The organism is Neoroseomonas lacus (assembly GCF_014644535.1).
In the GTDB taxonomy this organism is placed as follows: Bacteria; Pseudomonadota; Alphaproteobacteria; order Acetobacterales; family Acetobacteraceae; genus Neoroseomonas; species Neoroseomonas lacus.
This window is the reverse complement of the sequence record NZ_BMKW01000010.1, coordinates 110,290-224,311: the sequence shown is the minus strand read 5'-3', so window position 1 is coordinate 224,311 and position 114,022 is coordinate 110,290. Positions and strand designations below refer to the sequence as shown.

Below are 114,022 nucleotides of genomic sequence, written 5' to 3'. Positions count from 1 at the left end.
CCGGGCCGGCTGCGCGGCACCATCGCGGCGGTGGAGGTCGGCGGTCGCCGCCTGGTGGTGGCCGGGCCGCAGGGCGTGCGACAGCTCGTGACCATCGCCGAGCCGGCGATGATGGCCTTCGTCACGCGCCTGGCACCCGGCGACGAGGTCTCGGTCACCACCGGCGGGCCCTGACCCGCCACCGCCATCCTGCCGGGCCGGCGTACTATCGAGGCCGCCCTGCCGCCGCCGTCAACGCCGCCGCCGCGCCCACGACCATCAGCAACGCCATCGGCCGAGGCGTGCCATCCGCCAGCGCGCCGACCAGCGCGCTGCCCAGCGCCGCGCAGCTGAATTGCAGCGTCCCCAACAGGGCCGAGGCGCTGCCCGCCCGCGCCGGGTGGCGTGACAGCGCGCCCACCGCCGCATTGGGAAACACCAACCCGGTGCAGGCCAGCGTCACCGCGGCCGGGATGAAGATGCCCAGCAGCCCGCCGAAGCCGGTCAGCGCGGTGACCGCGAGCACCGCCACCGCGCTTGCGGAGGTCCGCAGCGTGAAGGACACCACGCGCCGCGCCCCGAAGCGATGCAGCAGCCACGGATTGAACTGCGACGCGCCGATGAACCCCGTCGCGCTGATCGCGAACAACAGCCCGAAATGCCCCGGTGCCACCCCGAAATATTCGATGTACACGGCCGGCGCGCCGGAGATGAAGGCGAACACCGAGAACATCGTCGCCGCGCCCATCAGCGCATGGGTGATGAAGCTGCGCTCGCGCCCGATCTGCACGAAATCGGCCAGCAGCGTCACGAAGGACCGCTTGGCGCGGCGGTCGGGCGGCAGCGTCTCGGGCAGCAGCCGCCAGGCGAGCAGGCAGGATAGCCCGCCATAGACGGCCGAGGCCCAGAAGATCATCCGCCACCCGCCGGCCCCCAGCAGCAGCCCGCCGATGGTCGGCGCGAGGATTGGTGCCGCCCCCATCACCAGCATCAGCTTGGACATCAGCTTCGCGGCGCCGAGCCCATCGGCCAGGTCGCGCACCATGGCGCGCGGAATGACGGCGCTCGCCGCGCCGCCGAAGGCCGCGACGCAGCGCCAGCCCGCCAGCGTGACCATGTCATTCGCCAGGGCGCAGCCGATCGTCGCCACCGTATAGATCGCCGTCCCGACAATGAGCGGCAGCCGCCGCCCGAGCCTGTCTGCCAGCGTCCCCTGCACCAACTGCCCAACGGCGAGGCCGACGAACCAAGTGGCGAGCGTGATCTCCACGCTGCCGCGCGCGGTGCCGAGCTCCGCCTCGATCGCCGGAAAGGCGGGCAGGTACATGTCGGTCGAGATCGGCCCGACCGCGGTCAGGAAGCCGAGCAGCAGCGGTAGCCAAGCCGGCATGGAAACTCCGTTCAAGCGGCGGTGGGTCGGGTACGCCGGGCCGACGCCGCCCAGGGGACGCGAAGGGACAATGTGCGACACCGCGCGCGCGGGCGCGGCGTTGCGACGATGTCGGTCTGTGGATTGTGATGGCGAGGCCGGTGCGTGACCGCGTCAGGCACCGGAGGACGTCCCGGACGTCCATGTTCCCCGAGACGCCCTGGCCTGGCAAGCGCGCCGGGCGCGCGGGTGCTGTGCTCGTGCCGCGAAGCCGACGCCGTGCGGGCGTCGATCCCGGGCCGCCGGCCGCGGCTTCCAGCGCCCTGCTTGCCCGCGACCGCGGCTGGACCCGGCGACGGCCGCGGCCGCGTCACATGTGCGGCATCGCCACCGGCCGCCAGCGCAGCAGGCGCAGCGCATTCAACGTGACCAGCACGGTCGCGCCGGTATCGGCCAGGATCGCCGGCCACAATCCCGTGATGCCAAGCAGCGTCGTGACCAGCAGCACGCCCTTGAGCCCGACCGCGAGCCCGACATTCTGGCGCACATTCGCCATCGTCGACCGCGACAGCGAGACGAGTTCGGCAACACCGCCGACCCGGTCGCGCAACACCGCGGCATCGGCGGTCTCGAGCGCGACCGCGGTGCCGCCGCCCATCGCCACGCCGACCGTCGCGGCGGCCAGCGCCGGCGCGTCATTGATGCCGTCACCCACCATGATGACCGCGCCGGCCTCGCGCAGCGTGGCGATCTCGCGCAGCTTGTCGGCCGGCAGCAGGCCGGCCTTGGCGTCCAACCCCAAGGTCGCGGCGATCGCCGCGCCGGTGCGCTGATTGTCGCCGGTCAGCATCACCGGGCGCAGGCCGAGCGCGACAATGGCGGCGATGCCGGCCGCCGCGTCCGCGCGCGGTTCGTCACGCAGCGCGATCAGCCCGGCCGCCGCGCCATCCACCACCACCACGGCGACGGTGCGCCCCTCGGATTCCAACCGCGCGATCTCGGCGTCAAGCGCGCCCGGATCCGCTCCTTCCTCGCGCGCATGGCGCGGGCTGCCGATGCTGACGCGCTGCCCGCCGACCCGCCCGGCCGCGGCACGACCGGGGATCGCCGTCTGATCCGTGGCGGCGGGGATCGAAACGCCGCGCGCCTCGGCCTCGGCCAGCACGGCGCGGGCGAGGGGGTGCGACGATCCCTGCTCGACCGCGGCGGCGAGGGCGAGCACCGTCATCGCCTCCTGCCCGGCGGCCGGCAGCACGTCGGTCACGCGCGGGCGGCCTTCGGTCAGCGTGCCGGTCTTGTCGAAGGCGACCGATGTCGCGCTGCCGATCGCCTCCAGCGCCGAGCCGCCCTTGATCAGCAGCCCGCGCCTGGCGCCCGCCGACAGCCCCGAGGCCATCGCCGCCGGCACCGAGATGACCAGCGCGCAGGGGCAGGCGATCAGCAGCACCGCGAGGCCGCGATAAAGGCTCGTCCACCAATCCCAGCCGAAGGCGAATGGCGGGACCAGGATGACCAGCAGCGAGACGGCCATCGCGCCGGGCGTCCACCAACTCGCGAAGCGTTCGATGAAGCGCTGCGTCTTCGCGCGCGACGCGGTGGCGTCCTCCACCAGGCGGATGATGCGCGCGATGGTGTTGTCGGCGGCGGCGCGCGTCACGCGCAAGCGGATCGCGCCATCGGCGTTGATGCTGCCGGCGACGACCTCATCGCCGGGGCCGCGGCTGACCGGCACGCTCTCTCCGGTGACCGGGCTTTCGTCGATCGCCGAGCGACCTTCCTCGATGACGCCGTCGCAGGGCAGGCGGTCGCCGGGGCGCACCAGCACCAGGTCGCCGATCGCCAGCGACTCGGGCGCCACCTGCTCAGTGGTGCCATCGGCACGCAGCCGCAGCGCGACCCCGGGCATCAGCGTGGCCAGGGCGCGGATGCCGTCGCGCGCGCGGCCGGCGGCGACGTTCTCCAGCAATTCGCCGAGCGCGAACAGCAGTACGACGACGGCGGCTTCCTCGGCCGCGCCGATGATGGCGGCACCGATGGCGGCGACGCACATCAGCGTCTCGATCGAGAACGGGCTGCCGGCACGGGCCAGCGCGATCGCGCGGCGGCCGAACGGCACGACGGCGACCAGCGTGGCGAGCAGGAAGATCGGGTCGGTCAGGCTGGCCGGCAGCACCATCGACAGCGCCTGGGCGCCGAGCACCAGCAGGGCCAGTACGCCAACCAGCTTGGCCTTGGCCGTGCGCCACCACGGCAGGCCGGCCTCGGCGGCGTCGCTGTGGTCATGGCCATGGGCGGGGCTGGCGTCGTCGACGTCAGCCCCGGCGTGGTCGTGGCCATGCTCGTGATCATGATCGTGGTCGTGGTCGTGATGATGCGCGGCCGCCGCGGCATGCTGCGGCGCGGCGCCTGCCTCGGGCAACGGGCTCACCGTGTAGCCGAGGGCCGTGACCTGCTGGACCACCACCTCGTCCGAGGCGGTCCCCGGCGCCAGCGTGGCGGTCATTCGCTCGGCCATCAGGTTGACCTCGACCTCGGTGACACCGGGCAGCCGGCCGACCGCCCTCGTCACCTTGGCGACGCAGGCGGCGCAATCCATGCCCTCGACCCGCCATTGCCGCTTTTCACCGCCATCCATGCCGATCGCTCCTTCGCGTCGGTCATGGATATCGGCCTTCCAGCGGCTGGAGGTTCAAGCCCTTTTCGGTCGGAGGGTGGTCTCATGATGTCGGCCTCACGCCGACGGCGCCGCATCCTGATCGGTGGAACCGAGTATGGTCTCGCTTGCCTCGGCCCGAGGCCCCCGGAAATCGATCCGGACAAATGCCGAGTCCCACCGCTGCGCACGAAGCGCTCGCCCCGCCCGCAGGATGTGGTCAACGCCCATTGCCAACAGACGGCATTCCAAAGGGCACTGCCCTTTGGCGGGCTGGTTTGGAGGGGCGGCGCCCCTCCAACCTCGCTTAACCACTCAACCTATCAGTGCGTCCCACAACACCTTGACGTTCAGCGCCAGGATGATCGCAGCACTCGTCCAGCCCAGCACCACCTGCCAGCGCGGTGCCGCCAGCGTGCCCAGCCGCTCCTTGTCGGAGGCGAACATCATCAGCGGGATCACCGCGAAGGGAAGCTGCATCGACAGCACCACCTGCGACAGGATCAGCAACTGCGCCGTGCCGGAGGCCCCGTAGTACCAGGTGACGATCACCGCCGGGATGATCGCGATCAGCCGTGTCACCAACCGCCGCAGCACCGGGTGCAAGCGGAAGCGCAGGAAGCCTTCCATCACCACCTGGCCGGCCAGCGTCGCCGTCACCGTCGAATTGATGCCCGACATCAGCAGTGCCACGGCGAACAGCGTCGCCGCCAGCGTGCCGCCGAGCAGCGGCGTCATCAGCTGATAGGCATCCTGAATCTCGGCGACCTCGGTATTGCCAGAGGTGTGGAAGATCGCCGCCGCCGCGATCAGGATCGCGGAATTGATCAGCAGCGCGAAGGCCAGCGCGATGGTGCTGTCGATGGTGGCGAAGCGGATCGCCTCCTTGCGCGCGACCTCGGTATCGTCCCAGGCGCGCGACTGCACCACCGCCGTATGCAGGTACAGATTATGCGGCATCACCGTCGCACCCAGGATGCCCATGGCGATGTACAGCTGCGTCTGGTCGGTGATGATGGTCGCCGCCGGGATGTAGCCGCGCAGCACATCGCCCCACACCGGATTGGCCAGCGCCAGCTGCACCGCGAAGCAGCCGAAGATCAGCACGATCAACCCGAAGATCAGCGCCTCCAGCCAGCGCACGCCCTTGTTCTGCAGCCACAGGATCAGGAAGGCGTCGAGCGCCGTCAGCATCACGCCGAACAGCAGCGGAATGCCGAACAGCAATTCGAGCGCGATGGCGGTGCCGATCAGCTCGGCGAGGTCGGTCGCGCAGATCGCCGCCTCGGCGAACAGCCACAGCGGATAGGCGACCACCTTCGGGAAACGGTCGCGGCAGAGTTGCGCCAGGTCGCGGCCCGAGGCGATGCCGATTCGCGCGCACAGCGCCTGCAACAGGATCGCCATCAGCGACGACATCAGCGCGACCGACAGCAGCGTGTAGCCGAAGGCCGACCCACCGGCGAGCGCCGTCGCCCAATTGCCCGGGTCCATATAGCCGACCGCCACCAGGTAGCCCGGCCCCATGAAGGCGAACAGCTTGCGTAGGAATCCACCCGCATTGGGCACTGCCACCGAGCGATGCACCTCGGGCAGGCTTGGCGGGGGTATGATCGGCGCTACGGCGGCATCGGATGGCGGGGTCATGCGGAGCCTCTGAAAGTTAGCCTAGGCTAAGAAGTGTTTGGTTCGCTATCAAGAGGCTCAATGACGGATTCCCGTGTTTCGATGCCACGACGCTCCCTCCCGGCCGCCGAGGACCATGCCGCCCGCTTCGCCCGCCAGCGCGAGGCCGACCGCACCGCCACGGCGGAAGACTATGTTGAGCTGATCGCCGACCTGCTGCGCGAGGAAGGCGAGGCGCGCGCGGTCGACCTCTCGCGCCGCATGGGCGTCTCGCAGGCGACGGTGACGGCGACGATCGGCCGCCTGCAGCGCGACGGGCTGGTCGAGACCAAGCCCTATCGCGGCCTGTTCCTGACCGAGGCCGGCACTGAGTTGGCCACCGCGGCGAAGTCCCGCCACGACCTCGTGGTGCGCTTCCTGATCGCCGTCGGCCTCGACGCCGAGACCGCCGAACAGGATGCCGAGGGCCTCGAACACCATGCGAGCGACGAGGCGCTGGCCGCCTTCGCCCGCTTCCTGGCCAAGCGGGACGACCCCATATGACCCGCATGATGTCGATCGGCGAGGTCGCCCGAGCCACCGGGGTGAAGCCCACCACCATCCGCTGGTACGAACAGGAAGGCTGGCTGCCGCCCGCCGCCCGCACCGAAGGCGGCCACCGCGCCTATGGCGAGGCGCATCTGCGGCGCCTCGGCTTCATCCGCCACGCCCGCGAGCTGGGCTTCGACAGCGCGGCGATCCGCGCGCTGCTCGACCTCGCCAGCCATCCGGAAGCCGACTGCGGCAAGGCGCACGAACTCGCCACTGCGCAGATCCAGGATATCGACGCGCGGCTGCGGCGGCTGTCGGCGTTGCGCGCGGAACTCGACCGCATGGCGACGGGCTGCGCCGGCGGGGTGGCGGGCGAATGCCGCATCATCGAGACGCTCGCCGATTTCGGGCACGGTCATTGCGACGATCCGGCGCATGGCGCGGGCACATCGTCGCGCGTCACCAGCGTGATGACTGTGGGTGCGAAGGCGCCGAAGGCCTGATGCACGCGGTCATGCTCGGCGGCGCGTCAGGGGCATGATGCCGATGGCACGAGACTTTGACTCGTGCCGAAGCTGCGAATGCGGCCCGCCGGGAGACCGGCGAACGCCAAGCAAATCGGATATTTGCGCCCAGCGTCTGAGGACATGACATGCCATCCCGCGCGCCGCCCGGCGATGATCCTTCCCTTGCTTGACAGCACCGTCCCGCATGGTTGCAGTCCTTGTCGCAACAACGCGAAAAGGCGGCCGGGACCATGATGCAGGCAACACGACGCGCGGTACTGGCCTCTGCCGCGATGGCGGCGACGACGCGCCGGTCGCGCGCGGCGGAACCCGATGCCACACTGGAGATGGCGGTCGGCGCCATCCCCACATCTCTCGACCCGCAATACCACACGCTCACGCCCAACAACGCGCTGGCGCAACACTTCTTCGATCCGCTGGTGGATCGCGATGCGCAGGCGCGGCTGGTGCCCGCGCTCGCGGAATCCTGGCGCCTGGTGCAGGATAACATCTGGGAATTCAAGCTGCGCCACGGCGTCACCTTCCACAACGGCGCGCCCTTCACCGCGCGCGACGTGATCTACACGCTGGAACGCATCCCGAAGGTGGTGAACAGTCCTGGCTCCTTCGGCGTCTTCACCCGCGCCATCAAGGAAGCCGAGGTGGTGGACGACCACACCATCCGCTTCCGCACCGAGGGCGTGTACCCGCTGCTGCCCACGGATCTGTCGCAGATCGTCATCCTGTGGCACGGCATCGGCGAAGAGAGCCAGACGGGCGATTTCAACAGCGGCCGCGCGGTAATCGGCACCGGTCCCTTCCGCCTGCGTGCCTATCGCCATGGCGATCGCGCGGAGATGGAGCGCAATCCTACCTATTGGGGCACGAAGCCTGCCTGGGCGCGGGTGAACTACCGCTTCATCGGCAATGACGGGGCGCGCGTCGCGGCATTGCGCGCGGGCGACGTCGCCTTCATCGATGCAGTGCCAACCAACGATCTCGCCCGGCTGCGGCAGGAGACGCGCTTCCCGCTGTCCGAAACTGTCAGCCTGCGCTCGGTCTATCTGCGCACCGACTTTCGCGAACGCAGCCCCCACATCGCCGGCCCGAACGGGGAGGCGTTGACGACCAACCCGCTGCGCGACCTGCGCGTGCGCCAGGCGCTGAGCATGTCGATCAACCGCGCCGCCATCGCCGAGCGCATCATGTCGGGCGCCGCTTTGCCGACGGGCCAATTCATGCCACCCGGCATCTATGGCTACGCGCCCGACATCGCGCCGCCCACCGTCGACGCCGCCCGCGCCCGTACCCTGCTCGCCGAAGCCGGATACCCGCAGGGCTTCACCGTCGCACTGACCGGGCCGAACGACCGCTACGTCAACGACGCGCAGATATGCCAATCCATCGGGCAGATGTGGGCGCGCATCGGCGTGAAGGTGACTGTGGACACTATGCCCTATGCGGCGTTTTCGCAGCGCAATGCACGCTCCGACACGTCGATCGCCTTCGGCGGCTGGGCGAATTCCTCGGGCGAACCCTCGGCCGGGCTGCGCGGGCTGCTCGGCACGCGTGACGTCGCGCGCGGCTGGGGCACGGTGAACCGCTCCGGATGGTCGAACGCCGCCTACGACCAGACCGTCGCTCGCGCTCTGACCACCGCCGACGACGCGGCGCGCGAGGCCCTGTTCCAGGAAGCGACACGCATCGCCGTGCGCGAGGTGGCGTGGATCCCGCTGCATATCCAGAAGAACATCTGGGCGATGCGACAGGGGCTGGCGCATACGCCCCGGGCGGATGAGATGACGCTGGCACAGGATGTGCGGCCGGCTTGAGGGCATCAAGGCTGGAGTCAGAGGGGGCCTTGCCCCCTTCAGGACCTCCCACCAAGGGCTTGAAGGCCTGCGGCAGCGGCCCCGCCATCACCGCTCGAACGTGGCGCCTGAGCAGATCGTGCCTGACGGGCATCCATCAGGCGCGTGAAGATGCGCGGGCAAGCAGGGCTCGAGAGCGATCCGCGCGAGCCCTGTCGCATGCAATCCACTCGCGTGGTCGAATCCGGCCGGCCGTGACGCCGGATCAATGATCGAGCGGCGCCGTCTGCGGCGACCCTAGCCGCCCACCGACCCGAGTTCCTGCTGCACCAAGCTCAGCCAATACGCCACCCCTAGCGGGATCGCATCGTCATTGAAATCATAGGTCGGCGTGTGCAGCCCTTCCGAGGACGGCCCGCCGGCTCCGATGCCCATGAACATGAAGGCGCCCGGCCGCGCCTTCAGCATCAGCGAGAAATCCTCCCCGCCCGTCACCGGCCCGGCCTGCCCGGTGGTGCGGTCGGCGCCCACCACGGCAGTCGCGGCGCGCAGCGCGATGTCGGACTGCTCGGCATGGTTCACCAGCGCGGTGCCGCGGCGCAGGTATTCGACCTCCGCCGTGCAGCCGAAGGTCGCGGCGAGACCCGCGGCGATCTCGCGCATGCGGTTTTCCATCGTGTCGCGCACCGCCTCGGTGAAGGAGCGCGCGGTGCCGCCGATCACCATCTCGGCCGGCATGACGTTGGTGGAGGCCATCGACCCGCCATGGATCGCGCCAACGCTGATCACCGCCGCATCCGCCGCGGCGATGTTGCGCGCCACGATGGTCTGCACGGCGAGGATGAACTGCGCCGTCAGCACCGTGACGTCGGTCGCCATGTGCGGCGTCGACCCGCCATGCCCGCCGGTGCCGCGGAAGGTCACCGCCCAGCGGTCGCCCGCCGCCATCGCCGGCCCCGGCTGGATCGCGAAGGTGCCGAGCGGCCGGTTCGGCTTGTTGTGCAGGCCATAGACGGCATCGACCGGGAAACGCTCGAACAACCCATCGGCCAGCATCGCCTTGGCACCGCCGCGGCCTTCCTCGGCCGGCTGGAAGATGAAGTGGACGGTGCCGCCGAAATCGGGGGCGTCCTTCAGCATCTTCGCTGCCCCCAGCAGCATCGTCGTATGCCCGTCATGCCCGCAGGCATGCATCACGCCGGCATTCGTCGAGGCATGCGGCAGGCCCGTCGCCTCAGTGATCGACAGCGCGTCCATGTCGGCGCGCAGCCCGATCGCCCGCTGGCCGGGCTGGCGGCCCTTCAGCGTCGCGACGACGCCATATTGGCCGACGCCTTCCGTCACATCGAGCCCCCAGCCGCGGAGCGTCCGCGCCACAAGCGCCGAGGTGCGGACCTCCTCCATGCCCATCTCGGGATGGGCGTGGATATCGCGGCGGATTGCGACGAGTTCGGGCTGGAGCGCATCGAGGCGGGCCTTGGCGGCGTCGTTCATGGCTGGCGGGTTCCCACATGGTCTGTGCGGAAAGCCTGGGCCGTTGCGGCGGGACTGGCAACGGCGGCCGGGACATTCTCGGTTCAGCCGGCGCCGATCCCGCGTGAGCGCGGAATACCGCGCTCTCCTGAATGCTCCGTTCGTCAGACCCCGGCGAACGGAGCGGCGAGGCAGGCCGTTGAAAACAGGGCTTGGCGGCCCGAGAGCGACGTCCGCAGGCCGTCGGAATCAGGACACTAGGTCATCCCCGCCAACCGTAACCCCCGCAGGAAATGGTCCATGTCCCGCCGCCGCACATAGGGTGCCGCCTGGCGAAACCGCGGAATCGTGAAGCCGGGGTCGAGTTCCAGCATCGCATGCACCAGCGGCCGTGCTTCCTCCGCCCGGCCCAGATGCCCCAGCGCCGCGATCTGCGCGCGAAGCGCCGCGGTGAAGCGCGGCTGCAACTGCAGCACCGCGCGCCCGATGGTCAGCGTCGCCTCGAAATTGCCGAGCAGCATCTCGACCGTCGCCAACCCTGCCTCGGTGAAGAAGGCGTGCGGATTGCGCGGCAGCAGCGCCAGCGCGCGCTTCAGATGCCGCCGCCCGGTCTCCAACTCGCCGGCATAGGCATGCGCCATGCCTGAAAAAGTCCAGGCCGCCGGCAGCGCCGGGTTGATCTCCAGCGCCTGGCGGGTCAGCGCCAGCGCTTCTGGGATCTGGTGGTGCAGGAAGCCGCGCACATGCCCGGCAATCGCCAGCCCCCGCGCGTCGCGCGGGTCGAGCAGGATGGCCTGCTCCGCCGCATGTTCCGCCGCCGCCAGCGCCTCGCGCTCCTGTACCGCCCACCCCTGGCCGACCAGCAGCACGTTCCAATAGGCAAGCCAGGCCTGGGCCGAGGCCAGCCGCGGTTCCCGCCGTACCGCCATGGCCAGCACCTTGCCGGCGCGCTCGAAGGCATCGCGCTCCAGCCGGTAGATGTCAGGGACCACGCGCAGCACCATCTCCTGCGCAGAGGCCTCGGCGAGCGGCCGTTGCGCGGCGCGCTCGGCCTCCAGCAGCAGCAATTCATGTTCGAGCCGGGCACAGGCCTGCGCCGCCACCTCCTCGGCGATCGCCGCCGGGCGCGCCTCATCCGGCGCGATCACGGAGGACCACACCACTGCCCCGCCGCCACCGACATCAATCAGCCGCAGCGAGACCTGCGGCCGCTGCCCGGCCAGGGTCACATTGCCGGTCAGCATGTAGTCCGGCACCGGCGCCGGCCGCCCCGGCACATCCACCAACACCGAGACGGACCGCAGCGCCGAGAGGGTGGCGACGATCGCATCCGTCATGGTGATGTCCAGATGCCCCGCCCGCGCTCCGGCAAGATTGATGAGCGGTGCGACCAACACGCTGGTGCGACGGGCCGTCGGCGACGCGACGCGATCGGGCTGCTGGCGCGGCTCGGCCGTCGGCGCGCGCGGCGCCCCGCCCTCGGCGCGCGCCAGCCAGTCGTCGAGCTGCGGGTCGATGCCCTGCAATTCGGCCAGGAAGGGCCAACCGGCGCTGCGTTCGGCGACCGTGACGGCGACGCTGTCGGCCAACAGCCAGATGGTCGAGGCATCGGCGCCGATCAGGTCTACCCCCTCGGCCGCGAGCGCTGCGCGCAAATCATGCAGCACGTCGCGCAGCCGTCGGAGCGCATGGGGCGTCTCCGCCTCCGACCACAACAGCCCGGCCAGCAGCCGGCGCGGCATGCGGTGCCCCGGCGCGAGGGCGAGCAAGGCGATCAGCGCCCGCGGGCGCGGCCCACCCAGCATCACCGACCGCCCATCTGCGGCCAGCATCTGCATCGTATCGGCCAGGCGGATCGATGGCCTGGCTCCGGCGGAACACGCCGTCTGCGGCGCGAAGCCGACGCTGGACACCCGGAATCACCTTACGAGCAATGGTTACGCCGACGAGATTCCGACGCCGGCCGACGCCGTTCCGATGTGCCCGATTGAGCGAAAAAGGACAAATAATTTCGCCACAAGGTAGAATTCGGACGGAGAGCAAAAGCCCATGGACGCCTTCGCCTTTCACCCGGCCGCGGCACCGGCACTGCCTCCGTCGCGCCACCTCCTCGCCCCGCGTCGCACCAGCGTGGCGGCCGCGGAGACGGAGGACCGCGAGATCCTCTACGCGCTACTCGCCCCCTGCCTGGGCTGCATGGAAGCCGCCGAAGCAGTGGAGGCGGTGATCGCGCGCTTCGGCGGCCTCGCCGAAGCCATCGCGGCCGAGCCCCGGGACCTCGCCTCGCTGCCGGAACTGGGGGAGGCGGGCGCGGCGGCGCTGCGGGCCGTCATGGCCGCGGCGCTGCGGCTGGAGCGGATGCGGCGCAGCCGGCGGCCGATGCTGACGCGGACCGCCGCCGTGCTGGCGCATCTGCGTCGCGGCGCCTCGGCCATCACGGCGGGCGAGCTGCGGGCGCTGTTTCTCGACGCGCGCGGCGCGCTGCTGGCGGAGGAGACGGTCGGCCCGGGCGCCGCTTCCGCCGTGCCCGGCCAGGTCATCCGCCGCGCCCTGGCGCTGGAGGCCGATGGCATCGTGCTGGTGCGCGGCTGCGAGGGCGGCGACCCGGTGCCCAGCGACAGCGATGTCGCGATGGCGCGCAGCCTCGACCAGGCGGCGACGGTGATGGGGCTGCGGCTGCGCGAGCACCTGGTGCTGGGCCGCACCGCCCATGCCGCGATGCGCGACGCCGGGCAGGACTGAGGGAAGGCGCGTCAGCCTTCGGCGCGCCGCCGCCGCCGCACCTCGCCGGCATCCTTCCCCATCGGGCAGCCGCCGCCACGCCGCGGTGCGACGATGCTGCGGTCGTAATCCGCCCATTCCGCCGCCCCGAGCGCATCGGCGCCGCTCACCACCGGTGCATCGTTCAGCGCCGCCTCGGCATAGGCCACGCGCGGAATCGGCTGCACCTGCAGGAAGGGCGTGTCGCGGCGGAACTCGACCGGCGCATGAGTGCGGGTGATGCGCAGATTGACGAACAGCGGCCCAAACCACCGATCCGCCTCGACGATGCCTTCGAAGGCCTCATAACCGGCGACGCGCGGCAGGTTGGCCGGCGGGCGGATCAACAGCGACCATCCCGGCCGGCTGCGCGCCATCAGGCCCGACCACAGGTTCAACAACCCCGGTTCCGGCAGCGCGCCGATCAGCGGCGGCGACCAGCCGCGCAGCGCCTCGGGGGCGGCGGCGTCGAAGCGGTCACGCAAGCCGGGAAACTGGGCGACCGAGAGTGGGTACCAGCCATCGGCACCCTCCCAGGTCCAGCGCATCTCGGAGCCGTCCCACACCACGGCCAGGTCCATCGGGGGAAAAATCAGCCAGCCGAAGGCGGCGGCGGTGGTGGCGGATTCACAATAGCGGAAGGCGCGGGTCGGCAGCGTGCCGCCGGCCGAGCGATCGGCCCGCTGCGGCAGGCGGCCGCCCTCGGTGAGCTGCCAGAAGCGAACCAGTGGCGTGGCGTCCTCGGTCATGCCGGGATGTCCTTCTTGCTCGTCATTCCCCAGTAGCCGCACCGCCCGGCGCACGCGGCGCCGGGCGGGCGGGCATTCAGCCGCGGCCGAACAGTGGCGACAGGCCACCGAGGCGCAGCTGCCCCGCATCGGCCACCGCGCGCGGCGGGAACAGCGGGGAGAGCCCGCCGAGGCGCAGCGTGGCGACCTCGGGGCGCGGCTCGGCGGCGGCACCGGACACGGCGAAAGCGGGCAGCGGCGGGAGGGTGTTGGTCATCGGGGGGTCCTTCGTCACGGTGGATGGCCTCGGGTGAGGCCGGGGGGTCGCCGCGGCCATGGCCGGGCGATGCCCACGCCGGGGGGGCAGGGCAGGGGAGACCACCGCCGGATGGCGGCGATCAAGGACAGACTTCCCAACGCCGGATGCGCCGGAAAGGCGCCTCGACGGGGAAGGCATGCAGTGATGTCCAGGAATGCCAAGATTTCATTGGGCTGCGGACGCAGCTCGCCCCTTGGTTCGCCATTGGTATCGCCGAGCGGATCAGGTCGTCAAGGATAAAATCCTAGAAACGATGCGAAATTCAACCGCCAGGGAAATTCATGCCAAGTCCTGGGAATGCCGCCATCGCCGCCCACCCGGCGGATGCGGCGCACGTCACCTCGCTCGCGGCAGGGGCGCCGGGATTGAAGTCCTAGGCCTCGCCCCGCTGACCCGTTACCATCACCTGGCCGGACCGCGCCGCGACGCCAGGGAGGGACACGCTGCATCGCCACCTGATCCGCCGGCTGGCGCTGCCGGCCACCCTCGCCATCGCGGCCCTGCTGCTGCACGCAGCCCTGCCGGAGCGCGGCCTGGCCGGCAATCTGCGCCTCTTCGCCGGCACCGGCTTCTGGCTCGCCGTCGCCTGGACCGCGGCGCGCCTGGCCGCGCTGCTGCTCGCCCGCTACCCCAAGCTGCTGAGCGACCTGATTGGCTCGGCGCTGTTCATCGCCGCCGGCGTGGTCGCCTCGCAACTGGTGTTCGAATTGCCGGCAACCGGGCTGATCGCCACCTCCTCCGTGCTGATCGCCGTGCTCGGTTTCGCCCTGCGCAACACGCTCGGGGACATCTTCTCGGGCATCGCGCTCGGGATGGAATCGCCCTACGGCATCGGCGACTGGATCGAGGCGACGGAGAACTGCGCCGGTCGCGTCACCGGTATCTCCTGGCGATCGACGCGGCTGGTCTCGCGTGACGGCGTCACGCTGGTGGTCCCCAACAGCCTGATCGCCGCGCATCGCATCGCGGTCTATGGCTCGGGTGCGCATGGCCGCTTCCGCGCCGCGGTCATGGTGCCGGTGGATACCGCGGTGCCGGCCGAGCGCGCCCGCCGCCTGCTGCTCGCCGCCGCGATGGAGGCCGGGCGGGACCTGCCGGGTTTCGCGCCCGACGTCATCCTGACCGACCTTGCCCAGGGCAACGCGCTCTATGCCGTGCGCTTCCACGTGCCCGACTATGGCTCGGAACAACGTTGGCGTGACGCCGTGGCCGGCGCCGCCCAACGCGCCCTGCGCCGCGCCGGGCTGGAGACGGCCCGCCCGGTGCGCGACCTCTCGCGCCGCCGCCCGCCCGCCCATGACGAGGCGGCCCGTCGCGCCACGCTGCTCGCCGGGATGGAATTGCTGCGCCCCTTCACCAGGGCCGAACGCGACGCGCTGGCCGCCACCATGGTCGAAACCCTGCTGCCGGCCGGCGCCGCCGTGGTGCGGTACGGCGAGGCCGGTGATTCGCTCTATCTGCTCGCCGAGGGCGTGCTCGAGGTGCGCATCCCCCGCGCCGACGGCACCGAGGCCGCGGTCGACCGGGTGTTCCCCGGCGCCGTGCTGGGGGAGGGCTCGCTGCTGACCGGCCAGCCGCGCAGCGCCACCGTCGTCGCGCTGACCGAGGCGGTGGTGCTGGAACTCCGCAAGGCGGATCTCGACCCGGTACTGCGCGCGCGGCCCGCGCTGCTCGAAGGCCTCACCGCCATTATGGTGGCGCGTCAGTCGCGCAATGCCGCCGCACCTGCCGGGCCGCCGACCGCCACGGCGGCTGCCCCGACGCGCGAGGACATCCTCGCCCGGCTGCGTTCCTTCTTCGGGATCCGGTAGCGGCCGCGCCCGGCGCCCGATGCGGTGGCCGCGGCACCCCGGCCGGGGCCAATGGACGCCGTCACCCGCCCCCGCGCGCCGGCGGCGGTTCCGTCACCAGCCGCGCGATCACCGCTTCCTCGTCACCCCCCTGCAACGCGCCGTCGAGCAGCAGATGCGCTAGGCCATGCACGAAGGCCCAGGCGCGCAGCGCGGCGTCCTCCGACCCCGCCGCGCCGCGCAGCGCCTCGAAGGCGGCGCAGGATGCCTCGCGCAATTCGGGATGCGCCGCGCTGCGCGCGCGCAGGCCGCTGAACATCAGCCGGAAGCGGCCCGGCCGCGCCAGGGCGAAGCGGACATAGGCGCGCCCCCGGCCGGCCATCCCGCCCGCCGTGTCCGCGGCGCCGAGCGCCGCGCCGAAGTCACGGAAATGCCGCGCCGACAGCGCCGCCAGCAGCGCCTCCTTGTCAGTGAAATGGCGATAGGCGGCGGTGGCCGAGACGCCGGCGGCGCGCGCCACCTCGCGCAGGCTGACGGCGCCGTCGCCGCCCTTCTCGACCAGCGCGTCGGCGGCATCGAGCAGGGCGGCGCGCAGGTCGCCATGGTGATAGGGTCGATTCGATGTTGACACTGTTAACTCAATGCTCAATGTTGATGGTGTCAACATGCGGCGCCGCGGGCGCCCTGTCCATGGAGAACCAACATGAAGGCCTTCCTGCGCGCCCACCTGGCCCTGCTGCCGAAGTTCCTGTTCTTCATCGGCCTGGCGCTCGGCTGGGATGCCCCGGCGGCGGCCGTCGCCCTGGCCTACGCGCTCGGCCGTGCCACGATGCTGTGGCGCGCGGGTGCCGCCTGGCGGCCCTTCGAACTTGCCATCATCCCGCCCCTGGCGCTGATCCTGGCGGCCAGCCTGCTGCCGCTGCCGGCCTTGCGGCCGCATGCCCTGGCAATTCTCTTCGCCGCCCTGGCGGCCGGTGCCGCCATCAGCCTGGCGATCGGCCGGCCCTGGACCGCCGACATCGCCGCCGCCGATTTCCCCGGCGCCACGAACAACCCGCTCTTCGCGCGCATCAACCGCCTGCTCTCGGCGTTGTGGGGGGGTGTCTTCGCCTTCCTCGCCATCGCCGACGTGATGGCGGCGCCGGGTTGGCTGCGCTGGGGGCCGTTGCTGCTCGCCACGCTGGCCTCGATCGCCGGGCCGAAGCTGCTGATGCGCCGCGGCCTCATGAAGGTGATCCAGGGCGAGGAAGCGCGCTGGCCGGCCCCCGCGCTCCGCGCCCCGGCGGCGCCCCCGGTGCGCATCGTCGGCGCCGGGCTGGGCGGGCTGACCGCCGCCGCGCTGCTGGCCGATGCCGGCATCCGCGTCAGCGTGCATGAACAGCACGACCTGCCCGGCGGCTTCGCCCACACCTGGCCGCGCCGCGCCCGCGGCACCGACCCGGTGACCGGCGGCCCGCTGCTGTTCCGCTTCGACTCCGGCGTGCACGACATCTCGGGCTGGCAGCCGGGCGGCCCGGTCCGTTCGGTGTTCGAACGCCTCGGCATCGCCGATGGCATCGAGATGCGCCACCTCGACCACCGCTTCTGGAACGAGGGCACGGTGTTCGACGTGCCGCGCGACATCGACGCCCATGTCGCCGCCCTGGCCGCGCGCCACCCCGGGGATGCCGCCGGCCTCGCCGCGCTCTTCGCCGAGATCCGCGCCATCCAATCCGCCATGTACGCGACCGGGCAGGGGCGCGGCGGCATCCCCGGCACGCCGCGGACCCCCGCGGCGATGCTCGCCTTCGCCAAGGCGCATCCGCTCGCCGCCGCCTGGATGAACCGGCCCTGGCGCGACCTGCTCGACCGGCATGGGCTGGGCGAGGCCGCCCGCGCCGACGTCACCGCGCTGTCGGGCTACATCACCGAAGACCCGGCAACCCTGACGGTCCGCCAATTCGTGCCGATCTTCGGCTACGCCATCCATGGCGGCGTCTATCCGGTCGGCGGTTCGGGCCGCCTGGCCGAGGCGCTGGTGCGTGCGATCCGTGCCCGCGGCGGCGAGGTCCACCTGCACCAGCCGGTCGCCCGCATCCTGACCGAAGGCGGCCGCGCCAGCGGGCTGCTGCTGCGCGACCGGTCAGGCGAGGAACGCCACCTGCCGGCCTCGGCCGTGGTGCTGAATGGCGACCCCATCATGGCCGCGCGGCACCTGCTGCCGCCCGAGGCCCTCGCTGCCGGCCTGGCGCAGGCGCGGCCGGCCTGTTCGGCGGTGGCGGTGCATCTCGGCCTCACCGGGCCGCTCGACATGCCGCCCATCGTCCATGCGCGGACCTGCCTCGGCCCGATCGCGCTGGTCGCTCCCTCCCTGGTGGATCCGGGCTGCGCGCCGGCCGGGCATTCGACGCTGGAATTGCTGGCGCTGCTGCCGCAGGCCGAAGCGGCGTCCTGGCTGCCGCCGGGCACCGACGACCCCGCCGCGCTGGACGCCTGGCGCCGTGGCCCGGCCTATCGCGCCCGCAAGGTCGCGATGGCCGACGCGCTGATCGACCGCGCCGCCGAGGTCATCCCTGGCCTGCGGGAGCGCATCGTCTGCCGCGCCGATGCCTCGCCGGTCACCTTCGCGCGCTATGCCTGGACGACCGGGGGCTCGATCTACGGCACCAGCCGCGTGCTGCCGGTCAAGCAGCCGCTGCCGGGGCTGCTGCTCGCCGGCGCGGCGACCCACGGCCCGGGGGTCGAGGCGGTGGTGATCTCAGGCGCGCTGGCGGCCGAGGCGCTGCTGCCGGGGATGCTGGGCGCGGCATCGGTGACGCGGCTGGCGGCGTGAGGCGCGGGTGATCGGAGAGGGACAAAGCCCTTCTCCGCTTCCGTCCGCCGCGAAAGCCCAACCCCAGCCCCTACCGGCACTCCAGCACGCGAATGTCGTAGACCGGATGTTCCAGCATGTGCACGCCCGGCGAATTGGCGAACATCCAGCCGGTGAAGGCCGGCGCGCTGCCGGCCGCGGCGCGGCTGTCGGTGATCTGCATCCAAGCCGCCGCGTCGGGCACTTCCTCCGGCGCGCGGCCCTGGCAGGCGCGCAGGTTGATGGTGAGCGAGCCGAACGCCACCGACCCGCCGACCGGCGCTTCCAGGATGGTGACGCGCGCGGTCACCTTGTCCAGCGCCTGCAGCCTGGCGCTGCGCATCGGCACCCATTCCTGCGCCGAGGCCGGCAGCGCGAGGAACAGCCCGGCGAGCACCGCGAGCCACTTCATGCGCGACGCTTCGGGCTGTCGAGCCCCGCCACCAGCTCGGCCAGGATGCGGCGCATCGCGGCCTCGTCCACGCCCATCAGCACGGCATCCTCGAAGATGTCCTGCAAGGCTTGGCGCGCCTCCTCGTGGTTCTCAGCGAGCACCTTGAGCTTCTCGCGGCAGGAAATCGGCGCGCCGTCCGCACCGGGCCAGGTGCCGGGAGCCGTCGTGGTCATCGCGGGGCGGGCGCCGGCGCGGGGGCCGGCTGGTCGCCGCCGCGCTGCTGGTTCATCTCCGTCACGCTGAAGATGAAGCGGCCGAGCAGGCTTTCCAGGCTGACCGCGCTCTGGGTGATGGTGATCTGGCCGCCATCGCGCAGGAACTGCTCCGCCCCACCGGGCACCAGCGCGATGTACTTGCCGCCGAGCAGGCCCTCGCTCTGGATCTCGGCCGAGGTGTCGGTCGGCAGGCGCAGCGACGAATCGACGTTCAGCGTCAGCACCGCGAGGAAGGTCGCGGGGTCGATGCGCTGCGCCGTCACCTGCCCCACCTTGACCCCGGCGACGCGGATATCCGCCCCGGGGGCGAGGCCATCGATGCGGTCGAACCGCGCTGTCAGGGTCAACCCGCCGGTTGCCAGTGCCCTTCCACTGCCGGTGATGGCATAGGCCAGGAAGGCGATGGCCACGACCAGCACCACGGCACCGGTCAGGATTTCGGCAAGGCTGCGCTTCTGCATGGGAATGGGATGTCGGGGCTCAGCGCCCCGGTGTCCAGGCCTCATAGTCGCCGGCGACCTGCGGGCGGCCGGGCGCGGCCATGCCGGGCGGGTGCCAGGCTTCGGCGCTGCCGGTCAGATTCGGCAGATGCGGCTTCTGCCACGGCTTGCGCGGGGCGTTCATATCCATCGGCGAATCGGTGGTGTGATGCAGCCAGCCCCACCATTCCGGCGGCACGGTGGTCGGGTCCGGCGCGCCGGCATAGGTGATGCGGCGCATCGGGCGGCCATAGGTGTCGCGCCGGCTGCGCGCCATCCAATAGGTGTTGCCGGTACTGTCCTGGCCAATGCGGCGGCTGGTCAGGCGAATGAACAGGCTGTCGAACAGGGCCATGCGGCACGTCCCTCGGGCAGGCGGTAAGCCCCCCTGATGCCACAGCGCGCGGTCGGGCGCAAAGATGGCGCAGAGATCATCCTATCCACAGGATATTGGGGGTCCGAGGCAAAAAGGACACAAGATGCGGCTTCCACCCCGCGCCAACCGCGCATAGCATCAGGCCATGGCAGGCATGATCGGCACTCTGTGGGATGGTGTGGCCCTTCGGCGGGAGCGCTGCGGCGCCGAGCCCGACGCGCCACCGCGCCCCATCGCTCTCCCCGCATCCTGGGATGACGGCGGCGCCGAGGCGCTGGCGGCCCTGGCCCCCGGCTCCGGTCCGGTGGTTTTCCCCACCCTGGCTGAAGGCTGGATCCGCCGCGTCACCATGCGCGGCCGCCGGCTCGGCCTGCTCGACAGCCCGGAGGAGGCCGACGACCTCGCCGCCGCGCTGCGCGCCCTGCTGCTGGCCCGCCGCGGCGCGCCCGGCATCGAGGTATGGCGTGAGCGCAAGGATGAGGCGCGCTTCGTGCTCAACCTGCCGGCCTTCCTCGACGCCGCTGGCGGCTTCGATGCCGATGCCTATGCGGCGGCCGTGGCCCTGGGTGTGCGGGTGCTCGACATTCTCGGCCAGGGCCGGGCGCCGCGGCTGCGGGTGGGCTTCGCCGACCTCGCCGGCCTGCTCGCCGCCTTCCGACTGCCTTACGACAGCGCCGAGGCGCGCGCCGTCGCCGCCGCCATCGCCGCCCTGACCCGTGGTGCCGCCGAGGCGCAATCCGGCCGCCTCGCCGAGCGCCATGGCGCGCTGCACCCGGTCGCGTTGATCTGGCCGGAGCCGCCAGCCGAGACGGCCATCCCCGGCCTTGCCGCCGCCGCCCGCGCCGCGCTCGATGCCGCCGCCGCCTCGCCCGGCCTGCGTCATCATGGCTGCGTGGCGCTCGCCCCGGCCGATGCGGTGGAAGCCCTGCTCGGCGCCGAGACCGCCGGCTTCGCCCCCGCCTATGGGGCGGTGCGCCCGTCGCGCGACGGGGAGGGTCGGATGCTGCTGCTGCCGACCCGCGCGGCGCTGCGGGCCGGCGATGTCGCCGCCGGCCTGCTCGCCCCGCCGACGCCCGAATCGCGCGCGGCGATGGAAGCCGCCGTGCTGCCCTTCCTCGACGCCGCCCCGCCGGCCGCCCCGGCCATGCCGGCCACCCCGCAGGCGCCGCGCCGCAGCGCGCCGCGCCCGGTCTCGGCGCCGGCCGCCCGCACCTGGCGCATCACCATCGAAGGCGCGCGCATCGCCCTGCGCGCCGCCGAGGACGACCAGGGCCGGCTGCGCGAAATCGCCTTCAGCCTGCCGCGCGAGAGCATCGCCAGCCGTGCCCTGCATGAGGCGGTGGCCCAGGCGGTTTCGCTCGGCCTCGGCCACGGCGTGCCGCTCGATGCCTTCGTCGATGCCTACGCCTATGCGCCCGGCACTGGCGGGATGGTGGAAGGCGACCCGGCGATCCGCCGCGCCACCTCGGTGCTCGACTGGGCCTTCCGCCGGCTGGCGCTGGATTACCTCGGCCGCGCCGACCTGCCCGACCCGGCCGCCGAGGAAGTCCCGCCGCCCGCCCAGGCCCAGGCGAGCCAGCCGCCGCTGCTGCCGCTCGACCTGCCGGCGCAGCACGCCCCACGACGTGGCCGGGCCTTGCGCCACGCCGCCTGACCGCGTCATCTCCCGCCTGGTTTTCTGAAGGACAACAGACCCATGGCCGGACGTATCGAACAGCGCCTCGCGGAACTCGGCATCACCCTGCCGACGCCGGCGGCGCCGATCGCTAATTACCTCCCCTTCACCATGGCCGGCTCGCTGCTGGTGGTCTCGGGCCAGATCCCGCTGCGCGACGGCAAGGTGGCCTACACGGGCAAGCTCAGCGAGGAGGTCAGCATCGAGGACGGCGTCGCCGCCGCGCGGCTCTGCTTCATCAACGTGATGGCGCAGGTGAAGGCGGCGACCGGCGATCTCGACCGGGTGAAGCGGATCCTGCGCCTCGGCGGCTTCATCGCCGCGCCGGGCAGCTTCACCCAGCATGCGGCCGTGATGAACGGCGCCTCGGACCTCGCGGTCGAGGTGTTCGGTGATGCCGGCCGGCATGCCCGTTCGACGATCGGCGTGCCCTCCCTGCCGGCGGATGCCGCGGTCGAGGTCGAAGGCATGTTCGACATCGCCTGAACCGCCTGGGGCGGCGGCTCGCCGTTGCCGCCCCGGGACAGGTTGGCCTGGCCCCATCGGCGATGGATGGCAGCGACGGGCTTGCCCATGGGGTCCGGCGGCATCATGCGCCGCCCGGCGCGCCGTCACGCAACAGCGTCTGGATCATTCCGCACGATGCAACCGAAGGCTGTTGCCGGGCTTCGTCCCGTGATGCGCGGTGGCAGTGACCTGTGGTTCGGTTGCAGCGAAGCGCGATCACCTCACTTAAACTGATTGCAAATGAACCTCACATAATGGTGAAATAAACCTAGGATTGTGCAAGGGGCCCGGCACATGTCGGATATTGGTTACTGGAACAATCGGGACCATCGATCGGAGCAGCGGCGTAGCCTGCCGCCAGACGAGCGCTGGGCTATCGCGCTCGGCCTCGTGGCCTTGATGATCGGCTTCGGCGCCATGGCCGGCGGCGCGTATCTCGGCCTGGGCATCTCGACGCGGCTGATCGCCCTGCCGGGTGGCCTGCCGGCGACGCCCTCGGAGACGGTGGCCATCATCGTGGCCAGTTGCGGCGCCATCACCACGCTGCTTGGCATCATCAGCCTCTACAAGGCGCATGATGCCTGATGCGGGCCGTGTCCGGCGCTCGCCGGGCGGCACCTCGGGGCACTAGGCCCGCCGGGCCGAGACGCCGGGTCCTTGCGCCCAGCCGTGGCTGCGCGACATTGGGGGCGATGGCCGACGGACCCGCCCCGCTTTCGCTCTCCCTGCATCGGCGCATCGCCGATATCCCCGCACCCGAGTGGGATGCCTGCGCGGGGGATGACAACCCTTTCGTCAGCCATGCCTTCCTGGCGGCGCTGGAAGATAGCGGCAGCGCTGTACCCGAACGCGGCTGGCTGCCCCAGCATGCGGCCTTGCACGACGAAGCTGGCACCCTGCTCGCCTGCGCGCCCTGCTACGCCAAATCGCACTCCCAGGGTGAATACGTCTTCGACCACAGTTGGGCCGATGCGCTGGAACGCGCTGGCGGGCGTTACTATCCGAAATTGCAGGTCTGCGTACCGTTCTCCCCGGTGCCTGGCCCGCGACTGCTGGTCCGCCCCGGCGCCGAGGTGCCGCCCGGCGCTCTGGCCCAGGCGCTGACCCAGGGCTGCCAGGCGGTCGGCGCCTCCTCCGTCCACGCCACCTTCTGCACCGCCGATGACTGGACCGCCCTCGGCGATGCCGGCTGGCTGCAACGCCTCGGCACCCAGTTCCACTGGACCAATCCGGGCTATGGCTGCTTTGACGACTTCTTGGGCGCGCTGGCCTCGCGCAAGCGCAAGGTGCTCAAGCGCGAACGGCGCGAGGTGCAAGCCAGCGGCCTGACGTTGCTCACCCTGCGCGGCGCCGAGATCACGCAACGCCATTGGGACGCCTTCCACCGCTTCTATCGCAGCACCACCGACAAGAAGTGGGGCCGCAGCGCCTACCTGACCAAACGCTTCTGGCCGATGCTGGGCGACCGGCTCGGCGACGCCGTGGTGCTGATGATGGCCGAGCGCGACGGGGAACTCGTCGCCGGCGCGCTGAACCTGGTCGGCCGCGACGCGCTCTATGGCCGCAACTGGGGCGCGACGGTCGACGTGCCCTTCCTGCATTTCGAGCTGTGCTACTATATGGCCATGGACTTCGCGATCGCGCACCACATCGGCCGCGTCGAGGCCGGTGCGCAGGGCGAGCACAAGATCCAGCGCGGCTACCTGCCGGTGCCGACCTATTCGGCGCATTGGATCGCCCATCCCGGCCTGTCCGGTGCGGTGGCGGAATTCCTCGAACGCGAACGCCCCGCCATGATGCGGGAGATGGAGGCGCTGGCCACCCTCTCGCCATTCAAGAAAGACGGCGAAGCATGAGCCGCCCGGCCGTCGGCGAGCCCGACCTGCCTGGCGCCTGGGGCGATACATGGTGGGGCTGATGGCGGGTGCCGCCGGCCTACGATAGGCTGCCGCCTGTGCGCCTCGCTTACCTGCAACTCGCCCTGTCGATGGCGCTGGTCGGCGCCAATGTCGCGGTGGCGAAGGTGCTCGCCGACGTCTTGCCCATTGCCATGATCGCCTTCCTACGCTGCGTGCTGGCGATGGCCGTGCTGTGGCCGCTGGCGCGCTGGCTGGACGGGCCGGTGCGCGTGCCGTCGGCGGTGCTGCGCAACCTTGCTCTTCAGGCGGTATTCGGCACCGCGATCTACAATGCCGGGCTGCTCGCCGGACTGCGCCTGACCACGGCGCTCGAAGGTGGGCTGGTGCTGGCGAGCTTGCCGGCGGCGGTCGCCATCGGTGGCGCGGTCTTCCTGCGCGAGCGTCTGCCGCCGCGCCAATGGGCGGCCGTCGCCCTGGCCGCCTTCGGCATGGCCGCGATCACCCTGGCGCGCACGGCCGGTGGTGCGGGCGGCTCGCCGCTCGGCAACCTGCTAGTCTTCGGCGGCGTGCTGGGCGAGGCCTCCTACGTGCTGCTGGCGCGCCGCATCGCCGGCCGCGTGCCGGTGATCACCGCGAGCCTCTGGATGCAAGCCTTCTCGGCCTTGGTGCTCGCCCCCTTCGCCCTGCCCGACATCGGTGCGGTGACGGTGCTGGCCGCCCCCTCCATCGCGGCGCTGCTGGTGTTCCATTCCCTGACGGCGAGCGTGCTGTGCCTGCTGCTCTGGTATGCCGGGCTGAAGCGCGTGCCGGCCGGGATGGCGGGCATCTTCACCGCCTTCCTGCCCGGCACCGCGGCGCTGGTGGCGGTGACGGGGCTGGGCGAGGCCTTCACCATCACCCATGCCGCCGGCTTTCTGCTGATGATGGGCAGCGTGGCGGTGGCGACCTGGCCGCGACGGACAGGCGCGCCATGAAGGCATGGCTGTCGCTCTCGGTCGCGGCATTCGCAGCGCTGTCGGCGCGCGACGTGGCGGCGCGGCTCGCCTATGCCCAGGCGTCGCGCCACGCCACGCTCGAACTGGCGCAGCGCCACGCCTGGGAAGCCGAGGCCGCGCTGCTCCATGTCGCCCTGCGCGAGGCCGACCCTTCCTGGCGCGTGCTGTTCGAATGCGACCTGCTGCGGCTGGAGAAGCGCGCGGATGTGGTGGTCGTGACCGATCGCGCCATCCTGGTGCTCGAATTCAAGCACGGCGCCCGCGCCTTCGAAGCGCAGGACCTTCGCCAGGCGGAGGATTACGCGCTCGACCTGCACGACTTCCACGCCGGCAGCCGCGCCCATCCCGTGGTGCCGATCCTCGTCGCAACCGAAGCACCACCGGCGCGCTTTGATCCGCCGCTGATCTGGCATGGCGTGACCCCCGTGCTACGTGGCAATGGCGCGCAGCTCGGAACGCTGATCGCGGCCGTGCAGGCCGGCATCGGTGTGCCCGCCAAACCGCTCGACCCGACCGCCTGGGAGAGCGGGCCCTATCGCCCGGTGCCGACGGTGCTGGAAGCCGCGACCTTGCTCTACCGCCGCAACTCGGTCGCCGAGATCGCCGCCGCGCGTGCCGATGCGCCGAACCTGACGCGCACCGCCGCTGCCATCGAACGCGCGATCGCCCGTGCCCAGGCCGAAGGCGTGCATCTGGTCGTCTTCGTCACCGGTATTCCCGGCGCGGGCAAGACGCTGTGCGGGCTGAACGTGGTGTTCGGGGCGCTGCGCTCGCACGGCGCGGCCTTCCTGTCGGGCAATGTCCCGCTGGTCACCGTGCTGCGCGAAGCGCTGGCGCGCGATGCCGCGCCATCCGGCGGCCGTACCCTGCAGGCCGCGCGACGCCAGGCGCAGACCGCCTTGCAGAACGTGCATCGCTTCCTCGAACAATACGTCATCCACGCCGAGCACATCCCCGAAGCCCGTGTCATCGTCTTCGATGAAGCGCAACGCGCTTGGGACGAAGCGCAGGCGACGCGCGACACGCAACGTCGCGTCAGCCACCTGACGATGAGCGAGCCGGCGCATGCCTTGCAGATCATGGGCCGGCACGCAGGCTGGTCGGTCATCATCGCCCTGATCGGCGGCGGGCAGGAGATCAACACAGGCGAGGCGGGCCTCGCCGAATGGGGGCGCGTCATCGCCGCCGACCCGCGCTGGCGCGCCATCGCCGCGCCGCGCACCATTACAGGCGCCGACCCGGCGCAGCGCCTCGCCGACGGCGCGCGCGATTGGATCGCCCTCGATCCTGACCTCGACTTGACGCTGCCGATGCGCAGCGTCCGCGAGGCCGCCGGCAGCCCCTGGGTGGATGCCGTGCTGCGCGGCGCGGCAACCGAAGCCGCCGCCATCGCCACCGAGGCCGGCGGCGTGCCCTTTCTGCTCACGCGCGACCTCGACGCGATGCGTCACGGCTTGCGCCGCTTCGGCCGAGGCCTGCGCCGCGCCGGCTTGGTCGCTTCCGCCGGGGCGCGCCGGCTGCGCGCCGATGGCCTCGGCGTCCAGGTCCCCGAGGTCGCCGATTGGTTCCTCAACCGCTGGCCCGACATCCGGTCGTCGGAGGCGCTCGAGACCTTCGCGACGGAATATGATTGCCAGGGGCTGGAACTGGATGTCGTCGGCCTCGCCTGGGGCGGCGACCTGGTGCGCGCCACTGAGGGCTGGCGCCCGCGCCGCTTCGCCGGTCACCGCTGGTTCCAGGTGCGCGGTGCGGAGGAACGCCGCTTCATCCTCAACACCTACCGCGTGCTGCTCACCCGGGCGCGCTACGAAACGGTGCTCTGGGTGCCGCGCGGCAGTCTTGCCGGGGAGGCCTTCCACGACGCCACCCGCGACGCCGCCGAACTGGACGCCATCGCGGATTTCCTCCTCGCCTGCGGTACCCAGCCGCTTGAGGCCTTGCCACCCGTCCCCGCGCACGTCGAAATCGCGCGGCTCCTGTGAAGGCCACCATGCGCCCCCTGCTGATCGCCCTGCTGACTCTCCTCGCCATTCCCGCGATGGCGAATGAGCTCAAGCTCGCCACCTGGAACATCGCCTGGCTGACCACCAAGCCGGCCGGCCATCCCGACTTGCCGCGCAACCTGCGGCCGCGCTCGAACGACGATTTTACTCGCCTGCGCGCCTATGCCGACCGCCTCGCCGCTGATGTCGTCGCCGTGCAGGAAGTCGATGGCCCGTTGGCTGCCGCCCGTGTCTTCGATGCGACGCGCTACGACTTCCACTTCCCCGCCGAGTCCGACACGCAACGCGCGGGCTTCGCCTGGCGGCGCGGCCTCACCGTCACGCGCAACCTGGACCTGATGGCGCTTGACCTCGCGCCGACCGCGCGCTTCTCGCTGCGCCGCGGTGCCGATATCACCGTGCGCGACGGCGACATGCCGCCGATCCGCCTGCTCTCCGTCCATCTCGATGGCGGCTGCGCCTGGGACCCGATCCGCCAGCCGAATTCGCGCGACTGTCAGAACATCGGCCGCCAGGCGGCGATCCTGCAGGACTGGATCGCGGCACGCCGGGCCGAGGGCATCGCCTTCGCCATCCTCGGCGACTTCAACCGGCGTATGGAACGCAATGACGAGTTCATCGCGCTGCTGGGCGAAGCTGCGCCGCTGACCCGCGTGACGCAGGGCTTCGCCAATCCCTGCCAGGCGCGCGAGGGCGGCGCGCGGCCCTTCATCGACCACATTCTGCTCGGCGGCCCGGCGCGCGACTGGGTGGTGCGCGACAGCTTCCGCGTCCTCGTCTACAACGAACGCGACGCGGCAGTCCGCGAACGCCTCTCCGACCATTGCCCGGTCAGCATCCGGATCGACCCGCGCTGATGTCCGGCACGCCAGGTTTCGCGCGCATCACCCTGCCGCTCGCCGCGATCAATTTCCTCAACCAGGGTAACCGCGCGCTGGTGGCGACGATCGGCCCGCTGCTCGCCATCGAATTCGGCCTCTCGGCCTCCGAACTCGGCTTGCTCGCCGCCTGCTTCTTCGCCGCCTACGCCGTGGCGCAATTGCCGATCGGCGTCGCGCTCGACCTGCATGGCCCGCGCAAGGTGCAATCCACGCTCGCCCTCGTCGCCGCCATAGGCTTCGCGGTCAGCGCGGCCGCACCCGGCGTCTGGGCGCTCGCGGTCGGACGCATCATCTGCGGCTTCGGCCTCGGCGCCGGGCTGATGGCGATGCTCAAGGCCAATACCCAATGGTACCCGAAGCACCGCGTCGCGGCGGTGACCGGGGCGGGGCTGTTCCTCGCCGGCATGGGCGGCATGTCGGCGACGGTGCCGGTGCAATGGGCGCTGCCGCTGCTCGGCTGGCGCGGCATCTTCACGCTGCTGGCCGTGCTGTCCGTCGCGGTCTCGCTGTGGATCCGCTTCGTGGTGCCGGACCGCCCGCCGGGCGCGGTGGTGCCGCAGCGCCGTTCTCTGCTGCGCGAGATCGGTGAATTCGGCCGCATCTTCAGCGACCGCGGCTTCCTGCGCTTCCTGCCGGCGGTGATGGTGCTCTCGGCGCTGAACTTCACCTTCCAGGGCCTCTGGGCCGGGCCGTGGCTGCGCGATGTCGGCGGGCTCGATGCCGGGCCGCGCTCGGTCGCCCTGCTGATCTACGCAACCGGCCTGGTGACCGGCAGCCTGGCGACCGGCCACGCCGCCTCCTTCGCGCAGTCGCGCGGCTTCTCGCCGATGTTCGTCCCCTATCTCGGCATCGCCGGCGTGCTGGTGGCGCAACTCGCGCTGATCCTTGCACCACCGGGCTTCTGGCCGGTGGCGGGGGTGTGGTTCCTGTTCTCCTTCTGCGGGTCGGTGGGCGTGGCGGGCTATGCCGCGATGGGGCAGGGTTTCCCGCCGGAACTGCAGGGCCGCGTCGCCACCGCCATCAACTTCGCGATGCTGGTGCTGGTCTTCATCCTGCAGACCGGCATCGGCGCGATCCTCGACCTCTGGCCGGGCCTGCCGGGCGGCGGATGGAACCCGGCCGGCTACGCGGCGGCGCTCTCGGTGACATTCCTGTTGCAGGCAGGCACCGCGCTGTGGATCGTGCTGGCACCGAGGGGGAAGACCGCATGATGGACAAAAGCGTCGCGAAGATCCTGGACTGCTTCTGCGTCACCTCGGGCAAGAATTTCCGCCTGAAGAAACTCGACCCCGCCGACACGGCGGGCCTGGACGTCGAAAAGGACCATGCGGCGGACCTGCTGCAACAGGGCGTCGAGCGCCTGTCGGAGTTGCAAGACATGCTTTACGCGCAGGACCGCTGGTCGGTGCTGTGCATCTTCCAGGCGATGGATGCGGCGGGCAAGGACGGCGCCATCAAGCACGTCTTCTCCGGCGTCAATCCGCAGGGCTGCCAGGTGCATTCCTACAAGGCACCGAACGCGATGGAACTTGACCACGACTTCCTGTGGCGCCATTCCACGGCGCTGCCCGAACGCGGCCGCATCGGCATCCACAACCGCTCCTGGTACGAGGAAGTGCTCGTGGTGCGCGTGCACCCCGACTATCTCGGCGGCGGCAAGCTGCCGCAGCGCCTCGTCGGCAAGCGAATCTGGGATGAGCGGCTCGAGGATATCGCTGCCTATGAACGCTACCTCGCGCGCCAGGGCACGGTGGTGCTGAAGTTCTTCCTCAACGTCAGCAAGAGCGAGCAGAAGCGCCGCTTCCTCTCGCGCATCGAGGAGCCTGAGAAGAACTGGAAATTCTCCGCCGCCGACGTCGCCGAGCGCGCCCATTGGGACGACTACATGGATGCCTATGAGGAGGCGATCCGCGGCACCGCCGCCAGGCATGCGCCATGGTACGTGGTGCCGGCGGACAACAAGTGGTTCACCCGCCTCGCAGTGGTGGCGGCGATCGTGCGGGCGCTGGAAGGGCTCGACCTGCACTATCCGAAAGTGACGAAGGAACAGAAGGCGACGCTGGAGGTGGCGCGCAAAGCGCTGGTCTGACGGCGCCACTCGCGGCAAGCGCCTCGGCGATCGTCGCGCGCGCCTGCACCAATGCGTCCCGCGGCGGCGGAGAGCAGAACGCGCCAGTGCATCGCAGCCTCCCGTCAATGATGACGGGCCATGGCTGCGACGCATCAGCCCGGCTGCCCCCCCACAAGCTTTCACACCGGGCCGATGTCGCGCCTCAAGCCTCGTTCGCCCGATCCAGCGCATGCAGCGCATAAGTAAATGCTGCCCCGGCATTCAGTGCGATCGCCACGCCCAGCGCCTCGGCGATTTCCTCCTTCGTCGCGCCGAGGGCCATCGCCTTGCGCACATGCGCGTCCATGCAGCCTTCGCATTTCGTCGTGATGGCAACCCCGAGCGCGATGAATTCCCGCGTCTTCGCATCAAGGTGTTTGGTCTGCGCCGCGCCGTTGTTCAGGGCCACGAACCCCTTCACGATGTCCGGGTGCAGCTGACCCAGTTCCTTGCCGCGTTCCCGCAATGCCGCGGAATATCCCTTCCAGTCCTTGATCGCGCTCATGCCGGCGTCCCCTTTGCCCGCGGCGCCGGATCGCGCCGTCAGGTGGGCAGGATATCCGCCAGACGCGCACGCCGCACCCCCGCGGCCGCCATCTCATCCCAGGCCCGCGCCAGGCTGCCGTCGAGGTCGATGGCGCGGCAGGCATCCTCGATGACAGTCACGTCGAAGCCGAAACGCCGCGCATCCAGCGCCGTCCAGGCCACGCAGAAATCCGTCGCCAGGCCGCAGACATGCACCTCGGTGATGCCGCGCGAGGTCAGCCAGCCATCCAGTCCCGTGCGCGTCACGCGATCGGCCTCCAGAAAGGCGGAATAGGAATCGACCGCCCGATGCACGCCCTTGCGCAGGATGAGCTGCGCATGCGGTACGTCGAGCGCGGGATGCAATGCCGCGCCGTCGCCACCCGCGACGCAATGGTCGGGCCACAGCACCTGCGGGCCGTAATGCATCTGCTTCGTCGCGAACACCGCGTGGCCATCATGCTGCGACGCGAAGGAGCTGTGGTCGGCCGGATGCCAATCCTGCGTCAGCACGACCTGGCGGTATTGCGGGGCGAGGGCATTGATCAGCGGGACGACCTCGTCGCCGCCGGGGACGGCGAGCGCACCGCCGGGGCAGAAGTCGCGCTGGACATCAACGATGAGCAGGGCCGGGTCAGGCATGGTGTGCTGTCCGCTTGGGTGAAGAAGGCCGGAGGGGCGCCGCCCCTCCGAACCACCCCGCAAAAGGGCAGGGCCCTTTTGAATGCCATCTTTTGGCATCGTGCGCAGTTGTCGCAATGGCCGCCGTGGCGCACCACCAGACGCACTGCGTCGGCGCCAATTCTAAGGTGCCGAGAGGCCTTTAGGTTGATGGGCTCCCATTGGCGTTGCTTCGCAACGCCAATGGGTACCTGTCGCGGGGTAAGGTTTGGGGGGGCAGAGACCCTCTCCAACGTCCCCTACCCGACCTGCTCCGGCTCCCGCTCCGCGTCGCCTTCGCCTTCCTCCGGCTTCGGCAGGGCAGGCGGCGCGGCCTCGACGATGTCGAACACCAGCGCCCCGTCCTTCAGCCCCACCTTCACCGCGCCGCCCTTGGCGAGCTTGCCGAACAGCAGCTCCTCCGCCAGCGGCTTCTTGACGAATTCCTGGATGACGCGGGCCAGCGGCCGCGCGCCATACAGGGGTTCGTAGCCCCGTTCCGCCAACCATTCCTTGGCGGCCGAGGAGAGTTCGATCGTCACGTTGCGGTCGGCAAGCTGTGCCTCGAGCTGCATGACGAACTTCTCGACGACGCGACCGACGATCTCGGCCGTGAGGCCCGAGAAACTGACAATGGCATCGAGCCGGTTGCGGAATTCCGGCGTGAACAGGCGCTTGATCGCCTCCTCATCCTCGCCGATGCGCGTCTCCCGCTCGAAGCCGATGGTCGGCTTCGCCATGTCCGACGCACCCGCATTCGTCGTCATGATCAGGATGACGTTGCGGAAATCCACGATCTTGCCGTTGTGGTCGGTCAGCTTCCCGTGGTCCATCACCTGCAGCAGGATGTTGTAGAGATCCTGATGCGCCTTCTCGATCTCATCGAGCAGCAGCACCGCATGCGGATGCTGGTCGACGGCATCGGTCAGCAACCCGCCCTGGTCGAAGCCGACATAACCCGGCGGCGCGCCGATCAGGCGCGAGACGGAATGCCGCTCCATGTATTCCGACATGTCGAAGCGGATCAGCTCGATGCCGAGGGTCTTGGCGAGTTGCTTCGCCACCTCGGTCTTGCCGACGCCGGTCGGGCCACTGAACAGGTAGTTGCCGATCGGCTTCTCCGCATCGCGCAGCCCGGCGCGTGACAGCTTGATCGCAGCGGACAGCGCCTCGATCGCCTTGTCCTGGCCGAACACCATCGACTTCAGGTCGCGGTCGAGGTTGCGCAGCGTCTCGCGGTCATCGGTCGAAACCGACTTCGGCGGAATGCGCGCGATCTTCGCCACGATGTCCTCGACATCCTTCAGCGTGACCGTCTTCCGCCGCTTGCCTTCCGGCAGCAGCATCCGCGACGCGCCGACCTCGTCGATCACGTCGATCGCCTTGTCCGGCAACTTGCGGTCGTGGATGTACTTCGCACTCAACTCGACCGCGGCGCGAATCGCCTCCGGCGTGTAGCGCACCTTGTGATGCTTCTCGTAGTTGGTCTTGAGCCCCTGCAGGATCTTCACCGCATCCTCGAGCGTCGGCTCATTGACGTCGATCTTCTGGAAGCGCCGGACCAGCGCCCGGTCCTTCTCGAAGTAGTTGCGGTATTCCTTGTAGGTGGTCGACCCGATGCAGCGTAGCGTGCCCTGCGCCAGCGCCGGCTTCAGCAGGTTCGACGCATCCATCGCGCCGCCGGAGGTCGCCCCCGCGCCGATCACGGTATGGATCTCGTCGATGAACAGGATGGATCCGGGCTGGTTCTCCAGCTCGTTGACCACCGCCTTCAGCCGTTCCTCGAAATCGCCGCGATACCGCGTGCCGGCCAGCAGCGAGCCCATGTCGAGCGCGAAGATGGTCGACTTCAGCAGCACCTCGGGCACGTCGCCCTCGACGATGCGCTTGGCCAGCCCCTCGGCTATCGCCGTCTTGCCGACCCCCGGGTCACCCACATAGAGCGGGTTGTTCTTGGTGCGCCGGCACAGGATCTGGATGGTGCGCTCGATCTCCGAGTCGCGCCCGATCAGCGGGTCGATCTTGCCCGCCTGCGCCTTCTTGTTGAGGTTGACGCAGTAGTTGGACAGCGCGTCCTGGCCACGGCCGCCGCGCGGCTTCTCCTCCTTCTCCTGGTTCTCCTCGGAGGAGGGGCCGGAGGACGTGGTCGGCTGCCCCTGCACCGGGCGCGGCTGCGACCGGCCAGGCGCCTTGGCGATGCCGTGGCTGATGAAGTTCACCGCGTCGAGCCGCGTCATGTCCTGCAACTGCAGGAAGTACACGGCATGCGATTCGCGTTCGCTGAACAGCGCGACCAGCACATTGGCGCCGCTCACCTCGTCCCGTCCGCTGGACTGGACATGGATCGCGGCGCGCTGGACCACGCGCTGGAAGCCGGCGGTCGGCTTCGGGTCGCCGCCGCGCTCGGTCACCAGCCCGGCGAGATCCTTGTCGAGGAACTCGGTCAGGTCGCGCTTCAGGCGGTCGAGGTCGACGCCGCAGGCGCGCAGCACGGTGGCCGCGTCCTGGTCGTCGCCCAACGCCAACAGCAGGTGTTCAAGCGTTGCGTATTCGTGTCGCCGTTCACTGGCCAGCGCCAGTGCCCGGTGGAGCGTCTGCTCGAGGTTGCGGGACAGCATATCGGTGACGCTCCCCTGTCGATGGTGCCTCGCCCTCCTTGGGAACGAACGGCACCTGGCATCAAGTCGTTAAATGGGATTCCCCTCGGGGTTCTGCGACCCCTTCCCCTATTCCTTCTCGATCGTGCACTGCAGAGGGTGCTGGTTCTGCCGCGCCAGGTCCATCACCTGTGTCACCTTGGTCTCGGCAACCTCATAGGTGAAGACCCCGCAGACCCCGACTCCACGGCGGTGCACATGCAGCATGATGCGCGTCGCCTCCTCGCGGTTCTTCTGAAAAAAGCGCTCGAGCACATGAACGACGAATTCCATCGGCGTGTAGTCGTCGTTCAGCATCAGCACCTTGTACATCGCGGGCTTTTTGGTGCGCGGACGCGCCTTGACGACGACGCCGGTCTGCGACCCGTCATTGCCCTGTCCGTTACCCGTGCGCTTGTCCGGATCGCTCATGGCTGCAGAAGTGGTTTCCCTAGGCGGTTTCGGCAACGGCCCCCCGCCGCCGCATGGCGGCAACGGGCCTCACCGCATCGCGGCACTGGTCCGAGCCGCTCGGCGGCAACAGTCCCGCCCCAGGCAGGATATCGGAGCGCGTGCCGTGAGGTGAAGGGGCGTCCGCATCCGTGATGCAGATTGTCCACCGTCATCTCATGACGTCCCCCTAAAATGACGCCCCGGGAGGCGGTCATCCGGCCGAATGAACGGCGAAAGGCCCGGCCCGGTGCCCACTCCGCCTGAGCGGAATGGGTCCGGATGCCGGGCCCTTCATGTGGCCGCCCCGCCCTGGGAGGGGAGGGGGTAGTGCAGGCGGGGGCGGCCGTAGTCCCGTCGGTTCAGGCCGCGAGCGGCTTGGACATCTTCTCCATGGCGACCGTCATGCGGGCGCTGAGCGGCGCCACGGCCTGCTCGGCCAGCTTGAAGACGGCTTCCTGCATCTTGGCGGATTCGGCGACGGCCTTCTCGAGCGCGGCCTTCGCGTACTTCGCCTGGATCTCGGCGGCCTCGTTCAGGCTCTTCACGGCGGACAGCGCCTTCGCACCTTCCAGCGTGTGGTCCGTCATGCCCTGGGCCAGCGCCATCGCCTGGCGGGCCAGCTCCTGCGAGCCGGTCGCCCAGGTCTGCGCGAACTTGGTGAAGGCCTCGACATTGCCGCGGCTGAACTCGCCAGCTTCCTCGGCGGCCTTCATGAAGCCTTCGGCACCCTTGGTCATCTGTTCCATGCCCTTCTCCATCGCCACGCGGGCCTTCGCCGCGCCATCGGTCACGATCTTCTGCGCCTGGGCAGCGCCCTCGGCGGCAATCTTCTTCACGTCGGTCTTGATTTCAGCAGTCTTCGTGTCAGCCATGTTCTCATCCCTTTCTAGGTCGGTAGCCGGTTCTTGCTCGGTTACCGGAGCCGCCAAGGCCCCGGGCCGCTTACCTGACCCGGCTGCCCGGGTCGTTTTGCTGCGCTGCAACATGGCTGTCGTTTAGGCGGTCTGCCGCTCGATACGCAAGCAGTTTTTTGCAGTGCACCATGGCCTATTTTTTGGGCATCGGGCCGCAGCGGTAACGAAATACCGTAAGAAGATATTGTAAACCCTTGCGAGCAAACGAACTCCTCGCGATTTCAGGTGGACGCTGGCAGATGCGCTGGTTATCTTCCCTGACATCAGCCCACCGCGTCCCGCACGCGGCGGACCCAGGGGGATCCCGTATGACGTCATCGAGCGCTCTGTCGCGCCCGACCAACGCCCTGTGGCGGGGCCTGCTGGCCCTGTCCGCGGGCCTCGCCCTGTGGCTGACCGCCGGCCCCGCCGCGGCACAGATCGGCAGTGACCGCTACTCGGCCATGGTCGTCGACGCGCGCAACGGCACCGTCCTCATCGCCGCCAGCCCGGATGAGCCGCGCTACCCCGCCTCGCTCACCAAGATGATGACGCTCTACATGCTGTTCGAGGCCTTGCGCGAAGGCCGCGTCCAGCTCACCACGCCGATCCGCATGAGCGAGGAAGCTGCCTCCCGCCCGCCCTCGAAGCTCGGCCTGCGCCCCGGCATGACGCTGACGGCCGAACAGGCGATCTATGCCCTGGTTACCAAGAGCGCCAACGACGTCGCCTCCGCCGTCGGCGAACATCTCGGCGGCAGCGAGGACCGCTTCGCCCAGATGATGACGCTCCGCGCCCGCGCGATCGGCATGACGCGCACCACCTTCCGCAACGCCTCCGGCCTGCCCGACCCCGAGAACGTCACCACCGCGCGCGACATGGCTACCCTCGGCCTGCGCCTGATCCGCGACTTCCCCGACCGCTACCACTATTTCGGCACCGTGCAGTTCGCCTGGGGCCGGCAGATGATCCGCAACCACAACCGCATGGTCGGCAACTACGACGGCGCCGACGGCCTGAAGACCGGCTACATCCGCGACTCCGGCTTCAACATCGTCACCTCCGCCCAGCGCGACGGCGTCCGCCTGGTGGGCGTGACCATGGGCGGCAGTTCCTGGGTCGAACGCGACCGCCACATGGGCGCGCTGCTCGACCAAGGCTTCGCCCAAGTCGGCGTCGCGCCGCGCGCGCCATCCGCCCTGATGGCCGGCGGCGTCGTCGGCGCCGCACACGCCGCCAGCCGCGTGCCGGACCGCCGCGCCGCCGCCGCCCGCCACGCCACCACCGCGCGCGTCGGCCCCGGGCGCGGCACGACCGCCGCCGCGGCGGCGACGCGGGCCGTCACCCCACGCCGCACCGTCGCGGCACCCAGGCGCAGCCCGGCGTCAACGACGGTCCAGCGCAGCTCGGCGCGCGGCGCCGCACCGGTCGAACAGGGCAGTCGCTCGACCTCCTCGCTCGGCACCAGGAGCAGCAGCCTGCCAGCACCCGTGCGCCGCGGGGGCGTCGTCCAGGCGCAACGCTGAGAAGTCGAGGGGCGCCGCCCCTCGAGCACCTCGCCAGGAAGCGAAGGTTACTGGACCTTCGCCCGATTTCTGCGAAATCGACGACCCGCGCCGCGTGGTGCCAAGGCGGCGACTGCGGACCGCCTGAAACCCGGCGTCCGAGGAGCGGGAACGCCGATACCAGCGGTCGCCCGTGACGAGCGCCGGCTTCAGCCGAAGCGCGTCAGCCAATGGCGCGCGATGTCCGCCCGCGTCGCCACCCAGGCCGCATCCCCGGCACCCGCGATGTGCGCCAGGATCTGCTCCAGCCCCGCGATGCGCGCCGGCCGGCCGATCGTGCGCAGATGCAGCCCGATCGATATCATCCGCCCACCCTCCCGCACCAGCCGGTCGAAAGCGGCGATGCAGTAGCGCGAGAAATCCTCGGCAAACACGAAGCCCTGGCCGGGGCGGAAGCGCATGTCGTTGGTGTCGAACGCATAAGGCAGGATGACATGTGGCCGCCCGCCCGCCCCCGGCACCAGGCGCGGGATGTCGTCGTCATAGGCGTCGCTGTCATACAGGAAGCCGCCTTCCTCGATCAGCAGCCGCCGCGTGTTCACCGAAGGCGCCGATTTGGTGTGCCAGCCGACCGGCCGCGTGCCGGCGGCATCGGCCAACGCCGCGACGGTCCGCGCAATCACCGCGCGTTCCTGCGCCTCATCCATGCCGGCATGGGCTTCCCACCGCCAGCCATGGGCGCTCACCTCATGGCCGCGCGCGGCGGGCTCGGCGGCCAGCACCGGCGTCGCCGCCACCGCCCGCCCGCAGGAATTGAACGTCGCCTTCATGCCATGCGTGTCGAGGGCATCGAGCACCCGCCACAGTCCGACGCGCGAGCCATAGGCGAAATGCGTCTCCATGCAGCTGTCCGGCAGGCCGGGCACGAGCACGGCATTCTCGGGGTTGGCCTCGTTGCGCTCATCGCCGCTGGTGACGGAAAACTCTGCCCCCTCCTCGACATTGACAACGAAGGAGACCGCCACCCGCGCCCCACCCGGCCAAGCGGCCGCTGGCGGGTTGCGCCCGTAGCCGGCGAGGTCGCGCCCCGCCGGCGGCATGCCGCCTTCAGCCATAGGTCTTGAGGATCGTCCGCATGGCCGGTGCGAGGTCCGGCCGCTTCAGCGCGAAGGCGACCTGCGCTTCCAGATACCCCGCCTTGTCGCCGCAATCGAACCGCTTGCCCTCATACCGCAACCCATGGAAGGGCTGGGTGCCGATCAGCTTGGCCATCGCGTCGGTCAACTGCACCTCGCCGCCCGCGCCCTTCTCCAGCCGGGCGAGGAAGGCCATCACCTCGGGCATCAGCACGTAGCGGCCGATCACGGTCAGGTTGGACGGCGCCTCCTCGACCGGCGGCTTCTCCACCAGCCCCTTCACCGAGACCAGCCGCCCCTTGTCCTCGGCGATATCCAGCACGCCATAGCGGTTGACCCGCTCCATCGGCACTTCCTCGATGGCGACGACGTTGCCTTGGGTCTCCTTGTAGGCGGCGGCGAGCTGCGCCGTGCAGGAGACGTCGCACATCATCAGGTCGTCGGGCAGCAGGATGGCGAAGGGGTCGTCGCCCACAAAGGCGCGCGCGCACCAGATGGCGTGGCCAAGGCCCATCGGCACCTGCTGGCGCACCGTCACGATCGAGCCCGGCGTCATCGCCTGGGCGCGCAGCGCGTCCAGCTCGGCGGTCTTGTTTCGGTCGGCGAGGGTGCGTTCGAGTTCGTAGGCCACGTCGAAATGCTCGACGATCGCGGTCTTGCCGCGGCCTGTGATGAAGCAGAACTGCTCGATCCCCGCCGCGCGGGCTTCCTCGACCGCGTACTGGATCAGCGGCTTGTCAACGACCGGCAGCATTTCCTTCGCCATCGCCTTGGTGGCGGGCAGGAAGCGGGTGCCGAGACCGGCGACGGGCAGGACGGCTTTCTTGAGCGGCTTCAGGGGCACGGTGGTGGAATCCTCGATCCAGTCAGCGATTATTGTAGCAAACCATGTCACCGGAAGGCGAATGTGGCGGTGCGATGCCAACGCAACGGGCGGAAGGCGCGCCGGTTGCGTGGCGTGGCAAAGGAGCCGGACCCAACCGGAGCCACCGCCATGACCCTGCCCAACCCCCTGAACCGCCTGACCGCGGCCGCCCTCGGCCTGCATGGGGCGGACCAGCTGGCCATGGCCGCCCTGCCGTTGACCGCGGTGCTCGCCCTCGGCGCCGGGCCAGGGCTGGTCGGCGCCCTGCTGGCGGCGCAGGCGGCGGCCTGGCTCGCCTTCTCCCTCCCGGCGGGGTTGCTGGTGGACCGCCTGGCGCGCACCGGGCTGCTGCGCGCGGCGACCCTCATCGCGGCGGCGGGCATCGCCGGCGCGGTGCCGGCGGCGCTGGCCGGCTGGACCGTCCCTCTGGGGGTTGCGACCTTCATCGCCGCCTGCGGCACCGTGCTCTTCGTGCTGACGGCTGGCAGCCTGGTGCCCGAACTCGCCCCGCGCGACAGGTTGGCCGCCGCGAACGGACGGCTCGAACTGGCACGCGCGACGGCAAGCCTCGCCGCGCCACCGTTGGCCGGCCTGCTCGCGGCCTGGGGTGCGCCGGTTGCCGCCTACGGCTTGGCGGGGCCGGCGGCACTACTCGCCTTCATCGCCGCGCGCTGCCTGCCGCGCCGCCCCGCGCCGGTCGTCACCGCCCGCCCCGCCATCCGCGCGCAACTTGCCGAAGGCGCCCGCTTCGTCCTGCACCAGCCGCTGCTGCGCGGCATCTTCGGCTGCGCCCTGGCCTGGAATTTCGCCTTCTTCGCTCTGCTGGCGGCGGTGGTGCCCTTCGCGCTCGGGCCGCTCGGGCTGGACCCGGCGCGGCTTGGCCTCGCGCAGGCGGGCTATGGCGCGGGGATGATCCTGGGCGCTGCGCTCGCGGCGCGGATCCAGGCGCGGTTCGGGCCGAATGCCGTGCTGCTGGCCGGGCCGGGACTGTCTCTCGCGACGCCGGCGCTGCTGCTGGCGGCGCCGTCCGGCAGCGTGGTACTGCCGTTCCTCGCCCTATTCCTGGTCGGCTTCGGCCCGATGATGTGGCTGATCTGCCAGACCGGCATCCGCCAGATCGTGACGCCGCCGGCGATGCTCGGCCGCGTCGGCGCGGTGCTGCAGGTGGCGATCTATGGGGTGCGGCCGATCGGCGCGCTGGCCGGCGGTGCCCTGGCGGCGGCGCAGGGACCGGCCGCCGGCATCTGGCTGGCGGCGGCCGGTTTCGCCGCCTCCGCCCTGGTCGTGCTGGTATCCGACCTGGCGCGGCTGCGGCGCCTGCCCGCCGCCGCGCCGGCCTGAGCGCGGCTACTTCCCGCCGCGCGTTCCGCGCCCGCGGCCCGGCCCGTCACTGGGGTCGGAATCGGTCAGGCCGGAAGGCGGCCGCCCGCGCCCGCGGCCCGGCCCGTCATTTGGGTCCGAATCGGTCACGCCCGATGGCGGCCGCCCGCGCCCACGCCCGGGCCCGTCATTCGGGTCGGAATCGGTGACGCCCGACGACGGCCGCCCACGCCCACGCCCGGGCCCGTCATTGGGGTCGGAATCGGTGACGCCTGAAGGCGGCCGCCCGCGCCCGCGCCCCGGCCCGTCATTGGGGTCGGAATCCGTGACGCCGGAGGATTGCCGCCCGCGCCCACGCCCGGGCCCATCATTCGGGTCGTTGTCGGTCACGCCGCTGCGCCCTCGGCCCGGCTGATCGTTCGGGTCGTTGTCGCTGCGGCCGGACTGCGCCGCGGCCGGGGTGGCGATCGCCGCCGCGCCGGCAACTGGCGCATTCAGCATCAGCAGGCGGCGGCTGAGCCCCTTCATGGGCTTCTTGTTCATGGGACGGGTCTCTCCTGGCTGGCTATGTGGCTGGCTGGGCGATTGTCGTGTCAGTTCAGGGCTCGCCCATGCAACGACGGCGAGAATGCCCTTATGATGTCGCTACATGGGTGTGGACAAGACGCCGCCTGATTGCATTCCCGTCATGAGTCTTGCGGGCTGGCGGATGCCGCGCCGCAGCACTAGGTTCCGCCTCACCATGGACATGCCCCTTTCCGCGGATGGCCGCGTGGCCGCCGAAGCCGCGCGGCGCCGCTCCTTCGCCATCATCGCCCACCCCGACGCCGGCAAGACGACGCTGACGGAGAAGCTGCTGCTCAAGGGCGGCGCCATCCAGCTCGCCGGCCAGGTGCGCGCCAAGGGCAATGCCCGGCGCACCCGCTCCGACTGGATGAAGATTGAACAGGAACGCGGCATCTCGGTCGCCACCTCGGTGATGACCTTCGAGAAGGACGGCACCGTCTTCAACCTGCTCGACACGCCGGGCCACGAGGATTTCTCCGAGGATACCTACCGCACGCTGACCGCCGTCGACGCCGCGGTGATGGTGCTCGACGCCGCCAAGGGCATCGAGAGCCAGACCCGCAAGCTGTTCGAGGTCTGCCGCCTGCGCGACATCCCGATCATCACCTTCGTCAACAAGATGGATCGCGAGGGCCGCGACCCCTTCGACCTGCTGGACGAGATCGAGAAGACGCTGGCGCTGGAAGCCGCCCCCGTCGCGTGGCCGGTGGGGCAGGGGGCCGACCTCCGCGGGGTCTACGACATCCTCCATCCCTCCCTGCGCATGGTGGATTCCGACGAGGTCATCCCGCTGACTGGCCTCGATGACCCGGTGATCGATGCGCGCGTGCCCGGCGACCGCGTGGCGACGCTGCGCGAACAGGCGGCCCTCGCCGCCGGCGCCTGCGCCGAGTTCAACATCGACAAGTTCCTCGAAGGCTCGCTGACGCCGGTGTTCTTCGGGTCCGCGCTGCGCGACTTCGGCGTCGCTCACCTGCTCGAAGGGCTCGCCCGCTTCGCCCCGCCGCCGCGCCCACGCCCCGCCGATGGCCGCTTGGTCCGGCCGGAAGAACCCAAGCTGTCCGGCTTCGTCTTCAAGATCCAGGCGAACATGGACCCGCAGCATCGCGACCGCGTCGCCTTTCTGCGCATCTGTTCGGGCCGGCTGGAGAAGGGCATGCGCCTGCGTCAGGTCCGCACCGGCAAGCTGGTGCCGGTCAACGCGCCCTTGTTCTTCTTCGCCAAGGACCGCCAGGTGGCGGAAGAAGCCTGGCCGGGCGACGTGGTCGGCATCGCGACCCATGGCGGCATCCGCATCGGCGACACGCTGACGGAAAACGAGGCCATCAACTTCCAGGGCGTCCCCTCCTTCGCCCCCGAGCACATCCGCCGCGTCCGCCTCGACGACCCGATGCTGGCGAAAAAGTTGCGCAAGGCGCTCGACGAACTCGCCGATGAAGGCGTGGTGCAGCTGTTCCGCCCGCTCGACGGCTCGCAGCCGATCGTCGGCGTGGTCGGGCTGTTGCAGCTCGATGTGCTGCAATCCCGCCTGCGCGCCGAATATGGCGTTCCGGCGTCGTTCGAGGCCGCGCCCTGGAACCAGATGCGCTGGATGGCGAGCGAGGACCGCGACGCCATCGCCCGCTTCGCCGCCGCCAACCGCATGGACATGGCCGAGGACCACGACGACGAACAGGTCGCCTTCTTCACCTCCGACTGGCGCCGCAAGCGGGCGGAGGAGGAATTCCCGCTGATCCGCTTCCTGCCGGTGCGCGAACAGCACGGGTTGGCGCCGGCCTGATACAGGCCGCCCTGTCTAATGGCCGTTGGGTGGCAAGAATGGAGGGGCTCTGCCCCTCCAAACCACCCCGCCAAATGATAGTATCATTTGGAAAGCCAACTTTTGGTGCTGGGCATGGAAGGCATTCTGCGCCGGCGGCACGCGCTCCGTGCGCGGAGGCGGGTTTCGGCGTCTTCCCTGACACTGGTGCCCGGCTCCAAGTCGAGGTGTCCAGAGGCCCTTCAGCCTTTGGTGGGGAGAGTCCGAGAGGGGCAAAGCCCCTCTCGTTCCGGCCGGTACCGGACTGTCAAGGCAGACTCCCAGCCGCCCCTTGACCGGAGCGGTGCAGCCTGCCGTCCGCTTGGGCAAAGCCTGTCCCGGCGGGCGAAATATCCGCGGAATGTGAGGGGCTGGCGTCTTCGCGGCCTGGCAAAGACGGGCCTAGCATCGCCTTGCCGCAACGCGAGGAGGGCGACGATGAGCACGACCGTAGCAACCAACCTGCCGGTCCTGGACATCGCCCCCTACATGGCCGGCGAAGCGGGCGCCGCCGAGAGGCTCGCCGCCGAGCTGCGCGAGATCAACGAGACGATCGGCTTCATGACCATCATCGGCCATGGCGTGCCGGCCGAACTCACCGCCGCCACCTTCGAGCAGGCCGCGCGCTTCCATGCCCTGCCGACCGACGACAAGCTCGCCGTCAAGGTGAACCTGCAGATGCAGGGCTACCTGCCGATGCGCGGCAGCACCACCCGCACCTCGACGCTGTCCACCAACAACAAGCCGAACGAGAACGAGGCCTTCTTCATCAAGCGCGTCGTCGGCGAGCCCGGCGACAATGACGGCCGCTGGCCCGCCGACCTGCCGGGCTTCCGCGAGGTGGCGCTGCAATACTACGACGCGATGGACGACCTCGCGCAGAAGCTGATGCCGCTCTACGCGCTCGCCCTCGGCCTGCCGGCCGACTACTTCGCCGACAAATGCGACAAGCCGCTCACCGGCCTGCGGCTGACGCACTACCCGCCTGTCGCCTATGGCTCCGATCAGTACGGCATCGCGCCGCATTCGGATTCGAGCTTCATCACGCTGCTCGCGCAGAACAAGGTGCCGGGCCTTCAAGTCAAGACGCGCGACGGCAGCTGGATCGACGCCGAGGTGATCGAGAACAGCTTCGTGGTGAATACCGGCGACGTGCTGCATCGCTGGACCAATGGCCGCTTCCTCTCGACCCCGCACCGCGCCTTCAACACCGCGCCGACCGCGCGCTACGCCATCCCGTTCTTCTTCCACCCCAATCCCGACACGCTGATCGACTGCCTGCCCGGCTGCGAAGTGGCGGGCGAGGCGCCGCGCTACCCGGCCATGACGACCGAGGAATACATGGCCTGGTTCCGCGGCCGGAACTACGACCACGTCCGCAAGGAGAAGGGCGAGGCACCGGAGCAGCCCGCCGCCGCGGCGGAATAAGCGGGAGCAGACCGCGCCCGGCCGGACTCAGTCAGGCGCGTGAAGATCCCCGATCAAGCAACGACCTGGAGCGGGCCGCGTGAGCGCGACCGAACGGAAACCGCTCCAGCGCGCCGCGATACCTGACCGCCGGCGGAGCAACAGCCCCGCCCAACAACGACAAGCGCACCACATGGCTTCATTCGCGTCCGTCATGGAGCTCGCCTGATGAGTTTGCGCCGCCTTGCCCGCATGCTGGCCCTCGCCCCGATGCTTCTCGCCACCGCGCCCGGGGACGGGGCGCATGCCCAGGGCCGCGTGCTGCGGGTCTCGCTGAACACCGAGCTGCAGGTGCTCGACCCGATCATCACCACCATCAACGCGACGCGCGTATTCGCCTACATGGTGTACGACACGCTGGTGGCCATCGATGCCGATGGCAACTACCACCCGCAGATGCTGGAAGGCTGGCAGGTCAGTGACGACCGCCTGACCTGGACCTTCACCCTGCGCGAGGGCCTTGAGTTCAGCGACGGCAATCCGGTCACCTCGGACGACGCCGTCGCCTCCATCCGCCGCTGGTCGCAGCGCGAGGCGCTCGGGCGGCTGATGATGCAGGCCGCGGAAGGCTTCCGCATCATCGACGCCAGGCGCTTCGAGCTGAAGCTCAACCGCCCCTTCGGCTTCGTCATCGAGGCGCTGGGCAAGCCCGGCCACCAGATCCCCGTCATCATGCCGGCGCGCCTCGCCGCGCTGCCGGCCAGCACGGCGGTGCCGGAGGTGATCGGCTCCGGCCCCTTCCTGTTCCGCCGCAACGAATGGCGCCCCGGCGACCTCGCCGTCTTCGACCGCAACCCGCGCTACCGCCCGCGCGGCGAACCGGCGAGCGGCCTGGCCGGCGGCAAGGTGGTGCGCATGGACCGGGTGGAGCTGCGCTCCGTCAGCGACCAGTCGACCCGCGCCGCTGCCCTGCGCACCGGTGAACTCGACTATCTCGAGATCGTTCCCGGCGACTACGTCGAGCCACTCCGCCGCGACCGCAACATCACCGTTCCGCAGATGAGCGGCCTCGGCCAGATCATGTCGATCATCAACATCAACCACGCGCAGCCGCCCTTCAACGACGTGCGCATCCGGCGCGCGCTGCAGGCGGCTATCGTGCAGGAGGATGTGATGGCCTCGCTCGGCCTGCCGCGCGACATGTACATGACGGAGTGCCGTTCGATGTACATGTGCGACGCGCCGGGCACGACGCAGGCAGGCACGGAGATGTTCCGCCAGACCGGGCCGGAGGCCGCGCGCCGAATGCTGCGAGAGGCCGGTTACAACAATGAGCCGGTGGTGTTCCTGCATGCCGAGAGCTCGGCCATCCTGAACCCGACCGGCCTCGTCATCGCCGACCAGATGCGCCGGGCCGGCTTCAACGTGGATCTGCGCACCTCGGACTACGCGACGGTCGCGCAGCGCCGCTTCAACCGCGGACCGGTGGACCAGGGCGGCTGGTCGGTGGTGCCGCTCATCTGGAACGGCATCGACCTGGTCAACCCGCTGTCCAACCCGGGCACCTCCTACAATTGCACCGACTATTTCGGCTGGTCCTGCGACGAGGAGACGACCGCGCTGCTCACCCAAATGTCGGCAGCCGCGACGCCGGAGGCGCAGCGCGCGATCGCCGACCAGCTCCAAACCCGCTTCCATGTCAATGTGAACTGGGTGTTGGGCGGCCAGTTCCAGGGCCCGCCGGCCTACCGTTCCGACCTGAAGGGCTGGGTGCCATTCGCCTTCCCGGTCTTCTGGAACATCGAACGGCGCTGAGGGACCGTCGGGAAAGCCGGCACCGGATGTGGAGAGGCGCCATCGGACGCCTCTCCGGCCCCGCTACTTCGGCGAGGTCGCCTGCGCCAAAAGCCCGTCCTCGATCGCCGCGCCCTGCATTTCGCGGAACACCAGGGCGCGCAGCCAGGCATGCCCGGCATCGCGCCGCCGCCCCTCATGCCAGACCGACCAGATCGGCACGCGGATGGCGGGGCCGGGGATGTCGATGATGACCATGCCGAATTCCATCCTGGCAATGGCCGCCATGCTCTTGGGCAGCACCCCGAGATAATCGGTGCGCGACACCACGAAGGGCACTTCGAGGTACTCGCTGACGATCAGGCTGCTGTCGATCACCAGGTCCCACAGATGCTGGGACAGTACCTTCAGCCGCCGATGCGCCGCGCGGCGCTGGCAGCGGACGAATTCCTCCTTCTGCAACTCCGCCCAACTCATGTTCGGATGCGCGCGCGGGTGGCCGGCGCGGGCGGCGATCACCAGCCCATCTTCGAAGATCCGCCGATTGACGAAGCGGTCCTCCTCGGCCGGCACCCAGTCGACCGCCATGTCGAGCGAGCCCTCGCGCATCAACGCCGGCGCGTCGTCGGCCAGGGTGCGCGTGTCGAAGCGCAGCCGCACCTGCGGCGCCTCCGCCAGCCCGGCATCGCGGATGCGCTGGGCATGGACCGGGCCCATCGGGTGCGGAATGGCGATGCGGAAGCGCCGCGTGCTGGTCGCCGGATCGAATCCGCGCGCCTCATCCACCGACCGCCGCAGCGATTCGAGCGCCTGGTGGACCTCCGGATGGATGCGGTTGGCCAGCGGCGTCGGCACCATGCCGGTCGGCGCGCGCAGGAACAGATCGTCCCGGCAGGCGTCGCGCAGCCGCGCCAGGGCATGGCTCGTGGCCGACTGACTCAGCCCGAGCCGCTGCCCTGCTCGCGAGACCGAGCGGGTTTCGTAGAGAGACTCAAAGACCAGCAATAGGTTGAGGTCCATGCCGCGCAACGACGTCATCTACTTCCCCCTTCGCGCGGCCTTCACGGCAGCATGCATGAAACCAAGGACAGCAATGCACGCCTTTCGCTCGGGATTGGCGCGCGCGGCCGCTATGGGTCCGGATCCCTTCAGAAACGATCTGGACCCTAACGACTGTGTTCTTCAAGACCAGGATGCGCCGCCTGCTGCGCGGCATGATCGAGGCCGCAGCACCGCCCGGCCTGCGCCCCGACCACGGCGCGACCGTCGCACGGGCGCTGGTGCTCGAACGCGCCGCCATCGCCTTCGGCCTGATCTGGCAGGGACTGTCCCCGGCCCAGGCCGCGCTGGTCGTCATCCATGGGGCGCGCGCCCTTGCCGGCCTCGGCTCGGCCGAGGCCGACCGGCTCGCCGGGGCGGCGGCGCGGTTTGCCGCGCAACACGGCCTGGAGGCCTTCTCGGTTGCCATCGCGCAGGATGTCCTGCACATCGAGCGTCTGCGGGCATTGCGGCGCCAGGGCCATGCGGCCCGCGCGCCGTCCGGCGATGGACGCCTGCCAATGCTGGCCTGATGGACGGATGAGCGGCGAGTCGAGTGGCGCATTGCCCCCCGGCTTCCGTCCGTGCCGCTCACCCGCCCCGGCTGACCCGCACCACGGTCACGTTACACGGCGCCTCGGCGGCCACCTTGCCGGAGACGCTGCCGAGCAGTCGGCGCGACAGCGACCCCGCCCGCGCGCCGAGCACCAGGTGGTCCACACGGTTTGCCCGGGCGTAGTCGAGGATCGCATCGCCGACATCGGCCGCTTCAAGCACATGGAAGGTCACCCGTCCTACCTCAAGCCCGATTGGCCGTGCCCAATGCTGCAACTCGACCAGCCGCTGCACATGCCGGTTGCGCCCCTGATCGTCGATCGTCGTGTCCAACGTCAGCAGGGCCGATTTCAGCACGTTCAGGCAGGCAACCCGCGCGCCGGGCCGGTTGCCCAGCAGCCGCACCACCTGCTCCCGCAACGCGCCTTCCAGCGCCGCATCCATCAGGCCGAAATCCACCGCGACGGCAATGATCGGCGCCGAGCGCACCTGCCGCGCGGTGGCGAAGGCGCGCGGTTCCGCCGTCCCGGGCCGCAGCCGCCGGCGCAACACGGCGAAGAAGCTGTCGCGCCGCATCTTCGCCGCGCGCTCGGTCAGCACTACCTGTTCGGGGTGGCGCAGGTCGAAGGCGAGCTGCGCCGCGGTCGGATACCGCCGGTCGGGCTTCACCTCCAGGCAGCGCAGGATCACCTCCTGCAACCACGGCGGGAAGGATGAACGGCGCCGGCGCGGCGGCACCGGGTCGCGCCACAGCCGGCGCTTCACCCCGCGCAGATGCTGCGGCTCGCCGAAGGGCAGGTCGGCGGTGGCGTATTGGTACAACACCGCACCGAGGGAGAAGATGTCGCTGCGCGGGTCGTTGCGGATGCCCAGCGCCTGCTCCGGCGCCATGTACGGCACGGTCCCGTAGGGCAGGCGGAACTCCTCCGCCATCAGGTCGGGTAGCTGTTCATGGTGGGCGAGGCCGTAATCGACCATCACCGCCTCGCCGCCCTCACGGAACAGGATGTTCGCCGGCTTTACATCCAGATGCACCACATGCTGGTGATGCAGGTCATCCAACGCATCGGCGATCGCCGCGCCGACCCGCGCGACCTCCTCGGCCGGCAGCGGCATCTCGCGCATCCGGCTACTGAGCGGGCTGCCCTGGATGCGCTCCATGACGATGTAAGGATGCGCCTCGAAGCCGCCCATGGCGATGAAGCGCGGCACATGCGGTCCGGTCAGCCGCGGCATGATCATCTGCTCCATCTCGAAGGAGACGATCGCCGCCGGGTCCTCGCCCTCACGCAGCCGCGGCACCTTCATCAGCATGGGCGGGTCATCCGCATGCCGCGTGACGCGGTAGAGCATCGCCATGCCGCCTTCGTGCAGCGTCTCCGCCACCGTGAAGCCGTCGATCCCACGCGCCGGCATGGCGGCGGCTAGCGCGGGTCGCCTTCGGATGGCGCCATCCGAAGGCCTGACGATGCCCGCCCGGGAATGCCCAGGGCAGTCGGTGCGCGCGCCCGTGAATCCATCATGTCCTAGCGCCCGACGAACAGGCGTTCGGCGAGCCCGATGGGCAGGCCGGCGGCGCGGATCTTCTCCGCTGCGCTGGCGACATCGTAGGGCACGCGCAGCCAGGTCGCCTGCAACGGTGCTGTATCGACCATGATGTAGCAGGCCGAGGGGTCGCCATCGCGCGGTTGGCCCACCGCGCCCGCCACGGCAAGCCACGCCCGGCCGCGCCCCAGCGGCACCGGTGCCCCGGCGATCGGCCCGAAGCCGACGAGCTTACCGGTGTCGCCCAGGCTGTAGAGCGCCGGCTTGTGGACATGGCCGCAGAAGGTGGTGTGCGCCTGGGTGGCTTCCATGCTGCGCCGCGCCGCCTCGGCGTCGGTCACATAGCGCCACCGGTCGGGGGCGGAGGCCTCGGCATGGACGTAGAGCCGCCCCTCCTCCTCGATTATCAGCGGCAGGGCAGCGATGAAGTTGCGATGCTCCGGGGTGAGCCGGTCGCGCGTCCAGGCGATGGCGGTCGCGGCCATGGCGTTCATGCCGCCGGGGCTGTCGGCCACCGCCGCCTCGTCATGATTGCCGAGCAGCGCGACAGCACCCCGGGCGACTTCCTTCATGGCGAGGTCGAGCACGGCTGCAGGGTCGGCGCCGTAGCCGACGAGATCGCCGAGCAGCACGATCCGTTCGGCCCCGCGCAGCCGCGCATTGTCCAGGCAGGCGCGGAACGCTTCGAGATTGCCGTGGATGTCGGAGAGGAGGGCGATCCGCATCCTGGCCTCGCTGCCGCTGTCTGGAGCAGGTCCCGGTCAGGCGGAATTACCTGACCGGGCCGAGATGCTCTCTAAAACAATAGACTAGAGGGGATTTCGTGAACCGGAGCGAACGGAATCATGTCTAGTTGTTGATGAAGACACGCGCGGCCAGCGCCACCTGGAACAGCGCCGTCACCAGGTCCCGCCCATACAGCCAGACCTTCGGGTCGAGATACGGCAGCGCCACCAGCTCATCGCCCGGCTGCGGGCTCTGCTGCGGGCTCAGCGTCGCCGCCCCCGAGGGGCGGCGGATCATCAGCGTGGACATCGACCCGCGCGGCGTCAGCCCGCCGGCGGCTTCGAGGAACTGGTCCGTGGTCATGCCCGGCCGCCAGACCACCGCCTGCGGAAAGACCACCTCGCCCTGCACCAGCACGGTGCTGGAGAGCTCCGGCACCACGATGATGTCGCCATTCTCCAGCCGCAACGGCATGCACTGCCCATTGGCGCCCACCGCCACGATGCGTCCTTCCGGCTGCACCCGGCGGGCACGCGAGATGTATTGCGTGACCAGCGCGGCCTCCTGGGAGCGCGCCTCCGAGATGCTGGTGGTCGCCGAGGGGGCGAGGAACAGCTGGCGTTCCAGCCGGTCGAGCGCCTCGTCGATGGTGCGCTTCTGCTGCAGCGCGAGGGAGGGCCGCAGCAGGAACACACCCTCGGTGTTGGCGAGGCCGGGCTCGACGGCGATGTGGTCGAGGATCTGGCAGAAGGTGATGTCACGATCCGCCACCAGCACCGACGGGTACAACCGGCTGCCCTCGACCGAAACGCGGATGGTGCGTGCCGCGACGTCGGCGACGAAGGTCACCGTGTCCTGGTCCTGCAGCGTCTGGCGCGACAATTCGGCGATCGGCATGTAGCGCGAGAAGGGCTGCGCATTGCGCACCCCGCGCAGCACGGCATTGGTCGCCGCCGGCAGCGGCCGCGCCAGCTCGATCAGGTCGCGCCCGGTCAGCGAGGCGCGGCTGGTGCTTTCGAACAGGTAGTTGTTCCGCACCGCGCCATCGGCGCCGATCATCGCGCGCTGGCGGCCGACCACGACGGTGTCGCCTTCCTGCAGGCGCAGGTTCGGCAGCGTCCCCTGCAACAGGAAGCGATAGAGGTCGATGGTGACGACCGTTCGGCCGCCGCGGTTGACGGCGATCTCGCGGAACGAGCCGCGGCCGGGGTCGATGCCACCGGCGCGGCCGAGGAAGTCGAGCACGCTGTCCGAGGCGGTGCCGGCATAGCGGCCGGGCGCGCGCACGAAGCCGGTGACGAACACGCCGATGCGCTGGGTCGACAGCACGGTGGCATAGACCTGCACCTGGGAGGTGTAGACCTTGCGGATCTCGCCCTCGACCACCTGCTGGAGGTCGCCCACGCGCACGCCGGCGACCATCACCGGGCCGATATTGGGCAGGAACAGGTTGCCGGCGGGGTCGATCTGGCCGACCAGTTCGGAATCGACCGCACCCCAGGCGCGGACCGAGACGCGGTCACCCGGCGCCAGGATGTAGTTCGGGTTCGGCGCATCCGAGGATGTCTGCCCCTGGCCGGTGAACAGCGAGGCGCCGAACACCGCGGTGGCCGGCCCGGTGACGCGGGCCTGGTCGCCGAGCGGCGCCACCAGCGACGGCCCGCCCTCGGCCTGGGTCGGGCTGCCGACGCGCTCGGTGCCGCGCGACTGGCCGGGGATATCGGCGAGGGAGCGCCGGTCGAACACGGTCGGCCCCTGCGAGGCCGGCGCGCCCGCGGGCGCCATGACCGGATTGGACGGCAGGCCGGACTGCGACTGGACGAGGGTGGGGAAGCCGGGCAACTGGCCCGGCACGCCGGGGATGATGCCCTGGGCCGGGATGCCGCGCGAGCCGAGGCTCTGCGCCGCCGCCGCGCCATCGGGCACGCCCGCGACGGCGAACACCGCGACCAGCAGCGCGAGGCCGCGCCTGATGTCAAACCGCATGTTCACGCATGCCCGCGACAAGAAGCCCACCGATGCCGAAGGCCACCGAGAGGCCGAGGAAGATGCTGCCCACACTGATCAGTTTCCGCGGATAGAGGGGATAGACGGCTAGGTTCGGTTCAACGACCCGCGAGAGGTACATCTGCTGGCGCTGCGCCTCCATCCGGGCCACTTCGAGGCTGGCGGTGGCGGAAGCGAGCTGGCGGTCGGCGAACTCGCGCTCCAGCATCAGCCGTTCGAAGCCCGCGAGCTGCTGGGAGAGCGCGCCGCCGCCCTGGGTGCGCCGCGACCGTTCGGCGGCGATCTGGCGTTGCAGCGCCTCGATGCGGTTGCGCGTGGTCTGCAGCGCGACGTTGTCGGGTCGCATGAAGGCTTGCCGCTCGCGCAGCTCGGCCTGGGAGGTGACAAGCTGGCCTTCCAGCGCGGCCATGGTCTGCACCGCCGCCTGGACCGCGCCGGAGCTGTCGAGTTCGTGCTCCCGCTCGCGGAAGCGGGTCAGCGCCTCGCGGCTTTCGAGGACGCGGCGCTCGGCGACCTCCACCTCGTGGCGGGCAATGCGCAGCGCATCCTCGCGGGCGCGTTCGGACAGGCTGTTGATCAGGTCTTCGGACAGGGTCAGCAGGGTGGTGGCGATCGCCTTGGAATCCTCGGGCGTGAAGCTGCGCACCCGCAGCGTCATCACGGCGGTCGAGCTGTCGAAGGACACGCTGACCATGCTGTTGAAGTATTTGGTCAGCCGTTCGGGGTCGGTGTTGTGCAGCCGTGCCAGGAAGTCTGCGTCCTCGCGCCCCCAGATATGCTCCAGGTTGAGCTTTTCATTGGTGCGCATCGCCGCGTCGTGGGAGGTGAGGAAGTCGCGCACGCTGTACGCTTCGGTGCTGGAGCTGCCGCCGCCCACCGCGGCGGAGAGCACGGTCCCGAGGGAAAGCTGCGGCGCATCGGCACGGGAGCGGACGACGAAGCGCGCCTCGCTGACGAACTGGTCGCTGGCGAAGGCATAGAAGTAGATCGTCGCCAGCAATGTCGGTGCCAGCACCCACCAGGTGAAGGGGTGGCGCAGGAAGCGCTTCAGCCGCGACTTGGGCTTGGGCGGCGCAACCTGCGTCGCTTCGCTCCATGTCGGCTCGACCTCCGGGGCGGGCGCCTCAAAGGCTATTGTAGGTGGCGAGAGCTTCATCGATGTCTTCGTAGAAGGTAAGGGTGCCTTGATCCAGCACGGCGGCGCGGTTGCACAGCTGGCGGACCAGGGATGGCTGGTGGGTCACGATGATCAGGCCTGCGCGCTGAAGCCGGGCGCCGAAGGCGCGGCCGAACTTCGTGTCGCCGACGGCCAGCGCCTCGTCCACCAGGAAGCAGTCGAAGTCGATCGCCAGCGAGATGGCGAGGCCCAGGCGTGAACGCATGCCGCTCGAATAGGTATGCACCGGCATGTTGAGATATTCGCCGAGTTCAGCGAAATGCTCGACGAAATCAACGGTCTCCTGTACCGGCCGGTCATAGATGCGGGCGATGAAGCGCGAATTGTCTGCCCCCGACAGCGCCTGCTGGAACCCCGCCGCGAAGCCGATCGGCCAGGACACCGACATGCTGGAACGCACGATGCCCTGCGTCGGCGCCTCGACCCGGCCCAGGATGCGCACCAGCGTCGACTTGCCGGTGCCGTTGCGCCCCAGCACGCCGACCCGCTCGCCTTTGCGGAACACCGCGTTGATGCCGCGCAGCACATGCTTGCGCCCGACATTCATCGGATAGGATTTGTGGACGTCGATGAGTTCCAGCGCCATCGGCCTATTCCAGCCCGATGCGCGGGCGCGCCAGCCGCAGCCCGGCCAGACCGAACAGATGCGGGATCAGGATCCACCCCGCCACATAGGTCAGGTCGTAATTGGCGCTGAAGCGGTCGCCGAACTGGCCGTCGCGCAGCAATTCGAAGATGTGGACGGTCGGCACCCACACCACGATCTCCTGCATCCAGTCCGGCAGCCATTCCACCATGAAGAACAGCCCGCTGAAGGGCAGCATCAGGTAGGACATGGCATGGACCAGGCGGTCGATCCCTTCCCATTCGCTGGTCGCAGCACCGATCACAAGCGCCACCCCCTGGCCGAGGAGCAGCATCAGCCCCAGCGCGCACATCATCTTCACCGGTGAATCGGGCGCCTCGCCACCCAGGGCGATGCCGACGATGGTGAAGACGAACATCACCCCCGAGCAGGCGACGCCTTCAATGATGTGACGGGCGAAGAACATGTCCGGCAGCGTGACCTGGCGGTGAAAGAGCAGGCTGCGGTTCGACGCGATGGTGTTCCCGGCACGGTTCATCAATCCGCGGAACAGGAAGAACATGACATAGCCGATCGAGAAGAACTCGAAGCTGTTGCGCGCGCTGCTTCCATTGCCGCGGATGCCATGGATCAGCGAGATCATCGCGCCAAGCAGCAGCGGCTCGAAGAACACCCACAGGTAACCCAGGCGGTGGCGTCCGAACCGCGTGTGCATCTCGCGAATGATCAGCGCCCCGATGACGCGGACCTGCTGCCGGGCGCAGTCGATCAACAACGGTCCGGGCGCGGACCCACTCACGGCCGCCCCGAGGTTCCGCGGATCAGTGGCCGCGCCTCGCGCCAGCCGGTTCCCGCGCCGCACAGCAGCCGGCTGTCGGCGCCGGTCCCGCTGCCCATCTGCACCTCGCGGCACTCGCTGCCGCTGGCCGCGGCATAGGACCGCACCAGACGCAGCTGCACCGTCTGTCCGGTCGAGGGCAGGGTTACCGTCTCCTGGGCGCCCGGGCCGGCGCTGGCGGCGAAGGCGACCACGGGGTCGGTGATCGGCGCCAGGGGACCCTGCGCCCCCTGCACCGGCGCGTTGCCCGTCTCCGCGCAGCCGGCGAGCAGCAGCGCAAGGCCAGCTAGGCCCATCATCGATCCGCGCATGCCACCATTCTCGCCAAGGCTCATCCGACAGACACCTCAAGGTTCGCCGATGCAGCAAACTAGCCTTTCGAGCCGAACTACGCAAAAACAAGGCGCTCGCGACCAGCTTACAGATTCGAATTGTGAATCGCGCAGGCGTGACCTAGCCGCTGGTACGCAGCCTAAAACGAAATTACAACCAGGACGTGTGTAATCTGGCGCGACGCGATGGACGCTGATCGACGGTTGCTGGTGCCTTTCGGCCTGTTTCGCCGCTGGCCGCACCTGCCGGCCTTCTGGCCCTGTGAGCCGCAGCGTGGCGCCGCCATCGCGATGGACCATGATTGCCTGTTGCTGCCGGGCAACAGGCCAACGCCAATGGCCTGGGGCGGTGATGTGTTCCGTGTCACCTCCGGCCCCTTCGCGGCGCCCGCCTTCGCCGGGCGCCGCGTGCCGGCCATCCTGTTCGGCGCGCTGGCGGCCGACCCGCTTGCCGCCGCTCTCGCCACCGCCGCGCCCGATACTGCCCGCGCCGCCGGGCTCCGGCCCCTGCTGCGCGCGGCGCGGCTCGGCGGCCCGCCTGGCCTGCCCGACCCCGGGGCGGCCGCCCTCGGCACCGGGTCGGGCGAGGCCGTGCTGGTCCTCGACCCCTGCGACCCCGCCGCGTCCGAGGCGACCTGGGCGATGTGGGCCACGGCCCGCGCCGAGGCCGCCGGCCGCCCCGTCATCGCCTGCCGCGCCCCCGAAGCCCCGGCTGCCGCCCGCCCGCTGCTGCCCGCCACGCGCCCCGAGCGCCTCGACCCCTGGAGCCTGATCGACGCCGCCGCGCGGCTTCACGCCATGCCCGGCCCGACCGCGCTGCTCGCCACCCTGGCCGGGGTCGCGGTGTCCACGCCCGCCGGCACCGCCCCCGACGGTCTCGCCGCCCTGGCCGCGCTGGCGGCGGCCGCGCGCTGCGCCGACCCGGTCCGCGCTCGGCCCATCCCGATCGAGGAGGCCATCGCGTTGCTCGGCGCCTGGCGCGCGCAGGAATCCGCCAACCGGCGCATCGCCGTCTGCGTCGGCATGTCGTTCTGGAAGCGTCGGCGCATGGCCTCCGCCCTGGCCTCCGCCGCCGGCCCGCCCGCCTTCGCCCGCACCACCCGCGCCGCCATCGCCGAAGCCGCCCGCCGTGACGGCGCCATCGCCGTGTGGTCGAGCCGCGCGCCCCCCGGCCTCGAACCCGCTGCCCGCGCCGCCGGCATCCCCCTGCTGTGGGTCGAGGACGGCTTCATCCGCTCGGCGGGCCTCGGGGCGGGCTTCCTGCCGGCCGCGTCCCTCTCGCTCGACAGTCGCCGGCCCTATTACGACCCGGCCGGGCCGAGCGACCTCGAAATCCTGCTCGCCACAGCCGACTTCCCGCCGGCGCTGCTCGCCCGCGCGGCGGCCCTGCGCGCGGCGCTGATCGCCCGCGGCGTCACCAAGTACAACCTCGGCGGCGAGGCGCCGGTCCTGCCCGCCACCCCCGGCCGCCGTCGCATCCTGGTGCCCGGCCAGGTCGAGGACGACCTCTCGGTGCTGCGCGGCGGCGCCGGGGCGGTGCGTGGCAATCTCGCCCTGTTGCAGGCGGTTCGTGCCGAGGATGTGAACGCTTTCATAGCCTTCAAGCCACACCCTGACGTAGAGGCGGGGTATCGTCGTGGTGCAGTGCAGCGCGACCAGGCCGCAGCACTGGCCGACCTGATCCTGGATCACACCCCGATGGCACCGCTGCTGACCCAGGTCGATGAAGTCCACACGCTCACCTCGCTCACCGGCTTCGAGGCCTTGCTGCGGGGGCTGCGCGTGACCTGCTGGGGCCAGCCCTTTTATGCCGGCTGGGGCCTGACCGAGGACCGTGCCCCGATCCCGCGGCGGAAGCGGCGCCTCACTCTCGACCAATTACTGGCTGGTGCACTGATCCTCTATCCCCGCTATCACGACCCGGTGACCGAACTGCCGACAACACCGGAGGCCCTGCTCGACCGTCTCGCGGACCCTGCCCCGTGGCGCGGGGGCGTCATCGCCCAACTGCGCCGCTGGCAAGGTGCGGCGATGGCCCGCCTGACGAAGGGCCGGGGATGAGCGCGAGGCGCGGCGCATGACCGACCGGCGCTCCTTCCTCTTCCTGCAGGGGTTGGCGACGCATTTCTTCGTGCGGCTGGGCGACGCGCTGGCGGGCCGCGGCCACGCCGTCCATCGCGTCAATTTCAACCCGGGCGACCGGCTGTTCTGGAAGCGCCCCAACAGCACCGACTTCACCGGCACGGACGACCAGTGGCCCGCCGCCCTCGAAGCCATCATCGCCGCCCATGGCGTCACCGACATCGCCATGTTCAGCGACTGCCGCCCGCGCCATGCGGACGCCGTCGCCCTCGCCAGGCGGCTCGGCCTGCGGCCCTGGATCTTCGAGGAAGCCTATCTGCGGCCAGGCTACATCACGCTCGAACGAAACGGTGTGAACGCGCATTCGCCCCTGCCGCGCGACCCGCGCCGCATCCTCGCCATGGCGCAGGGCCTGCCGCCGGCCGCCCCAGAAACGCTGTCGGGCGGCTCCTTCCTCCGCCGCGCCACCGACGATGTCCGCTACAACATCCACAATGCTCTGCGCCGGCACCGCTTCCCGCACTACCGCACGCACCGCGCCTGGAACCCGTTCCACGAATATGCCGGCTGGCTGCTGCGCGGGGCGGTCCGCCCGGCCCGCCGCCGCGCCGCGCAGCGCCGCCTGGCGCGGCTGCAGGCCTGGCAGGGGCCGGTCTTCGTGCTGCCGCTGCAGCTTGAAGGCGACTATCAGCTGCGCCTGCATTCGCCCTTCGGCAGCCTGGGCGCGGCGATCGAGACCATCGTCGCCTCCTTCGCTACCCATGCGCCGCCTGACGCGCTGCTGGCGGTGAAGGGTCATCCGCTCGACAACGGCCTGATCGACTGGGGTCGGCTGACGATGCGCCACGCCACCGCCCACGGCGTCGCCGACCGGCTGCTGTGGCTGCCGGAACTGCCCTTCGGCCCGGTGCTGGCGCCGGCTTCCGGCGTCGTCACCGTCAACAGCACCGCCGGGCTGCAATCCCTGCGCGAAGGCAAGCCGCTCATCGCTCTCGGCACCGCGCTGTACGACATGCCGGGCCTGACCTTCCAGTACGGCCTCGACCGCTTCTGGACCGAAGCGACCCCGCCCGACCCGCGGCTGGTCGAGGCCTTGCGCCGGGTGCTCGCCGCCCATGCGCTGATCCGCGGCGGCTTCTTCAGCGAGGAGGGCATCTCCGAAGCGGTCGGCCACGCGGTCGCCCGTTTCGAGGCGGTCACCGCCACCAGCCGCATCGCGGCGGAATAGGCCGTGCAGGCCCCCGGCTGCGTGGTGATCTCGGGCGCTTCGCGCGGCTTGGGCGCGGCGCTGGCCGAACGCTTCGCCGCGTCGGGCATCGCCCTGCGCCTGATCGCCCGCGGCGCCAGCGGCCTCGCCGAAACCGCCGCCCGCTGCACCGCCCGCGGTGCCACGGTCGAGACGGCGGCGATCGACATCCGCGACGCCGCCGCCATCGCCGCCCAGCTGCACGCCTGGGAGGCGGCCCGCCCCGTCGACACCGTCATCGCCAATGCCGGCATCGCCCGCGGCACCCGCCCCGATGGCGCTTGGGAAGGCCTCGACGGCGCGACCGAGCAGGTGGCCGTCAACCTGCTCGGCGCCATGCATCTGGTCGAACCCCTGCTGCCGGCGATGCGCGCCCGCCGCGCCGGGCGGATCGCCCTGGTCGCCTCGGTCGCCGCCTATCGCGGCCTGCCGGATGCGCCGGGCTACGCCGCCTCCAAGGCCGGTCTGCGCGCCTATGGCGAGGGGTTGCGCGCCGCGCTCGGCCCCGGCGGCGTGGCAGTCACGGTCGTGCTGCCCGGCTTCTTCGAGAGTGACATGGGCTCGCGCTGGAAAGGCCCCCGGCCGCTGCTCATCAGCCTCGATGCGGCGGCCGGGCGGACCCATCGCGCCATCCTGCGCGGCGCGCGGCGCGCGGCGTTTCCGCTGCCGCTGGCCGCCGTGCTGCGCCTGGTCGACGCGATGCCGGCCGGGTTGTCGGATTGGGCGGTGCGGCGCATGCGCTTTCGCGTGGCCGCCGAGGATGCCCCCCGCGCGTGACGGGCGCCCTGCACCTTCTCGCCGGCGCTGCACTGCCGCTGCCCTTCTGGTGGTGGTTGCGGCGCGGCGCGGCGGCGCAAGCCTCGGCCTGGGCACTGCTCGACGCCGCACCGCCGGCCGCGCTGTTCCTGCTGCTGCTGGCGACGACCGGCCGCCCGATCATGGCGGGTGGCTTCGCCGCCGGGCTGTGCCTGTTCCTCGGCGTCGCCGACCGCGCCAAACGCGCCACCCTTGGCGAACCGCTCACCTTCACCGATGGCGGGCTGTTGTGGCAGGTCGCGGCCTTCCCACGCTTTTACCTGCCCTTCGTGCCCAAGGCCGTGATCGTCGGCGGTCTCGGAGCCGGCGCGCTTGCCTTCCTGCTGGTGCTGGCGCTGGAACCATCGATCGGTCTCGGCTTCACGGGCCGCGTGGCGCTGCTCGTCGCGGCCGCGGCGATCGTCGCGCTGCTGCTGCGCCCAATGCTGCTGCCGGGCAGCGCGACGCCGGCGCGCATCCCGGTGCAGGACGCCGCCCGCTTCGGCCCGATGGCGACCTTCGCGCTGCATGCCCGCCTGGCCGCGACCGAACGCCCCGCCCGCCGCGCCGCGCACCCGCCCAGGCCAGCCATCCTGCCGCCAGCAGTCGAGCCCCCGCATCTGCTGTTGCTGCAACTCGAATCCTTCTGCGACCCGCGCCGCCTCGGCATCCCGGCCGCCCTGCCGCACTGGGATGCGCTGGGCAGGGCGGCGTTGGCGCGCGGCCCGCTCGACGTCCCGGGCTTCGGCGCCAACACCATGCGCACCGAATTCGCGGTGCTGACGGGCCTCGGTGATGAGGTACTCGGCCTCGACCGCCTCAACCCGTACTTCCGCTTCGCGCGTTCGCCGGTCGCTTCACTCGCGTGGGCGCTGCGCGGGACGGGCTACGCCACCACCTGCCTGCACCCCTTCGATGCCCGCTTCTTTGGCCGCGACCGCGTGTTGCCCGCCCTCGGCTTCCACCGCTTCGACGCCACGCCGGCCTTCGCCGATGCACCGCGCGAGGCCGGGCTGGTCACCGATGCGGCGGTCGGCGCGCATCTCGCCACCTGCCTCGCGGCGGCGGAAGGCCCGGCGTTCCTCTACGCCATCACCGTCGCCGGCCATGGTCCCTGGCCCGGCCTGGACCCGGCGGCCACCTGGGCCGCCCGCATGGCGGCGACGGACGCCATGCTCGGCACGCTGGCCGATGTCGCACGGCGGAGCGCAAGGCCCGTCGTGCTGGTGGCCTTCGGCGACCACCGGCCCGCATTGCCCGCCGCGCGCAGCGGAACGGATACTGACTACCTGGTCTGGCGTAGCGACCGCGGCGGGGATGGCCGGGTAGAACCGATCGACGCGGTGGCGCTGCATCGGCTGGCGACCGCGGCGGTGCTGGGGGAGGGGTGACGGGCAGGGGGCGCGCTCGAAGGTTGGAGGGGCGCCGCCCCTCCAAACTTGACCTCCGCCCTCACAGCACCGCCCCGCCCAACCGCCGCGCCGCCCGGAAATCCCGCCACCCAGCCAGCCTCACCCCGCGTTTCGCGGCCAAGGCGAGGTCGCCCCGCGTCGGAAACCCCCGATACGCCATCACCGCCGCTTCCACGCCGCGCTCGCGCCCTTCGGCGATCTCATCCATCACCTGCAGCAACAGCTCCGCGCCCGCCAGGTGCAGTGCCCGCGCCGTGCCGGCCACGCTCGCACCCGCCGGGGGTGCCACCGCCCGCTGCGCCAGGATCGCGCCGGCATCGATGCGCGGCACCAGCCTGTGCACCGTCGCGCCGAACTCGTTGTTGCCGTCCGACGCCGCCCAGAAACACGGCATCGGCCCGCGATGCAGCGGCAGCAGGGAGGGATGCAGGTTGATCCCGCCCAACCGCGCGGTGGCGATGGTCTCGGCGGCGAGGATCTGGTCGAAATGGCAGGTCACGATCAGGTCCGGCCGCAGCGCGTCCAGCATCCCCTGCGTCACCGCGCCGTTGACCGAGGCGACCGTCGTCGCCGGCACGCCGCGGGCGAAGGCGGCCGCCCCCACCGGCCCGACGCCGTCGCCCCGCCACAACCGCGGCGCGGCGAATTCGACGAACATCCACGGAAGGATGCGTGGCCCGGACCGCGCCAAGTGCCGCCGCGTATTCGCCGCCCGGTCGCGCCAGGCATCCGATAGGCCGAGGAACACCACGTCGTGCCGGGTCTCGCGCAGCACGCGGGCGGCGGCTTCGGCGCTGGCGGTGCTCTCCAGCGTCAGCAGGGCGATGCGCAGGACCGGACGATCGGTCAGCCTGCGATCTCCGCCGGCCGCGCGCCCGCCATTGCCGCGACCACCGCCTCGATGGTGGCGCGGATCTGCGCCTCGGTATGCTCGGAGGAGAGGAAGAAGCGCAGCCGTGCCGAACTGTCCGGCACCGCCGGATAGAGGATCGGCTGCACGTTGATCCCCTGGTCGAACAGCGCCTGCGACAGTCGCGCCGCACCGACCGAGGAGCCCACGATCACCGGCACGATCGCATGCCCGGCCGAGGTCCCGGTATCGAGCCCAGCCTGTCTGGCCAGCCGCAGGAACAGCGCAGTATTGACCTGCAGCCGCGCGACGCGCTCGGGTTCGGCGGCGAGGATGCGCAGCGATTCCAGCGCCGCGGCGGCCAGCGCTGGCGCCAGACCGACCGAATAGACGAAGCCCGGTGCCGAGTGCTTCAGCCAGGCCACCAGGTCGGCATTGCCGGCGATGTACCCGCCGCAGGCCGACAGCGTCTTGGACAGGGTGCCCATCCAGATATCAACCTCGCGCGCATCGACGCCCCAATGCTCGTGGATGCCATGCCCCGTGGCGCCGACGACGCCCATGCCATGCGCTTCGTCCACCATGAGCCAGGCATCGTGCCGCCGCGCCATCTCGATGAAACGGGGCAGTTCGGGGATGTCGCCATCCATCGAGTAATGTCCCTCGATGACGATCAGCGCGCGCCGCGCCCCACGCCGGTTGGCGGCCAGTTCCTTCTCCGCCGCGCGCCAGTCGTTATGCGCGAAGGCGATGCGCTTCGCCCCCGATAGCCTTGCGCCCTCGGCGCAGGAATTATGGATCGCGGCATCATGCAGGATGAGGTCGCGCGACCCCATCAGATGGCCGAGCACGGTAACGTTGGTGGCGTGGCCTGACACGAAGGCGAGCGCAGCTTCGACCCCGTAATGCGCCGCGATCGCCTCCTCCAGCGCTGCATGCACCGGCCGTTCGCCCGAGACCATGCGCGACGCCGAGGCCGAGACGCCATGCCTGTCGATCGCCGCCTGCGCCGCCCGCATCACCCGCGCATCGCCGTTCAGGCCGAGATAGTTGTATGACCCATAATTGATCACCTCGCGATTGCCGATCATCGAGGTCGCGCCGGCAATCCCCTCATGTGGCCGGAAGAACGGGTTCTCCAGGCCGAGCGCCCCGGCCGCCTCGCGGATCAGCTCCATGTCGCGCTGGCCGGGCAATTCGCGGAAGGCGCGCGCCGCGCCGGGGGCAGGGCCTTTCTCTTCCTTGCGCTTCGACAGGCGTTGCAGCAGCGCGAGCCGCGCGGTGGCGGAAAGGCCGAAGCCCTGGCTCACTTCACGCTCTCCGTCGTGGCAGCCTGTGCCGGCTCATACGCATCCATCAGCGACTGCACCGTCTGCTCGTTCCTGTCTTCCAGCACCACGCCCGCCATGCGGCCGGCGAGGATGGCGATGGTGAGGTCCTCCGTCACCGCCGCCAGCGGCACCTGTACGCCGAGCCGCCGTTCCAGCGCCATGCGCAATTCCAACCCGCCCAGGCTGTCGAGCCCGAGGCCGGCGACCGGCGCATCCGCCCCCACCGCCTCGATGGGTAGGCGCAGGATGCGGGCGATCTCCTCCTGCGCCAGGCCGACAAGGCGCCCGCGCGCTTCCTCGGTCGGCATCGCGCGCAACTCGGCGCGCAGATCGGCGCCCTCGGCACCCCCCTCGCGCGCCGCGCGCACCGCGGCATAGGCCGGCTCGGCGAGGATCGGCAGCCCCGCCGACAGCGTCGCCCAGGTCACCCGCGCCAGATGCGCGACCGGCACCTCGGCGGCGAGCAGCGCCGGCAGCGCCGCCAGCGCCTCCTGCGCCGGCATGGGTGCCACGCCGGTCCGCCGTTCCAGCGTCTCGGCGGTGGCGGCATCGCGCGCCAGCACCCCGGCATCGGCGATCGGCCCCCAGCCGACGGCCAGCGCCGGCCGCCCGGCTGCGACGCGCCGCCGCGCAATCGCCTCCAGCGCCACATTGGCCGCGACGTAATTGGCCTGCCCCGGATTGCCGAAGGCCGTGGTCGCCGAGGAGAACATCAGGAACAGATGCAGCGGATCATCCGCCGTCAGCCGGTCGAGCGCCTCGGCAGCGACCAGCTTTGGCGCCAGCACGGTGGCGAAGCGCTCGGCATCCATGCTGGCCGCCGCGCCATCGGCGAAGGCCGCCGCCGCCAGCACCACGCCGCGCATGGGTGGCCCCTCGCGCCGCAGCCGCACAAGCAACGCGGCCAGTGCTGCCGGATCGGCGACATCGCAGGCCTCGATCCGCGCCTGGGCGCCGAGCGCCGCGAGCGTCCGCAACGCGGCCTCGGACCCCGGCGTGGCGCCGCCGCGCCGCGACACCAGCACCAGATGCGCCGCCCCGCCGGCGGCCAGCCATTTCGCGCATTCCAGCCCGAAACCCTGCACCCCGCCGACCACCAGATAGGTGCCGTCGGCATCCGGCTTCCATGCCTCGACAGGGTCACCGCCGTCATCGTCCGGCGGGCGGATCACCAGCTTGCCGATATGGGTCGAGGCCTGCAGCGTACGGAACGCGGTCTCGGTCTCCTCCGCCGCGAAGACCGCATGCGGCAGGGCGAGCAACGCGCCATCGGCCAGCCGCGCCGCGATGTCGGCGAGCAGCGCGGCGGCGAGGTCCGGCCTGGCGCGCGGCAGCGCATCGGCATCCACCGCGAAATACGACACGTTGCGCCGAAACGGCCGCAGCGGCGTGCGGCGGTTCTCGACGAAATCCCGCTTGCCCAGCTCGATGAACCGCCCGAAGGGCGCGACCAGCCCGAGGCTGCGTTCCATCGCCTCGCCCGCCAGCGAGTTCAGCACTACATCCACCCCGCCCGGCCAAGCCGCGCGCAGCAGATCGGCAAATCCGGCATCGCGGCTGTCGAGCACCAGGTCCGCCCCCGCCATGCGCAGGAAGGCGCGCTTCTCCTCCGACCCGGCGGTGGCCGCGACCAACGCCCCGGCCGCCCGCGCGATCTGGATGGCGGCGAGCCCCACGCCGCCCGCGCCGCCATGGATCAGCACCCGCTCACCGGGGCGGATGCGCGCCAGCGTCTCCAGCGCATAAGCCGCGGTGATGAAGGCGACCGGCAGGGTCGCCGCGGCCTCGGGCGACAAGCCGGCCGGCAGCGGCGCCAGCGCCTCGGCCCGCGTCAGCGCCCGCGTCGAGAAGGCGGCCGGCGCAAACCCGAACACCGCCTGTCCCGGTAGCAGCGCTACGCCCGGCCCGACCGCCTCGACCACCCCGGCGCATTCCATGCCCAGAGTCGGCCCGGCGAAGCCGTCCATCAGCGCATCCTCGGGCAGCAGACCCTGCGCCCACATGAGGTCGCGGAAATTCAGCCCCGCCGCCTGTACCGCCAGCCGCACCTCGCCCGGCCCCGGTGCCGGCAATTCAGGCAGCGCCGCCCAGGCCAGCGAGCCGATCTGCCCCGGCTGGCCGACCACCAGCCGCCTGGCCCCGCCACGGGGCGCCGCCGGCAGGCCCGGCGAGAGCACCGGCGCGAGCCGCCCGTGCACCGTCAGCGTCACTTCCGGTGCCTCACCGGCCAGTTCGGCGGCAAGCCGCCGCGCCGCCACATCCACCGGCAGCCCGGCGTCGAGGCTGATCCGCCGCGGCTTCAACTCCGGCATCTCATTGGCCAGCACGCGGCCGAGCCCGGCCAGCGCCGCCGCCCGCACCGCATCCCCCACGCCGACCAGCGCGAACCCCGCCGCACTGCCCTGCGCCGCTTCGGCCAGTCGGGTCGCGGCGGCCAGTGCGACGGCCGCATCGGCCTCCGCCTTGACCAGCGCGACGACCAGCGCGCCGCGCATCTCGTGCGGGGAGGGTGGCACGGCCAGCCCATGCTGGAATACCTGATGCCCTTCGGTGCGCAGCGCCGCTTCCAGCGCACCGGCCAAGCCGGTGCAGCCTGTCTCGGCACAGACGAGCACGCGGCGCGAGGCCACCGGCGCGGTGACGATAACCGAGGGCGCCCGCGCCGCGATCAGCAATGCCGGCCATGGCGCGGCCGACAGCCGCAGCGTATCGGGCGCCTCGAAGCCGGCCTGGGAGAGCGCGGCATGCCACGCTTCGTCATCGGGCAGGGCGCTGTCGCCGCCATCCCACCAGGCGGGGTCCTGGCCGCAGGCGAAATCCCACAACCGGCCTGGCGCCGGTTCTGCGAGCAACAGCAAGGCACCCGGCGCGCAGGCGGCGCGCAACGCAGCGGCGAGCCTGGTCCCGGAGCGTCCCCGCGCGGCGGTGGCCAGCCCGATCACCAGATCCGCCGGTTCCGCCACGCCATTCCCACCCAGCGGGTCCCAGCCGGACCAGGAAAAGTCGATCCCCTCGGCGACCGGCGGCGCGGCGCCGGCACGCGCTTCGCCCGCAGCGCGGTATTGCACGCGCCGTCCCGAGGCCGCGAGTGCGGCGACAGCCCGCCGCGTCAGCGGCCCGCCACCGCCCAAATCGAGCACCCGCAGCGCCCGTTCCGCCGGCCAGGCGGCGGCGAGGCTGGCAATCGCCGCTTCCATCACCGTCGCGATCTGCGCGAAGGCGCCCGCCTCGGCCGGGGGCGGCGTGGCCGCGCGGGCCTGTCCGGACAACGCGGCCGGCAGCGCCTCCGCCGCCCGCGCCAACCAGGCCATGTCGAGGGCGAGGCGCGGCTGTTCGGCCAGCACCGCGCGCCAGATCTCCTGCGCGGGGGGCAATGACTGGTCCTCGGCAAGGCGCCAGCCGCCGCTGGCCTCCTCCGCCATGCCAGCCTCCGCCAGCGCCTGCCACAGCGCGCGCCGATAGGGCGTGGCGAGCGACGGCGCGGCCGGCAGCGCGGCGATGGTTGCCGCCGCCGCGAAGCCTTCCAGCAGCAGCGCGGCTTCGGTCATGTCGGCGCCCGCATCGGCGGCGCGGCCGGCTTCCAGCGCCGCCTCGGCATCGAGCGGCGCGGGGGCCGGCGGAAACGGCGCGGCCGGCAGCGGGTCGAGCCGGAAGGCGTGTTCGGCCGGCGCGCTGCGGCCAGGCAGGCGGATGCGTTGCAGCCACACGTCATGGCCGGTCGCGACCACCGCCCCATCGGCATCGCGCAGCACGAGGTCGGCGGCGATGAAGCGCTCGCCCCGCCGCGTCAGCGCTACCTCGGCGACCACCGGCAGGCCGGCGCCACGCCGGGCGGCGAGCCGGCCGATGCGCACCGGTACCAGCGACTGCCCGGCCGGCCGCACCAGCGCCGCGAGCAGCGCGATCAGCCCCTGCAACGCGCCATCGAGCAGCACCGGATGCAGGATGAAGCCTTCGGCCGGCGGGGCGGTCTCGGGCAGGCGCAGCGTGACGCGCGCACGCGCTTCCACATCATCGGCCAGCACCTCGACCACCGGCCGGAAGGCCGGGCCGTAGTCGAGCCCGCAACGTGCCGCCAGGGTGACAACGCGGTCCCCCGCGACGCGGCGCTGTCCCGCCGGCGGCGAGGGATCGCTGGCCGGCAGGCGAGGCAGTGCCGCGATGCGGGCGCGGGCCGACAGGCTCCAGGGCTCCTCGGCGAGGCGGCGCCGGCTTTCCAGCGCGAAGCCACCTTCCTCATCGACTAGAACGCGCACTTCCCGCGTGCGGTCTGGCTCCAGCGAGAGCGGGCGCAGGATCGCGAGCTCGGCGACTTCCAGCACCTCCGCCTCGGGGAAGCGGAGCGCGGCGGCGGCGAGCGCCATCTCGGCCATGGCCGCGGCCGGCAGCACCGCCTCGCCCAACAGCCGGTGGTCAGCCAGCCAGGGCTGCAGCTCGGTATCGAGCCAGGCGGTCCAGCCGCGCGCCTCCTCGCCTTGGCGGATCCCGAGCAGCGGGTGGTCGCGCCGCGGCAGCACCAGCGCGGCGGTCTCAGTGGTGGCCGGGAACCAGGTGTGGCGGCGCGCGAAGGGGGTGCGCGGCAGGCCGGCGCGTTCGGCTGGGCCGACGAAGGCGGGGCCGGAACGCGGGTCGGCACCGCGCGCGATGGCGCGGTCGGCGATGGCGGGGAAGGGGTCGCCCGGCGGGTCGCGCCGCGTCAGGCTGGCGAGCACCGCGGCGCCGTCGGTGTCCTCGCGCAGGCTTTCGCGCAGGTAGGATTGCAGCACGGCGGCCGGGCCGACCTCGACGAACAGACGCGCCCCCAGCCCGGCGGCGGCGCGCACTGCGTCGCGGAAGCGCACCGGTTCGCGCAGGTTGCGCCACCAGTAGCCGGCGCCGGCCTCACCGCCCGGCAGCACCGCGCCGGTCACCGAGGAGACCATTGGGATGGCCCCCGCCTGTGGGGCCAGCGTGGCGAGGTCGGCCAGCAGCCCGTCGCGCACCGGGTCCATCGCCGCGGCGTGGAAGGCGTAGTCGAGGTCGAGCGGGATGGCCGAGATGCGCGCCGGCTCGGCCGCCGCGCAGAGCCGCGCGATGGCGTCGGCCGGCCCGGCCACGGTGATCGCCGCCGGCCCATTGATGGCGGCGACTTCCAACCCCGGCCCACAGGCGTCGAGCAAGGGCGCGGCGGCCTCGGCCGAGGCACCGATCGCCGCCATCCGCCCGGTCCCGCGCGTGGTATGCTGCTGGCGCGAGCGCGCGACGATGAGGCGCGCCGCTTGGTCGAGCGCGAGGATGCCCGCACACCAAGCCGCCGCGACCTCGCCGACGGAATGGCCGAGCGCCATCGCCGGGCGGATGCCCTGCGCCGCCAGCGCGCCGACCACGGCCACCTGTACCGCGAAGAGCAAGGGCTGCGCGACATCGGTACCGGCGAGCATCGCGCCGGGCACGCCGCGTTTCAGCAGGGTGACCGGCGACCAGCCGAGCAATGGTGCGAGCGAGGCATCGGCCTGCTTCATCGCCGTGCGGAAGGCGGCGTTGGTGCGCAGCGCCTCGCGCGCCATCGCCTCATGCTGCGCGCCATTGCCGGAGAAGACGAAGGCGAGGCTGCCGCGCACCGCCTCGCCCTGCTGGGCTGCGCTGTCTTCGCCGTCGGACCACGCGGTGATGGCCGCATCGCGCACCACCAGCCGATGCGGGGCGAGGTCGCGATGCCGCGCCACGCCGCGCGCGAAGGCGGCGGTCGTCTCAGCGTCGGCGCCGGCCAGCGTCTCGCGCCAACGCGTTGCCAGCAGGCCGAGCGCGGCGTCCGAGCGCGCCGAGATCACCAGCGGCGGCACTCCATGCGCCCGCGCCGCCGCGGCGCGCCTGGCCAACGGCGCGCGGCCGAGCAGCACCGTCGCATTGGTGCCGCCGAAGCCGAAGGAATTGACGCCGACCACCGCATCCTCACGCGCCGGCGGGGCCGCGAGAGCGGTGGGGACGGCGAGGTTGAGGCCGTCGAAATCGATGTCTGGATTCGGCTCGGCGAAATGCAGCGAGGGCGGCACCGCGCCCTTCTCCAGCATCAGCATCGCCTTGAGCAGCCCGGCCATGCCGGAGCCCGCTTCCAGGTGTCCGATATTCGTCTTCACCGAACCGATCGGCAGCGGCGTCGCACGATGCCGCGCGATGGTGGTGCCGATCGCCCAGCTCTCGGCCGGGTCGCCGACGCGGGTGCCGGTGCCATGCGCCTCGAAGGCGAGGAAGCGGTCGGGGGTGATGCCGGCGCGCGCGACGACGCGTGCCATCAGCGTGGCCTGTGCGGCGCGGTTGGGCAGCGACAGCCCGATGGTGCGCCCTGCGGCATTCGCCCCGCTGCCGAGCAACACGGCGCGGATCGGGTCGCCGGCGGCGATCGCGTCCTCGACGCGCTTGAGCACCACGACGCCGGCACCCTCGCCGCGCACATAGCCATCGGCCGAGGCGTCGAAGGCGCGGCAACGGCCAGTCGGCGAGAGCATGCCCGCGCGCGAGAAGCCGATGAAGGAATAGGGCGAGAGCAGCATGTTCACGCCGCCCACCACCGCTGCTTCCAGCCCCGGATCGTCGGCCAGCGCCTGCGCCGCGATATGCAGCGCGACGAGGGAGGAGGAACAGGCGGTATCGACCGTCTGCGCCGCGCCGCGCAGGTCGAAGACATTGCCGATCCGGTTGGCGAGGATCGACAGCGCATTGCCGGTCATGAAGAAGCGGTCGCCGGCCGAGGGGTCCTCCAGCCGCAGTTCCGCATAGTCGGTCGAGGAGCCGCCGGCGAAGACGGCGATGTTGCGCCCGGCCAGCCTCTCGGCCGGCCAGCCGGCATCCTCGAAGGCCTCGGCGGCGACTTCCAGCAGCAGGCGCTGCTGCGGGTCCATCTCGGCCGCCTCGCGCGGGGAAAGGCCGAACGCGGGCGCGTCGAACCCCGCCGCATCGCCAATGGTGCCGGCGGCGAAGGTATAGGCACGCCCCGGTTCTGATTTGCGCGGATGGCCCCAGCGCGCCTGGTCGAAGCGTTCGGCCGGCACGGTGGTGACGGCGTCGCGCCCTTCGGCGAGCAGCGTCCAGAACGCCTCGAGGTCCGCCGCGCCGGGCAGGCGGCAAGCGGCGCCGATAATCGCGATGCCGCCGGAGGGGGGGGCGGCGCGGCTGGTTTTCGCTCGGTTGCGGGCGGTCATCCGCACGACCGGCCCGACGCCTTGCGCCATGCCAGGGTGGTCACCGCAGCGCCGCCGGATGGGCGGAAAGCGGTTCGGCCGAGGGCGCGGACGCGCCGGCCCGCCGGGACGCACCGGCACCGAGCGCGGCATGGCGCGCGGCGACGCGCGCGAGCATCCCGTCCACCGCATCGAAATGCTCGTCCCAGCCAGGCGCCACCCAGCCGCGCAGCCGGGTGAGCTGCGCCGCGCGCGAGCGGCTGTCCGGCCCGGCATAGTCGAGCACCATACGCCGCCATCCCGCGCCATCCAGCGGGTCGAGATATTCCGGCACGTCGCCGCCCACTTCGCGCAGCGCCGGCAGGTCCGAACAGATCGCCGGTGCGCCGGCGGCGAGCGCCTCGGCGAGCGGCAGGCCGTAGCCCTCGGCGAAGGAAGGGAACAGCAGAGCGCGGCTGCCGGCGAGCAGCGCCGCGACAGCGGGGTCAGGCAGCGAGCCGGCCTCGGTCACCAAGCCTTTGAGCAAGGTGCAGCGTTCCAGCAGGTCGAGGACATTCTCATTCTCCCACCCCCGCCTGCCGACCAGCACGAGGCGTGGTGCGGCCGGGCCCCATTTGGCGGCGAAGTCGCGCCACAGATGCAGCAGCAGCAGGTGGTTCTTGCGCGGTTCGATGGTGCCGATCGAGACGAAATAAGGCTCGTCCGGCATCGCCGGCACATCGGTGGCGGGTGCCGACATCTCGATGCCGAGCGGGGCGACGACGACATCCGGCGGGTCGGCTTGGCGCACCAGATGCGGCTGCAGCACCGCGGCGGTCGCCGCCGAATTGGCGATGATGCCAGCGGCCAGGGAGGCGACCGTCTCCAGCCGCCGCAGATGCTGCATGGCGACGCCGGGACGGGCATATTCCGGATGCGTTGCTGGAATGAGGTCGTGCACCAGCGGAATGAAGGCCGCGCCGGCCGCGCGCAGTTCCGCGATCGGCTCAGGCTTTTCCATCAGGCGGTGGGAGACCAACAGGAACAGGCAGCGTCGCTCGCGGGCCATGACGCCGTTCAGCCGGGCTCGCCCGCGCGAGACGGCCAGCCGCAACAGCGCGATGCGCCCAAGCCGCAGGGCGGATTGGCGCGCCACCTCGGCGCCGGGGCCACCGGCCCAGCCCGTGGTCAGCGCGGCGGCGAAGTCGGCGACCAGCGAATGCGGCACCGCGGCATAGCCGCCCCAGGGTCCGCGCGCGCAGAAGGTGACGTCGGCCGGCGTCGCTGCCAGCCACTTGGCCGCGTAAGCGGCCTCGACTCGGTCAATCCCCGATGGCGCCCGGCGGCGGCCACAGGCGAGAAACCGGGACACGTCCAGAATTACGTGCACGGCACCACCATTCCCTGCCGGCCAAGCATGCCGGCTCCCGATCTGACCCACCATGGATGGGCGTTGTGCCCAAAAGTTCCACGGCACCCTTCTCGAGCGGGATGCGCGCGGCGATACGACGTTTCGCCCGCAATCTTCGTTACCACAACCTTAGTCCTTTCGCAGGGCGCGAAGTCAACACGGAAGGTTCAGCCCTGGCGGGAGTTGCCATTCCAAGCCAGACTCTGTCGTCGTAGCTGACGAAAGTGTGTGATTCGATGAACATATGGCGTCGCAATGCCGACCCGGCCGAGATGGAAGCGCGCTTCCAGGGCAGCCTGCCCGGCTTGTTCGGCATCCGTATCCTTGAGGTCGGTCCTGACTTCATCCGCGCCGAAATGCCAGTCGATGAGCGTCATGCCCAGCCCTTTGGTATTTTGCACGGTGGCGCGTCCGTCGTGCTGGCCGAGACGATCGGCAGCATCGCCAGCACGCTCACCCTCCCCGAGGACCGCCGCGCCGTCGGGCTTGAGGTCAATGCCAATCATATCGCCGGCGTCCCCGTGGGCCAGGTGGTCACCGCGATTTGCCGGCCGTTGCATCTGGGGCGCACCACCCAGGTCTGGCAGACCGAGATCCACCGTGCCGATGGCCGGCTCGCCTGCGTCTCCCGCCTGACGACCGCGGTGATCGAGCGGCGCGACTGAACGCGTGGCTTGCGTGGCTTGTGGCCGCGCAAGCCACGCTGCTTCTATCGTCCCTCAACCGGCGGGCGGCCGGCATCCGCCGGCCTTGCCTTCGCGCCGTGCGCTCGCGGATCGCTGCGGGGCCGCGATCCGGTTTTGTGGTGTCGCTCAGATGACGGGCGGCCGGCACCTGCCGGGCTCGCCTTCGTGCTGTTCGCCTGCGGGCCTTCCGCGCGCCCGGTTGCCGCGCCACGGCGGCGCCGATAGCCTGCGGCCCGGAAACCCCAATCGTCGCCGGCCCTCTGTCTGCCCCGAGGAGACCGCCCGCATGCATCCGCTTGCCATCCCGCCCGAGATCGTCGCGCGGGTCGAGGCCCGTTGCGGCCGCGCCCACCCCTTCGAGGAGCTGGACCCGCGCCGCACCGCCTTCGTCGTGATCGACATGCAGATCGGCTTCATGGACCCCGCTATCAGCCATGCCTGCTGCCCGATGGCCGAACGCATCGTCCCCGCCGTCAATCGCCTGGCCGCTGCGGTGCGCGAAACCGGCGGCGGCGTGTTCTGGATCCAGAACACCCACGACGAGGCCTGCGAGACGGAATGGACGGTGATGCAGCGCATGGTCACGCCAGCCGCCCGCGCGCGGCGCAACGCCGCCATGATGGAAGGCACGCCGGGTCACGCCCTGTGGCCGGCGCTGGACGTTCGGGCGGAGGATGAAAAGGTGCTCAAGCGTCGCTTCAGCGCCTTCATCCAGGGTTCCTCGGACCTGCCGCAACGCCTGCGCGCGCGCGGCTTCGACACGGTGCTGATCGGCGGCACCGTGACCAATGTGTGCTGCGAAAGCAGCGCGCGCGACGCCATGATGCTCGACTTCCGCACCGTCATGGTGGCCGATTGCAACGCGGCGAACAGCGATGCGGAGCACAATGCGTCGCTCGCCTCCTTCTGGAACATCTTCGGGGATGTCATGACCACGGACCATGTGATCGACCGGCTGCGCGCCGGCGCGGCGGGGAAGCAGGCAGCATGAGCACGAAACCGAAAGTCGCGATCATCGGCACCGGGGGCACCATCTCCTCGGTCGGCCGCGGGCCGCTCGACCTGATCGACTATTCCGCCGCGGGCAAGGTCCTCGACGTCAACGACGTCATCGCGCGCGTGCCCGAACTCGCACTGGTCGCCGAGATCATCCCGGTGCCGTTCAAGGCGATCGCCTCCACCGCCATCGCTTGGGCGGAATGGAAGGAATTGCTGCTGATCTGCGACCGCCTGGTCGCCGAACACCCTGACCTCGCCGGCATCGCCATCACCCATGGCACGGCCTCGCTGGAGGAGACCGCCTATTTCCTCTCGCTGACGCTGAAGATCCCGGTGCCGGTGGTGCTCGTCGGCGCGCAGCGGCCGGCGTCCGCGCTGGCCGGCGATGGGCCGATGAACCTGGTCAATGCGGTGCGCGTCGCCGCCGACCCGCGCGCGCGCGGCCTCGGCGCCCTGGTGCTGCTGAACGACGAGATCCAGGCGGCGCGCGAGGTGACCAAGACCTCCACCCTGCGCCTGCAGACCTTCCGTACACCCGATTTCGGCGTGCTCGGCCAGGCCGATGCCGATGAGGTCGTCTGGTACCGCAAGCCGCTGCGCCGTATGGCGCCGGACACTGAATTCGACGTGCGCGGGCTCGATGCGCTGCCGCGCGTCGACGTCGCCTATACCTACGCCGGCGCTGATGGCACGGCGATCGAGGCCTTCGTCGCCGCCGGTGCCAAGGGCATCGTCACCGCCGGCTTCGCGCCCGGCTTCGTGACGCCCGCCATGGCCACGGCGCTGGAGGAGGCGGTCGCCAAGGGTGTCGTCGTTGTGCTGTCGTCGCGCGCCGGCTCGGGCCGCGCGGGCAAGACCACGCGCGGGCGCAATGCCGGCTTCGTCACCGCCGACAACCTGACACCGCAGAAGGCGCGCATCCTGCTGTCGCTGGCGCTCGCCGCCGGCGTCACGGACCTCGAGCGCATCTTCGCGGCGTATTGACCTGGTCCGTCGCGGCGGGCGAGGGGTCGTCCATCGTCGTTGCGCGTGCCAGGATGCCCGGTGTGATCACCGTGGATCGAGTGCTGCAGTGGAACCGGAGAGGGCTTTGCCCCCTCCGGACCTCCCCCACAAAAGGCCTAAGGGCCTCTGGACACCAATATTGGGTGGTGGGCGGGAGGGGCGTTCCCACGACCGACAATCGTGTCGGGCAAAAAGCGCACACAGTCATCCCCCGAAGCCCGGTACCAGGTAATGGTGTCCAGAGGCCCTCAGGCCTCTGGTGGGGTGGCTTGGAGGGGCAAAGCCCCTCCAATCGTCGCGCCGCGCCTCACCGCCGCCGGACACCCCGCTAATGCCCGACCGTGCGTGGGTCCGACTGCCTTCCGGCCGGCGCCTCGACCTGCTCTCGCCGACGCCCTTCGACTGGACGGATGCGGACCTCGCCACGGGCCTCGCCCGCACCTTCCGCTGGGGCGGCCATTCCGCCTGGCCGGAGCCGCTCTCGGTCGCGCAGCATTCGCTGACCGTGCTTGCCCTGCGCCGCGCCCGCACGCGCCATCGGCTGACGCCAGTGCAGGAATTGCGCGAGCTGCTGCATGACGCGGATGAGGGGCTGATCAACTTCGACTGCATCTCCCCGCTCAAGCCCTTCCTTGGGCCGGGCTTCGCCGAATTGCAGGCGCGGCTGCTGGCGGTGATTGCGCAGCGCTACCGCCTGCCGGCCTGGACGGCGGAGGAGAAGCGCGCCCACAAGGCGGTCGATGTCGCGGTCGCCGCGGCTGAGGCGGTGCATGTCGTCGGCTGGACCGCGACGGAGGTGCGCGAGACGCTCGGCATCCGCGCCGCGGTGATGGCGGCGGACCCGCTCGCGGTGCGCTATGGCGACCCGCCCTGGCGGCCCTGGACGCCGGATGTGGCGGCGGCGCGCTTCATCGAGGAACTGACGGCCTTGCAGGCGCGGGCCGGATACTAGGTCGGCTTGCGTTCGGCGGCGCGCAGGCAGCGCGCTTCAGGCCGTTGTTTAATCGAGCATCGTCACGCGCCTGACCGATTCACCGCAGGTGTGGTGTGCCCTCAGATGCGCTTCGTCCGCCTTGGCTCGTGGCAGCCGCTGCCGGGTGCCTGTCCTGGCGCACATCGTCACCCGATCGGGATAGGCTCTAGCCGCGCCACCCATCCCGCGCGATCATCCCGCCCGGGAAATCGTTCAAGAGGGATTGGAACGCGCATGACTGCCGCCGTGCCGGTTGCTGGCCACAAATTCATCATCGTCGGCGGGGCAAGCCTCGTAGGCTCCGCCACCGCCGCCGAACTGCTCGACGCCGGCGCGTCGGAAGTGGTGCTGTTCGACAATTTCTCGATGGGCTCCGAACAGGCCATCGCGCATATCCGCGACAATCCGCGCCTGAAGCTGGTGCGTGGCGACGTGATGCGCCTGCCCGACCTGCTGCGCGCCATGGAAGGCTGCGACGGCGCGCTGCTGCTCGCCGCCTACATGACGCTCAACATGAACAACGACCCGTGGGGCGGGCTCGACGTCAACATCCGCGGTGTGCAGAACGCGCTGGAAGCCGCCCGCGTCAACAAGGTAAAGAAGGTCGTCTTCGCCTCCTCCAACGCCGTCTATGGATATGGTCCGGGCGTGAAGGGCGACCTCGTCGAGGACACGCCCTTCCATTCCGTCGGTGCGCCGCCGGCCGCGATTCTCTATGGCGCGACGAAGATCATCGGCGAGCAGCTCTGCCGCGACGCCAAGCGCCGTTTCGGCCAGGACTACGTTGTGCTGCGATATTCCACCGTCTATGGCGAGCGCCAGCACTATCGCGCGGCCAATGCGCTCTACATCATCGAAACCTGGGACAAGGTGAAGAAGGGCGAACGCCCGCAGGTCTTCGGCGATGGGTCGGAGACCAAGCACTTCGTCTATGTCGGCGACCTGGCGCGCGCCAACCGCATGGCCTTCGAGGCCGACGCGACCGATGTCGCGGTGAACACCTCCGGCCCCAAGCCGGTCACCACGCTCGAACTGGTGCGCATGGTCACGGCGCTCGCCGGCAGCAGCATCGAGCCGGAATTCGTCGGCGACACGCCGGGCAAAGTGCGCCTGACCTCCGGCGGCGCCTTCCGCATCGCCCATGAAGAAGCCTTCAAGGCCATCGGGTGGAAGCCGCAGGTGGAGATGGAGGAAGGCCTCCGCCGCCTGATGGCCTGGATCGACAGAAACGAAGGGAGGACATCGTGACAACGACAAGAAGAACACTGCTGGCCGCGGGGGCGGGGCTCGCCGCGCCGGGCATTGCCCCGGCACTCGCCCAGACGAATCGCTGGCCCGAGAAGCCGGTCGAGATCGTCGTCGGCTTCGTCCCCGGCGGTGCGACCGACCTCGATGCGCGCGCCGTCGCACCCATGCTCGAAAGGCGCATCGGCGGGTCGGTAGTGGTGGTGAACCGGCCCGGTGCGGGCGGGGAGGTGGCACTCGCCTCCGTCGCCCGCGCGCGGCCGGATGGGCATACGCTCGGCACCACCAACATGCCGGGGCTGCTGACCATCCCGATCGAGCGCCAGGCGCAGTTCAAGCTCGACGACTTCGCCGGCATCGCCAACATGGTCACCGACCCGACCGCGATCACCGTGCATGAGGAGAGCCCCTACCGCACGCTGGCCGACCTGCTAGCGGCGGCGCGCGCGCGGCCGGATGCGATCACCTATGCCTCGCCGGGCGTCGGCACCGACGACCATCTGCAACTGGTGCTGCTGCAGGCCGCGACGGGCACCAGCTTCACCCATGTCGTATTCCAGGGCGACCCGCAGCTGATGACGGCGGTGCTGGGCCGGCAGGTCGATTCGATGGGGCTGAATCTCGGCCCGGTTTCCGCGAATCGCGACAAGCTGCGGACGCTGGCGATGGCCGGGGCGGCGCGCAGCTCCTTCCGCCCCGAGGTACCGACGCTCAAGGAACTCGGCTTCGATGTCGAGATGGCGTCCGAACGCGGCTTGGTCGCCCCGGCCGGCACGCCGCCTGCGGTGCTCGCCAAGCTGCGCGAGGCGATGGGCGACGTGGTGCAGGACCCGGCCTTCGTGGCCGCCTTCCGCGCCCGCTTCACCGAGCCGCGCTACGAGGAAGGGACGGCCTGGTTCACCCGGCTGCGCGGGTTGCAGGAGGGCTACCGTACCCTGTGGCAGCGCACGCCCTGGTCGCAACGCTGAGGGTCCGTTTGGAAACGCGCGAGCTGGCGCGTTTCCACGTCCCGTACCGGCCCACCCCCACCCGGAAACCCATTCCAGGATTCTGACGTGGGTGGCCGGGTGGGGGTGTGGGCATGTACCGGACTTTCCAAACAACTTCTGAGGACAGGCGCATCGGCCGGGCGACCCCGGTCGATCGCCCCCATCGCGCGATTCCTTACCGGTGCCTTGCCGATTGATGCGGTCTCGTTAGTGCCGCATTAATGGAATCGAGCACGGGCACAGGACGCATGGCCGCTTAAACGCACACTCCGCACGCGCGCCGGTCATCACGGCAGCGATCGAGGCGGCTGCGCGACGTGCGCCGGACCTGCCCGCCTGCATTCTTGACGGCGCACCGCTGAGCTATGCCGCGCTGGTGCGGCAGGTGCGGACCGTGGCCGCGCAATTCACCCGCGCCGGGCTCGCTCCGGGCGATGCGGTCGGTATCGCCCTCGCCGATGACCGGGCCAATATCCGGACGACACTGGCACGCATCCGCCTCGGCTGCCGGCCAGTGGCGTTGCTGCCGCGCGACCCGGCGCCACTGCGCGAGGATCTCGCCCGACGCCTCGGCCTGGTCGCCGTGGTCGGCATGGCGGCGCCCGACGCGCTGGGCGGTGCGGCGCTGATCCGGCCGGATATCGAAGCGGCCGTCGCTGCACCAGATGTTCCGCCGCCTGCCGGCGGGGCGGAGCTGGTGGTCGGCATCTCGGATACCACCGGCCGCCCCAAGCTGGTGGTCGCGACCGAGCCGATGATGGTCGACAAGGCCGAGATCCTGGCGGGCTAAGGGCGCATCTTTCTCCATCGCCTCGGCTTTGACGGCAATCACGGCAGGCGACTGACGCTGCGCAGCCTGGTCACCGGGGGCACCGAAATCGTCGGCGGCGGCGCGACGCCCGAGCAGATCGCGCAGCTCGTCGCGCGCTTCGGCGTTGGCCGCCTGCAACTCCAGGCAGCGTTCGGCTGCGACCTGCATGTCCAGTTCGGCACGACCGAGGTCGGCATGGTCAGTATCGCCGGCCCCGCGGACCATGACGCGCATCCGGACGCGGTCGGACGCCTGCTGCCCGGCGTCGCGGTGGAGGCGGTGGACGATGACGGCCGCCCCCTGCCGGCCGGTGAGGAAGGGCCGCTGCGGTTCCGCTCCGCCGGCACGGTGCTAGGCTATCTCGACGATGATAGCGGCGAACGCCTGCCATTTCGGCGATGGCTGGTTCCACCGCGGCGATGTCGAGTGCGTCATCACGGCGGGCGACCTGCTGGTGGCCGGACGGCGCGACGACACGATGACGCTCGGCATCATCAAGATCTTCCCCGCCGAGATCGAGGCGGTGGCGGAAGGCTTCCCGGGCCTCGCGGACTGCGCCACCTTCGCGATGCACTCGGAACGCTTCGGCGACATCCCGCTGCTGGCGGTGGTGGGTGCGCCGGGCTTCGACGCGGCGGCGCTGCTCGCGCATTGCCGGGCGCGGCTCGGCGTCCGTGCGCCGCGCCGCGGGCTGGAACTGCCGGCGCTGCCGCGCAACGCGCAGGGCAAGGTGCTGCGCCGCGACCTCGCCGCCCTGGCCGGTGCCATGCCATGAGCCGCGACGGCACCACCCTGCGCGCGCTGTTGGCCGAAGCCTTGCGCAACAACCCCGTCATCGATCTCTCCGCGCCGGATGTCCTCGCACGGCTCGACAATCCGGACGCTGATTGCGCCTTCGACGAGGTCGCGATGGATTCGCTCGGCCGGCTCGAGACCTGCATCTGGATGGAGGTGAATGCCGCCATCCCGCTGCGCGAGGCGGAGATGCTCGATCATCCGGGGCTGATGGCGCTCGCCACGCATCTCGCCGCGCGCGGCTGATGGATATCCCGGCAGCCCTCGCGGCCTGCACCACGCAGGCCGACCATTACCGCGTGCAGATGCTCGCCGAGAACACGCTGGACCCCGCCGCCGCCCTGGCGTTGCACGCGCGCATCGATGCCCTGCCGGCGGAATCGCATGAATGGGTCCGCCGGCTCGCCGATATGGTGCTGCGAACCAGCCGGTGGCCGAACCCTACCGGCGCCACGACTTCGCCGAGAATGTCTGCTTCTACGAAGGCCAGCGGCCGGCCGGCACCCCGTGCAGCCTGGTGGTCGCCTTCACCGGCGCTGGCCTTCGGGCCGATCATCGGGGCGGCAATGTCGCTTGGCCTTGGTGGCATGTCGCCGGCGGCGATGCAGCTGGCCCAGGCGCCAGGCGGGCTCGATCGAGGCCTGTTCCGGCGCATGCTGGCGGGCGCCTCGCCGGGCCGGACACGGCTGGTCTGCGCCCATGGCGAAGGCTGCCAGCGCTACGCGGTGCGCGGGTCGCTGCTCGCCATGAGCATCACCGCCTGCCGCGTGCTCGTCGTGGCCGGGGTGACGCATCACGGTGTGGTGGCCGACCTGTTCCTCGCCAATGTCTGGCGGCGTTTCGTCGATGAGGTGCTGCTCGGCGACACACTGCCGCCGGACGGCGTCTGGCGGCCCGGCCCGGTACCGCTCAGCCAGCCGGCGCCAGACTCTCCCGGATGAAGCCGATCAGCGGCTCGACCAGCGCCGAGCGGCCTTCGGCATCGCCGAACAGGCACATCTCCGCCGTGCCGCAGCCGGGCAGGCCGGGCAGTTCCACCAACCCTGGCGGCAGCCCGGCGCGACCCAGCACCGTCGTCGCGAAGCCCGCCTGGGCAGCCGCCGCGACGCCGGGCAGGGAGGCCGAGGTGAACACCACCTCGAAGGCGATGCCGGCGCGGGCGAGCGCGGCCAGCGCGCGGTCGCGGAACATGCAGCCCTGCGGCAGCATGGCGATCGGCAGTGGGCGTTCGGCCGGCGCCTGCCAATCCGGCGCGGCGACCCACACGATGGTCTCGGTGAAGATCGGCCGGCCCTCGGTCTCCCCGTCGCGCCGCTTGCCGAGCACGAGGTCGAGCACGCCATCGGCCATCGCCGCCCGCAGGTCGTGGCTGCGGCCGACTTCGACCTCAAGGCGCACCTGCGGATAGATCTGCGCGAAGCGTGCGAGCACCGGCGCCAGGTTGCGCGGGATGAAATGGTCGGCGACACCCAGGCGCAGCCGCCCTTCGACCGGCGGGGCGATCATCCGCCGCACCGCCTCGTCATTCAGCGCCAGCATGCGCCGCGCATAGGCGAGCAGCGTCTCGCCCTCGCGCGTCAGCGCCACGCCGCGGCCGCCGCGGTCGAGCACCCGCTTGCCGAGGATGTCCTCGAGCCGCTTCACCTTGAGGCTGATGGCCGATTGAGTCAGGCCGAGCGCGGTGCCGGCGGCGGTGAAGCCGCCACGTTCGGCCACGGTGACGAAGCCGCGCAGCAGGTCGAGATCAAGGTCGGGGACACGCATGGCATGAGGAACCATCATGCGCCACGCGCCGTCAATGACATTTGCCAATGAAAAAGGCCGGCCCCCTGGGGGTCCGGCCTCGATCCATGGTGCAAGGGATCATACCGCCGAGCCTGCCCGATGACGGCGTCATCGGGCAGGGAACGGCATGGCGCGCAGGGCTCGCGTCGTGGCTGAGGGCGAAACCAGGATCCTGATACAGGTCGGCCGGAAGGCTGGCCGGTATCAGATCTCCTCGTCGCCGCCCCAGTCGCCGCCGCCATCATCGGCGCCGGCATCCTGCTGCGACCAGCCATCATCGACCGGCGCGGCATCCTGCTGGCCCCAGGCGTCATCGACCGGCGCCTTGGCGCCGCCATCGGCCACCGCCGAAGCCGGGTCGGTCCAGGGCGAGGAGGTCGGCGTGGCATCCGCCCCGCCGGTGGCGAAGGGGCTGGTGGCCGCCTGGGCCGCCCCGCCATGTCCACCAAAGGCGTTCATCAGCATGTTGCCGAGCAGCATGCCGCCCGCCACGCCGGCCGCCGCTGAGGCCGCGGTTCCGAGGAAGCCCATCCCGCCGCGGCCCTGCTGCGGGGCCAGCGCCTGCGGGTCGTAGCCGGCCGGGTATTGCGGCTGCGGCCGGGGCGGCATGGGCGGGGGCATCGGCGCGTTGGAGCGCCCGCCGAACAGCCCGCCGAGCAGCCCGCCGCCACCGGCCTGCGCCGCCTGGGCCTGGCCCTGGCGACGGGCGTTCTCGACTTCCCATTCCAGCTGCTGGATGCGGTTGTTCGCTTCATGCAGCGCCGCCTCCTGCACGAAGGCGGTCTGGGTGAGGCGGTAGCGCGCCTCGGGGTAGCGGGTGAACAGCTCGCCGATCAGCCGATCCGCCTCCGGGTCCACCGGAGGCAGCGTTGGCACCTGCGGCGCGGAGGCGGCGCCCCAAGGGCCGCTCGGCGCCTGCGGCACCGGCGCCGCGCCGCTGATCCGTTCCACGAAGGCGGAAATGATCCGCCGCTCTTCTTCCGTCATCAGACTCCATCCTCTCCCGACTGTCCGGTGGCGCGCCTGGCTGTGGCGCGCTCTATCCGTCGCGCAGCGAAGTGGCCCGAAGCCGGGGGCGATTCAAGGCATCGACATGTTACGGATGGTAGCGGGGGCGTGTCATATCCGCGCAGGCAGCCCCAACCGCCGCCATTCGATCGCCGGGCAGCGGTCCATCACCACGACAAGCCCGGCCGAGCGGGCCCGCGCCGCCGCAGCCTCGTCGATGACGCCGAGCTGCATCCAGACCGATGTTGCCCCCAGCGCGATCGCCTCATCCACCACCGCGCCCGCCTCGGACGAGCGGCGGAAGATGTCCACCATGTCGAGCGGCGCCGCCTCGGCCAGACTGGCGAGCGCGGCGATGCCGTGCACGGCGCGCCCGCGCAGCGCCGGGTTCACCGGCACGGCGTCGTAGCCGTGCGCAAGCAGGAAGCCGAAGACGCCATGGCTCGGCCGGTCGGCGCGGTCCGAGGCGCCGACCACGGCGATGCGCCGCGTGCGCATAAGTAGGTCGCGGATTTGTTCGTCGGTCATCGTCCCGCGCCCGGCGCATCGAGGAATTTCTGCATGAATTCCAGGTCGAGCCAGCGGTCGAACTTCCGCCCCACTTCCCGCAGCACTGCGCCACGTAGGAAGCCGAGCCGTTCATGCATCCGGATCGACCCCTCATTCGCCACATCCACCCCGGCGATCATCACATGCTTGCCGAGGGCGCGGGCCGGTTCGAACAGCGCGGCGACCAAGGCGCTGCCGAGCCCCTTGCCGCGTGCATCGGCGCGGATATGGACGGAATGCTCGACTGTGTGACGAAAGCCCGGCCAGGGCCGGAAATCGCCGAAGGAGGCGAGGCCGAGCACGCCATCCCCCTCATCGGCGACCAGCACCGGGTAGCGCAGCGCCTGGCGCGTCGCGAACCAGGCGGCGCGGTCCTCCAGCGTGAAGGGGTCATCGGCATAGATCGCCGCCGAGGTCGCAATCACGTCGTTGAAGATGGCGGTGATCGCCGGCAGGTCGGCCTCCGTGGCCGGGCGGATCGGCATTCAGAATTCCTCTAGCAGCCGGCCGCAGCCTTCGACGCGGTCCATGATCCCGTTGGCGCGCAGCGCATGCCAGTAGGTCGCGGTATTGATGGCGATGACCGGCTTGCCGAGCCACAGCTCCGCCATCGCTGCCAGCCGCACCATGGAAAGATTGGTGCCGACCTGGATGATGGCGTCGACATCGTCGCCGTCGATCTTCTTGATCGCCTCGACGCATTGCTGCGGCGTGACCTGCGCGATGCCCGTCCAGGACCGGCATTGCAGGGCGATGTCGCGCACAACCGAGAAACCCATATCGCCGAAATACCGCGCCACCTCGATGTTCATCGATGGCCAGTATGGCGAGAGCACCGCCAGCCGCTTCACCCCGCCATGGGCGTTCAGCGCCGCCGTGCAGGCGTGGCTGCCGACCGAGATACCCACGCCCGAGACCTCCTTCACCTGCGCGATGAAGCGGTCCGCCCCCTTCGCGCCGTCGAAGAAGGTCACCGCCGACATGCCCATCACCAGATAGTCGGGCGAGCAGGTCATCACAGAGCGCACCGCGTCGAGCGTATTGGCGCCGATCAGCTCCGCCCCGGCGCGGAAGGTCTCGTTCGAGACGGCGTCGGCATTCGGCGTGTAGATGCGCGAATAATGGTTGGTTACGCCGGCCGGGCGCATCATGTCGAAATCCGGCTGCACGACTGTGTTGGTCGATGGACCCATCACCCCGAACATCTTCCGCCAGCCCAGCACATCCTTGCCCATATCCGACATCCTTCGCGATCCGACGCGGCGCGCAGCCTGCCACAGCCATAGCGGCCTGCCAGCCCTTGCCTTGCCCCGGAGGGCGCGGGAGATTTCCACGGCTTCACGATGGAGAACGAAAATCATGACCGGGTTGCGCCGCCGCGCGCTTCTGCTCGCGCCGCCATTGCTCGCTCTTCCCGTCATCGCCCGCGCGCAGGCCGCCTGGCCCGACCGTCCGGTGCGTTGGATCAATCCCGGCCCGGCCGGCGGCGCGGGGGATGTGCTGTCGCGCCTGGTCGGCGACCGCCTTTCCGCCCGTCTCGGCCAGCCCGTGGTGATCGACAACCGACCGGGCGCCGGCACCAATATCGGCATGACCGCGGTCGCGCACAGCGCGCCGGACGGCTACACGGTCGGGCTTGCCTCGATCGCGTCGAACGCGGCCAACAAGTGGCTCTATGCCAACATGCCCTTCGATGCGGAGAAGGACTTCGCCGCCATCGGCATGATCGCGCTGGTGCCGAACATCGTCGTCATCCCACCCTCGATCCCGCCACGGAGCCTCACCGAGTTCATCGCCTGGGCGAAGGGGCTCGGCCGGCCGCTGAATTTCGGCTCGGTCGGCATCGGGTCGTCGCAGCACCTCGCCGCCGCGCAGTTCGGCCTGATCACCGGCATCGAGATCATCCACGCGCCCTACAACCAGGCCGGCCAGATGAACACAGATCTGATCGAGGCGCGGCTGGATGTGCTGTTCCAGTCAATCTCGGCGGTTGCCTCGATGGCGCAGGCGGGGCGGATGCGGCCCATCGCCGTCTCCGGGCCCGATCGCGTGCCGGCCTTCCCCGACCTGCCCACCATGCGCGAGCAGGGAGTGGACGTGACCACCACTGGCTGGTTCGGGCTCGCGACACCGGCCGGCGTGCCGGAGCCGATTCTGGCGAAACTCGACGAGACGTTGACGGCGTCGCTCGAGGAACCGGCGCTGCGGCAGCGTATCATCACCGGCGGGTCCATCCCGACCATCATGCGGCGAGCGGCATTCGCCCGGTTCATGGCCGAGCAGACCGAGACGATGGGCGCAATCATCCGCGCGACGGGGGCGCGAACAAACTGAAGGGCCGGGCGTCTGGCCGCAGGCCCCATGACGACGCGCGGCGGCGCCATGGGGTGCGGGCCGGCCGTCAGCCCGCGCCGCGCAAGGCGCCCGTCAGCGCCAGGCCGATTGGCACCATCCCCGGGATCACCTCCCGCGTGAACAGCGCGAGGGTCGGCGCGAAGCCGGCCAGCGCCTCCGGCGCGGCGGGGGCAGGGCCGAGGGCGGCGATCAGTCCCGGCGCCTCCGCCTCGGCCGCCGCGACGGCGGCATCGCGCCCGGCGGCGACGCCCTCTGGCGAGAGCACAGGCGCGAGCAGGCCCGGCAGCAGCGCGACGACCTCGGGCCAATGCGTCAGGTGCAGATACAGGCTCGGCACCACCGAGGCATCGGACAGGCCATGCCGGTCGGCCAGCGCCTGCACGACGGTCGCGACATCGGGTGGCAGATCGGCGAGCTTCGGCAGGGCAGGGGGCTTGGGCAGCATGGCACCGGTCGCGGCCGTGGCGCCCGGCGAGCCACCCGCCAAGCCGGCCGCGCGCAGCCGGATCGCCGTCAGCACGCCGAGATTGGTGACGTTGCCGCGGTTGTAGGTCTCGATCAGCTCGGCGACGCCCGGCGGTGCCGCCACGGGTGCCAGCGCCGGCACCGCGACGCGCGCCGCGATGCGGTCCCGCGCCCCCGCCGCCGCGCCGGAAGCCAGCGCCGGCGCCGCCTGTGCCCACAGCCAGTCGAGCACGCCCGGCAGCGCCGCCGCATGCCGCCAGATCAGGTTCACCTGCGCGACGCCCACGCCCTGCCGCAGCCCGGCATAGATGGTGGCGACCTCGGGCGCAGCGTCTGCCTCGCGGATTTCGACGAGGCTCATCGCGGCGCGCACCACGCGGTTTCGAGTTCCACGCGCGTCATCAGGTCCGCGTATTTCTGGCCCATGTCGAAGAGGTTCGCCTCATGCGGGCCGATCGCCCGGTCGCCGACGCAATCCATCACGCAGACGGTGCGGAAATTGTGCTGCATGGAATCCACCACCGTCGCGCGCACGCAGCCCGAGGTGGTGCAGCCCGCCACCGCCACCGTGTCCACCCGTCGAAACGCCAGCCAACTGGCGAGGTTGGTGTCGAAAAAGCCGGACGCCCCCTGCTTGCGGATCACCAATTCGCCCGGCAGCGGCGTCAGTTCTGGCACGATCTGCGACAGCGGCGATGTCTCGGTGAGCTTGCGCAACGACGGCGCCTTCAACGTGAAGACGCCGGCATCTGCGCCGTCATCCGCATAGACCACGCGCGTATGCGCCACCGGCCAACCTTGCTTGCGCGCAAAGGCAAGAAGCTCAACCGTCTGTTCGATGGCCGGGCCGATATTGCCGCCGCCGAAATGCGCGGGATCGGAGAAGCCGACGACGAAATCGATGATGACCAGCGCCGGCGCCTGCCCGAGCCCGGCACGATTGCCCATGCCCTGGCGGTGATAGATGTCGGCCTCGGGGTGTCCGCTCATATTTCATGTCCCTCAAACGGCGGGCGGCCGGCATGCGCCGGCCTGGCCTTTGCGCCCCACACTGTTGCGCCGGCGGCCGCGGGCCGGTTGGGCGCGGTCGCGCCGTGCGCTCCTGGGCCTTGGTCGGGTCGGCTCACGCCACCTGCTCCGCATCGCGCAGCAGCCGGACCATCGCGCCGTGCAGTGGGACGGCGCTGTGCTTCGGCTCGCCTCGGCCTGACCTTCGCGCCACGCACTGTTGCGTTGGCGGCGACGGGCGGGTTCGGCGCGGTCGAGCCGTGCGCTCCTGGGCTTTGGTCGCGTCGGTTCAAGCCACTTGCTCCAGATCGCGCAGCGACTGGATCATCGAGCTGCGCAGCAGGAAGGCGCGGTGCTTCGCCGGGTCGGCCGCCGTCGCGCGTAGCTCGTCATGATAGGCCTGGCGCACCGCCGGGTCGCGCTGGTTGAGGATCTGCCGGTTGCGCATCGTCGTCGCCTGCACCGTCTCCAGCGCCACGCGGCGACGCTGGCGCGTGTAGCGGTCGAGCAACGAAGGCTCGGCGCCGCGCCACACCTCGGCGAGCTTGCCAGCCAGGTTGAAGGCGTCATGCACGCCACCATTCATCCCCATCCCGCCCAGCGGATTGTTGATATGCGCCGCATCGCCGGCAATGAAGCAGCGCCCCTTCGCATAGGTATCGGCGACGCGTTCATGCACCCGATACGCGGTGCGATGGCGCAACTCATACCCCGCCGGGTTCGGTACCACCGCCTGCAGCCGTTCCTCGATGCGCGCGGGGTCCATCATCCGCGCCTCGGGCTCCGCCGCATCGGTGGGGAACAGCACGCGCCACAGCGAGGCGGTGCGCAACAGCACGAACCATTCCTCGGGATCGGAGATGTAGGCGATGTTGGTCAGGTCATCGATGTGCTCGTGAAACGCGAAGGTTGTTGACAGCGTCAGGAAGATCTCGGGGATGGTCTCGCCCTCGAAGCCGATGCCGAGCGCCTTGCGCACCGCCGATGACGCACCATCCGCGCCGATCAGGTAGCGCCCACGCAACGGCTCGCGCGACCCATCCGGGCGTTCGACGGTCAGCGTCACGCCATCGGCATCCTGCGCGACATCCACCGCCTTCGCGTCATACAGGAAGGCTTCCGCCGGCAGCCGGTCGCGCAGCATGCGCGTCAGTCGCCACTGCTCGCATTGCAGCCGGTAGGGATGCGCCGTGTCGTCGCGCAGCACGCCGAGGTCGAAGGTCGCGATCACGCCCTTGTGCCGGTCGCGGAACTGCCAGGTCGGGCAGACCAGCCCCTGTTCGATCATCGCCGCGGTCACGCCGAAACGGTCGAGCATGTCGAGCGTCGGCGGATGGAAGGTCGAGGCGCGGAGGTCGTCGGGCAGGTCGCGCGCCTGTTCGACGATCAGGATGGGGATGCCGGCATCGGCGAGCACGGCGGCGGCGACGAGCCCGGCAGGCCCGGCGCCGGCAATCAGGACGCGGTCATCTGTCATGCCCCCATAGCAGCGCGCCAAGCATCGCCCGGCAAGGCGCCTTGATGCGGGCGCCCGCGTCGGCATCTATGCGTCATGGCATTTTCCTTCTTCGACCGCGCCCCGCGCGTGGCGCTGGTCCGTCTCGCCGGCCTCATCGCCGCCCCCACCGGCCCCTTCTCCACCGGGTTGAACGATGCCGGCATCGGGCCTGTGCTCGACCGCGCCTTCGCGATCAAGCGCCTGTCGGCGGTCATGCTGGTGGTGAATTCGCCCGGCGGCTCGCCGGTGCAATCCGCCCTGATCGCCAACCGGATCCGCCGCCTGGCCGAGGCAAAGAAGGTGCCCGCCATCGCCGTGGTCGAGGATGCCGCGGCCTCGGGCGGCTACTGGATCGCCTGCGCGGCGGATGAGATCATCGTCAATCCGGCCTCGATCCTCGGCTCGATCGGGGTGATCAGCGCCGGCTTCGGCTTCGAGCAGGCGATCGCGCGGCTCGGCGTGGAACGCCGCCTGCGCACCGCGGGGTCGGAAAAATCCTTCCTCGATCCGTTCGTGCCGCCACGCGACCAGGATGTCGCACGGCTCGAGGATCTGCTCGGCAAGTTGCATGACGAATTCAAATCCTGGGTCCGCGCCCGCCGCGGAGCCAGGCTGAAGGCGCCCGAGGACCAGCTCTTCACCGGCCGATTCTGGACCGGCCGCGACGCGGTCGGCCTCGGCCTCGGCGATGGCTTCGGCGACGCGGAAGGCGAGGCGAAGCGCCGGTTCGGGGAGAAGGTGAAGATCATCCGCCTCGGCGCGCGCAAGCGCGGTTTCCCCTGGCGGTTGCTGCCCGGCGCGCGGGAAGGGGTCGAGGCGATCGCATCCGTCGCCGAGGAACGCGCCGCCTGGATGCGGCTCGGGCTGTAGCCCCCCGCGCCTCAGTCCGTCAGCCGGCCCTGCAGCAGGTGCAGGAAGGCCTCGGTACGGTTGGTGTGCGGGAAGGGGACGTTGGGCGCCGCAACGCCGAGGAAGCGGCACAGCGGCTCCCACCCCTGGGCGACGTCATAGACCAGCAGCCGGTCCGCCGCGATGGCGGCCCGCACGTCCGCGGTGTGGCGGCGATAGGCGGCGAGCACGCCATCCGCGTCGGTCGGCGCGCAGCCGAAGGTCTGGCGCGTCACCATTTCCCCCATCGCGGCCAGCATGTCGCCGACATGGGAGGGCAGGGCGGGCAGCGCCGCGCTGCTCGCCAGCACCGCGCCGATGGTGTTGGAAAAGCTGCGCCACCACGCCTGCTCCGGCCGCACCGTGAGGATGACCTTTGCCGCCGGGTATCGCACCGCGAGTTCGCGCCAGACATGTGCCCCGGGCCAGTCCACCTGGGCGCGATAGCCGTCGAAGACCACATCCCAATCGACCGTCCGCCCGGCCGCCACCGCCTGCCAAAAGGGGACCTGGGCGGGGTTGGCGAAGCAGTCCTCCATATGGTGGCAGGGGCCGAGGCCAAGGATTTCAAGCGCGCGCTTGAGGGATGCAGTGCCCGTGCGCCCGAAGCCCGGGCCGATGATGTCTAATGCCATTGATATGTCGCGTCCGCATGGATTGGCGTGAGGTAGGTGAATTCTCGCATGGTTTACACTAATTCAGGTTAATTCAGTGCGAACCGATCATAGCCCGGCAACTCCCGGCCCCAGCGTCTCGAACAGCCGCGCCAGCATGCGCGTGCGCGGCACCAGGCAGCGCAGTTCGATGAATTCCTCCAGCGTATGCGGCCCGCCGCCGATCACGCCGAGGCCATCGAGCGTCGGCACCCCCAGCGCGCCGGTGAAATTGCCGTCGCTGCCGCCGCCGGCGATGCGCTCGCCGGCCGACGGCAAGCCGGTCTCGGCCGCCAGCATCACCGCGTGGTCGTACAGCGCCTGGATCGCCGGCGTCTTGGCGAAGGGTGGCCGGCCGAGGCCCTCGCTCACCTCGGTCCGCACATCCGGGTCGTGCTGCGGCAGGACATGGACGGCCTCGCGCAGGATCGTCGCCTCGGCCTCCGTCGGCACCAGCGCGTAGCAGATGGCGCGGCATTCGGCCGGCACCATGTTCTCATGCGTGCCGCCCTGCACGATGCCGATATTGACGAAGAAGTTGCGCGGATGGTCGGTCAGTGACTCCAGCGCCAGGATGTGGTGCGCCATCTCGCGCACCGCCGAACGCCCCTCCGCATGATAGGCCCCGGCATGCGCCGGCCGGCCGATGGTGCGCAGATGCCACCGCGCGATGCCGTAGCGCCCGACGGTGAACTGCCCACCGAAGCCGGAGGGCTCCGCCACCAGCGCGGCGCGGTGCCGCAGCGCCTCCGCCTCGATGGCGGCGCGCGAGGTTGGGCTGCCAATTTCCTCATCCGGGATCATCATCACGCTGACCGGCAGGCGCGGCCGGCGGCCCTGCGCATGCAGGTGCTGCAACGCGGCGACCGCCATCGCATTGCCGCCCTTCATGTCATAGATGCCCGGCCCATAGGCGCGCTCGCCCTCGACGCGATAATCGAACGTCCCGCGCTGATGCACCGTGTCCATATGGCCGAGCAGCAGCAGCCCCGGCCCATTCACCTCGCCCGGCACGCGGCCGATCAGGATGTCGCCATAGCCGTCGCGGCCCGGTGTCCGCTCGATGGTCGCGCCGATGCCGCGCAGCAGCGCCTCGACATGGTCGGCGACGCGGTTGACGCCCTCGGCGTCATTGGTGGGGCTCTCGATCTCGACCCAGGCGCGGACGGCGTCCAGCAATCCGTCCGTTGTCAAATCCCGCATCTCAGATGTTTCCGTCCGCTGACTTGGCGGGCATGCGACTGAAGAACCAGGCGCGCGCCGCGATCGGCATCATGCCCAGCACCCGCGCGCCGAGATAGGTCGGCAGCGGATACGCCACCCGCACCCGCCCACGCGCGATGCCCGCCAGCGTCCGCCGCGCCGCCTCCTCCGCATCCATCAGGAAGGGCATCGAGAAGGCATTGCGCGCCGTCATCGGCGTGCGGACATAGCCGGGGCAGACCGCATGCAGGCGGATGCCGCGCTGGCGCTCGCTGGCGTCCAGCGCCTCCGCCCAGCGCTGCACCGCCGCCTTGGCGGCGCAATAGGCCGGCGCCCCCGGCGCGGCGACGAAAGCTGCGATCGAGGCCACCACCGCCACCCGCCCACGCAGCCCATCCGGCCCCGGCGCCTGGCCGGTCATCACCGCGATGGCGGGCAGGGCGGTGTTCAGCACCCCCGTCACATTGATGTCGAAGATCCGCCGAGTCTGCTCCGCCGGTTCCGTCGTGCCGCCCGTCCCCGCCGAGACGCCGGCATTGGCGATCACCAGATCGAGCCGCCCGGCCCCGGCGATCCACCCCGCCATCGCCGCCGCGTCGCGCACATCGAGCACCACCGGCCGCACCTCGGCCCCGCGGGCGCGGCAGGCGGCGGCGGCTTCCTCCAGCCTCGCGGCGTCGCGGCCGGAGATATGCAGCACCGCACCCGGCCTGGCACAGCCCTCCGCCAGCGCGCTGCCCAGCCCCGAGGAAGCCCCGGTGATCAGCACATGGTCCCAGCCCGCTTGCATCGCGCCCCTCCACGGGGGAGAAGCGGCGCCATGGCCGCACATCCCCTCTCCTCCATGACCGGCTTCGCCCGCGAGGGCGGCACGCTGGCCGACGGTTCCTCCTTCCTGTGGGAACTGCGCTCCGTCAACGGGCGGGGGCTCGATGTTCGCCTGCGCCTGCCCAATGGCTTCGAGGCGATCGAGACCGCGCTGAAGGAAGCCACGGCGAAGCGCCTCAAGCGCGGCAACGTCTCCGCCACGCTGACCATCAAGCGCGAGGAACGCACCGGCGCGCGCCTGACGCCGGACCCTGCGGCGCTCGACCAGGCGCTGAAGATCGCGCTGGAACTGGTGCTGCGCATCCCCGGCTGCCCACCGCCGCGCGCCGAATCGCTGCTGACCCTGCCCGGCGTGCTGCGCGCCGAAACCACCGAACCCGATGAGGCTGAGGAAGAAGCCAAGCGCGCCGCCATCGCCGCCGCCTACGCCACGGCGCTCGATGGCCTGATCGCCTCGCGCCAGAGCGAAGGCGAGAAGCTCACCGCCATCCTCGGCCTGCTGCTCGACGAGGTGGCGGCGCTGCACGCCCTTGCCACCACGCAGGCCGCCGACCAGCCGGCGCTGCATCTCGCCCGTCTGCGCGAGGCCCTCGCCGCGCTGCTGGAGGGCGAACGCCGTGTGCCCGAGGACCGCCTCGCCCAGGAAGTCGCGCTGCTGGCGACCAAATCCGATGTGCGCGAGGAACTCGACCGCCTCTCCGCCCATATCGCCGAGGCACGCCGGCTGCTCGCCTCCGGCGACGCGATCGGCCGCAAGCTCGACTTCCTGACTCAGGAATTCGTGCGCGAGGCCAATACGCTGTGCAGCAAATCAGCCTCGATACCGCTGACGCGTATCGGCCTCGACCTCAAGGCCGCGATCGAGCGGCTCAAGGAACAGTCGGCGAATGTCGAATGACGTCCTGCCGCCGGTCCCCGCGCCGCGGAACCGGCGGCGCCCGCCGGCTCAGGCTTCCGGCAGGCGCTGCGGCAGGGTTCCGTCAGCATCCACGAGGATGCCGGCAGCCAGTTGCGCCGCGACAAGGGTGGCGAGAACGATGATGAAAATCGTAAACGGCATTGGGAACGCTCCTATGTGGCATTCCTCCCTAACCTGTTCATCGACATGGGTTGTTGCATTGCACAATGCAAGGCTGACGGCGTACCGGGCCACCGGCGGCGGCTGGTGATGGCGCTGGAGCCGATCGCCCGTCGCGGACTGTGCCTGGTGCTTGCCGCCGCGCCCGGGGCGGGCAAAACCTCCGTCTCCCGCGCGTTGCTGGCAACCGAACCGGCGCTGTCGCTTTCGATCAGCGCTACCACCCGCGCGCCGCGCCCAGCCGAGCAGGAAGGCGTCCACTACTTCTTCAAGACGCCCGAGCAGTTCGACGCCATGGTCACGCAGGGCGAATTCCTCGAACACGCCCACTTCCTCGGCCGCGCCTACGGCACCCCGCGCGCCGCGGTCGAAGCCGCGCTCGCCGCCGGCCATGACGTGCTGTTCGACATCGAATGGCAGGGCCATCGCCAGATGAAGGCGAACCTGCCCGAGGATGTTGTCGGCATCTTCCTCCTGCCGCCCTCCTTGCCCGACCTCGAAGCCCGCCTGCGCGGCCGCGGCCAGGACAGCGATGTCGAGATCGCCCGCCGCATGGCCGCCGCGCGCGAGGAGATCACCCACTGGGACGAGTTCGACCACATCGTGGTCAATCGCGACTTCGAGACGACCGTCGCCGCGGTCCGCTCGATCCTGCACGCCGCGCGCAGCGAACGCCGCCGCCAGCCCGGCATGGCCGGCTTCATCGCCCGGCTGCTGGCGGGCTGACGCTTGGGCGTCATCCTCGACATCGTCGCACCCGTCTTCATCATCGTCGGCCTCGGCTACCTGGCGGCGGTGCGGGGGCTGGTGGACCAGGCGGGATTTCGCGGCCTCAACGACTTCACCTTCTCGCTCGCCGCGCCGGCGCTGCTGTTCGTCGGCGGCACCTCGGGGCATCACGGCGGTGGGCCGGCGGCGGTCGCCTTCTTCGGCGCGGCGCTGCTCATCTATGGCGCGGCCTTGTGGCTCGGCACGGCGCGCATGCGCATGCCGCTGGGGGAGGCCGGGCTGTTCGCCCTGAACTGCACCTTCGGCAATACGGTGATGATGGGCATTCCGCTGATCGCCGCGGCCTTCGGCCAGGCCGGGCTGCCCATCCTGATCACCATCATCGCGCTGCATTCGATGGTGCTGCTGACGCTGGCGACGGTGGTCGCCGAGGTCGGCCTGCATCGCCACGCTTCCTGGCGGCGCATCGTGGTCGCGACACTCACCGGGGTGGTGCGCAACCCGGTGGTGGCGACGGTCTTCGTGGCCCTGGCCTGGAGCACGATCGGCCTGCCGGTGCCCGGCGTGATGCGCCGCACGCTGGAGATGCTGGGTGCCGCAACGCCGCCGGTAGCGCTGTTCTGCCTCGGCGGGTCGCTCGCCGCCTTCAGCACCAGCCAGGCCTGGGGCGAGGTCGCCTGGGCGACGGTGTTGAAGCTCGCCGCCCTGCCGCTGCTGGTCTGGGGCGCCTGCGCGCTGATGGGGCTCGGTCCGCTCGAGACGGGCGTGGCGGTGATGACCGCAGCCCTGCCGACCGGCGCCAACGCCTTCCTGCTGGCGCGGCGTTACGCGATCGGCGCGGACCGCTCGGGTGCGACGGTGCTGGTCTCGACGGTGATCTCGGTGTTCACTCTGGCGGCGGTGCTGGGCTGGCTGCGGGCGGGCTGACGGGGCGGTCCCACGGCGGCGGATCGCCGAAGGCGCTGCGCAGATGGCTCATCAGCGCGCGGAGCTTCGCCGAACTGCGGCGCCCCTCGGCATGGGCGAGAAAGATGAATTCCGGCTCCGCCTCGGCACCGACATCGATCGGTTGCAGCGCCCCGGCGCGCAAGGCCTCACCCGCGATGAAGGAGGGCAGCAGCGCGATGCCAAGCCCCGCGACGGCGGCATCGCGCATCACATCGCCATTGTTGACGCGCAACGCCGCGCGGGCCCGCACCAGTACGGCCCCGCCCGGGCCGACCAGCCGCCAATCCGCCACGCCGCGGTTCGAATAATAGATGCCGTCATGCGCTTCGAGTTCGGCCAACGAGCCCGGCCTGCCACGGCGCGCGAGATAGTCGGGTGAGGCCACCAGGCATCGGCGGCTAGAGGCCAGGCGCAGGGCGACCAGCCGGCTGTCCTCGACCGGCCCGTGGCGGATGACGGCGTCATAGCCCTCCGCCGCCACATCGACGCGGCGGTCATCGAGGTCGAGCGCCAGGGTGATGCCGGGATGCGCCGCCAGGAAGGGGTAGATCGCCGGGCCGAGATGCATCCGCCCGAAGGTGACCGGCGCCGACAGGCGCAGCGGCCCGGCCAGGCTGCCGCGGCGTTCGGCGATTTCGGCGGCGGCATCCTCGACCTCACGCGAGATGCGCGCGGCGCGTTCGAGGAAGGCGATGCCGTCCTCGGTCAGTGACAGCCGGCGGGTGGTCCGATGCAGCAGCACCGTGCCGAGGCTGCGCTCCAACTCGCCCAACCGCTCGCTGACGACGGATTTGGCCAGGCGCAGGCGGCGGGCGGCCTCGCTGATGGAACCGGCCTCGACGACCTGGACGAAGGTGGCGATGCCGTCGAGCCTGATCATTGTTCGGGAAAGCCGAATTCGAGTTTCGATATTCAAAGTCTGCTCCGAACGATCGGAAAGCGCCATTGTCGCACCATCGGAGGCGGCCGGGGTGATACGACCCAGGCCCGCTCCCACAGGAGACGACACGATGCTTCGGTCCTTGATCGGCGCGGCTGCCGCGCTGGCTTTCGCCCTACCCGCCATGGCGGAGGTGCCACCCTATCCCGCCGGCTTCCGCACGCAGGCAGTCGAGGTGGACGGGGCCACCATCCATGTCCGCATCGGCGGGCAGGGACCGGCGGTGCTGATGATCCACGGCTATGGCGAGACCGGCGACATGTGGGCGCCGCTCGCCGCCGCCCTGGCCAGCGACCATACGGTCATCGCACCCGACCTGCGCGGCATGGGCCTCTCCTCGAAGCCCGAGGGTGGCTACGACAAGCGCACTCAGGCCGGCGACATGGCCCGGGTGCTCGATGCGCTCGGCGTCCAGCGCGCCGACCTCGTGACGCACGACATCGGCAACATGGTCGGCTACGCCTTTGCCGCGCAGTACCCGGCGCGGGTGACGCGCTTCGTGCTGATGGATGCGCCGGTCCCCGGCATCGGCCCGTGGGAGGAGATCCTCAAGAACCCGCTGCTCTGGCATTTCCGTTTCGGCGGACCTGATATGGAGCGGTTGGTCGCCGGCCGCGAGCGCATCTACCTCGACCGCTTCTGGAACGAGTTCTCCGCCGATCCGCGGCGTTTCGATGAGGCATCGCGCGAGCATTACGCCAGGCTCTATGCCCAGCCCGGGGCAATGCGCGCGGGCTTCGCGCAATTCGCCGCCTTTGATCAGGACGCGATCGACAACCGCGCCTTCCTCGCTCGCGGCGAGCTCACCATGCCGGTGCTGGCGATCGGTGGCGGCGCTTCCTTCGGCACGACCATGGCCGACGTGATGCGGTTTGCCGCGACGAACGTGGACGGCGCCGTGATCGCGAATTCCGGCCACTGGCTGATGGAGGAACAGCCCGAGGCGACGGTTGCCGCCATCGTCGCCTTCCTTGGGCGCCACTGACGCGCCGTGCTCGCGGGGCGGTGCCCGCCGGGCCGATCGCGACGGGGCCGGCGGCCTCGTCGCGCCAGTCAGGCCAGCGTTACGGCCAGACCTTCGACCGCCCGCCTTCCTGGTCCTTGTCGGCTTCCAGCGGCGTGGCGCCGAGGTTCACCACGCGCTGGATGACGCCTTCCTCCTCGCGCCGCACCGGCTCGCCGGCGACGACATCCTCGGGCGCCTGCGCTTCCCAGACGCCATCCTTCATCAGGTAGCGCTGGATTCGGCCCGACTGCTTGTAGGTCACGCTGAACGGGCCGGGATGGAACACGGCGCGCGTCACGGAGCCGGGCGGCCACAGGATTTCATAGCTCGCCACATCCGCATCGGCGTCGAAGGCGGCCTCGCGCGCTTTTGCGAGGGGCATCTTCTCAAAGGGATCGTCGGACATAGGATTATCGGTCCTTGATTTCGTTCGTGTATGGTATCGCATCCTCATGCCGCTGCCGGAAGATGCTTCTCGGTGTCCACGATGCGCGACGCTTGCGCTCGCGAATGCGCGCTTCTGTCACAATTGCGGACAGGTCCTGACCGCGCCATCGGCGCCGCGCGGCGAGGAACGCAAGGCGCTCTCGGTGCTCTTCGCCGACATCCGCGGCTCGACCCGCCTGATCTACAATGAGGACCCGGAACGCGCCCGGGAACTCTTCAAGCCAGCCATGGACGCGATGATCGACGGCGTCCGCCGCTTCGGCGGTACCGTCAACCGCGTGGTCGGCGACGGCATCATGGCGATGTTCGGTGCGCCGGCGGCGATGGAACAGCACGCCCTCGGCGCCTGCTGCGCGGCGCTCGACATGCGCGACGCGCTGCGCCGGATCGGCGCCGACCAGCGCGCCCGTCACGGCATCGACTTCGCCGTGCGCATCGGCGTCCATTCGGGCGAAGTCGTGGTGCACGATGTCGTGAACGACCTCTCTGCCGGCCTCGATGCCGCTGGTGCGGTGGTGCACATCGCCGCGCGCATCGAACAGGCGACCGAGCCGGGCGAGGTCTGGATCTCGCTCGCCACGCGCCGGCTGGTGGAAGGCTACGTCACGGTCGATACGCCGCGCATGGTCGACCTGCGCGGCGCCACCGAGCCGGTCGAGGTCTATCGTCTCGTCGCCGCCGATCCGCGGCGGACCCGCCAGCAGGTCGCCGCCCGTCGCGGCCAAGCCCCCTTCGTCAGCCGCACCGGCGAGATGGCGGTGCTCGATGAGGCGCTCAATCGCAGCAGTGCCGGCACCGGCACGGGTGTGGTGCTGGTGGGCGATGCCGGCTGCGGCAAGTCGCGTCTGGTGCAGGAATTCCTCGCCCGCCAGCCGCTCGACAACCCGCGCGTGATGCACGCCTTCTGCCAGCGCTACGATGCCGCGACGCCGCTCGCCCCGCTGGCGAGCCTCGCGCGCACCCATTTCGGCGTGACGCCGGAAGACGACACCGAACGCGTCCATGAACGCGTCGAGGCCGGGCTGCGCCATGCCGGCCCCGGCATGGCCGACGCCATCCCGGCCCTGGTCGCGACCATTAGCCGCGGCGCCGAGGAAGCCGCCTGGCGCGCCCTCGCACCCGACCAGCGGCAGCGCCGCCTGCACAGCGCCTTCACCGGCTTCTTCCACCACCTCGCGGAGGAACGCGCCCTCATTCTCACCGTCGAGGACGTGCATTGGGCCGATGGCGAGACGCTCGCCGTGCTCGACCGCGTCGCCGAGAACCTGTCCGGGGAGCGGCAGATGCTGCTGCTCGACCACCGGCCCGACTTCACCCATGACTGGCCGTCGACGATCACCCCGGTGCGCGTCGGCCCGCTCTCGCGCGACCACACGCTCGACCTGATCCGCCGGCTGCTCGGCGACGATATCGGCAATCACCGTCTCGCCCGGATGCTGGCCGACCGCACCGGTGGCAACCCGTTCTTCCTCGAGGAATGCGTCGCCTCCCTGCTCGAGCAGGGGGCGCTGGTGGGCGCGCGCGGCGCCTATCGCCTGGTCGCCGAACTCGACACGCTCGACCTGCCCGACACGGTACGCAGCCTGATCGCCTCGCGCCTCGATCGCCTGCTGCCGGCCGACAAGCAGGTGCTGCAGGCTGCCGCCATCATGGCGCGCGACATCGAACCGGGCATCCTCGCCGCCATGCTCGAACGCAGCGAGGACGACGTGCTCCCCGCCCTGCTGCGCTTCGAGGCCGCCAACCTGATGGTCGGCGCAGCGCAGGGGGAGACGATGAACTTCGGCTTCTTCCACGCGCTGATCCAGGAGACCGCCTATGCCGGCCTGCTGAAGTCGCATCGCCGGGCCTGGCATGCGCGGCTGATGGAAGTGCTCGAAGGTCCGCATGGCGACCGCCTGACCGACCGGGTCGAGGCGCTGGCGTTGCACGCCGCGCGCGGCCAGTCCTGGGCCAAGGCGGCGCGCTACGGCCGGCAGGCCGGCGCCAAGGCCGCGGCGCGCTCGGCGAACCGGGAAGCCGCCCAGTTCATCGAGCAGGCGATGGACGCCCTGACGCATCTGCCCCAGAACGAGGAGGTGCTGCGCGAGTCCGTCGATCTGCGGTTCGACCTGCGCACGCCATTGTTCCGCCTCGGCCAGGTCGGCGCGCTGTTCGACCGCCTGCGGGAGGCCGAGGCGCTCGCCCAGCGGCTCGGCGACTACGACCGGCTCGGCCAACTCGCTATTTTCATGAGCCACCAATGCTGGCTGGCCGGCGACAATGCCGGGGCGATCGGCGCCGCCGAACGCGCCGCCGCGATCGGGCGCAGCGCCGGGGATCCCGCTTTGGTGGTGCGCGCCGGCTTTCAGGCCGGGCTTGGCCAAGTCGGGCTGTGCCTGTTCGAGGACGCCGCCGCCTCCATGTCGACGGTCGCCGAACTCGCCGAACAGCCGGGCTATCTCAACCGCTTCGGGCTTGATCGACCGCTCGCCGTGGTCGCCCTCGGCTACCGGTCGCGCGCGCTGGCCGAACTCGGCGAATTCCAGCGCGCCGCCGAGGCGACGGAAGCATGCCTCGCCCTCGCTGCCCTGGTGCAGAAGCCCTTCACCTCGATTTTCGCGTCCATCGCCGAAGGCCATCTGCGGCTGATGACCGGCGAGCCGACCACCGCCATGGCGTCCCTCGAGGCGGCGCTCGACTACGCCCGCAAGGCCGAGACGCAGCTCATGATCCCGGTCGCCGAGGGCCTGTTCGGCGCCGCCTGCACCGCGGCCGGGCGCTGGTCCGACGGCGTGACGCATCTCTCGGCTGCGGTGCGGGAGGCCGATGCGATGGGCTTCCTGTTTCAACAGCCGCTGCGCCTCGCGCTGCTCGCCGAGGCGCATCTGGCCACTGGCGAGATCACGGCCGCCGCCACCCAAGCGCAAGCCGCCCGCGGCTTGGCCGAACGCCAGGGCGCCCGCGGCGCGCTCGCGCATGCCCTGATGATCGAGGCGCGCCTCGCGCGTCATGATGGCGATGACGCGGCCGCTATGAAACAGTTCAGCGCCGCGCTGGCCATCGCCGAGGAATTATCGATGCGTCCCCTGGCGACGCGCATTCGCGCCATGATGCAGGCTCTCCCCGGTTGAACAGGCCGAGGCTGGGGCTATGGCCGGCTGCGCGCTGTGACCTTCGTCACAGCACCGCGTCGAAACGCTGGGGTCGCGTGAGGTTGCCGACCGAGGACAGCACCACCAGCCGCGTACCCGACGCGCTATCCGTCACCGTGGCGCGCAATCCCCAGCCCTTGGCCCCGGCCGGGGTGCGCGGCGCCTGCCAGGGCAGGCGGATCTGCGCACTCGCGCCGGGCGCGATCGGCGGCAGCGAAGCCTCGCCGACCGAATGCCAGGCGCCGGCGCGCAAGGGCAGGTCGGGCGTCGTCCCTTGCGCGTCGACCGCGATCCGCAGCGTGCCGCTCGCCGCATCGCCGCGATTGGTGACGCGCAGGCGCAGATGGTCGCCATCCAGCATCAGGTCGGGCGAGGTCCAGGGCCAGACGCCGGCCCGCGGATCGGTCTCGAAGCTGGTGCCCGGCGCCGCATTCCATGGCGTCATGTGCAGCACCGCCCGCCCCGCCGCCGCGCTGACGCCAAGCCGATAGCGGCCGGCCCGTTCCCGCGCGGCGACGATGATGACGACCTGCGCAAGGTCGGCGGTCGGCACGAAACGCGTCCAGCGGGCGGCGTCGCTGCGGATCAGGTCCTGCAGATGCTCCTGCCCGGCGGCGTCGCGGCGGACCAGCAGCAGCTGGACCAGCGGGTCCACCATGCCGTCCTCGGCGGCGAAATCCACCTGCAGCAGCGGCGGTGGCGCGCCCGCGAGGTCGACCACCGTGTAGCGGGCGGCAAAGCCGGCGCGCACCGCGCCGGGCGGGATGGTGAACAGGTACGGCTTGGCCGCGAGGGTTTCGGCGCGCAGCGTCTCGCCGGGCCAGACGAAGGGGCGCTTGCGGCTGAACCGCCCACCGCCCTCGTCATCCTCCACATAGTCGAAGCGCAGGTCGGGCGTGGGAGTGGCGGTGCCATGCATCCAGTTGGCGACGAGGAAATTGCCCCAATCCGTTTCGGTCGACAGGACCTCCCCATCGGCCAGGCTGAGATGTTCGAAGCGGTCGAGATGCCCCGCCCCCGCCACCAGCCCGCGCGCCTCCCGCAGGTCCTGAAGGATGTAGCCGGACGTATCGGACATGCGTTCGAGGATGGTGCGCATCACGTCATGCCCGAAATCCGAGCCGCGCGGGATCTCGCCATGTTGTTCGCACAGCCAGCGCCAGAACAGCGCGGCGGCATAGCTGTGCGGCGCGATCTCGCCGCCTGGGGCCGCATGGTGCATCAGCGGCCGACCCGGGTCGCCGAGGAACTCGATGCCGTCCTTGAGGTAGCGGTCGCCCGAATCGAGCACCCAATCCTCGGCCAGCCGCGCGCCGCCCTCGCGCAGCGCGGCATAGAGCGGCGAGGTCTTCGCGGTGGTCGGGTTGTAGAGGTACTGCACCCGATGAAACAGCTCATGCGCCACTGTCAGCAGCGCATCCGCCCCGTCGAGCCGGGTCGAGACCCACACATGGTCGAGCCACACCTCGGTACCCCCGCGATACGTCGCCCCCGTCTCGGCGCCGAAGGTGCACAGATGGATGGTCAGGCTGCCCGGTACCCGGAAGCCCAGCCCGCGGAACACCTCGATCGAATGCGCCGCCATCAGCGCGACGGACTGGACATGGGCCGGATGTGCGAGGTCGGCGATGCGCCCCAACTCGAGGCCGGCGACCGTGCAGGCGGTCGCGCCGGCGGGCGGGGCGGCCAGCGCCGTCGGCAGCGCATGCAGCGGATGCGCGGCGGCGTCGAGCGTATAGACGATGGTGACCGGCCCGGCGGTGTAGCGCGCCCAGGCCGTTTGCGGGTCCGGCAGGGGGCCGAAGGCGGGGCCGAGCGCCGGGTCCCCACCGTGGCGGGGCGGCACCGGCTCCGCCCGCAATGGCACGGCGTCCGACGCCGACCCACAGCGGCAAATGCCGCGACCGAACAGTGCGCCGAACAACATTGCGATGATCCCACCACGAAACGGCCGGCAGCCTCATGGCTGCCGATGGGTGGCGTCAAGCGCCGCTGGCGGCCGGTTCCGTGCGCTGGAGCACGGCCCGCGCCAACCGGTCGAACTCCGCGACAGTCAGCGTCTCGGCCCGCCGCGTCCCCTCGATGCCGGCGGTCGCCAGCAGCCCTTCCGCGTCGCCGAGCGACTTCAGCGACCCGCGCAGCATCTTGCGCCGCTGGCCAAAGGCGGCCGCGGTGGTGCGCTCCATCGCCTTGAACAGCGCTGGGCCAGGCTCCTCCGCATGCGGGGTGAAGCCGACCACGGCCGACCACACCTTGGGCGGTGGCGTGAAGGCGCCCGGCGGCAGGCGCAGCAGCAGATCGCAGCGGCAGCGCCACTGCGCCAGCACGGCGAGCCGGCCATAGGGGCCGGTATCGGGCGCGGCGCAGATGCGTTCCGCCACTTCCTGCTGGAACATCAGGGTCATGCCCTCGATGCTCGCCGCTTGGCGCAGCCAGCCGATCAGCAAGGGAGAGGCGATGTTGTAGGGCAGGTTGGCGATGATCCGCCGCGGTGCCGGCACCAGCGTCAGCGCGTCGGCGGCGAGCGCATCGCCCTCGATCACACTCAGCCGGCCGGGATGCGCCGCCGCGAGTTCGGCCAGCAACGCCACGGCGCGGCGGTCGAGTTCCAGCGCCACCACCTGCGCGGCCGGCGTCGCCAGTAGTGCGCGCGTCAGCCCGCCGGGGCCGGGGCCGACCTCCAGCACATGCCGGCCCGTGAGGTCACCGGCCAGGCCGGCGATGTGGGCGCAGACGCCAGGGTCGAGCAGAAAATGCTGGCCTAGCGATTTGCGCGCATCGAGGCCATGGCGGGCGATGGCGTCGCGCAGGCTGGGCAAGTCGGAGGGGGTCATTGGTGCGCCAGATTGGAGGGGCTTTGCCCCTCCAAACCTCCCCACCAAAGGCCCGAGGCCTCTGGACACCGATACTTGGCGCTTGGCGGCGTCGGTGAGTCGAAACATCCACGTGCGGTTATCAGGGCCCGGTACCCCTTGACGGCATTCCAAAGGCCTCTGGCCTTTGATGGGGTGGTTTGGAGGGGCGACGTCCCTCCAGCCGTCACGGCCTTACCCCCGCCGCCCGGGCTGCCGGGTCGCGGCCGGCGCCGGGGCCGCCGGCGCGACGGAGCGGATGTCGATCTGCGCGCGCCGCTGCAGGTCGCGCAGCACTTGGCGGGAGACCAGCTCAACCCGTTCGCGCAGGATCTGGTCGCGCGCCTGTTCCGGCGTGACCTCGGCGAGGTTGCGCGTCTCCCGCGTGCAGACCACCAGGATCATGGCGCCGTCCGGGGCGATGATCGGCTGGGTCGGCCGGCCGATCGGTAGGCTGCCGAGCAGGTCGCGCAGTTCCGGCGGCGTGACCGCGTCAAGGCGCACCTGGCCCGGCTCGTTGAGTCGTGCCCCGGCGGCACCGGCTGCGTCCAGCCCTTCGCAACTGCGCGCCGTCTCCGAAAGGCGCTGGGCGTTCTCCACCTGGCGCATCTGCTGCGCGGTGGGCGCCACCGGATTGACCTGTCCCTCGAACGGGAAGACCGCCTGGCGGACCGTCAGCATGGTCGCGATGTCGCGCCCGGCGGTCCGCTTCTGCCGCAACGTCGCGATGACGAAGCCGCCAGGGACGCGGATCGGGTTGGAGATAGCGCCCTCGGGCATCTGGCGCACGATCGCGGCCACTTCGGGGTCGAGCCGTTCGGCCGTGGTCCAGCCGCGATCGCCGCCGAGCAGCGCCGACTGCGCCTGGCTGAACTGGGTCGCCACCATGGTGAAGGGCGCGCCGGCGCGCAGCCGGTCGATGATGTCGGCGGTGAAGCGTTGCACCTCGGCTTCCTGGCCGGGGCTCGAGATCGGGATGAAAATCTCGGAGACCATGTACTCCGGCTGGCCGGCGCGGGCCTGGGCGGCGGCGAGGTATTCCGCCACCTCGGCGTCGCCGATTTGCGCCTGGCTGCCGAGCAGGGCGCGCAGCAGGCGGTTCCAGCCGATCTGGGCGCGGATCTGGTCATACAGCACGCGCGGGTCGATGTTGGCGCGGCGCAGATTCTCCCGCAGCCCGCCAGGCGGCACGTTGTTGCGGCTCTCGATCTCGCCCACCGCGGTGGCGATGTCCTGATCGGTCACCGGGATGCGGCGGCGGGCGACTTCCTGGGTGCGCAGGCGTTCATTGATCAGCAGCCGCAGGATTTGGTCATTGGCGCGGCCCGCCGTGTCACCGGTGATGCCGGCCGACAGCGCCAGCAGGCGGCGCCGGCTCTCGACCTCGTTCAGCGTGATGACGTCGCCATTCACCACCGCGGCGACGCGGTTGACCTGCGCCCGTGCGGGACCGGTCAGCGCCAGCAATGCGGCCATCGCGGTGACGGCGATCGTGGGCAGGCGCCCGAGAAGGGTATGCGTTGCAATGGTCATGGCAGCGCCTTCATAGGGGCTCGAATGGTCAGGGGCGAGTCCGAGCGAGGCAGGAGGTGACGGCGGACCCCATCATGTACACCAATCGGATCGCGGCCCCGCCGCGATCCGGGAGCGCACGGTGCGACCGTGCCCAGGCCGCCCGACGCGCCAGTGCCCGGCGCGAAGCCAAGCGGTCCGTATGGGCCGCGCCCGGTGTCCGAGGGCATCAAATCGCCCTGAACCCGACATCGCCCACCGTCTTCAGCCCGATACGGAACAACAGGACGGTACTGGCCGGATACAGGCTGTTGGTCGAAGGATCCTCGGCGAAGCGCTTGAGGAAGCGGGCCTCGAACAGGAAGCACTCATCCTCGTAGGCGGCCGAGGCGGTCACCACCACGGGGCGGTTCAGCTCGACGTCGTAGCGCGCGAAGGCGCCGAAACGCCAATTGCCAATACGCTGGTTGATGCCGAAGGCGACCTCGTTGCGTTCCTGGTAGGGCGTCAGATAAGGCATCGCCGGAGTGAACAGGTAGCCGCCGGTCAGCGCAGTGCCCGACCCCAGACTGACCGTGCTCGACAGGTCGAGGAACTGCATCGCGCCGTCATCCTGCGCGAAGCGCCCGCGTCCGAGGAATTCCAGCCAGGTCACCGGCATCAGACGGGCGCGGGCGACGTAGTCCGAGGCGCGGTTTTCGAGCCCGCTATTGGTGTAGAACGGCCCGCCATCGTTCTGGATGCGGTAGGACGCGCCGGCGAGCCCTTCGAGCAGCCCGCCATTGGGGAAGTACCAGGCGCTGCGTAGCGCGTAGTCGACGCGGGTGCCGCCTTCCTGCCGGTCGCGCCCGGCGAAGCGGTTCAGGTTGAACAGGTTCGCATCGGTGAATTCGAGGTCAATGCTGTCCTCGTTCGGCACCGAGGACTGGTTTCCGGTCAGCGGCCCGCCCACGAACTGCACGCGCGGTTCGATCACCTGGTGGCCGTATTCGCCCGCCGATCGGACGAAAGGCATGCGCCAATCGAGTGCGGCGCGGATATTCGCCGCGCCGATCGAGCCATTGTCGGCGCTGGTCGAATAATTCGGCGCGCCGGCGAGGTCGGTATAGGCATAGGCGGAGAGATCGGACTGGGCGCGCACGGTCCAAAGCCCGCCCGCCCGGTCATACATGGGCAGGTTGTAGCCGATGCGCGTCGAACCGCGCTGGGTACTGGTGCCCTGGTCGCGGAACACCGCGAAGTTCCAGGTATCGACGGTGAAGGTACCGCCCAGCGAATCACGCGGCGCCTGCCAGTCCGCATAGATGTTGGGCAGGACATACGGGATCTGGCTGTTGTTGTCGGTCGAGCGCAGGCCCTGATAGGCGCGCCCGTCGATGCGCGCATAGGCATCGGTGCCCCAGAAGCCCTCGGCATAGGCGTTCTGGTCGAGCAGGCGCCGCGCACCGTAGCGATAGATGCGCAGGTAATCCTCACTGGTCGCGTAGTTGTAGTTGAAGCCGGTGCGCCAATTCTCGTCGATGGCGAAGCGACCGCGCGAGAAGATGTGCCCGGCCGCGCCCACGGGCGTGTTCTGGCTGCCGTCGAGGTAGCCGAGCGAGCCTTCCGCGGCGATCTCGCCGAAATTGAAGCGGCGGCGATACTCCAGTCCGAGATTGGGAACGTTGTTGGTCGCGATCTGCGGCCGCAGCAACAGGTCCTGGCTTTCGTCGATCGCCCAGTAATACGGCGTCTCGACGAAGCCGCCGAGGTAGTCGGTGATGCCGAAGGTCGGGCTCAGGAAGCCCGATTGCCGCGGCGCCGAGCCGGTTGGGTGCTGCAGATACGGTGTCCAGAACAGCGGAACGCCGCCGAATTCGACGGTCGCGTCGCGGTAACGCGCCTGCCGCGCATTCTGGTCGAGTGTCGCGGTGCGCGCGCGCAGCTGCCAGATGGGCGGCGCCAGCGGGTCGGTCTGGCAGGGTTCGCAGGCCGAATAGACGACGCGCGAGAGGTCGAAGAAATTGCCCCCCGTTCGTCGCGCGCCGGCGGCGGCTACGCGCCCGTTCTGCGCCAGCAGTCCGCGCAGGCCCTCCAGCACGCCGTCCTTGAACTCGTTCCGCAACTCGACGCTCTCGGCGAATATCACCTGGCCGTCGGCTTCGATCAGCTGGACATTGCCGCGCGCGGTAGCGACGCCGGTGTTGCGGTCATAGGTGAATTCATCGGCGCGCAGCACGCGGTTGCCCTGCCACGCCTCGACATGGCCGCGCGCGGTGACGATGGCGCGGTTCTGGTCGTACTCCACCTCCTCGGCGGTGAAGGTCACGGGCTGGTCCTGCGCCGGTGGCGCGCCGGGCGTGGCGGCGGCAGCAGTGGGGGCCGGGGCGGCGGCGCGCCCCGCCTCTTGGCCCGGCAGCACCGCAGCGGCGCCCTGCGGCGTTTCGATCGTCGGCAGCGCACTGACCTGCGCGAAGGCCGGCGCGGCCGACAGTGTGAGCAGCGCCCCGAAACCGAGGCATTTCGCCAAGACGGCCATGGGCCTCATCCGTCCTCGAGGTGCAGCAGCAAGGCGCTGGCGAGCAGGAAGCCCGCCCCGGCCGGCGCCCAGGCGGCGAATATCAACGGCAATGTCCCGGCCTCGCCGAATTCGCCGGTCACCTTGTCGATCACGAACAAGGCGAAGCCGGCCGCAACGCCGCCACCGATCATCTGCCCGACTCCGCCGCGACGGGAGGATCGCATGGAAAACCCCGCGGAGAGCAACGCCATCGCCGCGGCAAGCAGCGGCAGGGCGAGCAGGGACTGGTACTGAAGCTGATGGCGCACCGCCGAAAATCCCGCCTTTTCAAGAACGTCGATGAAATCCGGCAAGGCCCAGAAGGACAGCGTATCGGGGCTGGCGAAGGAATCCTGGATGCGCGCGGGTGTCAGCTCCGTCGGCATGACGAGCCGCTGCGGCGGGGAAGGCATGCGGTCCGCGCCGAAGATCACGGCGTCTTCCATCAGCCAATGCCCGGGCTGCAGCACGGCCGAGCCAGCCTCCACCCGCGCCAGCGGCCGGTCATCGGCCGACAGGCGCCACAGCGACACCTCATCGAGGCGGAAAGCCTCCCCCGGCCGCAGATTGGCGAAGGGTACCGGGCGTCCCGACAGGATGGCGACACCCTGCGGCTCAAGCCCCGGATCGGCTTGGCGCAGCCACAATCGCCCGCCAGCCAGCGCGGTGATGCCCGAGGTGTTGCGCAAATACTGCGCGTCGAGCCGTTCCGCCCGCGCCAGCATCGCCGAGGAGATCGGCGAGACCATGGTGGTGGCGACCACGCCGAGCATTACCGCGACGACGACCGGCCCGGTCAGGAAGCCCCAAGCGGAAATGCCTGCCGCCCGCGCCACGATCAGTTCAGAGGAGCGGGTCAGCCGCCAGAACGCGGTGATGCCGCCCAGCAGGATGGCGAAGGGCAGGATCTGCATGGCGACGAAGGGCAGCCGCAGCGCGGCGATCTGCGTTACCAGGCCGAAGGTCACGTCCTGGCGGGTCGCGGCGCGGCGCAACAGCTCGATCAGGTCGAACAGCGCGACCAGGCAGGCCAGCGCCGCCAGCATGGCCACCGTCATGGCCGCGAAGCGTCGCGACACATACAGCGTGAGGGTGCGGGTGAAGGTCATGCGCCGGCGGGTATGGGCGGTGGCGCGGGTTTCGGCCAGCCCGGCGCGCCGACCACCCACCACAGGGCGATGAAGCCCGGCAGCACCGCCTGCACCCAGATCAGCGGCACCCAGGCATTGTCGCGCGCGGCGAGGTTGCCCCCGGTCAACCCGAACGCGAGTAGCGCCACCACCAGCCCGATGCCCACGGCGATGCGCGCGCCGCCGCCGTGGCGGCGGAATTCCCCGGTCAGCGCCACCGCCAGACCAACCAGCGCGAAGCTCAGCGCCGTCAGCGGGCCGGACAGGCGCTGATGCGCCTCGGCGTAGTAGCGGCGCAATTCGCGCTCACGCAGGCCCTCGGCCGGGTCAGGGTGCAACAATTCCTCCACCGATCGTTCGCGCGAATCGCGGGAGCGCACTTCCTCCCCCCGCGTCGCGCGGGCGAGATCGACGCTGTTCTCGGAAAACGACAGCAGGTTCAGCCGCATCAGCGGCGTGCCCGGCGCCGCATTGGGCGCCGCGCGCTCGACCTGCTGGCGCACGCCGTTCAGCAGCGTCACCCGCGGACCAGTCGGCGAATTGGTAATGCGGCCCTGTTCGGCGAGGATCGTCACCGGCGCGCCTGTCTCGCGCTGATCATGCACCATGATGCCGCGCAGCGTGCCGTCGGGGTCTCGATAACGCGCATACACCGTCAGGTCGTTGCCCACCTGGGAGAACACGCCTTCCTGCAACAGCACGCCGACCAGCTGGTTGCGGATCTCGAACTGCCATTGTCGGAAGGCCGTATGCGACAGTGGCACGAGCCACAGGTTCAGCATGACGCACACGCCGGTCGCCACCATGGCGAGCATCACCGCCGGGCGCGCGAGCCTCCATTGCGACAGGCCGGCCGCGCGCAACACCACCAATTCGCGGTCCGACGCGAGGCGCACATAGACGAACAGCACCACGATGAAGGTGGTGATCGGCAGGATGACCGCGAAGAAGGAGGGCAGCATCAGGCTGGTGAGTTCGACGAACACCACCATCGACAGGCCGCGGTCGAGCACGAGTTCGATGAAGCGCAACGATTGCGTCAGCCAGACAAGCGCCGCCAGCCCCACTGTGACGGCAATGAGGGCGATCGAGAGCTGGCGGAAGAGATAGCGATCGATGCGGGTCATGAGGCGGCGCGAACCTAGAGGTTTGTCCCCCGCGCCGAAAGTCTTGCGACCTCGCCCGGGTTACACTGTAACGCTTCGGTGAACATGGCGGCTCCTTGCCCCTGCGAACCAACACATGCTGCCGGACAGGGCCCATCGGCCGCGCCGTGCCCGATGACCTCGGGCCGGCTCATGTGGTGCCGGGTCGCCCGGACGGTAGCCCACCGCTGGCACACGGCTTCGTGCGTTCAGGGAAGGACCTTGCCCGGATTCATCAGCCCGGCCGGGTCGAGCGCCGACTTGATACGCTGCATGGTCGAAAGCTCCGCCCCGCCGCGCCAGGACTCCATCATGTCGGTCTTAAGCCGGCCAATGCCGTGCTCGGCGCTGAACGATCCGTCCAACTCGCGCACCACCTCGTTCACCGTATCCATGATGTCGTGGCTGCGGGCGAGGAAGGCTGCCGGGTCCATATCCACCGGCTGCTCGAGATTCATGTGGATATTGCCGTCGCCCATATGCCCGAAGGGCACCGGCCGCGTGCCGGGGATCAGCGCGACGCAGGCGGCGGACGCCCGGCGAATCAACTCCGGTACCTTCGAGACAGGCACCGAGACGTCGTTCTTCACCGAGGCGCCTTCCTTGCGCTGCGCCTCGGGGTGTTCCTCGCGAATGCGCCAGATGGCGGTGCGCTTCGCCTCGCTGCCGCCGACCACGGCGTCGATCACCTCGCCTTCCTCCATCGCCGCGCCGAGCACCTGTTCGGCGAGGCCCTGCAAATCGGCATCGGCGCGGGTCGAGGCGAGATCCACCAGGATGTAGTGGTCGGCGCGTTCCGCCACCGGCAGGGTGACGCCGGGGATGTGCTTGACCGCGAAATCGACACCGACGCCAGACATGTATTCGAAGGCGCGAATCGCCGTCTCATCGGTCTCGCGGAAGCGACGGAACACCGACAGCGCGGCATCCTCGTCGCGCACCGAGCAGAACAGCACCTCATTCGCGCGCGGTCGCGCGAACATCCGCAAGGTCGCCGCGGTGACGATGCCGAGCGTGCCCTCCGCGCCCACGAACAAATGGCGCAGCGCATAGCCGGTATTGTCCTTGCGCAGCCGGCGCAGCCCGTTCCAGACCTGTCCATCCGGCAACACGACCTCCAGGCCGAGCATCAGGTCGCGCGCATTGCCGTAGCGCACGGTGGTGTTGCCGCCGGCATTGGTCGACAGCACGCCGCCGATCGTCGCGGTGCCCTCGGCGCCGAGGCTGAGCGGGAACAGGCAGCCGCAATCCGCCGCGGCATCCTGCGCGATCTTCAGCACCACCCCGGCCTCGGCCGTCATCGTCATGTCGACCGGGTCGAGCGCGCGGATGCGGTTCATCCGGGCGAGGGAGAGGATGACGGCGCGGCCATCCTCGCTTGGCGTCGCGCCGCCGACCATCGAGGTATTGCCGCCCTGCGGCACGATCGGCACGCCGGCGGCGACGCACAGCTTCACGCATGCGGCGACCTGGTCGGTGCTGGCCGGACGCAGCACGGCCATGGCGCGGCCTTGGTACAGGCCACGCCAATCCGACAGCGCCGGCGCGATGTCGGCGGCGTCGGTGAGCAGGCCCGCGGGGCCGAGCAGGGCGGAGAGGTCGGCCAGCAGGCCGTCGGGCGGAAGGGCGTCAGGCATGGGCGGAGAAAACCCCCCGCAACGAGCCGGGTCAATCGCCATGCCCCGCTCCCCGGCACGGCAGGCGCTCGGCGGGCGGAGCCGGCCCGTCCTGCCTGGCGCCAGAAGGCGGCTTTCCACGTGACACCGTCATTTGGCCGGGTAGTTTGGCGGGGCGGCGCCCCTCCAACGCCGCCGCTCACTGCTTGCCGGTCATCCGCGCGAACACCTGCCGGTCGCGGTTTTCCTGCATCAGCATGGTCAGGCTCGGGATGTTCCCCAGCCCAAGCCCCTGCGGCAGTCCGCCCTCGGGGTCGGCCTCGACCTTGCCATAGGCTTCCGAGGCGACCTTCTCCCATTTCCCGGCCGGCTTCTTGGCCTCGATGGTCACGACCGTCGCCTTCAGCAGCATGCGCACGATCGCCTCCTTGGGGGAGGACGGCTTGGTGAGGCTTGGGTTGCCGGCGATCATCGTCCAGCCATTGGCCAGCGCCCAGGCGGTCAGCGCTTCCTTGTCCATCATCGGGGGCATCCTTCGCGTTGCGCGGACCCTATGGGCCGCGGGCGCGGCGGCGTCGACTGTTCCGGCACATCGACGGTGACGCCGCCCCGGCCGGCGCGCGCCGCGAGCAGTACCGACCGGCCGTGCCGCGCCGACGGGCAGCACCGGGACAGGATCGCCGAACGGGCCGTCAGCCTGATCGCGCCGGGCCCGGTCGCAGCCGTGCTTCGGCGTCATCCGCGGCGCGCAGCCGGGTCCAGCCGGGCACCCTGGCGGCGAGGTTCACCTCGCGCCATTTCGGATGGCGCGGCGGGCGCAGGAACGCCTCGAAATTCTCGAAGAACGCGTTGACGAAGGTGGTCACCTTGCGGTGGCGATCGGTGCCGGGTTGCCAGGCATAGGCGGCCATCACGGCGCCGACCGCGATGGTTTCGACCGGCGCACCGTCTGGGACCAGCGTGGGATACTGCGCGGCGGCCAGTTCCCCCGGCAGGTAGGTGCCGAGCAGCGCCGGAGACATCGGCAGGGTCACGAAATGCAGGTTCGATTCGGGCGGGATGGCCGTGAAAAGGCGTGCCGGCTTGCCCGCGACATAGACCATGGCGGCGATTTCCCCGCGGCGGAGCTTCTCAAGGGCGGTGTCCTGCACGTCATTGACCATCTGGACCGGGATGCCGAGGCTTTCGAACAGCACCGCCGAGGTCATCGCCGTTCCGCTGCCGCGCACGTCCACATTGACCGGCCGGTTGGCCAGGTCCTCGACGCGGCGAACGTCGCGACCGGCCAGCAGATGGACCTCCTCGTCGTACAGTTTCGCGATGTAGTGCACCTGCTGTTCGAGGCCCGGGAACAGCCGTTGGCGTTGTGCGAAGGCCAGCACGTCGGACTGGACGATGCCGATGTCGATGCCGCGCAGGAACATGATGTCGGACAGGTTCTGCAGCGACCCCTTGCCGATGATGGGGATCACGCGCAGCCGGACGCCGTCGTCGAGCACGGCGGCGAGGTCGGTGGCGATGCGGATATAGGTGCCGTCCACCCCCCCGGCGATCACGCCCACCGTCCCGCCATTGGCCCGCGCTGTCATGGCGTTGGTGCGGGCGACTAGGTCCTGCGCGCGGGCGAGGCGCGGGATGGGCAGCGCGAGCGCCCCCGACAGCAGCAGCAGGCGGCGGCGCGGTGCGATGCGATGCATTGTCGTATCCCTCGTCATGGTGCCCGCGGCGCGGGCAGGCCCTGCAACAGGCTTGCGGCCTCGGCGTCACCGGAGGCGGCGCCGCGCCGGTACCACTCGGCTGCGGCCGCCGCGTCGGGCCGGATCCCATGCACGCCGAGGGCGGCAAGGACGCGGGGGTCATAGGTTCGCCCGAGTGCCGTCGCCGCCACCCCGCTGCCGGCATGGGCCGCCCGTTCGAACAGCCGCCGCGCGGCGGAGATGTCGCCGACCGACAGCATCTCGTGGCCGCGCTGGATCAGCGCCGCGGTCATGGCGGGCGACAGCGACGGCGGGCGCGGCAGGGCCGCTGGCGGGACGACCGGCGGCGTCGCTGGTTGCGGCAGCACGACAGCGTTGGCGGGCGGCTCGGTCGATGGCGGCGGGTGTGGGGCGACGATACTCGGCATCAGGGCTGCCTTGGGGGGCGGCGCCGGCGGTTGCGCGGCGTCGGGTGGCGAGGCGACGGCGATGTCAGGCGCGAGCGCGACGTGTCCCGGCGCGGCCGGCGTGGTGCCGGCGGCATGCTCTGCCGCGTCGGGTATTGCAGCGGGGAGCGCGGCCACTTCGGGCGTCACGGCGGCTTCGGCTCCCGGATCCGGCGCTACGGCGGCGACAGCGGCCGGCCCTGGCGCTACGGCGGCTTCGGCCGCCGTCTCGGGCGCCAGGGTGGCACCAGTGGCCGGTCCCGGCGTTGCGGCGGCGTCGGCCGCGAGATCGGGCGCTACAGTGGCGACAGCGGCCGGTTCCGGCGTTGCGGCGGCGTCGACCGCCAGGTCGGGAGCAACGGTGGCAGCAGCAGCCGGTTCCGGCGCTGCGGCGGTGTCGGCCGCCGGGCCGGGCGCCACGGTGACGACAGTGGCAGGTTCCGGCGTTGCGGCTGCATGCGCTGCCATCTCGGGCGCTACGGCCGCGACCGGGGCCGGTTCCGGCGTTGCGGGGCCACTCGGCTCGGCCTCGCGTCCGACAGGACGGTCCGTTGTCGGTCCTGGCGATGTGGTGGCGTCCATGGCTGCTTCGGCCGTCACCAATGCGTTCGTCGCCGCCTCGGGTGTCGCCGGGGCGTCAGCCGTTGCCTCTGGTGTCACCAAGGCATCAGCGGCCATCGCTTCGGGCCCGGTGGCGGCGTCGGCAGGCCTTGGCGACACGTCTTGCATTGGCTCGGCCACGGTCCGCGGCGGCGCCATGACCGGCGACGGGACGTCCGGGGCCGGCAATGCCGTGTCGAAGGCCACGGTGTCGGCGCTCGGACGCCCTGGCTCGAGGCTGGCGACCACCACGGGCGCCCGGTCGGGTTCCGTCACACCGGGCGCGACAGCCGGGGGCTCCACGGCCTGTGGTGGCGCCGCGGCGCCTGTTGCAAGGGGCGTCGGCTGGTCGATCACGGCCTCCATCACCACCGCGCGAGGCTCGGGCATCGGCGCCTCGACCACAGCCGGCGGTGGTGCCTCGGCTGGTGGTGCGATGATCGCCACGGCCGATTCCATCGCCTCCATCGATTCCGGGGCGACGGAGGTGGCGGCCGCTTCGTCCATGCCGATGACGGGTGCCGGCTCGCCCGCCGGCGCCATGCCCGACCCAGCCCTGCCCTCCGGCAGCATCAGTGCGATGGCCGAGGTCTCTGGCTGCGGCCCCATGCCCGGGGAATCGTCGCCGCGCGCCCCGGTGCCGGCGTCGGTCGGCAGCAACTGGCCGTCGGTCAATGGCACCGGCGGTTCGAGCGGGACGATGGCGGCTTCCGCGAGCGGTATCGCCAGCGTGGCGGCCGCGGCGAATGGCTGAGGCGCATCGGTGGCGGCCGGATCCGCCGCTGGCGCTTCCTCCGGTTCGGGGCGCGCGCCGGCCAGTCGCGCCGCTGGCGGTTCTTCTGCCGCAGGGGCCAGGACGAGCACCGGCACTTCTGGCTCACTCGTCACCGGCGCGGCGGCGGGAAAGGACCCGGCGGCATCCATGGTGGCGTCGCCCAGGGCATTCGGCGCGGCCGGTGGTTCCGGCATGGCGATCGCTGCCGGGCCGGGCATCGATACCGCCGCGGCGAAGCCGAGCCCTCGCTCGATGCCGCTGGCCGCGGCGGCACTCCCGGCGACCGGCGGCCCAAGGTACTCCAACACGGCCGCACCCGCCGCGGCGCCGATCAGCACCACGCCCCAGAAGGCGGCCAGGGCGCGTGGGCCGGGTGGCCGCCACGCCGCGCGGGGGCGGCTCGCGGTTCGACCGCCATCGGCCCATGCCATCGCGGCGGTGGCATGATGGCGCACCATCAATCGGACCACTCTTCCGCGTGGCCGAAACCGCCGCACCACGATTGCCGCATTGGCCGGCCGGAAAAACGAGATGTGGGGCGATGGACAGGCATCGGGGCAGACCTCCCACACGCGCGAAGGATGCGGATGCCAAGGGAGACGCCATTGTTCGACTGCGCTGCGTCTGGCGTCCCGAGACGATCCGCGCTTCAGCAAACTAGCTTAATGATACCGACATTGAAACGATATAGCGACTCGATAACGCATCAGAGGAAGGCCAGCCCCACCAGCGCCCCGGCGCCGAGTACCCAGAGCGGTGAGAAGTCGGTCCGCCAGACGAACACCGTCGAGCACGCCGTCAACACCACCGGCACCCACCCCGTCGCCGTCCCCTGGGCGAGGATCAGCCCCGAGGCGCCGATCAGACCGACCGCGATCGGCACCAGCCCGCGCTCCACTACCCGCAGCCAGAACCGCCCGGCCAGCCGCGTGCGCAGCCGCGAGAAGGCGAAGGCCAGGAAGGAAGTCGGCAAGGTCATCGCCAACGTCGCCGTCAACATCCCGGCCACGCCGCCGACATGCCACCCGAACAGCCCGACAACGAGCACATTCGGCCCCGGCGCCGCCTGCGCCAGGGCGAAGCGCTGGGCGAAGTCGGCATCCGACATCCAGCCATGCACCTCGACGACC

99 protein-coding genes and 1 pseudogene (2 of these 100 running past the window's edge) are annotated in these 114,022 nt (G+C 70.8%); 44 read left to right on the top strand and 56 right to left on the bottom strand.

Annotated features, from left to right (window positions below; all coding sequences use genetic code 11):
- Positions 1-174: the final stretch of a hypothetical protein gene (locus IEY36_RS20370; protein ID WP_188970180.1), read on the top strand. It extends 390 nt beyond the left edge of the window; 174 of the gene's 564 nt are visible here — the last part of the coding sequence; the start codon falls outside the window, past its left edge; it ends in the stop codon at positions 172-174.
- 31 nt (positions 175-205) lie between these two features.
- Here IEY36_RS20370 and IEY36_RS20365 read toward each other — a convergent pair whose 3' ends face one another.
- The 3 genes from IEY36_RS20365 to IEY36_RS20355 form a co-directional block, all read right to left on the bottom strand.
- Complete coding sequence (locus IEY36_RS20365; protein WP_188970178.1) at positions 206-1,369, bottom strand: multidrug effflux MFS transporter; 1,164 nt, start codon at positions 1,367-1,369, stop codon at positions 206-208.
- Between the two features lie 349 nt (positions 1,370-1,718).
- Positions 1,719-3,983, bottom strand: coding sequence for a heavy metal translocating P-type ATPase (locus IEY36_RS20360; RefSeq protein WP_229681452.1), 2,265 nt, complete (start codon positions 3,981-3,983; stop codon positions 1,719-1,721).
- A gap of 333 nt (positions 3,984-4,316) precedes the next feature.
- Positions 4,317-5,648 (bottom strand): Nramp family divalent metal transporter, encoded by a 1,332-nt coding sequence (locus IEY36_RS20355; protein ID WP_188970176.1) that lies wholly within the window; start codon positions 5,646-5,648, stop codon positions 4,317-4,319.
- An 81-nt stretch (positions 5,649-5,729) separates the two neighbouring features.
- Between IEY36_RS20355 and mntR the strand changes: the two genes are divergently transcribed.
- The 3 genes from mntR to IEY36_RS20340 all read left to right on the top strand — a co-directional run bounded on the left by mntR (position 5,730) and on the right by IEY36_RS20340 (position 8,496).
- Positions 5,730-6,170: a manganese-binding transcriptional regulator MntR gene (mntR, locus tag IEY36_RS20350; protein WP_188970174.1), complete on the top strand. Its 441-nt coding sequence runs from the start codon at positions 5,730-5,732 to the stop codon at positions 6,168-6,170.
- Positions 6,167-6,661, top strand: coding sequence for a MerR family transcriptional regulator (locus tag IEY36_RS20345; RefSeq protein WP_188970172.1), 495 nt, complete (start codon positions 6,167-6,169; stop codon positions 6,659-6,661). The genes mntR and IEY36_RS20345 overlap by 4 nt, the downstream gene beginning before the upstream one ends.
- 254 nt (positions 6,662-6,915) lie before the next feature.
- Positions 6,916-8,496 carry an ABC transporter substrate-binding protein gene (locus IEY36_RS20340; RefSeq protein WP_188970170.1) on the top strand — a complete coding sequence of 527 codons (1,581 nt, stop codon included), beginning with the start codon at positions 6,916-6,918 and terminating at the stop codon, positions 8,494-8,496.
- A 276-nt stretch (positions 8,497-8,772) separates the two neighbouring features.
- Here the strand turns inward: IEY36_RS20340 and IEY36_RS20335 are convergent, their stop codons facing one another.
- Together IEY36_RS20335 and IEY36_RS20330 are read right to left on the bottom strand one after the other, a co-directional pair.
- Positions 8,773-9,969 (bottom strand): M20 aminoacylase family protein, encoded by a 1,197-nt coding sequence (locus IEY36_RS20335; RefSeq protein WP_188970168.1) that lies wholly within the window; start codon positions 9,967-9,969, stop codon positions 8,773-8,775.
- Between the two features lie 236 nt (positions 9,970-10,205).
- A complete protein-coding gene (locus IEY36_RS20330) occupies positions 10,206-11,861 on the bottom strand; it encodes a hypothetical protein (protein ID WP_188970166.1) in 1,656 nt (551 codons plus the stop codon).
- A 136-nt stretch (positions 11,862-11,997) separates the two neighbouring features.
- Here IEY36_RS20330 and IEY36_RS20325 point away from each other — a divergent pair, with 136 nt between their 5' ends.
- On the top strand, positions 11,998-12,690 hold the full coding sequence (locus IEY36_RS20325; RefSeq protein ID WP_188970164.1) for a JAB domain-containing protein: 693 nt from the start codon (positions 11,998-12,000) through the stop codon (positions 12,688-12,690).
- 11 nt (positions 12,691-12,701) lie between these two features.
- Here the strand turns inward: IEY36_RS20325 and IEY36_RS20320 are convergent, their stop codons facing one another.
- Positions 12,702-13,457, bottom strand: a complete 756-nt coding sequence (locus tag IEY36_RS20320) for a DUF6065 family protein (protein WP_188970162.1) — start codon at positions 13,455-13,457, stop codon at positions 12,702-12,704.
- Positions 13,458-13,533: 76 nt separating this feature from the next.
- Positions 13,534-13,713 carry a hypothetical protein gene (locus IEY36_RS20315; RefSeq protein WP_188970160.1) on the bottom strand — a complete coding sequence of 60 codons (180 nt, stop codon included), beginning with the start codon at positions 13,711-13,713 and terminating at the stop codon, positions 13,534-13,536.
- A gap of 722 nt (positions 13,714-14,435) precedes the next feature.
- Here IEY36_RS20315 and IEY36_RS20310 point away from each other — a divergent pair.
- Positions 14,436-15,566, top strand: a complete 1,131-nt coding sequence (locus IEY36_RS20310) for a mechanosensitive ion channel family protein (protein ID WP_188970158.1) — start codon at positions 14,436-14,438, stop codon at positions 15,564-15,566.
- A gap of 61 nt (positions 15,567-15,627) precedes the next feature.
- Here IEY36_RS20310 and IEY36_RS20305 read toward each other — a convergent pair whose 3' ends face one another.
- Positions 15,628-16,176 (bottom strand): TetR/AcrR family transcriptional regulator, encoded by a 549-nt coding sequence (locus IEY36_RS20305; RefSeq protein ID WP_229681451.1) that lies wholly within the window; start codon positions 16,174-16,176, stop codon positions 15,628-15,630.
- A gap of 72 nt (positions 16,177-16,248) precedes the next feature.
- Between IEY36_RS20305 and IEY36_RS20300 the strand changes: the two genes are divergently transcribed.
- The gene (locus IEY36_RS20300) at positions 16,249-18,357 is read left to right on the top strand and encodes a phytoene desaturase family protein (protein WP_188970154.1); all 2,109 of its coding nucleotides are present in this window, start codon (positions 16,249-16,251) and stop codon (positions 18,355-18,357) included.
- A gap of 70 nt (positions 18,358-18,427) precedes the next feature.
- Here IEY36_RS20300 and IEY36_RS20295 read toward each other — a convergent pair whose 3' ends face one another.
- From IEY36_RS20295 to IEY36_RS20280, 4 genes are read right to left on the bottom strand one after another with little or no spacing between them, the layout of a single operon-like run.
- Positions 18,428-18,787: a DUF2155 domain-containing protein gene (locus IEY36_RS20295; protein ID WP_188970153.1), complete on the bottom strand. Its 360-nt coding sequence runs from the start codon at positions 18,785-18,787 to the stop codon at positions 18,428-18,430.
- Positions 18,784-19,002, bottom strand: coding sequence for a hypothetical protein (locus tag IEY36_RS20290; RefSeq protein ID WP_188970151.1), 219 nt, complete (start codon positions 19,000-19,002; stop codon positions 18,784-18,786). Before IEY36_RS20290 ends, IEY36_RS20295 begins: the two co-directional genes overlap by 4 nt.
- Positions 18,999-19,505, bottom strand: coding sequence for an outer membrane lipid asymmetry maintenance protein MlaD (gene mlaD, locus IEY36_RS20285; RefSeq protein ID WP_188970149.1), 507 nt, complete (start codon positions 19,503-19,505; stop codon positions 18,999-19,001). The genes IEY36_RS20290 and mlaD overlap by 4 nt, the downstream gene beginning before the upstream one ends.
- 19 nt (positions 19,506-19,524) lie before the next feature.
- On the bottom strand, positions 19,525-19,878 hold the full coding sequence (locus tag IEY36_RS20280) for an NADH-ubiquinone oxidoreductase subunit NDUFA12 family protein (RefSeq protein WP_188970147.1): 354 nt from the start codon (positions 19,876-19,878) through the stop codon (positions 19,525-19,527).
- A gap of 175 nt (positions 19,879-20,053) precedes the next feature.
- On the opposite strand from IEY36_RS20280, the gene IEY36_RS20275 reads away from it, so the two are divergent.
- The 9 genes from IEY36_RS20275 (at position 20,054) to IEY36_RS20235 (ending at position 29,908) form a co-directional block, all read left to right on the top strand.
- Positions 20,054-21,553, top strand: coding sequence for a TSCPD domain-containing protein (locus IEY36_RS20275; protein WP_229681450.1), 1,500 nt, complete (start codon positions 20,054-20,056; stop codon positions 21,551-21,553).
- Positions 21,554-21,595: 42 nt separating this feature from the next.
- Complete coding sequence (locus IEY36_RS20270; protein ID WP_188970143.1) at positions 21,596-22,060, top strand: RidA family protein; 465 nt, start codon at positions 21,596-21,598, stop codon at positions 22,058-22,060.
- A gap of 315 nt (positions 22,061-22,375) precedes the next feature.
- Positions 22,376-22,666 (top strand): hypothetical protein, encoded by a 291-nt coding sequence (locus IEY36_RS20265; protein ID WP_188970141.1) that lies wholly within the window; start codon positions 22,376-22,378, stop codon positions 22,664-22,666.
- Between the two features lie 107 nt (positions 22,667-22,773).
- The gene (locus IEY36_RS20260) at positions 22,774-23,937 is read left to right on the top strand and encodes a GNAT family N-acetyltransferase (RefSeq protein WP_188970139.1); all 1,164 of its coding nucleotides are present in this window, start codon (positions 22,774-22,776) and stop codon (positions 23,935-23,937) included.
- 98 nt (positions 23,938-24,035) lie between these two features.
- Positions 24,036-24,914 carry a DMT family transporter gene (locus IEY36_RS20255; RefSeq protein ID WP_188970137.1) on the top strand — a complete coding sequence of 293 codons (879 nt, stop codon included), beginning with the start codon at positions 24,036-24,038 and terminating at the stop codon, positions 24,912-24,914.
- Entirely contained in the window at positions 24,911-26,917 is a 2,007-nt protein-coding gene (locus tag IEY36_RS20250; RefSeq protein WP_188970135.1) for a DNA/RNA helicase domain-containing protein, read from the top strand. Before IEY36_RS20255 ends, IEY36_RS20250 begins: the two co-directional genes overlap by 4 nt.
- An 8-nt stretch (positions 26,918-26,925) precedes the next feature.
- The gene (locus IEY36_RS20245; RefSeq protein WP_188970133.1) at positions 26,926-27,795 is read left to right on the top strand and encodes an endonuclease/exonuclease/phosphatase family protein; all 870 of its coding nucleotides are present in this window, start codon (positions 26,926-26,928) and stop codon (positions 27,793-27,795) included.
- Positions 27,795-29,030 (top strand): MFS transporter, encoded by a 1,236-nt coding sequence (locus IEY36_RS20240; protein ID WP_188970131.1) that lies wholly within the window; start codon positions 27,795-27,797, stop codon positions 29,028-29,030. Before IEY36_RS20245 ends, IEY36_RS20240 begins: the two co-directional genes overlap by 1 nt.
- Positions 29,027-29,908 (top strand): polyphosphate kinase 2 family protein, encoded by an 882-nt coding sequence (locus IEY36_RS20235; RefSeq protein ID WP_308423190.1) that lies wholly within the window; start codon positions 29,027-29,029, stop codon positions 29,906-29,908. The genes IEY36_RS20240 and IEY36_RS20235 overlap by 4 nt, the downstream gene beginning before the upstream one ends.
- Positions 29,909-30,092: 184 nt before the next feature.
- Here IEY36_RS20235 and IEY36_RS20230 read toward each other — a convergent pair whose 3' ends face one another.
- From IEY36_RS20230 to IEY36_RS20210, 5 genes are all read right to left on the bottom strand, one after another.
- Entirely contained in the window at positions 30,093-30,425 is a 333-nt protein-coding gene (locus tag IEY36_RS20230; protein ID WP_373290339.1) for a carboxymuconolactone decarboxylase family protein, read from the bottom strand.
- A 47-nt stretch (positions 30,426-30,472) separates the two neighbouring features.
- A complete protein-coding gene (gene pncA / locus IEY36_RS20225) occupies positions 30,473-31,096 on the bottom strand; it encodes a bifunctional nicotinamidase/pyrazinamidase (protein ID WP_188970128.1) in 624 nt (207 codons plus the stop codon).
- Positions 31,097-31,374: 278 nt separating this feature from the next.
- Positions 31,375-33,732 (bottom strand): ATP-dependent Clp protease ATP-binding subunit ClpA, encoded by a 2,358-nt coding sequence (gene clpA / locus IEY36_RS20220; protein WP_188970126.1) that lies wholly within the window; start codon positions 33,730-33,732, stop codon positions 31,375-31,377.
- A gap of 108 nt (positions 33,733-33,840) precedes the next feature.
- Positions 33,841-34,182, bottom strand: a complete 342-nt coding sequence (gene clpS, locus IEY36_RS20215) for an ATP-dependent Clp protease adapter ClpS (RefSeq protein ID WP_188970123.1) — start codon at positions 34,180-34,182, stop codon at positions 33,841-33,843.
- A 380-nt stretch (positions 34,183-34,562) separates the two neighbouring features.
- Positions 34,563-35,189 (bottom strand): phasin family protein, encoded by a 627-nt coding sequence (locus tag IEY36_RS20210; RefSeq protein ID WP_188970121.1) that lies wholly within the window; start codon positions 35,187-35,189, stop codon positions 34,563-34,565.
- Between the two features lie 236 nt (positions 35,190-35,425).
- Between IEY36_RS20210 and IEY36_RS20205 the strand changes: the two genes are divergently transcribed.
- On the top strand, positions 35,426-36,622 hold the full coding sequence (locus IEY36_RS20205; protein ID WP_188970119.1) for a D-alanyl-D-alanine carboxypeptidase family protein: 1,197 nt from the start codon (positions 35,426-35,428) through the stop codon (positions 36,620-36,622).
- Positions 36,623-36,810: 188 nt separating this feature from the next.
- On the opposite strand, the gene IEY36_RS20200 is transcribed toward IEY36_RS20205, so the two are convergent.
- The gene (locus tag IEY36_RS20200) at positions 36,811-37,716 is read right to left on the bottom strand and encodes a polysaccharide deacetylase family protein (protein ID WP_229681449.1); all 906 of its coding nucleotides are present in this window, start codon (positions 37,714-37,716) and stop codon (positions 36,811-36,813) included.
- Positions 37,709-38,581: a UTP--glucose-1-phosphate uridylyltransferase GalU gene (gene galU / locus IEY36_RS20195; protein WP_188970117.1), complete on the bottom strand. Its 873-nt coding sequence runs from the start codon at positions 38,579-38,581 to the stop codon at positions 37,709-37,711. The genes IEY36_RS20200 and galU overlap by 8 nt, the downstream gene beginning before the upstream one ends.
- A 150-nt stretch (positions 38,582-38,731) precedes the next feature.
- Between galU and IEY36_RS20190 the strand changes: the two genes are divergently transcribed.
- Complete coding sequence (locus IEY36_RS20190; protein WP_188970115.1) at positions 38,732-39,943, top strand: MFS transporter; 1,212 nt, start codon at positions 38,732-38,734, stop codon at positions 39,941-39,943.
- Positions 39,944-39,949: 6 nt separating this feature from the next.
- Here IEY36_RS20190 and IEY36_RS20185 read toward each other — a convergent pair whose 3' ends face one another.
- Positions 39,950-40,465: a hypothetical protein gene (locus IEY36_RS20185; protein WP_188970113.1), complete on the bottom strand. Its 516-nt coding sequence runs from the start codon at positions 40,463-40,465 to the stop codon at positions 39,950-39,952.
- A 205-nt stretch (positions 40,466-40,670) separates the two neighbouring features.
- Here IEY36_RS20185 and IEY36_RS20180 point away from each other — a divergent pair, with 205 nt between their 5' ends.
- The 3 genes from IEY36_RS20180 to IEY36_RS20170 all read left to right on the top strand — a co-directional run bounded on the left by IEY36_RS20180 (position 40,671) and on the right by IEY36_RS20170 (position 45,509).
- Positions 40,671-42,269 carry a peptide chain release factor 3 gene (locus IEY36_RS20180; protein ID WP_456307052.1) on the top strand — a complete coding sequence of 533 codons (1,599 nt, stop codon included), beginning with the start codon at positions 40,671-40,673 and terminating at the stop codon, positions 42,267-42,269.
- A 456-nt stretch (positions 42,270-42,725) separates the two neighbouring features.
- On the top strand, positions 42,726-43,715 hold the full coding sequence (locus IEY36_RS20175; protein WP_188970109.1) for an isopenicillin N synthase family dioxygenase: 990 nt from the start codon (positions 42,726-42,728) through the stop codon (positions 43,713-43,715).
- A gap of 207 nt (positions 43,716-43,922) precedes the next feature.
- The gene (locus IEY36_RS20170) at positions 43,923-45,509 is read left to right on the top strand and encodes an ABC transporter substrate-binding protein (protein ID WP_188970107.1); all 1,587 of its coding nucleotides are present in this window, start codon (positions 43,923-43,925) and stop codon (positions 45,507-45,509) included.
- A 63-nt stretch (positions 45,510-45,572) separates the two neighbouring features.
- Here the strand turns inward: IEY36_RS20170 and IEY36_RS20165 are convergent, their stop codons facing one another.
- On the bottom strand, positions 45,573-46,526 hold the full coding sequence (locus IEY36_RS20165) for a LysR family transcriptional regulator (protein ID WP_188970105.1): 954 nt from the start codon (positions 46,524-46,526) through the stop codon (positions 45,573-45,575).
- A gap of 137 nt (positions 46,527-46,663) precedes the next feature.
- On the opposite strand from IEY36_RS20165, the gene IEY36_RS20160 reads away from it, so the two are divergent.
- Positions 46,664-47,059, top strand: a complete 396-nt coding sequence (locus IEY36_RS20160) for a hypothetical protein (RefSeq protein ID WP_188970103.1) — start codon at positions 46,664-46,666, stop codon at positions 47,057-47,059.
- A 58-nt stretch (positions 47,060-47,117) separates the two neighbouring features.
- Here IEY36_RS20160 and IEY36_RS20155 read toward each other — a convergent pair whose 3' ends face one another.
- The 7 genes from IEY36_RS20155 to IEY36_RS20125 all read right to left on the bottom strand — a co-directional run bounded on the left by IEY36_RS20155 (position 47,118) and on the right by IEY36_RS20125 (position 54,271).
- Positions 47,118-48,497 carry a serine/threonine protein kinase gene (locus IEY36_RS20155; protein WP_188970101.1) on the bottom strand — a complete coding sequence of 460 codons (1,380 nt, stop codon included), beginning with the start codon at positions 48,495-48,497 and terminating at the stop codon, positions 47,118-47,120.
- Positions 48,498-48,607: 110 nt separating this feature from the next.
- Positions 48,608-49,351 (bottom strand): metallophosphoesterase family protein, encoded by a 744-nt coding sequence (locus IEY36_RS20150; RefSeq protein ID WP_188970099.1) that lies wholly within the window; start codon positions 49,349-49,351, stop codon positions 48,608-48,610.
- 124 nt (positions 49,352-49,475) lie between these two features.
- A complete protein-coding gene (locus IEY36_RS20145; protein WP_229681448.1) occupies positions 49,476-51,338 on the bottom strand; it encodes a polysaccharide biosynthesis/export family protein in 1,863 nt (620 codons plus the stop codon).
- A complete protein-coding gene (locus IEY36_RS20140; RefSeq protein ID WP_188970097.1) occupies positions 51,328-52,515 on the bottom strand; it encodes a capsule biosynthesis protein in 1,188 nt (395 codons plus the stop codon). The genes IEY36_RS20145 and IEY36_RS20140 overlap by 11 nt, the downstream gene beginning before the upstream one ends.
- Positions 52,484-53,122: an ABC transporter ATP-binding protein gene (locus tag IEY36_RS20135; RefSeq protein ID WP_188970095.1), complete on the bottom strand. Its 639-nt coding sequence runs from the start codon at positions 53,120-53,122 to the stop codon at positions 52,484-52,486. The genes IEY36_RS20140 and IEY36_RS20135 overlap by 32 nt, the downstream gene beginning before the upstream one ends.
- A 4-nt stretch (positions 53,123-53,126) precedes the next feature.
- Complete coding sequence (locus IEY36_RS20130) at positions 53,127-53,921, bottom strand: ABC transporter permease (protein WP_188970093.1); 795 nt, start codon at positions 53,919-53,921, stop codon at positions 53,127-53,129.
- Positions 53,918-54,271 (bottom strand): DVU3141 family protein, encoded by a 354-nt coding sequence (locus tag IEY36_RS20125; protein WP_188970091.1) that lies wholly within the window; start codon positions 54,269-54,271, stop codon positions 53,918-53,920. Before IEY36_RS20125 ends, IEY36_RS20130 begins: the two co-directional genes overlap by 4 nt.
- Positions 54,272-54,478: 207 nt before the next feature.
- On the opposite strand from IEY36_RS20125, the gene IEY36_RS20120 reads away from it, so the two are divergent.
- The 4 genes from IEY36_RS20120 to IEY36_RS20105 are packed head-to-tail and all read left to right on the top strand — an operon-like array spanning position 54,479 to position 59,806.
- Positions 54,479-56,353, top strand: a complete 1,875-nt coding sequence (locus IEY36_RS20120) for a capsular polysaccharide export protein, LipB/KpsS family (protein ID WP_188970089.1) — start codon at positions 54,479-54,481, stop codon at positions 56,351-56,353.
- Positions 56,354-56,369: 16 nt separating this feature from the next.
- Positions 56,370-57,602, top strand: coding sequence for a capsule biosynthesis protein (locus tag IEY36_RS20115; protein WP_188970087.1), 1,233 nt, complete (start codon positions 56,370-56,372; stop codon positions 57,600-57,602).
- Between the two features lie 3 nt (positions 57,603-57,605).
- Positions 57,606-58,397, top strand: coding sequence for an SDR family NAD(P)-dependent oxidoreductase (locus IEY36_RS20110; RefSeq protein ID WP_188970085.1), 792 nt, complete (start codon positions 57,606-57,608; stop codon positions 58,395-58,397).
- Positions 58,394-59,806 carry an LTA synthase family protein gene (locus IEY36_RS20105; protein ID WP_188970082.1) on the top strand — a complete coding sequence of 471 codons (1,413 nt, stop codon included), beginning with the start codon at positions 58,394-58,396 and terminating at the stop codon, positions 59,804-59,806. The genes IEY36_RS20110 and IEY36_RS20105 overlap by 4 nt, the downstream gene beginning before the upstream one ends.
- Positions 59,807-59,867: 61 nt before the next feature.
- On the opposite strand, the gene IEY36_RS20100 is transcribed toward IEY36_RS20105, so the two are convergent.
- The 4 genes from IEY36_RS20100 to IEY36_RS20085 all read right to left on the bottom strand — a co-directional run bounded on the left by IEY36_RS20100 (position 59,868) and on the right by IEY36_RS20085 (position 70,516).
- Positions 59,868-60,602: a formyltransferase family protein gene (locus IEY36_RS20100; RefSeq protein WP_188970080.1), complete on the bottom strand. Its 735-nt coding sequence runs from the start codon at positions 60,600-60,602 to the stop codon at positions 59,868-59,870.
- A 71-nt stretch (positions 60,603-60,673) separates the two neighbouring features.
- Positions 60,674-61,987, bottom strand: a complete 1,314-nt coding sequence (locus tag IEY36_RS20095) for an aminotransferase class I/II-fold pyridoxal phosphate-dependent enzyme (RefSeq protein ID WP_188970078.1) — start codon at positions 61,985-61,987, stop codon at positions 60,674-60,676.
- Positions 61,984-69,216, bottom strand: coding sequence for a type I polyketide synthase (locus IEY36_RS20090; RefSeq protein WP_188970076.1), 7,233 nt, complete (start codon positions 69,214-69,216; stop codon positions 61,984-61,986). Before IEY36_RS20090 ends, IEY36_RS20095 begins: the two co-directional genes overlap by 4 nt.
- A gap of 10 nt (positions 69,217-69,226) precedes the next feature.
- Complete coding sequence (locus IEY36_RS20085) at positions 69,227-70,516, bottom strand: glycosyltransferase (RefSeq protein ID WP_229681447.1); 1,290 nt, start codon at positions 70,514-70,516, stop codon at positions 69,227-69,229.
- 275 nt (positions 70,517-70,791) lie between these two features.
- Here IEY36_RS20085 and IEY36_RS20080 point away from each other — a divergent pair, with 275 nt between their 5' ends.
- The 11 genes and pseudogenes from IEY36_RS20080 (at position 70,792) to IEY36_RS20030 (ending at position 78,999) form a co-directional block, all read left to right on the top strand.
- Positions 70,792-71,220, top strand: a complete 429-nt coding sequence (locus IEY36_RS20080; protein ID WP_188970072.1) for a hotdog fold thioesterase — start codon at positions 70,792-70,794, stop codon at positions 71,218-71,220.
- Between the two features lie 307 nt (positions 71,221-71,527).
- On the top strand, positions 71,528-72,232 hold the full coding sequence (locus IEY36_RS20075; protein ID WP_188970070.1) for an isochorismatase family protein: 705 nt from the start codon (positions 71,528-71,530) through the stop codon (positions 72,230-72,232).
- Complete coding sequence (locus IEY36_RS20070; RefSeq protein WP_188970068.1) at positions 72,229-73,224, top strand: asparaginase; 996 nt, start codon at positions 72,229-72,231, stop codon at positions 73,222-73,224. The genes IEY36_RS20075 and IEY36_RS20070 overlap by 4 nt, the downstream gene beginning before the upstream one ends.
- Before the next feature lie 352 nt (positions 73,225-73,576).
- Positions 73,577-74,197 (top strand): phosphohydrolase, encoded by a 621-nt coding sequence (locus IEY36_RS20065; RefSeq protein WP_188970066.1) that lies wholly within the window; start codon positions 73,577-73,579, stop codon positions 74,195-74,197.
- Between the two features lie 255 nt (positions 74,198-74,452).
- Positions 74,453-75,466, top strand: a complete 1,014-nt coding sequence (locus IEY36_RS20060; protein ID WP_188970064.1) for an NAD-dependent epimerase/dehydratase family protein — start codon at positions 74,453-74,455, stop codon at positions 75,464-75,466.
- Positions 75,463-76,431, top strand: a complete 969-nt coding sequence (locus tag IEY36_RS20055) for a tripartite tricarboxylate transporter substrate binding protein (protein ID WP_229681446.1) — start codon at positions 75,463-75,465, stop codon at positions 76,429-76,431. The genes IEY36_RS20060 and IEY36_RS20055 overlap by 4 nt, the downstream gene beginning before the upstream one ends.
- A 238-nt stretch (positions 76,432-76,669) precedes the next feature.
- A complete protein-coding gene (locus tag IEY36_RS31425) occupies positions 76,670-77,242 on the top strand; it encodes an AMP-binding protein (RefSeq protein ID WP_188970343.1) in 573 nt (190 codons plus the stop codon).
- Between the two features lie 216 nt (positions 77,243-77,458).
- Positions 77,459-77,566 (top strand): annotated as a pseudogene (locus tag IEY36_RS31420) (hypothetical protein); the annotation flags it as partial.
- A gap of 64 nt (positions 77,567-77,630) precedes the next feature.
- A complete protein-coding gene (locus tag IEY36_RS20040) occupies positions 77,631-78,038 on the top strand; it encodes an AMP-binding enzyme (protein ID WP_188970062.1) in 408 nt (135 codons plus the stop codon).
- Entirely contained in the window at positions 78,035-78,304 is a 270-nt protein-coding gene (locus IEY36_RS20035; protein WP_188970060.1) for a hypothetical protein, read from the top strand. The genes IEY36_RS20040 and IEY36_RS20035 overlap by 4 nt, the downstream gene beginning before the upstream one ends.
- Positions 78,304-78,999: a hypothetical protein gene (locus IEY36_RS20030; RefSeq protein WP_188970058.1), complete on the top strand. Its 696-nt coding sequence runs from the start codon at positions 78,304-78,306 to the stop codon at positions 78,997-78,999. Before IEY36_RS20035 ends, IEY36_RS20030 begins: the two co-directional genes overlap by 1 nt.
- On the opposite strand, the gene IEY36_RS20025 is transcribed toward IEY36_RS20030, so the two are convergent.
- The 5 genes from IEY36_RS20025 to IEY36_RS20005 form a co-directional block, all read right to left on the bottom strand.
- On the bottom strand, positions 78,968-79,822 hold the full coding sequence (locus IEY36_RS20025) for a LysR family transcriptional regulator (protein ID WP_188970056.1): 855 nt from the start codon (positions 79,820-79,822) through the stop codon (positions 78,968-78,970). The two genes, IEY36_RS20030 and IEY36_RS20025, sit on opposite strands and share 32 nt — an antisense overlap.
- Before the next feature lie 225 nt (positions 79,823-80,047).
- On the bottom strand, positions 80,048-80,830 hold the full coding sequence (locus IEY36_RS20020) for a DUF2076 domain-containing protein (RefSeq protein WP_188970054.1): 783 nt from the start codon (positions 80,828-80,830) through the stop codon (positions 80,048-80,050).
- A gap of 132 nt (positions 80,831-80,962) precedes the next feature.
- The gene (locus IEY36_RS20015) at positions 80,963-81,379 is read right to left on the bottom strand and encodes a CoA-binding protein (RefSeq protein WP_188970052.1); all 417 of its coding nucleotides are present in this window, start codon (positions 81,377-81,379) and stop codon (positions 80,963-80,965) included.
- Positions 81,376-81,885, bottom strand: coding sequence for a GNAT family N-acetyltransferase (locus IEY36_RS20010; protein WP_188970050.1), 510 nt, complete (start codon positions 81,883-81,885; stop codon positions 81,376-81,378). The genes IEY36_RS20015 and IEY36_RS20010 overlap by 4 nt, the downstream gene beginning before the upstream one ends.
- Positions 81,886-82,644 carry a maleate cis-trans isomerase family protein gene (locus IEY36_RS20005; protein WP_229681444.1) on the bottom strand — a complete coding sequence of 253 codons (759 nt, stop codon included), beginning with the start codon at positions 82,642-82,644 and terminating at the stop codon, positions 81,886-81,888.
- A 115-nt stretch (positions 82,645-82,759) separates the two neighbouring features.
- Between IEY36_RS20005 and IEY36_RS20000 the strand changes: the two genes are divergently transcribed.
- Entirely contained in the window at positions 82,760-83,734 is a 975-nt protein-coding gene (locus tag IEY36_RS20000; RefSeq protein ID WP_188970048.1) for a Bug family tripartite tricarboxylate transporter substrate binding protein, read from the top strand.
- 67 nt (positions 83,735-83,801) lie between these two features.
- On the opposite strand, the gene IEY36_RS19995 is transcribed toward IEY36_RS20000, so the two are convergent.
- From IEY36_RS19995 to IEY36_RS19985, 3 genes are all read right to left on the bottom strand, one after another.
- Positions 83,802-84,581, bottom strand: a complete 780-nt coding sequence (locus tag IEY36_RS19995) for a hypothetical protein (protein WP_188970046.1) — start codon at positions 84,579-84,581, stop codon at positions 83,802-83,804.
- Positions 84,578-85,210, bottom strand: coding sequence for an isochorismatase family protein (locus tag IEY36_RS19990; RefSeq protein ID WP_188970044.1), 633 nt, complete (start codon positions 85,208-85,210; stop codon positions 84,578-84,580). Before IEY36_RS19990 ends, IEY36_RS19995 begins: the two co-directional genes overlap by 4 nt.
- Positions 85,211-85,517: 307 nt before the next feature.
- The gene (locus IEY36_RS19985; RefSeq protein ID WP_188970042.1) at positions 85,518-86,705 is read right to left on the bottom strand and encodes an FAD-dependent oxidoreductase; all 1,188 of its coding nucleotides are present in this window, start codon (positions 86,703-86,705) and stop codon (positions 85,518-85,520) included.
- Positions 86,706-86,780: 75 nt separating this feature from the next.
- Here IEY36_RS19985 and IEY36_RS19980 point away from each other — a divergent pair, with 75 nt between their 5' ends.
- Positions 86,781-87,596 (top strand): S49 family peptidase, encoded by an 816-nt coding sequence (locus IEY36_RS19980; protein WP_188970040.1) that lies wholly within the window; start codon positions 86,781-86,783, stop codon positions 87,594-87,596.
- Positions 87,597-87,607: 11 nt separating this feature from the next.
- Here IEY36_RS19980 and IEY36_RS19975 read toward each other — a convergent pair whose 3' ends face one another.
- From IEY36_RS19975 to IEY36_RS19965, 3 genes are all read right to left on the bottom strand, one after another.
- Positions 87,608-88,249: a sulfotransferase family protein gene (locus tag IEY36_RS19975; RefSeq protein WP_188970038.1), complete on the bottom strand. Its 642-nt coding sequence runs from the start codon at positions 88,247-88,249 to the stop codon at positions 87,608-87,610.
- An 87-nt stretch (positions 88,250-88,336) separates the two neighbouring features.
- Complete coding sequence (locus tag IEY36_RS19970) at positions 88,337-89,470, bottom strand: M20 family metallopeptidase (protein ID WP_188970036.1); 1,134 nt, start codon at positions 89,468-89,470, stop codon at positions 88,337-88,339.
- 1 nt (position 89,471) lies between these two features.
- Entirely contained in the window at positions 89,472-90,260 is a 789-nt protein-coding gene (locus IEY36_RS19965) for an SDR family NAD(P)-dependent oxidoreductase (RefSeq protein WP_188970034.1), read from the bottom strand.
- Between the two features lie 30 nt (positions 90,261-90,290).
- Between IEY36_RS19965 and IEY36_RS19960 the strand changes: the two genes are divergently transcribed.
- The 3 genes from IEY36_RS19960 (at position 90,291) to IEY36_RS19950 (ending at position 93,032) form a co-directional block, all read left to right on the top strand.
- Complete coding sequence (locus IEY36_RS19960) at positions 90,291-91,196, top strand: YicC/YloC family endoribonuclease (RefSeq protein ID WP_229681443.1); 906 nt, start codon at positions 90,291-90,293, stop codon at positions 91,194-91,196.
- Between the two features lie 270 nt (positions 91,197-91,466).
- Positions 91,467-92,102 carry a guanylate kinase gene (gmk, locus tag IEY36_RS19955; RefSeq protein ID WP_188970337.1) on the top strand — a complete coding sequence of 212 codons (636 nt, stop codon included), beginning with the start codon at positions 91,467-91,469 and terminating at the stop codon, positions 92,100-92,102.
- 3 nt (positions 92,103-92,105) lie between these two features.
- Positions 92,106-93,032, top strand: coding sequence for an AEC family transporter (locus IEY36_RS19950; protein ID WP_188970032.1), 927 nt, complete (start codon positions 92,106-92,108; stop codon positions 93,030-93,032).
- On the opposite strand, the gene IEY36_RS19945 is transcribed toward IEY36_RS19950, so the two are convergent.
- The gene (locus IEY36_RS19945; RefSeq protein ID WP_188970030.1) at positions 92,992-93,933 is read right to left on the bottom strand and encodes a LysR family transcriptional regulator; all 942 of its coding nucleotides are present in this window, start codon (positions 93,931-93,933) and stop codon (positions 92,992-92,994) included. The two genes, IEY36_RS19950 and IEY36_RS19945, sit on opposite strands and share 41 nt — an antisense overlap.
- 130 nt (positions 93,934-94,063) lie before the next feature.
- On the opposite strand from IEY36_RS19945, the gene IEY36_RS19940 reads away from it, so the two are divergent.
- A complete protein-coding gene (locus IEY36_RS19940) occupies positions 94,064-94,978 on the top strand; it encodes an alpha/beta fold hydrolase (RefSeq protein ID WP_188970028.1) in 915 nt (304 codons plus the stop codon).
- A gap of 79 nt (positions 94,979-95,057) precedes the next feature.
- Here IEY36_RS19940 and IEY36_RS19935 read toward each other — a convergent pair whose 3' ends face one another.
- Positions 95,058-95,405, bottom strand: a complete 348-nt coding sequence (locus tag IEY36_RS19935) for a hypothetical protein (protein ID WP_188970026.1) — start codon at positions 95,403-95,405, stop codon at positions 95,058-95,060.
- A gap of 46 nt (positions 95,406-95,451) precedes the next feature.
- Between IEY36_RS19935 and IEY36_RS19930 the strand changes: the two genes are divergently transcribed.
- Entirely contained in the window at positions 95,452-98,559 is a 3,108-nt protein-coding gene (locus tag IEY36_RS19930; protein WP_268238163.1) for an ATP-binding protein, read from the top strand.
- 46 nt (positions 98,560-98,605) lie between these two features.
- Here the strand turns inward: IEY36_RS19930 and IEY36_RS19925 are convergent, their stop codons facing one another.
- The 11 genes from IEY36_RS19925 to IEY36_RS19875 all read right to left on the bottom strand — a co-directional run.
- Entirely contained in the window at positions 98,606-100,507 is a 1,902-nt protein-coding gene (locus IEY36_RS19925) for a hypothetical protein (protein WP_188970022.1), read from the bottom strand.
- Between the two features lie 55 nt (positions 100,508-100,562).
- Entirely contained in the window at positions 100,563-101,414 is an 852-nt protein-coding gene (gene rsmA, locus IEY36_RS19920; protein WP_188970020.1) for a 16S rRNA (adenine(1518)-N(6)/adenine(1519)-N(6))-dimethyltransferase RsmA, read from the bottom strand.
- Positions 101,415-101,627: 213 nt separating this feature from the next.
- Positions 101,628-102,965: a peptidylprolyl isomerase gene (locus IEY36_RS19915; RefSeq protein WP_229681442.1), complete on the bottom strand. Its 1,338-nt coding sequence runs from the start codon at positions 102,963-102,965 to the stop codon at positions 101,628-101,630.
- 208 nt (positions 102,966-103,173) lie between these two features.
- Entirely contained in the window at positions 103,174-105,462 is a 2,289-nt protein-coding gene (locus IEY36_RS19910) for an LPS-assembly protein LptD (RefSeq protein WP_188970018.1), read from the bottom strand.
- Positions 105,463-105,467: 5 nt separating this feature from the next.
- Positions 105,468-106,592 (bottom strand): LPS export ABC transporter permease LptG, encoded by a 1,125-nt coding sequence (lptG, locus tag IEY36_RS19905; protein ID WP_188970334.1) that lies wholly within the window; start codon positions 106,590-106,592, stop codon positions 105,468-105,470.
- Complete coding sequence (gene lptF / locus IEY36_RS19900; protein WP_188970016.1) at positions 106,589-107,740, bottom strand: LPS export ABC transporter permease LptF; 1,152 nt, start codon at positions 107,738-107,740, stop codon at positions 106,589-106,591. The genes lptG and lptF overlap by 4 nt, the downstream gene beginning before the upstream one ends.
- A 227-nt stretch (positions 107,741-107,967) precedes the next feature.
- Entirely contained in the window at positions 107,968-109,395 is a 1,428-nt protein-coding gene (locus tag IEY36_RS19895; protein WP_188970014.1) for an FAD-binding oxidoreductase, read from the bottom strand.
- A gap of 178 nt (positions 109,396-109,573) precedes the next feature.
- A complete protein-coding gene (locus tag IEY36_RS19890) occupies positions 109,574-109,897 on the bottom strand; it encodes a hypothetical protein (RefSeq protein WP_229681441.1) in 324 nt (107 codons plus the stop codon).
- A gap of 169 nt (positions 109,898-110,066) precedes the next feature.
- Positions 110,067-111,071 (bottom strand): TAXI family TRAP transporter solute-binding subunit, encoded by a 1,005-nt coding sequence (locus tag IEY36_RS19885; RefSeq protein WP_229681440.1) that lies wholly within the window; start codon positions 111,069-111,071, stop codon positions 110,067-110,069.
- A 14-nt stretch (positions 111,072-111,085) separates the two neighbouring features.
- The gene (locus IEY36_RS19880) at positions 111,086-113,350 is read right to left on the bottom strand and encodes a hypothetical protein (protein WP_188970010.1); all 2,265 of its coding nucleotides are present in this window, start codon (positions 113,348-113,350) and stop codon (positions 111,086-111,088) included.
- 248 nt (positions 113,351-113,598) lie between these two features.
- Positions 113,599-114,022, bottom strand: partial view of a chromate transporter gene (locus IEY36_RS19875; protein ID WP_188970008.1) — the 3' portion only. The gene runs 101 nt beyond the window's last position; only the last 424 of its 525 coding nucleotides appear in the window; its start codon lies off the right edge, out of view — the gene reads right to left on this strand; its stop codon occupies positions 113,599-113,601.

Bases quoted from the DNA above. Each gene is read 5' to 3' on its own strand.
- IEY36_RS20295 (WP_188970153.1), bottom strand. From the start codon at position 18,787: ATGAAGTGGCTCGCGGTGCTCGCCGGGCTGTTCCTCGCGCTGCCGGCC.
- IEY36_RS20250 (WP_188970135.1), top strand. From the start codon at position 24,911: ATGAAGGCATGGCTGTCGCTCTCGGTCGCGGCATTCGCAGCGCTGTCG.
- IEY36_RS19975 (WP_188970038.1), bottom strand. From the start codon at position 88,249: ATGGCATTAGACATCATCGGCCCGGGCTTCGGGCGCACGGGCACTGCA.
- IEY36_RS20300 (WP_188970154.1), top strand. From the start codon at position 16,249: ATGAAGGCCTTCCTGCGCGCCCACCTGGCCCTGCTGCCGAAGTTCCTG.
- lptG (WP_188970334.1), bottom strand. From the start codon at position 106,592: ATGACCTTCACCCGCACCCTCACGCTGTATGTGTCGCGACGCTTCGCG.
- IEY36_RS20080 (WP_188970072.1), top strand. From the start codon at position 70,792: ATGAACATATGGCGTCGCAATGCCGACCCGGCCGAGATGGAAGCGCGC.
- IEY36_RS20355 (WP_188970176.1), bottom strand. From the start codon at position 5,648: ATGACCCCGCCATCCGATGCCGCCGTAGCGCCGATCATACCCCCGCCA.
- IEY36_RS20075 (WP_188970070.1), top strand. From the start codon at position 71,528: ATGCATCCGCTTGCCATCCCGCCCGAGATCGTCGCGCGGGTCGAGGCC.
- mntR (WP_188970174.1), top strand. From the start codon at position 5,730: ATGCCACGACGCTCCCTCCCGGCCGCCGAGGACCATGCCGCCCGCTTC.
- lptF (WP_188970016.1), bottom strand. From the start codon at position 107,740: ATGACCCGCATCGATCGCTATCTCTTCCGCCAGCTCTCGATCGCCCTC.
- IEY36_RS20140 (WP_188970097.1), bottom strand. From the start codon at position 52,515: ATGAAGCTCTCGCCACCTACAATAGCCTTTGAGGCGCCCGCCCCGGAG.
- IEY36_RS20180 (WP_456307052.1), top strand. From the start codon at position 40,671: ATGCCCCTTTCCGCGGATGGCCGCGTGGCCGCCGAAGCCGCGCGGCGC.
- IEY36_RS20120 (WP_188970089.1), top strand. From the start codon at position 54,479: ATGGACGCTGATCGACGGTTGCTGGTGCCTTTCGGCCTGTTTCGCCGC.
- IEY36_RS20000 (WP_188970048.1), top strand. From the start codon at position 82,760: ATGACCGGGTTGCGCCGCCGCGCGCTTCTGCTCGCGCCGCCATTGCTC.
- IEY36_RS20090 (WP_188970076.1), bottom strand. From the start codon at position 69,216: ATGGCGCAAGGCGTCGGGCCGGTCGTGCGGATGACCGCCCGCAACCGA.
- IEY36_RS19980 (WP_188970040.1), top strand. From the start codon at position 86,781: ATGGCATTTTCCTTCTTCGACCGCGCCCCGCGCGTGGCGCTGGTCCGT.
- IEY36_RS19960 (WP_229681443.1), top strand. From the start codon at position 90,291: ATGGCCGCACATCCCCTCTCCTCCATGACCGGCTTCGCCCGCGAGGGC.
- IEY36_RS20065 (WP_188970066.1), top strand. From the start codon at position 73,577: ATGCCCGACCGTGCGTGGGTCCGACTGCCTTCCGGCCGGCGCCTCGAC.
- IEY36_RS20280 (WP_188970147.1), bottom strand. From the start codon at position 19,878: ATGGCCCTGTTCGACAGCCTGTTCATTCGCCTGACCAGCCGCCGCATT.
- IEY36_RS20240 (WP_188970131.1), top strand. From the start codon at position 27,795: ATGTCCGGCACGCCAGGTTTCGCGCGCATCACCCTGCCGCTCGCCGCG.
- IEY36_RS19930 (WP_268238163.1), top strand. From the start codon at position 95,452: ATGCCGCTGCCGGAAGATGCTTCTCGGTGTCCACGATGCGCGACGCTT.
- IEY36_RS20165 (WP_188970105.1), bottom strand. From the start codon at position 46,526: ATGACGTCGTTGCGCGGCATGGACCTCAACCTATTGCTGGTCTTTGAG.
- IEY36_RS19965 (WP_188970034.1), bottom strand. From the start codon at position 90,260: ATGCAAGCGGGCTGGGACCATGTGCTGATCACCGGGGCTTCCTCGGGG.
- mlaD (WP_188970149.1), bottom strand. From the start codon at position 19,505: ATGCAGAAGCGCAGCCTTGCCGAAATCCTGACCGGTGCCGTGGTGCTG.
- IEY36_RS20005 (WP_229681444.1), bottom strand. From the start codon at position 82,644: ATGTCGGATATGGGCAAGGATGTGCTGGGCTGGCGGAAGATGTTCGGG.
- pncA (WP_188970128.1), bottom strand. From the start codon at position 31,096: ATGCCTGACCCGGCCCTGCTCATCGTTGATGTCCAGCGCGACTTCTGC.
- IEY36_RS20360 (WP_229681452.1), bottom strand. From the start codon at position 3,983: ATGGATGGCGGTGAAAAGCGGCAATGGCGGGTCGAGGGCATGGATTGC.
- IEY36_RS19935 (WP_188970026.1), bottom strand. From the start codon at position 95,405: ATGTCCGACGATCCCTTTGAGAAGATGCCCCTCGCAAAAGCGCGCGAG.
- IEY36_RS20150 (WP_188970099.1), bottom strand. From the start codon at position 49,351: ATGCGGATCGCCCTCCTCTCCGACATCCACGGCAATCTCGAAGCGTTC.
- IEY36_RS20210 (WP_188970121.1), bottom strand. From the start codon at position 35,189: ATGTTGCAGCGCAGCAAAACGACCCGGGCAGCCGGGTCAGGTAAGCGG.
- IEY36_RS20035 (WP_188970060.1), top strand. From the start codon at position 78,035: ATGAGCCGCGACGGCACCACCCTGCGCGCGCTGTTGGCCGAAGCCTTG.
- IEY36_RS20145 (WP_229681448.1), bottom strand. From the start codon at position 51,338: ATGCGGTTTGACATCAGGCGCGGCCTCGCGCTGCTGGTCGCGGTGTTC.
- IEY36_RS20200 (WP_229681449.1), bottom strand. From the start codon at position 37,716: ATGGCTGAAGGCGGCATGCCGCCGGCGGGGCGCGACCTCGCCGGCTAC.
- IEY36_RS19940 (WP_188970028.1), top strand. From the start codon at position 94,064: ATGCTTCGGTCCTTGATCGGCGCGGCTGCCGCGCTGGCTTTCGCCCTA.
- IEY36_RS20030 (WP_188970058.1), top strand. From the start codon at position 78,304: ATGGATATCCCGGCAGCCCTCGCGGCCTGCACCACGCAGGCCGACCAT.
- IEY36_RS20040 (WP_188970062.1), top strand. From the start codon at position 77,631: ATGATAGCGGCGAACGCCTGCCATTTCGGCGATGGCTGGTTCCACCGC.
- IEY36_RS20070 (WP_188970068.1), top strand. From the start codon at position 72,229: ATGAGCACGAAACCGAAAGTCGCGATCATCGGCACCGGGGGCACCATC.
- IEY36_RS19985 (WP_188970042.1), bottom strand. From the start codon at position 86,705: ATGACAGATGACCGCGTCCTGATTGCCGGCGCCGGGCCTGCCGGGCTC.
- IEY36_RS19890 (WP_229681441.1), bottom strand. From the start codon at position 109,897: ATGATGGACAAGGAAGCGCTGACCGCCTGGGCGCTGGCCAATGGCTGG.
- IEY36_RS20015 (WP_188970052.1), bottom strand. From the start codon at position 81,379: ATGACCGACGAACAAATCCGCGACCTACTTATGCGCACGCGGCGCATC.
- IEY36_RS20155 (WP_188970101.1), bottom strand. From the start codon at position 48,497: ATGCCGGCGCGTGGGATCGACGGCTTCACGGTGGCGGAGACGCTGCAC.
- IEY36_RS20290 (WP_188970151.1), bottom strand. From the start codon at position 19,002: ATGACCACGACGGCTCCCGGCACCTGGCCCGGTGCGGACGGCGCGCCG.
- IEY36_RS20265 (WP_188970141.1), top strand. From the start codon at position 22,376: ATGTCGGATATTGGTTACTGGAACAATCGGGACCATCGATCGGAGCAG.
- IEY36_RS20345 (WP_188970172.1), top strand. From the start codon at position 6,167: ATGACCCGCATGATGTCGATCGGCGAGGTCGCCCGAGCCACCGGGGTG.
- IEY36_RS19915 (WP_229681442.1), bottom strand. From the start codon at position 102,965: ATGACCATTGCAACGCATACCCTTCTCGGGCGCCTGCCCACGATCGCC.
- IEY36_RS19945 (WP_188970030.1), bottom strand. From the start codon at position 93,933: ATGATCAGGCTCGACGGCATCGCCACCTTCGTCCAGGTCGTCGAGGCC.
- clpA (WP_188970126.1), bottom strand. From the start codon at position 33,732: ATGCTGTCCCGCAACCTCGAGCAGACGCTCCACCGGGCACTGGCGCTG.
- IEY36_RS20320 (WP_188970162.1), bottom strand. From the start codon at position 13,457: ATGACCGAGGACGCCACGCCACTGGTTCGCTTCTGGCAGCTCACCGAG.
- IEY36_RS20175 (WP_188970109.1), top strand. From the start codon at position 42,726: ATGAGCACGACCGTAGCAACCAACCTGCCGGTCCTGGACATCGCCCCC.
- IEY36_RS19885 (WP_229681440.1), bottom strand. From the start codon at position 111,071: ATGCATCGCATCGCACCGCGCCGCCGCCTGCTGCTGCTGTCGGGGGCG.
- IEY36_RS20260 (WP_188970139.1), top strand. From the start codon at position 22,774: ATGGCCGACGGACCCGCCCCGCTTTCGCTCTCCCTGCATCGGCGCATC.
- IEY36_RS19970 (WP_188970036.1), bottom strand. From the start codon at position 89,470: ATGCGGGATTTGACAACGGACGGATTGCTGGACGCCGTCCGCGCCTGG.
- IEY36_RS19880 (WP_188970010.1), bottom strand. From the start codon at position 113,350: ATGGTGCGCCATCATGCCACCGCCGCGATGGCATGGGCCGATGGCGGT.
- IEY36_RS20270 (WP_188970143.1), top strand. From the start codon at position 21,596: ATGGCCGGACGTATCGAACAGCGCCTCGCGGAACTCGGCATCACCCTG.
- clpS (WP_188970123.1), bottom strand. From the start codon at position 34,182: ATGAGCGATCCGGACAAGCGCACGGGTAACGGACAGGGCAATGACGGG.
- IEY36_RS20025 (WP_188970056.1), bottom strand. From the start codon at position 79,822: ATGCGTGTCCCCGACCTTGATCTCGACCTGCTGCGCGGCTTCGTCACC.
- IEY36_RS20335 (WP_188970168.1), bottom strand. From the start codon at position 9,969: ATGAACGACGCCGCCAAGGCCCGCCTCGATGCGCTCCAGCCCGAACTC.
- IEY36_RS20315 (WP_188970160.1), bottom strand. From the start codon at position 13,713: ATGACCAACACCCTCCCGCCGCTGCCCGCTTTCGCCGTGTCCGGTGCC.
- IEY36_RS19990 (WP_188970044.1), bottom strand. From the start codon at position 85,210: ATGAGCGGACACCCCGAGGCCGACATCTATCACCGCCAGGGCATGGGC.
- IEY36_RS20365 (WP_188970178.1), bottom strand. From the start codon at position 1,369: ATGCCGGCTTGGCTACCGCTGCTGCTCGGCTTCCTGACCGCGGTCGGG.
- IEY36_RS20135 (WP_188970095.1), bottom strand. From the start codon at position 53,122: ATGGCGCTGGAACTCATCGACGTCCACAAATCCTATCCGATGAATGTC.
- IEY36_RS20275 (WP_229681450.1), top strand. From the start codon at position 20,054: ATGATCGGCACTCTGTGGGATGGTGTGGCCCTTCGGCGGGAGCGCTGC.
- gmk (WP_188970337.1), top strand. From the start codon at position 91,467: ATGGCGCTGGAGCCGATCGCCCGTCGCGGACTGTGCCTGGTGCTTGCC.
- IEY36_RS20185 (WP_188970113.1), bottom strand. From the start codon at position 40,465: ATGAACAAGAAGCCCATGAAGGGGCTCAGCCGCCGCCTGCTGATGCTG.
- IEY36_RS19925 (WP_188970022.1), bottom strand. From the start codon at position 100,507: ATGTTGTTCGGCGCACTGTTCGGTCGCGGCATTTGCCGCTGTGGGTCG.
- IEY36_RS20125 (WP_188970091.1), bottom strand. From the start codon at position 54,271: ATGCGCGGATCGATGATGGGCCTAGCTGGCCTTGCGCTGCTGCTCGCC.
- IEY36_RS20325 (WP_188970164.1), top strand. From the start codon at position 11,998: ATGGACGCCTTCGCCTTTCACCCGGCCGCGGCACCGGCACTGCCTCCG.
- IEY36_RS19895 (WP_188970014.1), bottom strand. From the start codon at position 109,395: ATGCCTGACGCCCTTCCGCCCGACGGCCTGCTGGCCGACCTCTCCGCC.
- IEY36_RS20010 (WP_188970050.1), bottom strand. From the start codon at position 81,885: ATGCCGATCCGCCCGGCCACGGAGGCCGACCTGCCGGCGATCACCGCC.
- IEY36_RS20205 (WP_188970119.1), top strand. From the start codon at position 35,426: ATGACGTCATCGAGCGCTCTGTCGCGCCCGACCAACGCCCTGTGGCGG.
- IEY36_RS20235 (WP_308423190.1), top strand. From the start codon at position 29,027: ATGATGGACAAAAGCGTCGCGAAGATCCTGGACTGCTTCTGCGTCACC.
- IEY36_RS19995 (WP_188970046.1), bottom strand. From the start codon at position 84,581: ATGAGCCTCGTCGAAATCCGCGAGGCAGACGCTGCGCCCGAGGTCGCC.
- IEY36_RS20340 (WP_188970170.1), top strand. From the start codon at position 6,916: ATGATGCAGGCAACACGACGCGCGGTACTGGCCTCTGCCGCGATGGCG.
- rsmA (WP_188970020.1), bottom strand. From the start codon at position 101,414: ATGACCCCCTCCGACTTGCCCAGCCTGCGCGACGCCATCGCCCGCCAT.
- IEY36_RS20170 (WP_188970107.1), top strand. From the start codon at position 43,923: ATGAGTTTGCGCCGCCTTGCCCGCATGCTGGCCCTCGCCCCGATGCTT.
- IEY36_RS20115 (WP_188970087.1), top strand. From the start codon at position 56,370: ATGACCGACCGGCGCTCCTTCCTCTTCCTGCAGGGGTTGGCGACGCAT.
- IEY36_RS20020 (WP_188970054.1), bottom strand. From the start codon at position 80,830: ATGACGGAAGAAGAGCGGCGGATCATTTCCGCCTTCGTGGAACGGATC.
- IEY36_RS20190 (WP_188970115.1), top strand. From the start codon at position 38,732: ATGACCCTGCCCAACCCCCTGAACCGCCTGACCGCGGCCGCCCTCGGC.
- IEY36_RS20060 (WP_188970064.1), top strand. From the start codon at position 74,453: ATGACTGCCGCCGTGCCGGTTGCTGGCCACAAATTCATCATCGTCGGC.
- IEY36_RS20245 (WP_188970133.1), top strand. From the start codon at position 26,926: ATGCGCCCCCTGCTGATCGCCCTGCTGACTCTCCTCGCCATTCCCGCG.
- IEY36_RS19910 (WP_188970018.1), bottom strand. From the start codon at position 105,462: ATGGCCGTCTTGGCGAAATGCCTCGGTTTCGGGGCGCTGCTCACACTG.